General features: G+C 70.0%; 99 protein-coding genes, 4 tRNA genes and 1 pseudogene (2 of these 104 cut by a window edge). 74 read left to right on the top strand and 30 right to left on the bottom strand.

All coding sequences use genetic code 11. The features are described from left to right. Positions 1 to 312, top strand: partial view of an SDR family oxidoreductase gene (locus tag IH48_RS0116030; RefSeq protein WP_030904105.1) — the 3' end only. Its footprint begins 423 nt before the window's first position; the window shows 312 of its 735 coding nt (coding positions 424-735); the start codon falls outside the window, past its left edge; it ends in the stop codon at positions 310 to 312. A gap of 92 nt (positions 313 to 404) precedes the next feature. Here the strand turns inward: IH48_RS0116030 and IH48_RS0116025 are convergent, their stop codons facing one another. Next, positions 405 to 1037 carry a TetR/AcrR family transcriptional regulator gene (locus IH48_RS0116025; protein WP_030904104.1) on the bottom strand — a complete coding sequence of 211 codons (633 nt, stop codon included), beginning with the start codon at positions 1035 to 1037 and terminating at the stop codon, positions 405 to 407. A gap of 138 nt (positions 1038 to 1175) precedes the next feature. On the opposite strand from IH48_RS0116025, the gene IH48_RS0116020 reads away from it, so the two are divergent. The 8 genes from IH48_RS0116020 (at position 1176) to IH48_RS37495 (ending at position 15545) form a co-directional block, all read left to right on the top strand. Beyond that, the gene (locus IH48_RS0116020) at positions 1176 to 1910 is read left to right on the top strand and encodes an SDR family NAD(P)-dependent oxidoreductase (RefSeq protein WP_030904102.1); all 735 of its coding nucleotides are present in this window, start codon (positions 1176 to 1178) and stop codon (positions 1908 to 1910) included. Positions 1911 to 1942: 32 nt separating this feature from the next. Continuing rightward, a complete protein-coding gene (locus IH48_RS0116015) occupies positions 1943 to 2368 on the top strand; it encodes a nuclear transport factor 2 family protein (RefSeq protein WP_030904100.1) in 426 nt (141 codons plus the stop codon). Between the two features lie 80 nt (positions 2369 to 2448). Beyond that, positions 2449 to 3072, top strand: coding sequence for an NADPH-dependent F420 reductase (locus tag IH48_RS0116010; RefSeq protein ID WP_030904098.1), 624 nt, complete (start codon positions 2449 to 2451; stop codon positions 3070 to 3072). A gap of 169 nt (positions 3073 to 3241) precedes the next feature. Next, a complete protein-coding gene (locus IH48_RS0116005) occupies positions 3242 to 4255 on the top strand; it encodes a phosphotransferase family protein (RefSeq protein WP_030904096.1) in 1014 nt (337 codons plus the stop codon). Between the two features lie 255 nt (positions 4256 to 4510). After that, positions 4511 to 8140, top strand: a complete 3630-nt coding sequence (locus IH48_RS0116000; RefSeq protein WP_051839837.1) for a LamG-like jellyroll fold domain-containing protein — start codon at positions 4511 to 4513, stop codon at positions 8138 to 8140. Positions 8141 to 8233: 93 nt separating this feature from the next. Next, a complete protein-coding gene (locus tag IH48_RS0115995) occupies positions 8234 to 14725 on the top strand; it encodes an RHS repeat-associated core domain-containing protein (protein WP_051839835.1) in 6492 nt (2163 codons plus the stop codon). Positions 14726 to 14769: 44 nt separating this feature from the next. Then, positions 14770 to 15141, top strand: coding sequence for a hypothetical protein (locus IH48_RS36285; RefSeq protein ID WP_158710307.1), 372 nt, complete (start codon positions 14770 to 14772; stop codon positions 15139 to 15141). Between the two features lie 176 nt (positions 15142 to 15317). Next, entirely contained in the window at positions 15318 to 15545 is a 228-nt protein-coding gene (locus IH48_RS37495) for a hypothetical protein (RefSeq protein WP_158710306.1), read from the top strand. Here IH48_RS37495 and IH48_RS0115990 read toward each other — a convergent pair. Next, entirely contained in the window at positions 15517 to 15747 is a 231-nt protein-coding gene (locus IH48_RS0115990) for a Scr1 family TA system antitoxin-like transcriptional regulator (protein WP_030904090.1), read from the bottom strand. The genes IH48_RS37495 and IH48_RS0115990 overlap by 29 nt on opposite strands. A 70-nt stretch (positions 15748 to 15817) precedes the next feature. On the opposite strand from IH48_RS0115990, the gene IH48_RS35820 reads away from it, so the two are divergent. Then, complete coding sequence (locus tag IH48_RS35820) at positions 15818 to 16381, top strand: hypothetical protein (protein ID WP_107059306.1); 564 nt, start codon at positions 15818 to 15820, stop codon at positions 16379 to 16381. 15 nt (positions 16382 to 16396) lie between these two features. On the opposite strand, the gene IH48_RS0115985 is transcribed toward IH48_RS35820, so the two are convergent. Both IH48_RS0115985 and IH48_RS0115980 read right to left on the bottom strand, forming a co-directional pair. Next, a complete protein-coding gene (locus IH48_RS0115985; protein ID WP_030904088.1) occupies positions 16397 to 16600 on the bottom strand; it encodes a DUF397 domain-containing protein in 204 nt (67 codons plus the stop codon). A gap of 8 nt (positions 16601 to 16608) precedes the next feature. Continuing rightward, complete coding sequence (locus tag IH48_RS0115980) at positions 16609 to 17439, bottom strand: helix-turn-helix transcriptional regulator (protein ID WP_324604309.1); 831 nt, start codon at positions 17437 to 17439, stop codon at positions 16609 to 16611. A 229-nt stretch (positions 17440 to 17668) separates the two neighbouring features. Here IH48_RS0115980 and IH48_RS36275 point away from each other — a divergent pair, with 229 nt between their 5' ends. Beyond that, entirely contained in the window at positions 17669 to 18166 is a 498-nt protein-coding gene (locus IH48_RS36275) for an ATP-binding protein (protein WP_051839833.1), read from the top strand. Positions 18167 to 18436: 270 nt separating this feature from the next. Beyond that, positions 18437 to 18742 (top strand): Uma2 family endonuclease, encoded by a 306-nt coding sequence (locus IH48_RS37045; RefSeq protein WP_234434259.1) that lies wholly within the window; start codon positions 18437 to 18439, stop codon positions 18740 to 18742. A gap of 43 nt (positions 18743 to 18785) precedes the next feature. Here IH48_RS37045 and IH48_RS0115965 read toward each other — a convergent pair whose 3' ends face one another. Together IH48_RS0115965 and IH48_RS0115960 are read right to left on the bottom strand one after the other, a co-directional pair. Then, the gene (locus IH48_RS0115965; protein ID WP_030904082.1) at positions 18786 to 19250 is read right to left on the bottom strand and encodes a pyridoxamine 5'-phosphate oxidase; all 465 of its coding nucleotides are present in this window, start codon (positions 19248 to 19250) and stop codon (positions 18786 to 18788) included. Between the two features lie 64 nt (positions 19251 to 19314). Beyond that, on the bottom strand, positions 19315 to 21330 hold the full coding sequence (locus tag IH48_RS0115960; RefSeq protein WP_078849751.1) for an alkyl/aryl-sulfatase: 2016 nt from the start codon (positions 21328 to 21330) through the stop codon (positions 19315 to 19317). 246 nt (positions 21331 to 21576) lie between these two features. On the opposite strand from IH48_RS0115960, the gene IH48_RS0115955 reads away from it, so the two are divergent. Beyond that, positions 21577 to 22611, top strand: coding sequence for an alcohol dehydrogenase (locus IH48_RS0115955; RefSeq protein ID WP_030904078.1), 1035 nt, complete (start codon positions 21577 to 21579; stop codon positions 22609 to 22611). Positions 22612 to 22716: 105 nt separating this feature from the next. Here the strand turns inward: IH48_RS0115955 and IH48_RS36270 are convergent, their stop codons facing one another. The 6 genes from IH48_RS36270 to IH48_RS0115935 all read right to left on the bottom strand — a co-directional run bounded on the left by IH48_RS36270 (position 22717) and on the right by IH48_RS0115935 (position 27890). Continuing rightward, entirely contained in the window at positions 22717 to 23442 is a 726-nt protein-coding gene (locus tag IH48_RS36270; RefSeq protein WP_158710304.1) for a hypothetical protein, read from the bottom strand. A gap of 18 nt (positions 23443 to 23460) precedes the next feature. Beyond that, positions 23461 to 24195: a hypothetical protein gene (locus tag IH48_RS0115950; RefSeq protein WP_158710303.1), complete on the bottom strand. Its 735-nt coding sequence runs from the start codon at positions 24193 to 24195 to the stop codon at positions 23461 to 23463. Positions 24196 to 24299: 104 nt separating this feature from the next. Beyond that, positions 24300 to 25046 (bottom strand): hypothetical protein, encoded by a 747-nt coding sequence (locus tag IH48_RS36265; protein WP_158710302.1) that lies wholly within the window; start codon positions 25044 to 25046, stop codon positions 24300 to 24302. A 20-nt stretch (positions 25047 to 25066) separates the two neighbouring features. Beyond that, positions 25067 to 26506 carry a putative T7SS-secreted protein gene (locus IH48_RS36260; RefSeq protein WP_051839830.1) on the bottom strand — a complete coding sequence of 480 codons (1440 nt, stop codon included), beginning with the start codon at positions 26504 to 26506 and terminating at the stop codon, positions 25067 to 25069. A 52-nt stretch (positions 26507 to 26558) separates the two neighbouring features. Then, on the bottom strand, positions 26559 to 26891 hold the full coding sequence (locus tag IH48_RS0115940; RefSeq protein WP_030904072.1) for a type VII secretion target: 333 nt from the start codon (positions 26889 to 26891) through the stop codon (positions 26559 to 26561). Between the two features lie 162 nt (positions 26892 to 27053). Next, positions 27054 to 27890, bottom strand: a complete 837-nt coding sequence (locus IH48_RS0115935; RefSeq protein ID WP_030904070.1) for a C40 family peptidase — start codon at positions 27888 to 27890, stop codon at positions 27054 to 27056. Positions 27891 to 28897: 1007 nt separating this feature from the next. Between IH48_RS0115935 and IH48_RS0115930 the strand changes: the two genes are divergently transcribed. The 14 genes from IH48_RS0115930 to nuoN are packed head-to-tail and all read left to right on the top strand — an operon-like array spanning position 28898 to position 45154. Further along, positions 28898 to 29257, top strand: a complete 360-nt coding sequence (locus IH48_RS0115930) for an NADH-quinone oxidoreductase subunit A (protein ID WP_030904068.1) — start codon at positions 28898 to 28900, stop codon at positions 29255 to 29257. A 25-nt stretch (positions 29258 to 29282) separates the two neighbouring features. Then, positions 29283 to 29837 carry a NuoB/complex I 20 kDa subunit family protein gene (locus tag IH48_RS0115925; protein ID WP_030904066.1) on the top strand — a complete coding sequence of 185 codons (555 nt, stop codon included), beginning with the start codon at positions 29283 to 29285 and terminating at the stop codon, positions 29835 to 29837. Then, positions 29834 to 30616 carry an NADH-quinone oxidoreductase subunit C gene (locus IH48_RS0115920; RefSeq protein ID WP_030904064.1) on the top strand — a complete coding sequence of 261 codons (783 nt, stop codon included), beginning with the start codon at positions 29834 to 29836 and terminating at the stop codon, positions 30614 to 30616. Before IH48_RS0115925 ends, IH48_RS0115920 begins: the two co-directional genes overlap by 4 nt. Continuing rightward, positions 30616 to 31938: an NADH-quinone oxidoreductase subunit D gene (locus IH48_RS0115915; RefSeq protein ID WP_030904062.1), complete on the top strand. Its 1323-nt coding sequence runs from the start codon at positions 30616 to 30618 to the stop codon at positions 31936 to 31938. Before IH48_RS0115920 ends, IH48_RS0115915 begins: the two co-directional genes overlap by 1 nt. 32 nt (positions 31939 to 31970) lie before the next feature. Continuing rightward, on the top strand, positions 31971 to 32843 hold the full coding sequence (gene nuoE / locus IH48_RS0115910) for an NADH-quinone oxidoreductase subunit NuoE (RefSeq protein ID WP_030904060.1): 873 nt from the start codon (positions 31971 to 31973) through the stop codon (positions 32841 to 32843). Next, entirely contained in the window at positions 32843 to 34240 is a 1398-nt protein-coding gene (gene nuoF / locus IH48_RS0115905; RefSeq protein WP_037841958.1) for an NADH-quinone oxidoreductase subunit NuoF, read from the top strand. The genes nuoE and nuoF overlap by 1 nt, the downstream gene beginning before the upstream one ends. Continuing rightward, positions 34237 to 36708, top strand: a complete 2472-nt coding sequence (locus IH48_RS0115900; protein ID WP_030904056.1) for an NADH-quinone oxidoreductase subunit G — start codon at positions 34237 to 34239, stop codon at positions 36706 to 36708. Before nuoF ends, IH48_RS0115900 begins: the two co-directional genes overlap by 4 nt. Next, complete coding sequence (nuoH, locus tag IH48_RS0115895; protein ID WP_030904054.1) at positions 36705 to 38078, top strand: NADH-quinone oxidoreductase subunit NuoH; 1374 nt, start codon at positions 36705 to 36707, stop codon at positions 38076 to 38078. The genes IH48_RS0115900 and nuoH overlap by 4 nt, the downstream gene beginning before the upstream one ends. A 49-nt stretch (positions 38079 to 38127) precedes the next feature. Continuing rightward, positions 38128 to 38748, top strand: a complete 621-nt coding sequence (gene nuoI, locus IH48_RS0115890; RefSeq protein WP_030904052.1) for an NADH-quinone oxidoreductase subunit NuoI — start codon at positions 38128 to 38130, stop codon at positions 38746 to 38748. After that, positions 38745 to 39662, top strand: a complete 918-nt coding sequence (locus tag IH48_RS0115885; RefSeq protein ID WP_051839829.1) for an NADH-quinone oxidoreductase subunit J — start codon at positions 38745 to 38747, stop codon at positions 39660 to 39662. Before nuoI ends, IH48_RS0115885 begins: the two co-directional genes overlap by 4 nt. Next, positions 39659 to 39958, top strand: coding sequence for an NADH-quinone oxidoreductase subunit NuoK (nuoK, locus tag IH48_RS0115880; RefSeq protein WP_030904048.1), 300 nt, complete (start codon positions 39659 to 39661; stop codon positions 39956 to 39958). Before IH48_RS0115885 ends, nuoK (IH48_RS0115880) begins: the two co-directional genes overlap by 4 nt. 14 nt (positions 39959 to 39972) lie before the next feature. Then, positions 39973 to 41919 carry an NADH-quinone oxidoreductase subunit L gene (gene nuoL, locus IH48_RS0115875; RefSeq protein ID WP_030904046.1) on the top strand — a complete coding sequence of 649 codons (1947 nt, stop codon included), beginning with the start codon at positions 39973 to 39975 and terminating at the stop codon, positions 41917 to 41919. A gap of 5 nt (positions 41920 to 41924) precedes the next feature. Then, complete coding sequence (locus IH48_RS0115870; protein WP_030904044.1) at positions 41925 to 43502, top strand: NADH-quinone oxidoreductase subunit M; 1578 nt, start codon at positions 41925 to 41927, stop codon at positions 43500 to 43502. Continuing rightward, positions 43499 to 45154 (top strand): NADH-quinone oxidoreductase subunit NuoN, encoded by a 1656-nt coding sequence (gene nuoN, locus IH48_RS0115865; RefSeq protein WP_030904043.1) that lies wholly within the window; start codon positions 43499 to 43501, stop codon positions 45152 to 45154. The genes IH48_RS0115870 and nuoN overlap by 4 nt, the downstream gene beginning before the upstream one ends. 64 nt (positions 45155 to 45218) lie before the next feature. On the opposite strand, the gene IH48_RS0115860 is transcribed toward nuoN, so the two are convergent. Then, positions 45219 to 45815, bottom strand: coding sequence for a TetR/AcrR family transcriptional regulator (locus tag IH48_RS0115860; protein WP_030904041.1), 597 nt, complete (start codon positions 45813 to 45815; stop codon positions 45219 to 45221). A 95-nt stretch (positions 45816 to 45910) separates the two neighbouring features. Here IH48_RS0115860 and IH48_RS0115855 point away from each other — a divergent pair, with 95 nt between their 5' ends. Next, positions 45911 to 46852, top strand: coding sequence for an alpha/beta fold hydrolase (locus tag IH48_RS0115855; protein WP_030904039.1), 942 nt, complete (start codon positions 45911 to 45913; stop codon positions 46850 to 46852). Positions 46853 to 46857: 5 nt separating this feature from the next. Here IH48_RS0115855 and IH48_RS0115850 read toward each other — a convergent pair whose 3' ends face one another. Together IH48_RS0115850 and fahA are read right to left on the bottom strand one after the other, a co-directional pair. Next, positions 46858 to 47475 (bottom strand): Uma2 family endonuclease, encoded by a 618-nt coding sequence (locus IH48_RS0115850; protein WP_030904037.1) that lies wholly within the window; start codon positions 47473 to 47475, stop codon positions 46858 to 46860. Between the two features lie 118 nt (positions 47476 to 47593). After that, positions 47594 to 48817: a fumarylacetoacetase gene (fahA, locus tag IH48_RS0115845; protein ID WP_030904035.1), complete on the bottom strand. Its 1224-nt coding sequence runs from the start codon at positions 48815 to 48817 to the stop codon at positions 47594 to 47596. A 412-nt stretch (positions 48818 to 49229) separates the two neighbouring features. Between fahA and IH48_RS0115840 the strand changes: the two genes are divergently transcribed. Both IH48_RS0115840 and lspA read left to right on the top strand, forming a co-directional pair. Further along, the gene (locus IH48_RS0115840; protein WP_107059304.1) at positions 49230 to 52055 is read left to right on the top strand and encodes a choice-of-anchor D domain-containing protein; all 2826 of its coding nucleotides are present in this window, start codon (positions 49230 to 49232) and stop codon (positions 52053 to 52055) included. Between the two features lie 147 nt (positions 52056 to 52202). Beyond that, a pseudogene (gene lspA, locus IH48_RS0115835) lies at positions 52203 to 52709 on the top strand (signal peptidase II); the annotation flags it as partial. 109 nt (positions 52710 to 52818) lie between these two features. Here lspA and IH48_RS0115830 read toward each other — a convergent pair. Continuing rightward, on the bottom strand, positions 52819 to 53379 hold the full coding sequence (locus IH48_RS0115830; RefSeq protein ID WP_030904030.1) for a DUF664 domain-containing protein: 561 nt from the start codon (positions 53377 to 53379) through the stop codon (positions 52819 to 52821). 391 nt (positions 53380 to 53770) lie between these two features. Here IH48_RS0115830 and IH48_RS0115825 point away from each other — a divergent pair, with 391 nt between their 5' ends. The 4 genes from IH48_RS0115825 to IH48_RS0115810 all read left to right on the top strand — a co-directional run bounded on the left by IH48_RS0115825 (position 53771) and on the right by IH48_RS0115810 (position 58413). Further along, positions 53771 to 54781 (top strand): polyprenyl synthetase family protein, encoded by a 1011-nt coding sequence (locus IH48_RS0115825; protein ID WP_030904028.1) that lies wholly within the window; start codon positions 53771 to 53773, stop codon positions 54779 to 54781. A gap of 262 nt (positions 54782 to 55043) precedes the next feature. Then, positions 55044 to 56315: a LolA family protein gene (locus IH48_RS0115820; protein ID WP_030904025.1), complete on the top strand. Its 1272-nt coding sequence runs from the start codon at positions 55044 to 55046 to the stop codon at positions 56313 to 56315. Positions 56316 to 56477: 162 nt separating this feature from the next. Continuing rightward, positions 56478 to 57482, top strand: a complete 1005-nt coding sequence (locus IH48_RS0115815) for an ABC transporter ATP-binding protein (protein WP_051839893.1) — start codon at positions 56478 to 56480, stop codon at positions 57480 to 57482. Next, a complete protein-coding gene (locus IH48_RS0115810) occupies positions 57469 to 58413 on the top strand; it encodes an ABC transporter permease (protein WP_030904021.1) in 945 nt (314 codons plus the stop codon). The genes IH48_RS0115815 and IH48_RS0115810 overlap by 14 nt, the downstream gene beginning before the upstream one ends. 78 nt (positions 58414 to 58491) lie before the next feature. Here IH48_RS0115810 and rarD read toward each other — a convergent pair whose 3' ends face one another. Continuing rightward, positions 58492 to 59547 (bottom strand): EamA family transporter RarD, encoded by a 1056-nt coding sequence (gene rarD, locus IH48_RS0115805; RefSeq protein WP_030904019.1) that lies wholly within the window; start codon positions 59545 to 59547, stop codon positions 58492 to 58494. Between the two features lie 551 nt (positions 59548 to 60098). Here rarD and IH48_RS0115800 point away from each other — a divergent pair. Beyond that, positions 60099 to 60998 carry a TauD/TfdA dioxygenase family protein gene (locus tag IH48_RS0115800; RefSeq protein WP_030904017.1) on the top strand — a complete coding sequence of 300 codons (900 nt, stop codon included), beginning with the start codon at positions 60099 to 60101 and terminating at the stop codon, positions 60996 to 60998. A gap of 78 nt (positions 60999 to 61076) precedes the next feature. Here the strand turns inward: IH48_RS0115800 and IH48_RS0115795 are convergent, their stop codons facing one another. From IH48_RS0115795 to IH48_RS0115775, 5 genes are all read right to left on the bottom strand, one after another. Beyond that, entirely contained in the window at positions 61077 to 62147 is a 1071-nt protein-coding gene (locus tag IH48_RS0115795) for a 2-oxoacid:ferredoxin oxidoreductase subunit beta (RefSeq protein ID WP_030904014.1), read from the bottom strand. Then, positions 62140 to 64116, bottom strand: a complete 1977-nt coding sequence (locus tag IH48_RS0115790) for a 2-oxoacid:acceptor oxidoreductase subunit alpha (protein ID WP_030904012.1) — start codon at positions 64114 to 64116, stop codon at positions 62140 to 62142. Before IH48_RS0115790 ends, IH48_RS0115795 begins: the two co-directional genes overlap by 8 nt. 337 nt (positions 64117 to 64453) lie before the next feature. Next, positions 64454 to 65113 (bottom strand): LuxR C-terminal-related transcriptional regulator, encoded by a 660-nt coding sequence (locus tag IH48_RS0115785; protein WP_030904010.1) that lies wholly within the window; start codon positions 65111 to 65113, stop codon positions 64454 to 64456. Between the two features lie 178 nt (positions 65114 to 65291). Then, entirely contained in the window at positions 65292 to 66605 is a 1314-nt protein-coding gene (locus tag IH48_RS0115780; protein WP_030904007.1) for a sensor histidine kinase, read from the bottom strand. 158 nt (positions 66606 to 66763) lie between these two features. Further along, positions 66764 to 68053: a sensor histidine kinase gene (locus tag IH48_RS0115775; RefSeq protein WP_051839827.1), complete on the bottom strand. Its 1290-nt coding sequence runs from the start codon at positions 68051 to 68053 to the stop codon at positions 66764 to 66766. Positions 68054 to 68247: 194 nt separating this feature from the next. On the opposite strand from IH48_RS0115775, the gene IH48_RS0115770 reads away from it, so the two are divergent. The 15 genes from IH48_RS0115770 (at position 68248) to IH48_RS0115700 (ending at position 81874) form a co-directional block, all read left to right on the top strand. After that, the gene (locus tag IH48_RS0115770; protein ID WP_051839824.1) at positions 68248 to 68691 is read left to right on the top strand and encodes an NADH-quinone oxidoreductase subunit A; all 444 of its coding nucleotides are present in this window, start codon (positions 68248 to 68250) and stop codon (positions 68689 to 68691) included. Beyond that, positions 68682 to 69320: an NADH-quinone oxidoreductase subunit B gene (locus IH48_RS0115765; protein WP_030904002.1), complete on the top strand. Its 639-nt coding sequence runs from the start codon at positions 68682 to 68684 to the stop codon at positions 69318 to 69320. Before IH48_RS0115770 ends, IH48_RS0115765 begins: the two co-directional genes overlap by 10 nt. Next, a complete protein-coding gene (locus IH48_RS34405) occupies positions 69320 to 70558 on the top strand; it encodes an NADH-quinone oxidoreductase subunit C (protein ID WP_051839822.1) in 1239 nt (412 codons plus the stop codon). The genes IH48_RS0115765 and IH48_RS34405 overlap by 1 nt, the downstream gene beginning before the upstream one ends. Then, positions 70555 to 71523 carry a complex I subunit 1/NuoH family protein gene (locus tag IH48_RS0115755; RefSeq protein WP_030903998.1) on the top strand — a complete coding sequence of 323 codons (969 nt, stop codon included), beginning with the start codon at positions 70555 to 70557 and terminating at the stop codon, positions 71521 to 71523. Before IH48_RS34405 ends, IH48_RS0115755 begins: the two co-directional genes overlap by 4 nt. Next, positions 71523 to 72152 carry a NuoI/complex I 23 kDa subunit family protein gene (locus tag IH48_RS0115750; protein ID WP_030903996.1) on the top strand — a complete coding sequence of 210 codons (630 nt, stop codon included), beginning with the start codon at positions 71523 to 71525 and terminating at the stop codon, positions 72150 to 72152. The genes IH48_RS0115755 and IH48_RS0115750 overlap by 1 nt, the downstream gene beginning before the upstream one ends. After that, positions 72149 to 72754, top strand: a complete 606-nt coding sequence (locus IH48_RS0115745; protein ID WP_051839820.1) for an NADH-quinone oxidoreductase subunit J — start codon at positions 72149 to 72151, stop codon at positions 72752 to 72754. The genes IH48_RS0115750 and IH48_RS0115745 overlap by 4 nt, the downstream gene beginning before the upstream one ends. Beyond that, positions 72754 to 73116 (top strand): NADH-quinone oxidoreductase subunit NuoK, encoded by a 363-nt coding sequence (gene nuoK, locus IH48_RS0115740; RefSeq protein ID WP_030903992.1) that lies wholly within the window; start codon positions 72754 to 72756, stop codon positions 73114 to 73116. Before IH48_RS0115745 ends, nuoK (IH48_RS0115740) begins: the two co-directional genes overlap by 1 nt. Beyond that, positions 73113 to 75188, top strand: coding sequence for an NADH-quinone oxidoreductase subunit L (locus tag IH48_RS0115735; RefSeq protein ID WP_030903991.1), 2076 nt, complete (start codon positions 73113 to 73115; stop codon positions 75186 to 75188). The genes nuoK (IH48_RS0115740) and IH48_RS0115735 overlap by 4 nt, the downstream gene beginning before the upstream one ends. Positions 75189 to 75215: 27 nt before the next feature. Continuing rightward, on the top strand, positions 75216 to 76880 hold the full coding sequence (locus IH48_RS0115730) for a complex I subunit 4 family protein (protein ID WP_030903989.1): 1665 nt from the start codon (positions 75216 to 75218) through the stop codon (positions 76878 to 76880). Beyond that, positions 76877 to 78445 (top strand): NADH-quinone oxidoreductase subunit N, encoded by a 1569-nt coding sequence (locus tag IH48_RS0115725; protein ID WP_420705489.1) that lies wholly within the window; start codon positions 76877 to 76879, stop codon positions 78443 to 78445. Before IH48_RS0115730 ends, IH48_RS0115725 begins: the two co-directional genes overlap by 4 nt. 122 nt (positions 78446 to 78567) lie before the next feature. Then, positions 78568 to 79416, top strand: a complete 849-nt coding sequence (locus IH48_RS0115720; RefSeq protein WP_030903985.1) for an oxidoreductase — start codon at positions 78568 to 78570, stop codon at positions 79414 to 79416. Next, a complete protein-coding gene (locus IH48_RS0115715) occupies positions 79416 to 80027 on the top strand; it encodes a TetR/AcrR family transcriptional regulator (RefSeq protein ID WP_030903983.1) in 612 nt (203 codons plus the stop codon). The genes IH48_RS0115720 and IH48_RS0115715 overlap by 1 nt, the downstream gene beginning before the upstream one ends. Positions 80028 to 80183: 156 nt before the next feature. Then, positions 80184 to 81047, top strand: coding sequence for a zinc metalloprotease HtpX (gene htpX / locus IH48_RS0115710; protein WP_030903981.1), 864 nt, complete (start codon positions 80184 to 80186; stop codon positions 81045 to 81047). Then, positions 81044 to 81442, top strand: a complete 399-nt coding sequence (locus IH48_RS0115705; protein ID WP_030903979.1) for a YccF domain-containing protein — start codon at positions 81044 to 81046, stop codon at positions 81440 to 81442. The genes htpX and IH48_RS0115705 overlap by 4 nt, the downstream gene beginning before the upstream one ends. 159 nt (positions 81443 to 81601) lie before the next feature. Beyond that, on the top strand, positions 81602 to 81874 hold the full coding sequence (locus IH48_RS0115700) for a GlsB/YeaQ/YmgE family stress response membrane protein (protein ID WP_030903977.1): 273 nt from the start codon (positions 81602 to 81604) through the stop codon (positions 81872 to 81874). Between the two features lie 7 nt (positions 81875 to 81881). On the opposite strand, the gene IH48_RS0115695 is transcribed toward IH48_RS0115700, so the two are convergent. The 3 genes from IH48_RS0115695 to IH48_RS0115685 form a co-directional block, all read right to left on the bottom strand. Beyond that, positions 81882 to 82556 (bottom strand): alpha-ketoglutarate-dependent dioxygenase AlkB family protein, encoded by a 675-nt coding sequence (locus tag IH48_RS0115695; protein ID WP_030903975.1) that lies wholly within the window; start codon positions 82554 to 82556, stop codon positions 81882 to 81884. Beyond that, complete coding sequence (locus IH48_RS0115690; protein WP_234434258.1) at positions 82553 to 83083, bottom strand: methylated-DNA--[protein]-cysteine S-methyltransferase; 531 nt, start codon at positions 83081 to 83083, stop codon at positions 82553 to 82555. Before IH48_RS0115690 ends, IH48_RS0115695 begins: the two co-directional genes overlap by 4 nt. Positions 83084 to 83187: 104 nt before the next feature. Next, a complete protein-coding gene (locus tag IH48_RS0115685) occupies positions 83188 to 83676 on the bottom strand; it encodes a YajQ family cyclic di-GMP-binding protein (RefSeq protein WP_030903971.1) in 489 nt (162 codons plus the stop codon). Positions 83677 to 83878: 202 nt separating this feature from the next. Here IH48_RS0115685 and IH48_RS0115680 point away from each other — a divergent pair. The 3 genes from IH48_RS0115680 to IH48_RS0115670 all read left to right on the top strand — a co-directional run bounded on the left by IH48_RS0115680 (position 83879) and on the right by IH48_RS0115670 (position 86000). Beyond that, positions 83879 to 83960, top strand: a tRNA-Tyr gene (locus IH48_RS0115680). Between the two features lie 84 nt (positions 83961 to 84044). Beyond that, the gene (locus IH48_RS0115675) at positions 84045 to 84803 is read left to right on the top strand and encodes a hypothetical protein (RefSeq protein ID WP_030903969.1); all 759 of its coding nucleotides are present in this window, start codon (positions 84045 to 84047) and stop codon (positions 84801 to 84803) included. A gap of 213 nt (positions 84804 to 85016) precedes the next feature. Next, on the top strand, positions 85017 to 86000 hold the full coding sequence (locus tag IH48_RS0115670) for a glycoside hydrolase family 64 protein (protein WP_051839818.1): 984 nt from the start codon (positions 85017 to 85019) through the stop codon (positions 85998 to 86000). A 104-nt stretch (positions 86001 to 86104) separates the two neighbouring features. Here the strand turns inward: IH48_RS0115670 and IH48_RS0115665 are convergent, their stop codons facing one another. Together IH48_RS0115665 and IH48_RS0115660 are read right to left on the bottom strand one after the other, a co-directional pair. Then, positions 86105 to 86764, bottom strand: a complete 660-nt coding sequence (locus tag IH48_RS0115665) for an SDR family oxidoreductase (RefSeq protein WP_030903965.1) — start codon at positions 86762 to 86764, stop codon at positions 86105 to 86107. 73 nt (positions 86765 to 86837) lie between these two features. Further along, the gene (locus IH48_RS0115660; protein WP_030903963.1) at positions 86838 to 88076 is read right to left on the bottom strand and encodes an amidohydrolase family protein; all 1239 of its coding nucleotides are present in this window, start codon (positions 88074 to 88076) and stop codon (positions 86838 to 86840) included. A 357-nt stretch (positions 88077 to 88433) separates the two neighbouring features. On the opposite strand from IH48_RS0115660, the gene IH48_RS0115655 reads away from it, so the two are divergent. The 6 genes from IH48_RS0115655 (at position 88434) to IH48_RS0115625 (ending at position 91842) form a co-directional block, all read left to right on the top strand. Continuing rightward, a tRNA-Thr gene (locus IH48_RS0115655) sits at positions 88434 to 88506 on the top strand. A gap of 47 nt (positions 88507 to 88553) precedes the next feature. Next, positions 88554 to 88626, top strand: a tRNA-Met gene (locus IH48_RS0115650). A 114-nt stretch (positions 88627 to 88740) separates the two neighbouring features. After that, the gene (gene rpmG / locus IH48_RS0115645) at positions 88741 to 88905 is read left to right on the top strand and encodes a 50S ribosomal protein L33 (protein WP_006347275.1); all 165 of its coding nucleotides are present in this window, start codon (positions 88741 to 88743) and stop codon (positions 88903 to 88905) included. Positions 88906 to 89063: 158 nt separating this feature from the next. Further along, on the top strand, positions 89064 to 89528 hold the full coding sequence (locus IH48_RS0115640; RefSeq protein WP_030903959.1) for a MaoC family dehydratase N-terminal domain-containing protein: 465 nt from the start codon (positions 89064 to 89066) through the stop codon (positions 89526 to 89528). A gap of 4 nt (positions 89529 to 89532) precedes the next feature. Continuing rightward, the gene (locus tag IH48_RS0115635; RefSeq protein WP_030903957.1) at positions 89533 to 89961 is read left to right on the top strand and encodes a MaoC family dehydratase; all 429 of its coding nucleotides are present in this window, start codon (positions 89533 to 89535) and stop codon (positions 89959 to 89961) included. A gap of 825 nt (positions 89962 to 90786) precedes the next feature. Further along, positions 90787 to 91842: a UDP-N-acetylmuramate dehydrogenase gene (locus IH48_RS0115625; RefSeq protein WP_030903951.1), complete on the top strand. Its 1056-nt coding sequence runs from the start codon at positions 90787 to 90789 to the stop codon at positions 91840 to 91842. A 12-nt stretch (positions 91843 to 91854) separates the two neighbouring features. Here the strand turns inward: IH48_RS0115625 and IH48_RS0115620 are convergent, their stop codons facing one another. Both IH48_RS0115620 and IH48_RS0115610 read right to left on the bottom strand, forming a co-directional pair. After that, entirely contained in the window at positions 91855 to 92913 is a 1059-nt protein-coding gene (locus IH48_RS0115620; protein WP_051839817.1) for an adenosine deaminase, read from the bottom strand. A 129-nt stretch (positions 92914 to 93042) separates the two neighbouring features. Next, a complete protein-coding gene (locus tag IH48_RS0115610) occupies positions 93043 to 94269 on the bottom strand; it encodes a pyridoxal phosphate-dependent aminotransferase (protein ID WP_030903947.1) in 1227 nt (408 codons plus the stop codon). 383 nt (positions 94270 to 94652) lie between these two features. Here IH48_RS0115610 and IH48_RS0115605 point away from each other — a divergent pair. The 15 genes from IH48_RS0115605 to tuf all read left to right on the top strand — a co-directional run bounded on the left by IH48_RS0115605 (position 94653) and on the right by tuf (position 114386). Then, a tRNA-Trp gene (locus IH48_RS0115605) sits at positions 94653 to 94725 on the top strand. A gap of 105 nt (positions 94726 to 94830) precedes the next feature. Further along, a complete protein-coding gene (gene secE / locus IH48_RS0115600) occupies positions 94831 to 95121 on the top strand; it encodes a preprotein translocase subunit SecE (RefSeq protein WP_030903944.1) in 291 nt (96 codons plus the stop codon). Between the two features lie 73 nt (positions 95122 to 95194). Next, the gene (nusG, locus tag IH48_RS0115595; RefSeq protein ID WP_030903941.1) at positions 95195 to 96145 is read left to right on the top strand and encodes a transcription termination/antitermination protein NusG; all 951 of its coding nucleotides are present in this window, start codon (positions 95195 to 95197) and stop codon (positions 96143 to 96145) included. A gap of 180 nt (positions 96146 to 96325) precedes the next feature. Beyond that, on the top strand, positions 96326 to 96760 hold the full coding sequence (gene rplK, locus IH48_RS0115590) for a 50S ribosomal protein L11 (RefSeq protein ID WP_030903939.1): 435 nt from the start codon (positions 96326 to 96328) through the stop codon (positions 96758 to 96760). 76 nt (positions 96761 to 96836) lie between these two features. Continuing rightward, a complete protein-coding gene (gene rplA / locus IH48_RS0115585; protein WP_030903937.1) occupies positions 96837 to 97556 on the top strand; it encodes a 50S ribosomal protein L1 in 720 nt (239 codons plus the stop codon). Between the two features lie 221 nt (positions 97557 to 97777). Further along, complete coding sequence (locus IH48_RS0115580; protein ID WP_030903936.1) at positions 97778 to 98725, top strand: hypothetical protein; 948 nt, start codon at positions 97778 to 97780, stop codon at positions 98723 to 98725. 258 nt (positions 98726 to 98983) lie between these two features. Next, entirely contained in the window at positions 98984 to 99919 is a 936-nt protein-coding gene (locus IH48_RS0115575) for a hypothetical protein (RefSeq protein WP_158710301.1), read from the top strand. 265 nt (positions 99920 to 100184) lie between these two features. Beyond that, complete coding sequence (gene rplJ / locus IH48_RS0115570; RefSeq protein WP_030903932.1) at positions 100185 to 100718, top strand: 50S ribosomal protein L10; 534 nt, start codon at positions 100185 to 100187, stop codon at positions 100716 to 100718. Between the two features lie 90 nt (positions 100719 to 100808). Then, positions 100809 to 101195 carry a 50S ribosomal protein L7/L12 gene (gene rplL / locus IH48_RS0115565; protein ID WP_030903930.1) on the top strand — a complete coding sequence of 129 codons (387 nt, stop codon included), beginning with the start codon at positions 100809 to 100811 and terminating at the stop codon, positions 101193 to 101195. A 620-nt stretch (positions 101196 to 101815) separates the two neighbouring features. Next, on the top strand, positions 101816 to 105301 hold the full coding sequence (gene rpoB / locus IH48_RS0115560) for a DNA-directed RNA polymerase subunit beta (protein WP_030903927.1): 3486 nt from the start codon (positions 101816 to 101818) through the stop codon (positions 105299 to 105301). Positions 105302 to 105427: 126 nt separating this feature from the next. Beyond that, entirely contained in the window at positions 105428 to 109333 is a 3906-nt protein-coding gene (locus tag IH48_RS0115555; RefSeq protein WP_030903924.1) for a DNA-directed RNA polymerase subunit beta', read from the top strand. Positions 109334 to 109979: 646 nt separating this feature from the next. Further along, entirely contained in the window at positions 109980 to 110351 is a 372-nt protein-coding gene (gene rpsL, locus IH48_RS0115550) for a 30S ribosomal protein S12 (protein ID WP_003948652.1), read from the top strand. Positions 110352 to 110353: 2 nt separating this feature from the next. Further along, a complete protein-coding gene (gene rpsG / locus IH48_RS0115545; RefSeq protein WP_030903922.1) occupies positions 110354 to 110824 on the top strand; it encodes a 30S ribosomal protein S7 in 471 nt (156 codons plus the stop codon). Between the two features lie 38 nt (positions 110825 to 110862). Beyond that, positions 110863 to 112989, top strand: coding sequence for an elongation factor G (gene fusA, locus IH48_RS0115540; RefSeq protein ID WP_030903920.1), 2127 nt, complete (start codon positions 110863 to 110865; stop codon positions 112987 to 112989). A 203-nt stretch (positions 112990 to 113192) separates the two neighbouring features. Continuing rightward, positions 113193 to 114386: an elongation factor Tu gene (gene tuf / locus IH48_RS0115535; RefSeq protein WP_030903918.1), complete on the top strand. Its 1194-nt coding sequence runs from the start codon at positions 113193 to 113195 to the stop codon at positions 114384 to 114386. Between the two features lie 115 nt (positions 114387 to 114501). Here tuf and IH48_RS0115530 read toward each other — a convergent pair whose 3' ends face one another. Then, positions 114502 to 115343, bottom strand: partial view of a cytochrome P450 gene (locus tag IH48_RS0115530; RefSeq protein ID WP_030903915.1) — the 3' portion only. Its footprint extends 415 nt past the window's final position; only the last 842 of its 1257 coding nucleotides appear in the window; its start codon lies off the right edge, out of view; the stop codon is at positions 114502 to 114504.

Here is a 115343-nt window from a genome sequence, read left to right as displayed (position 1 = left end):
ACCACCGACGGCGATGTCGTACGCCTGCCCTCCGCCCCGATCCAGCCCATCAGCTCCGCCGACGTCGCCGCCCAGGTCGCGGACGCCGCAGTCGGCGCTTCGCTGGGAGGCACCCGCAACATCGCAGGCCCCGACGTCTTCGCCCTGGACGAACTGGGTCGTCTCGCGCTGGAAGCCACCGGCGACCGCCGCCACGTCGTCACCGACGACACGGCGGGCCTGTTCGCCGCGGTCAAGGGCGATGAGCTGCTCGCGCCCAAAGGCGCGCACCTGTCCAGCGTCCACTACCGCGACTGGCTGCGGTCGCACTGACCTTCTTCGCCGGTGTTGCGGCTCTCGATCCGGCCGCGCCGAACCCGACATCGTCTTCCGGCCGGCGAGGCGTCACCGGGCCGTCACCGGTCTCACACAGGAACGGGAGCAGACCCGGCGGCCCCGCGGTCATCGCCGGGCTGCCGGGGAGACGACGCGGGGACGGCGTTGTCGATGAGGACGGCGGCGATGGCGGCCGCGGTGGGCCACGACGCGCTGTTGAGCACCCGGGTGCGGGCCGAGGCGCCGTCGATGAGCAGCGCCAGCTGTTCGCCGAGTTGCTCGGGGTCGGTGGCGCCGGCCTCGCGGGCGGTTTCGGTGAGCCGCGCGGCGATGGCGGTCTTGTAGTCGCGCGCGTACTGCGACGCGGGGTGCTCGGGGTCGTGGAGTTCGACGCTCGCCGCGATGTAGGGGCACAGGGGCGTGGACGCGGGCATCTCGAAGGCGGCGAGCAGCCGTTCGCGGGGTGTGAGGTCGGTGCGGTCGAACACTCCGGGCATGACATCGGGATCGAATTGGCGCAGGTACTCCGCGACGAGTTCGTCCTTGCTGCTGAAGTGCTGGTAGGCCGTGCGCTTGGACACCTGGGCCACGGCGCTGAGCTGGTCCATGCCGGTGCGGTTGATGCCCTGATCGCGGAACAGCTGCTGTGACGCGCTGAGGATGCGCTCGCGTGCGCCCCTGCCGCGGCGCCGGCCCAGGGGCCCCTTCTCCAACTCCGTCATGACTCCAGCATAGGCCGTTGGGTACAGATCGGTCTACATAGCTTGCGCCCCGCCGTGCTGTCCCGTACGTTAAGTACACGGCTTGGTTTATGTAAGAACCGGGCTGTTCCGGATACCCACCGATTCAGCGGAGTGATCATGGGAAAGCTCGATGGCAAGGTAGCGGTGATCACCGGCGGATCCACCGGCATGGCATTGGCCGGCGCCGAACTGTTCGTCCGGGAAGGAGCGCACGTCTTCATCCAGGCACGGCGGCAGGAAGCGCTGGACGAGGCCGTCAGGCTGATCGGCCGCAACGTCACCGCCGTCCAGGGCGACGCCTCCGACCTGGACGACCTTGACCGCTTGTACGACACCGTCAAGCGGGAAAAGGGCTCGATCGACGTGCTGTGGGCCAGCGCCGGTATGGGCGAACCCGCCGCCCTCGGCGAGATCACCGAGGAGCAGTTCCACCGCGCTTTCTGGCTCAACGCGCGCGGCACCCTGTTCACCGTCCAGAAGGCACTGCCTCTGATGAACGACAACGGCTCGATCCTCATGACCGGGTCCAACGCCTCACTCGGCGCCTTCCCCGGCTGGAGCCTCTACGCGGGAAGCAAAGCCGTCCAGCAGGCCTGGGCCCGCGTCTGGCTCAACGAACTGCGTGACCGCAAGATCCGGGTCAACGTCCTGACCCCCGGCCAGGTCGCCACCGCCAAACAGGAAGAACTGTTCGACGAGGCGACCAAGGCCGCATTCGAGTCCCTCATTCCCCGCGGAAAGATGGGCCGCCCCGACGAAATCGCCACCATCGCCCTTTTCCTCGCCTCCGACGACTCCAGCTACGTCAACGGCCTGGAACTGGTCGCGGACGGCGGCACCACCGCCATCTGAACCAGCGGCGACACGCACAACGAGGAGGAGCAATGACCACGCTCGCCAAGCACCGCGCCACCGTCGAATCCTTCGTCGACTCCATGCACGGCGGCGCGGACAAAGACGCTCTCGCCCGTGTCCTCGCCGAGGACGTGGTGCTGATCAGCCCGCTCGACGATGAGCCGCTCACCGGCCGCGACGCCGTCACAGCGGCCATCCAAGGAGTCTCCGCGGTGGCGGCGGAACTCACCTACAAGGAAATCCTCAGCGGCGATTCCCACCACGCGGCATTCTTCCGGCTGCGGATCGAGGACACGGCGGTCGACGGGATGGACTACATCCTGCTCGACGCGGACGGCAGGATTGCCGAGGTGACCATATTCTGGCGCCCGCTGCCGTCCGCCGTAGAGATGCAGGGCCACCTCGCGCCTTTCGCCGGAATGCGGCCGTGGGAATTGCGCACCGAGGGAGAGTGACGAGATAGGGACCCCAGGTCCACGCATCCCGAATTCACCGGACAGAGCGAAACGTCGAGTACAGAAAGAGAGCACACCTCATGAGCAGCATCACTCTTATCGGTACGGGGAACATGGCCCGTGCCATCGGCACGCTCGCGGTGGCGGGCGGCAACACCGTCGAGGTCATGGGACGCGATCAGGCCAAGGCCGACGACCTGGCCAAGGCTCTGGGCGGCGGCACGACAACGGGCGAGTGGGGCGCCGTCCCCGCCGGGGACATCGTCATCACGGCCCTGTTGTACGACGGCGTCGTTCCGGTCGTCGCCCAGTACGGAGACGCCCTCGCGGGCAAGGTCATCGTCGACATCAGCAACCCCTTCAACGCCACTTTCGACGGGCTGGCCCACAGCGAGGAGACGTCGGTCGCGCAGGAAGCCGCCAAGGTGGCTCCGGCCGGCGCCAGTGTGGTGAAGGCGTTCAACACCATCTTCCGCAATGTCCTGGAAAACGGCCGGCCCAACGTCTTCATGGCCGGCGACAGCGGCCAGGCCAAGGCGGACGTGGCGACATTCGTCGAGAGCCTCGGGCTGCGCCCGCTGGATGTCGGCGGCCTGAAGATGGCGCACTGGCTGGAGGGGATGGGCCTGGTCACGGTGGGCCTCGCCCAAGAGGGGGTCGGCCACTGGGACTTCGCCCTCGGCGTCGACGAGTTCGCCGGCTGAGAGCAGGGCACCGCCCCTGTGAGCGCTGCGCACCCCACGGCCGAGACGGAAGTCCCCATGACCGGCGGTCTTTTGGCCGCCTCTCATGATGGACTTCGCGACACGCGACCGTGTTCCCTCAACCGATGGCGAGCACGGCGCGCCCGGGCGGGAGTGGGGTGGGCCGGACGTGGGGCCAGACGGGCAGGGCGGCGAGGCGGCCGTCGCCGCGGTACTTGAGGCGGCGGGCGTCGCCGACCCGGCCGCCGCGCGCGTCTCACCGCTGAGCGGGGGGACGTACAACACGGTCGTGCGTGTCACGTTCGCCGGCGGTCGCGAGTGGGTCGTCAAGATCCCTCCGCCTGCCGGCGTGCCGGGCATGGGCTACGAGCGTGGCCTGCTCCGTGGCGAGGCGGCCTTCTACCGCGCCGCGTCCGCCGTCGGCGCGCCGGTGCCCGAAATCGTGCACGCCGCGTTCGATCCGGCCCCGCCCGTGGTTCCGCACGTGATCATGACCGCTCGCCCCGGGGTGCCGTGGCCCGAGCACGCGGCGTCGATGACCCGCGGCGAGGAACGTCGGCTGCGCCACCAGGTCGGACGGGAAGTGGCCCGCCTCCACGCTGTCACCGGGCCCGGCTTCGGCTACCCGGCACAGCCGCTGGGGCCGCTGTCCGCAACCTGGCGCCAGGCGTTCAGGGCGATGAGCGACGCCGTCCTGGCGGACGCGGTCCGCTACCGTGCCTGGCTGCCGGAAACCCCGGACCGCATCCACGCGACCATGGGCGCGGCCTCCGACGCCCTCGACGAGGTCGTCCGCCCGGCCCTGGTCCATTTCGACCTGTGGCAGGGCAACTTGCTGCTCGACGGCGAACCCGGCTCGCTCACCCTCGGCGGCATCATCGACGGCGAGCGCATGTTCTGGGGCGACCCCGCCGCGGACTTCGTCTCGCTCGCCCTGTTCGCCGACATCGAGCGCGAAACCGACTTCCTCGCCGGTTACGCCGCCGCCGGTGGCCGAGCGGACTTCGACGCCTCCCTCCGGCTGCGCGTCGCCCTCTACCGCTGCTACCTGTACCTGATCATGCTGGTGGAGGCGGTGCCCCGCGGGTACCCGGCCGAACAGGCCGCCTGGACCCGCGAGACCGTGGGCCCCCAACTCGAAGCGGCCCTGCGGGACGTGAGGGAGTCGGCCGCGTCCCGATGACCCGGCACGCGACCGGTGGACGCGGTCACCACATGTTCACACATGCGAAAATTCTGTCGAGAATATGACGAGAATTTTCCGATCTTGCCTGATCCGTGACGGAAGGCGAGGGCGAACTTGCCGTTCCGTTTGCATCACCTTGTCGCGCACTACGCCATGATCGATGTCGCGATCGTGGACATGTAAACAAGTGGTGTCTGCACGTACATAAGCCCGGGGGGGCACACGTTGGGCAGGAACAAGACGGGCAGACGCATGCCGGCTGGGCGGGCATGGCTGGTCGCCGCGGTGCTCGCGGTGCAACCGGCCCTCGGTGCGGGCGCCTGGGCCGCCGCAGCGCAGCCTTCGGCCGCGACCGTCCATTCCGCCGCGGACAGCGCCGGACAAGACCTGTCGCCGGAGGCCCAGGCCTCGGCAAAGGCGGCCGAGACCGGGGCACCCGTGGATGTCCCTGCCGACACCACCCCCACCCAGACGGTGTCCGCCCAGCCGGACGGCACGTTCGTACTCAACACTGATGTGGTGCCGGAACGTGCCAAGGTCGGGTCCGACTGGGTGCCTATCGACACGACACTGCAGTCCGCACCCGGCGGCACGATCAGCCCCAAGGCGACAGCCTCGAAGATCACCTTCTCCGGCGGTGGATCATCCGCTCCATTGGCGACGATCTCCCGGGGCGGTGTCTCCTACAGCATCAAGTCGCCCTGGACACTGCCCGCTCCGACGCTGTCCGGTGCGGACGCGACATACACGTCGGTCCTCCCGGACGTGGACCTCGTGGTGACGGCGCTGCCTGACGGGTTCAGCGAGAACCTCGTGGTCAAGACGCGCCAGGCCGCACTCGACCCCGACCTCGCCACGGTGAGCTTCCCCGTGGAGACCAGCGGCGTGACCCTGACCTCGCAGGCGGACGGCGGGGTGGCCCTCGTCGATGGCTCAGGCCGCCCGCAGTTCACCACGGGCACCGCGTTGATGTGGGACTCCACGCCCGCGCCCACCACCGATCCTTCCGCCACCTCGGACACCGCGAGCCGCAGTGCCTCGTCCGGCGCTGCGGCTGCCGTGGATCCGGCCGCTTCGTCCGCCGAAACCACCCCCGCCGACGCCGCGGACGGCCCCGGGCCGGGCGCCAAAACGACGGTCATGGGGGTCACCGCCACGGGTGACGTGCTGTCCGTCTCGCCCGACCAGTCGTTCCTGAGCGATCCCACCACGACGTACCCGGTCGTCCTCGACCCGCAGACGACCAGTTCGTCCCTCGCGGGCTGGACGGCCCTGTGGTCGGGCCAGCCGTCGACCTCCTTCTGGAAGACCAAGCACACCCTGGGATCCGGCTACGACTCGTGGGCGGACAGCAAGGTCGTCCGCTCCCTCTACCAGTTCGACACCCACAGCCTCAGCGGAAAGAAGATCCTCTCGGCCACTTTCACCGCGTTGGAGGTATGGGCGGCGAACTGCACCAAGCAACCTGTCGAGTTGTGGCACACCGGCGGCATCTCGTCCGCGTCCACATGGAAGCGGCAGCCGTCCTGGATGTCGAGGATCGACACCGTCTCCGCGGCCAAGGGCTATTCCTCCTCATGCCCCGGCGGCAACGTCTCCTTCGACGCGACGAGTGCGGTGGCCTACGGCGCTGCCCGCTCCGGCGCCACGACCACGGTGGGACTTCGCGCCAGCAGCGAGTCGAACGACCTTGAGTGGAAGCAGTTCGCCTCTCCGGCGACCAAGAAGCCGACGCTCTCCGTCACCTTCGTGTCCAAGCCGAGCACGCCCACCTCCCTCAAGCTCTCCTCCCCGAATCTCGCCTGCGGCAAGAGTTCGAGCGTTGCCGTGAACATCCGCACGCTCACACCGACACTGAGCGCGTCCCCCAAGTCGGCCGACGGCTCCCAGTCGAAGCTGCGCCCCAACTTCCAGCTCTACCGGTACGACCCGAACATCCCTGATCCACTGGTCGCCTCCGGCAGCCCGTCCTCGTGGACGACGTCCGGCAAGGCAGGAACGTGGAAGACCCCGACTCTCAAGAACGGGCAGACCTACTGGTTCAAGGCCAGGACGGTGTACCAGTATTCGTTCGGCGGCAAGAGCGCGTCCATGTATTCCGGTTGGACGACGATCGGGGCCTGTGCCTTCCACGTCGACACCAGCAGGCCCGCGCCACCCACCGTCACCTCGATCGCGTACCCGGAGTGCGCGACCGCCGACGACCCCGACTCCTGCTCCGCCTCCGGCGGCGTGGGGGCACCTGCCACCTTCACGCTCCACGCCGGTGCGTCCGACGTGGTCAAGTACACCTACACGCTCAACCAAGGGCGGCAGGTCACGAAGTCGTTCTCGTCACCCACATCGAGCCTCGCCCTGAACCTCGCGCCTGACGTGCGCGGACTCAACGCGCTGACCGTACAGACGGCCGACGCGGCGGGAAACGTGTCCGCGAGCTGCACGTACTTCTTCAAGGTCGGCGCCGGCGCGCCGCCGGTCGATTCGTGGGCCTTCGACGAGGGGAGCGGCGGTTCGGCGGCGGACGGCGCCGGCTCCCACGCGGCCACGCTCTCGGCATCCGGTGCGTCCTGGTCGAAGTTCGCCAGGTCCGGCGAATCCCTTGCCGTCGACGGAAGCAGCGGCTACGCCGCGGTCAGTGGCACCGGACTCGACACCACGAAGTCCTTCAGCATCTCCGGCTGGGCACGCCTCACCGACCTCTCCCACAACTCGGTCATCGCGGCACAGGCGGGTGCGCACGGCTCGTCGTTCGCCCTGTACTACTCCACGGCGTACAAGGCGTGGATCTTCAACCGGTACACGTCCGACTCCACCACGCCGACCATCGTGCGATCCGTCTCCACCGCGACGCCGGCCATGGGCGTATGGACCCACCTGCTCGGCGTGTACGACGCGCAGGCCCAGACGATCCAGCTGTACGTGAACGGCGTTCCGCAGGGCGACCCCGTCTCCTTCACCACACCGTGGAAGGCCACGGGTGGGCTCCAGATCGGGCGCGGCCAGTACGGCGGTTCGTTCACCGACTACTTCACCGGCCAGATCGACGACGTCCGCCTGTGGAACCGCATCATGTCCGCGGACGAAGTCGCTGACCTCCAGGACATGACGGACGCCCAGGGCGACGCCCGTCCGACTCTCGCCGCTGACTGGGAACTCGGCGGAACCTCCGGCTCCACGGCGCAGGACACCTCGGGCTACGGCCACACGGCCACCCTTGGTAGCGGCGCCTCCTGGACGGACGACGTCGACGGCGGGATGGGCAACGCCCTCGCGCTCGACGGAACGTCGAACGGCTACGTGTCGGCGGCCGGGCCCGTGGTCGACTCCCAGGGGGCCTTCACCATCGCCGCCTGGGCGAAGCTGGACGCGGCCTCTCTGGCGGACACCTCGGTGGCCCACACCGTCACGATCGCCGGCCAGTCCGGTGGCAAACGCGACTCCTGGTCGCTGTGGTACAGCCAGCCCGCCGGATCGACCGAGGGCGCCTGGATGTTCGGCAGGACGACAGCCGACTCCACCACGGCGACCGTCGTGTCCGACCCGACCGATATCGGCTCCGCGGCACTCGCGGACCCGACGGAGTGGACGCTGCTCACCGGCGTCTACGACGCGGCGCACCAGAACCTGACGCTGTACGTCAACGGCGTCGCTCAGGGCACGGTCGGCGACAGTGCGTCCGACGAGGGCTCCGACGGAGGAGTCACGTTCGACAAGCCGTGGCAGGCGACCGGGACCTTCTCGATCGGGCGTGGCCGCACCGCATCAGGCGGTTACGGCGACTACGCGACCGGCCTCGTCCAGCGCGTGCGCGTCTGGACCGGTGTGATGTCCGGTCCGGACATCGCGCAGATGTACTACGACGAGTACCTCTTCCCGCTCTGATCCCTGTCAGCACCCACGGTTCCAGACGGCAGAAACCCCGCGGCGGCGTCCGTGGCACATCGGTTCGCACCACCGAAGGATGCGGAGTTCAACATGCGTGGCGGCACACACGCGGGCCCGTTCAGAGCGCCCGCCTGGCGCGGACAGCGGTTCAGTCGCATACGGGGCTGGGTCGCCGCACTGGTGACGGGAGCGGCCACCGCCTCCCTGCTCGGCACGGCGCCTGCCGCCTGGGCCAACGAGCACCACGGACACCGCACCGTGCAGGCACAGCAGTCGAAGCCCGGCACCGCCGTTCCGTTCAAGGCCAGGACCGCGAAGCCGAAGAACCCGGCGAAGGCGGCGGCCGCACGGACGTCCGCCACCGTGAACAAGGCGGTGAAGTGGCCGAAGACGGCCGACGCCACCCTCTCGGTCCCATCCGCAGGCCACGCCGCCAAGGCCGTTTCCGTCGGAGGCCTTCCGGTGAAGCTGGCCGCCGCATCGCCACACGCGGACACCGCCCCGGACCCTGCGACCGTGAAGGTGGCGAACCATGCGGCCGCCCTCGCCGCAGGAGCGGACGGCGCACTGCTGACGTTGACGGGTGGTACGGGCCACCGCACCGGTTCAGCGCAACTCACGCTGGATTACTCGGGGTTCGCCGACGCCTACGGTGGTGACTACGCCTCCCGCCTCTCCCTCGTCCGGCTGCCGGCATGTGCCCTCACCAGCCCTGGCACACCGGGGTGCCTCACCCGTACACCGGTCAAGACGCACAACGACATCCGGCACCACACCCTGACCGCCACAGTCACCGTCCCGCAGCACACCACCACAGGACTGTGGCAGAGCGCCGTCGAGATGTCGGCGTCCCCGGCGACTGTGCGGACGGCCGCAGGCAACGGCTTCACCGTCCTCGCCGCGACGACGGCCCCGACCTCGGGAGCGGGTTCCTACAAGGCGACATCCCTGTCTCCGTCCGCCTCGTGGCAGGCAGGCGGTTCCAGCGGCGACTTCAACTGGTCGTACCCGCTGTCGGTGCCTCCCTCCGCCGGTGGACCAGCCCCCACCCTCGCGATCAACTACGACTCGGGGAGCGTCGACGGACGGCTGCCGTCCACGAACAACCAGCCGTCCTGGGTGGGCGAGGGCTGGGACCTGCCGACCTCCTACATCGAGCGGTCGTACGACTCGTGCGACGACGACGGGCAGTCGAAGAAGCAGGACGAGTGCTGGGCCGGCGACAACGCGGTCCTCATGCTCAACGGGCATTCGACCCGTCTCGTCAAGGACACCAAGACCGGCGACTGGCACCCCGAGGGCGACAACGGCGAGCGGATCGTACGCTCCACCGGCGCCGTCAACGGGGACAACGACGGCGAGTACTGGACCGTCACCACTACCGACGGCACGCAGTACGTCTTCGGCAAGAACCGCCTGCCCGGCTGGAGCACCGGCAAGCCCGAGACCAACTCGACGTGGAACGTGCCCGTCTTCGGCGACGACTCCGGCGAGCCATGCCACGCCTCGACCTTCGCCGCGAGCTCCTGCGACCAGGCGTGGCGGTGGAACCTCGACTACGTCGTCGACACACACGGCAACGCCATGTCGTACTGGTACACGAAGGAGTCCAACCACTACGCCAAGGACGGCACCACCACCGCCGACGGCACCTCCTACGACCGCGGTGGCTACCTGACCCGCATCGACTACGGCATCACGTCGTCCACGGTCTTCGGCACCGCGCCCGACCAGGTGGCGTTCACCACCGCGGAACGCTGCCTGCCCACCAGCACCGAGAAGTGCGACTCGCTGACGTCGACGACCGCGAAGTACTGGCCGGACGTGCCGTACGACGAAATCTGCGACTCGGGCAAGGTCTGCAAGGACGATCCCGCGCCGACCTTCTTCTCACGCAAGCGGCTCACGGCCGTCACCACAAAGGTCTGGGACGCCTCGGCGAGCCCGGCGGCCTACAGGGACGTCGATTCCTGGAAGCTCGACCAGTCCTTCCCTGACCCGGGCGACGGCACCTCGGCCGGGCTCTGGCTGAAGTCGATCACGCGGACCGGTGAGGACGGCAAGGCCGTCGCGATGAAGCCGGTCACCTTCACCGGCGTCCAGATGGCCAACCGCGTCGACACCACACACGACGACATCGCCGCACTCATCAAATGGCGGGTCCGCACGATCACGTCGGAGACCGGCTCCGTCCTGACCGTCAACTACTCGGACCCGCAGTGCGTCGTGGGCTCGAACATGCCCAGCGCGCCCGACGCGGACACCAAGCTCTGCTATCCGACCTACTGGCAGCCCCCGTACACCGACGCGCCGCAACTCGACTACTTCCACAAGTACCTCGTCGAGCAGGTCAACGAGTCCGACCCGACGGGCGGGGCTCCTCTGAAGGAGACCGACTACACCTACAACGGCGCACCCGCGTGGCACTACGACATCGACGACGTGACCTCGCCCGCCAAGCGGATCACCTGGTCGCAGTGGCGCGGCTACGGCAGCGTCACGACGACGACCGGTGACGCGCAGTCCACCAGGACCAAGACCGTGGATACGTACTTCCGCGGCATGGACGGCGACAAGCAGGCGGACGGCAGCAAGCGCAGCGTCAAGATCACCGACTCGAAAGGCACCGCGGTCACTGACGCCAACCCGCTCGCCGGATCGGTCCGCGAGTCGATCACCTACAACGGCACGCACGAAGTGTCCGGGACGATCACCGACGAGTGGTACCACCAGACGGGCACGGACGGCACGCGCACGTCCGACTACGTCGCCCCGTCGGCCGTCTACAAGCGGACGGACCTCGCAAGCGGCGGAACCCGCAACACGGCTGTCCACACCACGTACGACCCGGTCACGGGCGCGACGCTCCAGGTGGACGACAGCGGCGACACGGCCACCACCGGCGACGAGCAGTGCACACGCAACACACTCGTCAACAACGACAGTGCGTGGCTCAGGGCCGTACCGACGCGCGTGGAAATCGTCGACGTACCGTGCGGGACGACCCCCAAGCGGCCCGACGACGTCATATCCGACAACCGCACGCTCTACGACGGCCAAACCTTCGGCGCGGCCCCCACCAAGGGCGACGAGACTTCCACCCAGCGGCTCACGTCGTACAAGGACGGCTCCCCCGTCTACCAGACCGTCTCCACCTCGGCCTACGACAGCCAGGGCCGCGTCACCTCTGTGGCCGACGCGGATGGCAACACCACGAAGACGGCCTACACCCCGGCCACCGGCGGCCCGCTGACCAGTACCGTCAGCTACGACGCGAAGAACTACAAGACGACGACCGACTACGACCCAGCACGCGGGCTCGCCACATCGGCCATCGACCCGAACAACAAGCGCACCGACTACGCCTACGACGCGCTGGGCCGGCTGACCAGCCTCTGGCAGCCCAACCGTTCGAAGGCGGTCGGCCAGACGGCCAGCCTCGTCTACGACTACGAGCTGTCCAACACCTCGGCCTCGTACGTGCGCACGGGCAAGCTCCGCAACGACGGCTCGACGTACGACTACTCGTACGCCATCTACGACGCGCTCCTGCGGCCCCGCCAGACCCAGACGCCCGCGCCGGGCGGGGGCAGGGTGATCAGCGAGACGAAGTACGACACGCGCGGCCTCGCCGTCGAGGCGGACGCCGACTACTCCGACGGCAGCGACGCCTCGGGCACCCTGGCGAACATCACCTCCGCGCAGCCGTCGCAGACCCTCACCACCTACGACGGTGACAGCAGGGCCACGGCGAAGGACTTCTACGCCGACGGCACGAAAAAGTGGACGACCACGACCACCTACGGCGGCGACCGGACGACCGTTGTCCCGCCGAAGGGCGGAGTGGCCACCACCACCCTCGTGGACACCCTCGGACGCACGACGGAGACCCGGGACTACGACAACGGCACCGCGTCCGGTTCCTACACGGCGATCGACTACCGCTACGACGCGAAGAGCCGCCTGGCGCAGATCACCGACGCTGACGGCAACAGCTGGCACTACGGCTACGACCTGCTCGGCCGCAAGACGTCCACGACCGACCCGGACGGCGGCACCAGCACGACGACGTACGACGACCTGGACCGGACGACGTCGACGACGGACAGCCGCGGCAAGACCCTCAGCTACACGTACGACGTACTCGGTCGGAAGACGGGCGAGTACGACGGCACGGTCCAGGACGCCGATCACCAGCTGGCGAAGTGGACGTACGACACGATCGCCAAGGGCAAGCCCTCGGCGTCCATCCGCTACGTCGGGGGCTCCGGCACCGGCGGCAAGGCCTACACCAGCCAGACCCTCTCCTACGACTCCCTCTACCACCCCACGTTCACCCGGGTCACGGTGCCGTCCGTCGCGGGCGAGGAGGCACTGGCCGGCACGTACAGCTTCGGCTCGGCCTACAACCTGGACGGGACGCAGTACTCGGCGTCGGACCCTGCCGTGGGCGGCTTGCCGCGTGAGTCCGAGATCTTCGGCTACAACGAACTCGGCATGCCGAAGTCCCTCAAGGGCGCCAGCGGCTACGTCCTGAACACCGACTACACCAAGCCCGGCGACGTGTCCCAGGTGACGTTGGGCACCTCTACGGCCGACAGCGCCAAGTGGGTGCAGATCAGCAACACCTACGAGGACGGCACCCGGCGTCTGGACCGCCAGCTCGTCACGGACGACACGGACTCCGCGCCGGTCCAGGACACGCACTACACGTACGACGACTCCGGCAACCCGACCTCGGTGGACACCCGCGCCGACGGCGCGAACGACACGCAGTGCTACCGCTACGACGGCCACGACCGCCTCACCCAGGCCTGGACCCCGACGAACGGCTGCGCCGCCGACCCGTCCGAGGCGATGCTCGGCGGCCCGGCGCCCTACTGGCAGACCTACGGCTACGACCCGGTCGGTGACCGCACGACGCTGGTGGACCACGGCGCCACGTCGGGCACGTCCGACAAGACGACGACGTACACGTACCCGGTCCCGGGAACCGACCAGCCCCACACGCTGGACTCGTCCGTGACCACGCAGACCGGCCAGCCGGACACGACGGCCTCCTACGCCTACGACAAGGCGGGCAACACCACGACCCGCACGGTGGGCGGCAAGACCCAGCACCTGGAATGGGACGACGAGGGCAACCTCGCGAAGGTCACGAACGCCGACGGCACCTCCGTCTCCTACGTCTACGACGCGGACGGCAACCGCCTCCTGTCGCGCGACACATCCGGCACGACGCTCTACCTCGGCGACATGGAGATCCACCTCGCGCCGGGCGCCTCAACCGCCACGGGCACGCGCTACTACGCCTGGGCGGGCCAGACCGTCGCGGTCCGCACGAGCGACGGCAAGCTGGACTGGGTCCTCACCGACCGGCACGGCACGGCCTCTACGCAGATCGACAACACCACGCAAGCCGTTGTACGCCGCTACACCGACCCGTACGGCAACGCCAGAGGCCCCGGAGCCGACGGCAGCGGCACGGGCAACCCCGACTCGACCGACTGGCTGGGCGACAAGGGCTTCGTCGGCGGCATCCAGGACAAGGGCACGGGCCTCACCCACCTCGGCGCCCGCGACTACGACACCACGACCGGCCGCTTCGTCAGCCTCGACCCGCTCCTGCAGACCAACATCTCGCAGACGATCAACGGCTACACCTACGCGGCCGACAACCCGGTCACGTCGTCGGACCCGACGGGCGAGGGCCTGGCCTGCGGCGGCCCGGGCATGCCGGGCTGCGGCTCCGGGGTCGTCACCCACGGCGACGGCAGCCTCTCCCACCACGGCAAGGCCACGGGCGGCGGCACGGCGTCGCACTACGCCGGCTACGAGGGAGGCGGCAGCTACCACCCGACCACCCACAAGAGCTGCTGGTACTGCTCTGCCTGGAGCGGCGTGTCCCACTTCGGAAGTTCGGTAGGCCACGGCATCGCCCACGCCGCAAAGGCGGTCTACCACGCGGTGACGAAGCACCCGGTGATGGCCGCTGCCACCGCTGGAGGGGCAATCCTGTTCGGGGCTTGCACGTTCTTCACAGCGGGCATTTGCGGCCTTGGAGCGCTTGCAGGGGCAGGCGCCGAGGCAGGAGGCGCGGCAGTAGCCGGAGGCGCCGCAGCCGAGGCAGGTGAGGGCGCCGCCATAGCCGCCGAAGGCACGGCTGTGGGTGCAGAGGAATCAGCTTCTGCCGCAGGAGCAGGCGAAGCAGCTTCGGAAGCCGACGCCACCGCTTCCGACGGATCCGCAGACCCACTCAAGCGTCTGAGCGAGTCGGAGTCCGCGAAACCCAATAAGGGGCCCATCCCCGATCATATTCCGAATGATTACTACGATCAGCTCGCTATGCAGGGAGCGAAGGCTCCCGGTGCGGGGACCGTGATTTTGAGAACTCTCGGCGATACTCCGAGGCTTGAAGCGAATTATGGTCCGGGTCAGTGGGTAAAAATGCAGTCTACCTTGGATGACGCAAGCGGAAAAGCCATCCGAACCGTTCACTGGTTTAGAAATCTCGACAATGGGGACAACTTCGAGTACAAGTTCAAGCTCGACTACCCTCAGATGGAGCCAAACGTAAGATGAAAGTACGGGTAATCGGTAACTCCGGAGAACGACTTCCTCTGTCTATGCTTGATGCCAAGTGGGGGCTGAATAGGGATTCTTCCTTTCCGCTTGGCGTGGGGAAGGAATATGTCGTCTATGCGATTACAGTGGTCAAAGACGCCTTCTGGTACTTCCTGCTCGACGAGCATGATCTCCCATACCCGGTTTGGTATCCGAGTCCTTTGTTTCAGGTATCAGACGGATCAATTCCAGCCCATTGGGTCGTGAACTACATCTCTAATGACGCATCGCCGGATCGCATCGGAGCTTCACTGATCACCTTCAAGGAGTGGGCTAATGATCCATCCTTCTATGAAAGGTTGGTCGAAGGTGAGGTGGGGGCTGTGGCCGCTTTCCACAATGAAAAAAATATCCTTTCTGGCGGCTCATTTTAAAATTAGTAGGCAAACGTCGTCCCGTGTCGAGGTATCTATGGTTAACAGAGTTCTGCCATCGGAGGGTTCCTCAGTGGACGGTGACGATCGAGATTTTAATTTCGCGAAAAGCGGTTTGCTGGGCTTTGTGGCAATGACTGACCGCGAGGTCATTCGGGCATATTGTGGTTGGTGAAATGATCGAACTCGCCCGCTTTGACGCCTGCTATGAACGCGGCCAGGTTGGCGGGGGTCGTGGTGGTGATGCCGACCGGGTCGTCGCTCTCTCAGATGAGGATCTTGCCGTCCTGTTCGGCGATCTCGACGCACCGCTCGCCGCCGCCCCCGAGAAGGACGATTTCTGCCAGCGGATCCGTTCGCTCATGTCGTCTTTCCTCACAGTTCGTGTGCGATGTGCTGGATGAAGCTGCGTGACTCGGCGGGCTCCATGGAGGCCTGCTCGGCGAGGTTCAGCAGCATGCGGTATCGGGTCAGGTCGGCCGACGAGTCCAGGTAGAGGCCTCCGGAGGGGGAGTCGATCCGGACGGTGTCGAGCTCGGGCACAACGCCGTGTGCGTACAGGACGGTTTGTGTCACCTCGTTGGTGAACGGGACGACTCGCACCATCACGCCCGGGCGTTCGGATGCGTTGATGAGGTGCTGTAGCTGGTTCCGTGCTGAGAGTAGGGGCAAGGCGATGTGCGAGAAGGCCAAAGTAGGGGAGATTCTGCAGAGGGCTTACCCAGACGTGGGTTCTGCCGACCCCGTCTCGTACGTAAGCGAACTGGGGGATTCGGTGCAAGCCCTGGTCTATTCTCGGCTCTTCTGGCCGAAACTCGTAGAAATTGAGGGTGCAGTATTTGTGGCCCTCTGGGGTGATGATCGCGAATATATTGATGATCGCCTTCGAACGCCTGCGGCAAGCAATAGCTGGGCGCCTATGGCATGGGAAGAAGTCGTCGACAGCTTCAACACCTTCGAAGTCGCTCATATCTTTCGGCAGAATAGGGGCTCTGCGGATCTGGTTGAAAGTGCTGATCGCGAACTAGCGCTGGTGCTGGTTTCGGCGTGGGGCGCCAGGCTGGGGATCGCATACCCGCAGCGGAGGTTCGAGGTTCGTTACGTAGAGGCGGACGAGAAAATGGACTCTCGTGTCGAGGTGTCTCAGGTGCATCCCTCGCTTGTGCCACCGCAGGGGTGGAGCGAAGAGCGGCGTGCGATCCTTCCGGGCACCTCTGGCGGTACCCATGGCAACAGTTGACAACTCCAGCAGACCTCAGCCGGTGAAGTGGTCGAACTCGCCCGCCTTGACGCCCGCTATGAACACAGCCAAGTTGGCCGGGGTCGTTGTGGTGACACCGGCCGGGTCGTCGCTCTCGCGGATGAGAATCTTGCCGTGCTGTTTGGCGATCTCGACGCACTGCGAGCTGTCACCGCCTCCCGAGAAGGACGACTTCTGCCAGGTGGGCTCTGCGTTCATCGTTGCTCCTACAGCTCTCGCGCAATGTGCCGGATGAACTCTCGTGACTCATCCGGCTCCATCGACGCCTGCTCGGCCAGGTTGAAGTGTGTCCGGTACTTGGCCAGTTCGGCCGGGCTGTCACGGTACGACTCACGTGCGGCGTTGTCGATGTGCACTGTGTCGAGCTGAGGGACAGGGCCGCAGGCGTACAGCACCGTCTGCATGACGTCGATATAGCTCTCGTGGGAGAAGGGGATGACGCGAAGCATCACGCCGGGCCACTCGGACGCCTCCAGCAGGTACTCGAGCTGGCCTCGCGCGACCTTGCGTCCTCCGATGCGCATCCGCAGAGCAGCTTCATGGACGATGGCCTCGAGGTCGGTTGGTGTGTCCCGCTCGAAGATCCCTTTACGTCGCATGCGGTGCTCAACGCGTGCGTCAACCTCGGTGGTGGGCAGCTTCGGTAGCACGGTGTCGAACAGCGCGCGGGCCTGCTCCTCCGTCTGGAAGAGTCCCGGAATGGTGACGGGCTGCCAGTACTGGAGAGACGTGGCATGGTGCTCAAGCGCGGCGATGTCCAGGAAGCCGGCTGGGAGGACGCCTCGGTATTCGTCCCACCAGAACTGCCCGCTGCGTTCGCCTGAGATCACGCAAAGCGCATCGATGAGTTCGGTGCTGTCGCAGGAGTAGAAGGTCGCCAGCCGCCTGATGCGGTCCTCGCTGATGCCATTGCGGCCCGATTCGATGTGGCTGATCTTCGCTTGGTCGGTCGAGAGCATGGCCGCCGCCTCGCGCGAAGCCTTGCCGGCTCGTTCCCGTAGCCGTCTCAACTCCCGGCCCAGCCGGGCCTGGCGCACTGTCGGGTTGTTCCTTGGCGGCATGTCACCTTCCCCTGTTTGCTTTCAGTTTGGCCCGTGGGCCTCCTTCTGGTCCAACCGTCCGCAGGTGAGGTGGCCAGTTTGCCTCGTAGCAATTATGCCCCTACTGTCAGTAGCGCAGCACTCGCTCACAGGAACCGAAGTGCAGCCGTACCTCCGTGCGGCCGAAGCCACGGTCGGCGGGTGCGTACCTCAAGGGGAGGCCGATATGGCCGATGCATCCGAGGGGCCGAGCGAGGGCGGCGAGTGCTACCGGCTCGTGCTGGCGCCTTCGTTCAGCGCCCCCAAACTGGCGCGCGACTTCGTGGGCCTGCTGCTGCGCGAGCGCGGGCGCGCCGCGTTCGCCGACGACGCACGGCTGTGCGTGACCGAACTCGTCACCAACGCCTACCGGCACACGGACACGCCCACGATCGGGCTCGACATCGTCATGGCGCCGGGGACCACGACCCTCTACGTCGCCGACGACCAGCCGTGGACTCTGCCCGTGCCTGGGGGACAGGACCGCTGCGAGGCTGGCGCGGGTGTGGGTGTGGGCCCGGACATGGACGGTCCCGGTGAGGGCGGGCGCGGCATGCGGCTGGTGGGCAGCCTGGCCCACGCGTGGGGCATGACGATCCACGGCGCGCATACCGTCGGCCGCAAGCATGTCTGGTGCACGTTCGTGGCTGATGGCGGCACGGGCGTTGCCTGCACGTGGAATTGAGCGAACGGAGTTTCTGAGCGTGTCCACCGACCACCACGGCCCCTGGGCCGTCGCCGACGTCCTGGCCCTGCCCGAAGACCGCACCCACCGTCACGAGTTGCTGGGGGAGTCCCTCGTAAGGTCTCCCGCCCCCGGCGTCCGCCACCAGCGGGCCGCGTTCCGGCTTGCGACGGTGCTGCACGCGGCGGCTCAGGCCGCCAGAGCGCCGGTCGAGGTGCTGGGGCCATCAGCGTCACCCTGCCGTCCGGGCCGGCGGTACCCGACCTCGTCGTGGCCGACGCCGACGCGGCCGCCGAGGACAGCGTAAGCGTCGACGCCGAGGACGTGCGGCTCGTCGTCGAACTCGTCTCGCCCGGCAACAGCACCATGGACCGCAAGCTCAAGCCCATGCTGTACGCCGAGGCCGCCATCCCGCACTTCTGGCGGCTGGAGTTCGACCCGGCCCCCATGCTCGTCGTCTACGAACTGCGTGGCGGCCGGTACGTGGAGCGGACCACCGCGCTCTCCGGCGCGACGACCCGCCTGGACACCCCGTTCCCCGTGGACATCGACCCGGCCGGTCTGGCCCGGCAGTAGTGGGCCCGCTGCCCGGCGCGCCCCGCTGGGCGGCGCGCCGCCGTCAGTCCACCGTCCAGCGGCCGTCGACGATCAGGTCGCGGCCCGCGAACTCGTTCACCTCGCGCCACGCCTGGAGTCGGCGCGGGCTCACGCGGAAGTACAGGTACGACGCCGCCGACTCGCGCGGGTCGAATCCGGTCTTCGCCGCGAACGCGTCGCCCTCCTGGGCGGACAGCTCCGCCGGGCGTACGGGCTGGGCCGTGCCGTCGACGAGGATCACGTCGCGCGTCTCGCCGATGCCCATGCGGACCGTGCCGCTCAGCGACAGGTTGCGGCCGGTGGGGGTGGACGGGGCGGTCGCGAGCAGGAGCGACGAGCCGGTCCACAGGAACGACAGCGGCACCATGTAGGGCGCGCCGGTCTCCAGGTCGGCCGTCGACACCCAGGCGTCGACGTCGTGTTCGAGGCGGTACAGCGTGTCCTTCTTGCGCTGCTGCGCCGTGCGAACGGCGGCGGGTGCGGACATACGGGCCTCCTGGCCTCCCGGGGCGTCGGCCTCTGATCGTATGACCCGGCCGGCCGACCGGGGGTCAGGGCGTGACGACCGCGAAGTCGGGGTCCGGGTTGCCGAGGTGGCCGAGGAGGTCCGTGAACGCGCGCGCATCGCCGGTGACGTCGGCGCGGCCCTGGGAGGCGAGGCCGTCGAGGTCGGCGGTGCCGAGGAGGAGGGCGCGCAGGTCGGCCTCGGCCAGGGTGACCTCGGCGTCGGGCTCGGCCGCCTCGGGTGTCGCGCCGGTGGTGTGGACCATAACGCCGTTGCGCAGGCGCAGGTTGACCGGGTCCGCGCCGCGAACGTGGAAGCGGACGGTGATGTCGGCGTGCCAACTCCGCGGCCCGTCGACCCGGATGGCGAGCGAGTCGAACAGCTGGTCAAGGGTGAGCGCCGCCAGCATGTCGGGGGCCACCGTGGAGGTGGGGGTGCCGACCGGCCCCTCGCGCAGTTCGAGCGCGCCGGTCAGGTAGAAGTTGCGCCAGGTGCCGTTCTCGCTGCCGTAGCCGAGCTGTTCGATGGCGTCGGCCTGCAGGGCGCGCGCCTCGGCGTTCTCGGGCGCCGCGAAGACGACGTGGTTGACGACCTGCGCCACCCAGCGGAAGTCACCGGCCGCGAACGACTCGCGGGCGCGCCGCAGCACGTTCTCCGCGCCGCCCATGAAGTCCACGTACCGCTTGGCGGCCTCGGTCGGCGGGTGCTCCCACAGGTGGGCGGGGTTGCCGTCGAACCAGCCCAGGTAGTGCTGGTAGACGGCCTTGACGTTGTGGCTGACCGAGCCGTAGTAGCCGTGGGTGTGCCAGGCGCGCTCCAGGGCGGGCGGCATCTCGATCGTCTCGGCGATCTCCAGCGGGGTGAGGCCCTGGTTGAGCATGCGCAGCGTCTGGTCGTGCAGGTAGGCGTACACGTCACGCTGCTCGGACAGGAACGTCAGGACGCGCTCGCCGCCCCAGACCGGCCAGTGGTGCGAGGCGAACGCGACGTCGACGGAGCCCGCGAACAGCGCGATGGCCTCGGTGAGGTAGTGCGCCCACACGTGCGGGTTGCGTACCTGCGCGCCGCGCAGCGTCAGCAGGTTGTGCAGGTTGTGCGTGGCGTTCTCCGCCATGCACAGCGCGGCACGGCCGGGAAAGTGGATGTTGAGCTCAGCGGGGGCCTCGGTGCCGGGGGTGAGCTGGAAGACCATCCGGATGCCGTCGACGGTCTCGCTCTGGCCCGTGGCGGTGACGTCCACGGTGGGCGGGATCAGCCCGACAGTCCCGGTGGACGTGGTCTGGCCGAGGCCCGCCCCGATCCCGCCGCGCTCGTTCTTGGGCAGCACCGCGCCGTACATGTAGGCGGCGCGGCGGTTCATGGCCGTCCCGGCGTAGACGTTCTCGCTGACGGCGTGGTCGAGGAAGCCCTCGGGGGCGAACACCGGCACCCCGCTGTCGACGTCCTCCTGGCTGACCACTCCGCGGACGCCGCCGAAGTGGTCGACGTGGCTGTGGGTGTAGACGACGCCGGTGACGGGCCGCTCGCCGCGGTGGTGCCGGTACAGCGCGAGCGCTGCGGCGGCGGTGGCGGTGGAGATCAAGGGGTCGATGACGAGCACGCCGCGGTCGCCCTCCACCAGGGTCATGTTCGACAGGTCGAAGCCGCGCACCTGGTAGATGCCCTCGGTCACCTCGTACAGGCCGTGCTGGGCGACCAGCCTGCTCTGCCGCCACAGGCTGGGGTTGGCGGTGTCGGGGCACTCGCCGTCGAGGAAGCCGTACGCCTCGACATTCCACACGCTGCGGCCGTCGCCGTCGCGCACCTCGGTCCCGGTCTCGTCGACCGTGCCGATGAAGCCGCGCTTGGCGTCGTCGAAGTCCTGGGAGTCGTCGAAGGGGAAGCGCTCGCGCACGGCGGCGTTGCCGGAGGCGACGGAGGGCTCGGCCGGCTTGGGCCGGGCGGGCGCGGCCGACCCGGGGGCTCCGGCCGATCCGGTGGGTCCTGTCGATCCGGAGGTCCCGGCCGATGCACTGTGCCCGGCCGATCCGGTGGACGTTGCGGGCTCGGTGGCCTCGGCCATGCTGGGTCTCCCTCGCGGTACGGCTCCTCCGGCGCGCCCGCGGTGCCTCGCCGCGGGACTCGCGGCCACTGCTCGTGGCACTGCCACGCTGCCGCCAGGGCGGGGAGCCGGCCACCTCTGTGGACCGTCCGAGGGACGGCGCCGCTGGTGGAGGCACGCTCCCGGCCGCCGACGCGCGGCCGGGCCCAAGCGGTGTTTCCATGGAGTGATCGTTGTCATCCACGAACCGCTCCGGGCGAGGTCGAGATGAGTCCGACGAACACATACCGCGTGGCCCAGGTGCCCGCCGCCGGCGGGTCGTTCGAGATCGTCGAGCGGGAGGTTCGCAGGCCGGGCCGGGACCACGTACGGATCGCCGTCGAGGCGTGCGGTGTGTGCCACAGCGACGCGGGATTCGTGGAAGGCGCGTACCCCGGCGTTCAGTTCCCTGTGGTCCCTGGGCACGAGGTCGCCGGGCGCATCGACGAGCTGGGGGAGGGCGCGCGGGAACTCGGCTGGCAGGTCGGCGACCGGGTGACGGTCGGATGGTTCGGCGGCAGCTGCCACCACTGCAGGCCGTGCCGCCAGGGTGACTTCGTGGTCTGCGACAACCTGAAGGTCCCGGGCTGGGCGTACGACGGCGGCTACGCCGAGGCGCTGATCGCCCCCGTCGACGCGCTCGCCAGGATCCCCGACGCGCTGTCCGCCACGGACGCCGGTCCGATGGCCTGCGCGGGCGTGACCGTCTTCCAGGGCCTGCGGCGCAGTCCGGCGAAGCCGGGTGACGTCGTTGCCGTCCTCGGTATCGGCGGGCTCGGGCACCTGGGCGTGATGTACGCGGTCGCGATGGGCTTCGAGACGGTGGCCATCGCCCGGGGCCAGGAGAAGGCCGCCTTCGCCGAGGAGCTCGGCGCTCACCGCTACATCGACAGTACGGGCGGCACGCCGGTGGCCGAGGCCTTGCAGGCGCTGGGCGGCGCGAAGACGGTGCTGGCCACGGCGGGCAACGCCGCGGCGATCTCCGAGACGGTCGAGGGCCTGACCCCGCGAGGTGAGCTGGTCGTCATCGGCGCGGTGCCCGAGCCCATGGGGATCAGCCCGCTGCAGCTGCTGCTGAAGGGCCGCGTGGTGCGAGGCCACCCTTCGGGCAGCGCGCAGGATGTCCAGGAGACGATGGACTTCAGCGCGCTGCACGGCATCCGGCCGACGGTCGAGGTCGTACCGCTGGACGAGGCCGACGCGGCCTACCGAAAGATGATGTCGGGCGGCGCGCGCTACCGCATGGTCCTGCGGCCGGACTGAGCCCGCCGGCGGCCCTGCCACCGGCCACCGCGTGGACGCTACTCGGATGTGCTGGGCCTGCCAGGTATGGACAACCTCACGCAGGTCGCCCTGCTCTGATTGATCTCAGACGACATTCGTTCGCCACCTGTGGATAACGGCTTGAGCGTATGCAATTCGATGGTCAAGTTCTTCCGGGTCAGTGTGATACACGTTTTTTCGGTATTTCAGCCCGCATCGCGAGGTGGCAGTGCGCCATTTCGTACGTGTGGGATCTCCCGAGCCGAGGAAAATTGCATTGCCATCGAGAAAGAACATCATCGCCAGAAACAAGGCAACGACCAAAGGGAACCAAATCGAGTAGAGAATCCATCCTATGACAGATCCTTCGGTTGCCTCGTAGGGGAGGTCCTGGCTGGGAAGTGCAAGTTCCCATCGGGCACGTCTGGGCCACGGGACGATGCGGCCCTTGTGCCGCGTTGTGCGCGCCAGCAAGGTCCCGTCGGCGGCATGGATCTGGTGGGAACCATCAGCGGGCTCCACACGGCACAACAGAGCGTTACCAGGCGCCTCCAAGTGTATGGAAAAAGGGCGTTCCTCTCTGACCTTGCGCCAGTGAAGCATCTCCAGCTTGGCGTGTCTTTCTGTCTCTTCTTTTTCTATTTCTGCGGCGCTGCGTGGTTTCCGGCTTTTTCTCGGCTTGGGAGGGTGATCATCCTGATATTGCTCGATCTCCTGAACCACAAAGCCGACCCTCTCTTCCTGTGTCCTAATCCAGGAACGCGTTCCTGGCGGCAGCGCGGCGAGGTCCTTGTCGGCCACATTGGGCACATAAAAGGATTCTTTTTTCACTTCACACCCTGGTTCGGTTCACAATTCGCTGATGCGGGATGGGCGTGGAGCAACAACAGGTGCTTCTCGGTCGGCTCCGCTCGCTGCGTCCGCACTAGTCGTGTCGACTTCGACGGTCTCGGTGATACCGGAAAGCAGGGCGACCATATCGGGGAAGATCTCCAGCGTGGGGGTACTGATGCCCAGGATGAGAAGCCGGGAGAGCTGGGGGAGTGGAACGTATGCCTCGGCGGCGGCGACTGGGAAATCAGGATCAGCGTCGGCGTCGAGGGGACCCCTGCCTTCGATGTCGTCATCCAGGGCCGCGCCCACGATCGAGAAGACCACGGCGACGGGCCGCCCAGCCGCGGTCGCGCGGTACGCCTCCTTTCCGGGCTGCGTCGACAGTCCCTCGACGATGCTGAGGGTCACGACGTTGGCGTCCGTTCTGTCCGTTTCCTCGGCACGCACTACGAGGGAGGCGCCCGCGGGTTGGCCGTTGTCGAGCGCCAGGAAGATGACCCCGGCGTAGAGGGCGCCGTCCTCGGCAGCGCTGTCGGCGACCTCGCCGTAGATCTGCGCGGTCGTCTCCCGCTGGTAGTCCGTGCCGGCGGCCCACACCTCGTCGGCCATGTCTTGGATGTGCTCGGCGCGGTCCTCGGGGGACAGGTCGAGGCCGAGGGAGTGCATGCCTTCGGGAATGCGGAAGGAGATGTTGCCATCGACAGATGTCTTAGGTCCTGCGATGTCAGCCAGACTGGGTGGAACGCTCATCACTTGAGTCCAAGCGGTAGATCCTCGCGGTCTTTGAGGGGGTTACAGGCTGCCCAGGCCCGGGTGTCCACACATTCCGCGACGGCTGGATTGGCGACGATTTTTCAGTTCGACCAGCTGTGAATGATGGCTTGAGCGTACGCAACACGGTAATCCAAATCTTCCGTGTTGAGGTAGTAAGTATCGCTTATGCTGCGAAAATCCATTCGCCACTTGGCGAATCCTGCGCGCCATTTTGTACGTGCTGGCATTTCCCAAACAAACGCGGCATCCATCCCTGCGAGGAACTTAGCGAGCAAGCCGAAGATTAGGAGCGCGGCCCACAGTGGAGAGAAGAGCACGAACCACGTCCATGCAGTGATGGTTCCCTTTGGTGCAGAATAATGCAATGGTGCTTCGTTTCCGCGGGTTACTTCCGTATGCCACCTTGCACGCCGGGGCATGGGGAAGAAACGGCCAGGCGTCCTGTGAATCTTCGCAAGCAGAATGCCGTCTGGCGCATAGACATAGTGTTCCCCCGCATTCTCCTCCAGCTCCACTCGGCACAATTTTTCGAGAGCTGGGGAAATGATGGTGAACGGCTTCCTGACGCGAGAGTGTCGCTGGCGAAAATCGTGAGTGTCAGCCATCAACTCCTCGTGGTACTGGTCGCTTGACGTGGTTTCCGTGCTGCTCCTCTGCAGGGAGTTGAATGGTGGCTCAGCACCTGAGACCTCTTCGACTTCGAGCTCTTGAATGACGATGGCGATCGGTTTGGTATCCTGAAAAAGAGGACGCGGCATGATTGCGTAATAGGCGCCAGGTGGGTAGCTACTCCTTTCCTTCAGGGGAACGTGGTAGCTTGCGAACATTTGTCGCTTTTTGATTGTCATCACCCCAAAGAACTTGCAGCTGGTGCGCCAGAGCCAAAATCTTCTTCGAATCTTCCTCGAAGCCCCCAGACTTTTTGGCCTATCTGTGTCCCTCGTGACCACCATGACATGGGATCGAGAGTCTTGTCCGGTCGAATCACTGCTGCGACGCTAGGCAGGTTTTTTAGTGGGGTATGTGCGAAAGTGTAGCTCACGCCGTCGGCAACAATACCGCCCTCAGAATAGGAAGCTACTTTATTTTGCCAAGCCAGGTTGACCTTGTCGCCGAACTTTAAACCCGCTCGTGAAAATGCCCTTGCGTCTGTGGCGCCCATGACCTTGGAGAGCACGAAGGGGCTGGCCGGAGTGGGTTTGAAAAGCTTGCTCGATGCCTGGATCTTCCGAACGACAGCTTCACCCTTGAGCATATTTTTGCCTTTTCCGGCAAGCTTGAGGGGGACTTTAACGCCAAGAACAAGGTCCTTAGCGAACATGCCACCCGGAATGGCTCCGATGGTGTCTCCTGCCAGCGTCATAACGCCCACATTCGCGCCGCCCAGCTTCGCGGCCCCGTGTGCGGCCAGGGCGCCGCCCGCGGCGATTCCACCGGCAAGTGCGAGGCCGCCCGCCAGCGGCGGGCACCACATGGTGGCCAGGGCGGCTACGCCCAGAACCGCTGAGGCCGTGCTCATCCAGTCGCCGACCGTCTTGAGCAGGTCCGCGTGCGTAGTGCACCAGTCCTTGATGTCGTGGCCCAGCTTCTTGAAGCTGTCTCCGAGGCCTTCCCAGAAGCTCGGGTTCGGCGCTTTGGCGTCCGCCTTGCGTAGTTTCGCCGCGATCGAGCGAGCCTCGGCCTGGTGGTGGTCAAGGAGATCCTTCGCCTTCTGCACGATCGCGTCGAGCTCGTCGCGAGCCGCGTTCAGTTGCTTTGTCGCAGTGTCCAGGGCGTGGCCGGCACGTTTCACGCGGGCGCTGGCCGCGTCGATTTTGGCCTGCGCCGCCTGTGCCTCTGCCTGGGTGCCGTACACGCGGCCGGTCAGGCCGAAGACCGGGTCAGCCCCGGCCTCGTTGTAGGCCGATGCCTTGTGGTCGTGCGCCTTCTGGGCGGTGGCCTCGTGGCTCTTGGCCGTCTTCGCCTCCGCCTCGTACTTCCGGGCCGTGGCCTGATACCCGACGAGCTTGGTGTGCCAGGTGGTGAGTTGCGTGGCCGCCGACTTCAAGGCGTCGTGGCTGTCCTTCAGATAGTGCGGGAGTTCGCCGACCCGCTTGGAGAACGCCGTGGCCGCCTCGCCCTCCCACACGCTTTTCTCTTCTCCCCCTTTCGCGATCCCCGTCAGCGTCGAACTCGCTTTCTCCAGGCCACCGACGGCCGTCGACAGCTTCGTTGCCAGGTCGTTCACCGAGCTGGGCTTGCCCGGCGCCGGGTCGAAGCCGAGCGTGGGGTATTCGTCGGCGCTCATCGTGCGTCTCCCTTCGTGTGTATGGGCCCGCTGCGCGTCGCTCGGAAGTCGCTCAGCCGTGGGGGCCTGGGGTGGGACGGGGCTCGGGGCGATGCGCCTCCGCTGCGAACGCCGCCCGGATCGCCTCCTCCGTCGCCTCGAAGTCGTTCTTCGTGGCGCGCAGTTTGTCCTCGATCGCCCCGGTTCCGTCGGCGATCTTGCCGATCACGTCGTCCCAGCTGTCGTGGAATTCGTCGCACGCGTGGTCCAGTTCGACGCTGCCCGTGCTCTTCGGGCCGATGTCCTCCATCGCGGAGAGCGCCTTGCGCAGGTCGTCCTGGCTGTCGTGCAGCTGCTTCAACAGGCGGCCCAGGGACTCGGCCTCTACCTTGAGGCGGTCAACCATGTTCCGTCCCCCCTCCCGGAGTGGTCGGACTCCAGTGCTATGACGTGGCGGATTCTATCAGTCACTCATAGTGACATTACTGGTGGCTGCTCGGAAAACGCGAAGGTCCGCGTCCCCCGGGAGGGGACGCGGACCTTTGGTGTGTAGAAGGGCGACCGAGCGTCAGAGGACGCGCACCGCGCCCGTCGGCTCGTCGTAGCTGAGGTCGTGCTCGACGACGCCGCTGCTCGGGTTCTGCGCGCCGACGAACTTGCCGTTGCCGACGTAGATCGCCACGTGGTACGCGCTGCCGGCGCTGCCCCAGTAGAGGATGTCGCCCGGCTGGACGTTGCTGAGGGAGACCTGCGTGCCCGCCGTCGACTGCGACTGCGAGACGCGCGGCAGGTCGACGCCCACCGTGCGGTACGCGGCCTGGACGAGGCCGGAGCAGTCGAAGGCGTTGGGGCCTGTCGAGCCCATCACGTACGCGTCGCCGATGTGCGACTCGACGAAGGAGACGATCGACGCCGCGGATCCGGTCGCCGTCGAGGAGGAAGAGGACGAATCCGACGGGCTGGAGTACGAGGCCAGTTCGGTGCGTGCGGACGAGCGGGAGGCGTGGGCCGCCGCGGCGGCCTTGGCGCGGGCCGCTTCCTCGGCCTTCTTCTTCGCCTCCGCCTTGGCCTTGGCTTCCGCCTCTGCCTTGGACTTGGCCTTCTTCGCGGCCTTGGCCGCGTCCTTGGCGGCCGTGTCCTCCTGGCTCTGCAGCTGCGCGCGCATCTGCATGTCCAGGGCGACCTGCTGGGTGGCCTCGGCGGACTGTGCGACCGCCGCGGAGAGGTTCGCGGAGAGGGTGGGCAACTCGATGGTCTCGGTCACGGGCTCGGCGTGCGCCGTTCCGGCAGCACCGGCAACCGCGATGGTGCTGAGGACGCCGCCGGCAACTCCTGCGCGGAGCACCGTCTTGGGTGCGTTCCGGCGGGGCTTCCGGTGGGTTCGTATGGGAGCGGTTTGGGGCATGGGAACAACCGGTATCCGGGGCGGACGGTTGCCGTCAAGCAGCGTGGGTTGCGCCACAGTTACGTCCGGAACCCACGAATCCGGTTCATCGGGCCCTTTATTGACGCCGTAACGGACGAAACGGGCGTCGCGGATCATGGTCGTGATCTCTGTGTTTCAGCTAAAGGTCCGAATTGCCCCCGGCCTAGCATCCCTTGGACGCATGGCCAAGCCAGCTTTTTCGCGCACGGTAGCGTCCGTGGCGCAGGTCACAGGCGTGTCACGTTCTGTGGATCGGCTGTCGCTCCGCTGGCTGTGCGAGGGGCGGGGCGGTAGGACGGGTCCCGCCGCGGGGGCCTCGCGGTGCGAGGCGGTCCGACCCCGTCTGTCGCTGTGCCGTCCGTATACCCGGCGGGTGCCTCGGTCGAACCCCGGCCCGGATGCCGGCGCCGGACCCGGGTCGCGCCGCACGCGCCGCGTCCCGCCCCGCGCGCTCGTGAACGGGTGCACGTGTACGCGTTCACGTGCGCGCACCCGTGCATAAAGGAGGACGCCTCGGCGCCGACGGCGGTTGCGTCCACCGCCGGGCGCCTCGGCCCCTCGTTCGAGGGGCCGAGGCGATCTTTGGCGGGCGAGTGGCCAAGCTCCTTATCATCCATGGTCATTCCAGCGCTAATTTGCCTGGATCGGTCATCTCCTGATAATGGACATCGCTCCCTGACCAGCGACAACGGCCTTACCTGTCACGACTGGTGATCATTTGAGTACACCGCGTACGAAGATCAACACTCATCCGACTTCATGATCCATCGTCAGGTGGTGGAGATCACAAAGGCCGTCCGGTACCCCGTGTCGCAGATCACAGCCCGCCGGGCATAAGATGCCCGTCAAACGGGCTTGTGAACTGCCTCACATGGTGGCGATCTTCGGGGCTCACCGGGGATATGTCGCCGACGGTACTGGTCCGTTCACGGTCGGTGCGGTCCATCGGTCAGACGGTCAAGGACGACTGGAAGGAGCTGGGGAGCGTGAACACCTACGCGCCCGTCCTCGTGCTCGGCGCCCTCGGAGCTGGGTTTGCGATCTTCTCCGTGGTCATGGCCACGCTCGTGGGCCCAAAACGGTACAACCGGGCGAAACTTGAAGCGTACGAGTGCGGTATCGAACCCACTCCCACGCCTGCCGGCGGCGGTCGCTTCCCGATCAAGTACTACCTGACGGCGATGCTCTTCATCGTCTTCGACATCGAGATCGTCTTCCTCTACCCCTGGGCCGTCACCTTCGACTCGCTGGGGATCTTCGGGCTCGTGGAGATGCTCCTCTTCGTGCTCACCGTCTTCGTCGCGTACGCCTACGTCTGGCGCCGCGGCGGCCTGGAATGGGACTAGAGGGTCAGAGGGGCTGGGGTCACCAATGGGACTCGAAGAGAAACTGCCGAGCGGATTCCTCCTGTCGACCGTCGAGCAGGCCGCTGGCTGGGTGCGGAAGTCCTCCGTCTTCCCCGCCACCTTCGGCCTCGCGTGCTGCGCCATCGAGATGATGACGACGGGCGCGGGACGGTACGACCTCGCACGGTTCGGGATGGAGGTCTTCCGCGGATCGCCGCGCCAGGCCGACCTGATGATCGTCGCGGGGCGCGTCAGCCAGAAGATGGCGCCCGTCCTGCGGCAGGTCTACGACCAGATGCCGAACCCCAAGTGGGTGATCTCCATGGGGGTGTGCGCCTCCTCGGGCGGCATGTTCAACAACTACGCGGTCGTGCAGGGCGTCGACCACATCGTCCCCGTCGACATCTACCTGCCCGGCTGCCCGCCGCGCCCCGAGATGCTGATGGACGCGATCCTCAAGCTCCACCACAAGATCCAGACCTCGAAGCTCGGGGTCGACGCGCGCGAGGCGGCCCGCGAGGCGGAGGAGGCGGCGCTGAACGCGCTCCCGACGATCGAGATGAAGGGGCTGCTGCGATGACGGGCGAGGACAAGCCGCGCGTCGGCGAGGGCGGCGGCGACGACGGCGAGGGAGCCGGCGACGGCGGTGTGCCCGCGGCGCGCGATGCCGCCGGCGAGGTGATCGGCGTGCGCAGGGGCATGTTCGGCGCGCAGAACGGCGGCGACACCTCCGGCTACGGCGGCCTCGTCAGGACGGTGGCGCTGCCGGGTGCCGCGTCGCGCCCGTACGGCGGGCCGCGCACCGGGCCCGGCGAGGAGGGCGTGTTCGACGAGATCGCCGACGAGCTCGAAGGCGCCCTTGAGGAGCAGGACCTGCTCCCGGAGAACGCCATCGAGAAGACCGTCGTCGACCGTGGCGAGATGACGTTCCACGTGGCGCGCGAGCACCTCGTGCGGGTGGCCCGCACGCTGCGCGACGACCCCGCGCTCCGCTTCGAGCTGTGCACGGGCGTCTCAGGCGTGCACTATCCGGGCGACAAGGGCCGCGAGTTGCACGCGGTCTACCACCTGCGGTCGCTGACCCACGGGCGGCTGGTCCGGGTGGAGGTCTCCGCGCCCGACGCGGATCCGCACGTGCCGTCACTCGTCGAGGTCTATCCGACCAACGACTGGCACGAGCGCGAGACCTACGACTTCTTCGGCCTGATCTTCGACGGCCATCCCGCCCTGACCCGGATCATGATGCCGGACGACTGGCAGGGCTTCCCGCAGCGCAAGGACTACCCGCTCGGCGGCATCGCCGTCGAGTACAAGGGCGCCCAGATCCCGGCTCCGGACCAGCGGAGGTCGTACACCTGATGTCCACCTCACACGCGACACCTCGCGAGACCACAGAGGGCACCGTCTACACGGTCACGGGCGGCGACTGGGACGAGGTCGTGCAGTCCGCCGCCGCCTCCGACGACGAGCGCATCGTCGTCAACATGGGTCCGCAGCACCCGTCCACGCACGGCGTGCTGCGGCTGATCCTGGAGATCGACGGCGAGACCGTCACCGAGGCCAGGTGCGGGATCGGCTACCTGCACACCGGCATCGAGAAGAATCTCGAGTACCGCAACTGGACGCAGGGCACCACGTTCGTCACGCGCATGGACTACCTGACGTCGTTCTTCAACGAGACGGCGTACTGCCTGGGCGTGGAGAAGCTGCTGGGCATCGAGGACCAGATCCCCGAGCGCGCCACCGTCATCCGCGTCCTGCTGATGGAGCTCAACCGGCTCTCCTCGCACCTCGTGGCGATCGCCACGGGCGGCATGGAGCTCGGCGCGACGACCATCATGATCTACGGCTTCCGCGACCGCGAGCTGATCCTGGACGCGTACGAGCTGATCACCGGCCTGCGCATGAACCACGCGTTCATCAGGCCTGGCGGCCTCGCCCAGGACCTGCCGCCGGGCTCGGTCGACCACCTGCGCGAGATGATCAAGACGCTCAGGAAGAACCTGCCGGAGTACGACGCGCTCGCCACCGGCAACCCCCTCTACCAGGGCCGCATGCGGGACGTCGGCTACCTGGACCTCACCGGCTGCATGGCGCTCGGCGCCACGGGGCCGATCCTGCGCGCCGCGGGCCTCCCGCACGACCTGCGCAAGTCGGACCCGTACTGCGGCTACGAGACGTACGACTTCACCGTCCCGACCACGGAGAGCTGCGACTCCTACGGCCGCTTCCTCATCCGCCTGGAAGAGATGAGGCAGTCGCTGAACATCGTCGAGCAGTGCCTCGACCGGCTGGAGCCCGGGCCCGTGATGGTCGCCGACAAGAAGATCGCCTGGCCCGCGCAGCTCGCGCTCGGCCCCGACGGCCTCGGCAACTCGCTCGACCACATCAAGAAGATCATGGGCACGTCGATGGAGGCCCTCATCCACCATTTCAAGCTGGTGACCGAAGGCTTCCGCGTCCCCGCGGGCCAGGCGTACGCGGCCGTCGAGTCGCCGAAGGGCGAACTCGGCGCGCACGTCGTCTCCGACGGCGGCACGCGCCCCTACCGGGTCCACTTCCGCGACCCGTCCTTCACCAACCTCCAGGCCATGGCGGCGATGTGCGAGGGCGGCCAGGTCGCCGACGTCATCGTCGCCGTCGCGTCCATCGACCCCGTGATGGGAGGCGTCGACCGGTGACGACCACACCGTCAAGCCCCGTCCCGCTGGGGATGCCCCAGCCGCCGGCCCCCGAGTATCCGGCCGAGGTGCGCTCCCGCCTGGAGGCGGACGCCAGGGAGGTCATCGCGCGCTACCCGGGGTCGCGTTCCGCGCTGCTGCCGCTGCTGCACCTCGTGCAGGCGGAGGAGGGCCACGTGACCCGCACGGGCATGGCGTTCTGCGCGGAGTTGCTCGGCCTGACGACGGCCGAGGTCACGGCCGTCGCGACCTTCTACACCATGTACCGCAGGAAGCCGTCCGGCGAGTACCAGGTCGGCGTCTGCACCAATACGCTGTGCGCGGTGATGGGCGGCGACGCCATCTTCGACGAGCTCAAGGCGCACCTCGGTGTCGGCAACGACGAGACCACCCCGGACGGCAAGGTCACGCTTGAGCACATCGAGTGCAACGCGGCCTGCGACTTCGCGCCCGTCGTGATGGTCAACTGGGAGTTCTTCGACAACCAGACGCCCGAGTCCGCCAGGCGGCTCGTGGACGACCTGCGCGAGGGGCGTCCCGTCGAGCCGACGCGGGGCGCGCCGCTGTGCACGTACAAGGAGACGGCGAGGATCCTCGCCGGGTTCCCCGACACGCGCGAAGGCGCCGTCGCGGCCGGTGGCGGGGCGGGCCCCGCCTCGCTGACCGGCCTGAGGATCGCCAAGGGCGAGGCGCCCCAGCGGGTCGTGCGGCCCAGGGACGGCGCGCACCCCGAGGACGCGCCGCAGCCCGGCTCCCAGCACCTCAGCTCCCACGACGCACCGCAGCCGACATCGGCCTCCGACCCTGCCCACCCGTCGCCCGGCCGCCCTCCCTCATCGGGTCCCTCCGGGACACGGGACAACGCCGGCCCGGTCGGCGGTCCTGCCGACGAGGGAGGGGAGTGATGACGATGACGACCGAACGCGGCGGCGACGAACACGAGCGCGGCGACGGCGACGGAGCCGATCCGCAGGACATCCTCGCGCCCGTCCTGTCCGCCTTCTGGGACCAGCCCGATTCGTGGACGCTCGACACGTACCTGCGCCACGACGGCTACCAGGGCCTGAAGAAGGCCCTCGCGATGGAACCCGACGACCTCATCGGGTACGTGAAGGACTCCGGCCTGCGCGGCCGTGGCGGCGCCGGGTTCCCGACCGGCATGAAGTGGCAGTTCATCCCGCAGGGCGACGGCAAGCCGCACTACCTCGTCGTCAACGCCGACGAGTCGGAGCCCGGCACCTGCAAGGACATCCCGCTCCTGTTCTCCAACCCGCACGCGCTGATCGAGGGCATCGTCATCGCCTGCTACGCGATCCGCTCCTCGCACGCGTTCATCTACCTGCGCGGCGAGACCGTGCCCGTGCTGCGCAGGCTGCACGAGGCGGTGCGCGAGGCGTACGCGGCGGGCTACCTCGGCAAGGACATCCTCGGCAGCGGCCTCGACCTGGACGTCATCGTGCACGCCGGCGCGGGCGCGTACATCTGCGGCGAGGAGACCGCGCTGCTCGACTCCCTCGAAGGGCGTCGCGGCCAGCCGAGGCTCAGGCCGCCGTTCCCCGCCGTCGCGGGCCTGTACGCGTGCCCGACCGTCGTCAACAACGTCGAGTCGATCGCGTCGGTCCCGGCGATCATCCACCGGGGCAAGGAGTGGTTCCGGTCGATGGGCAGCGAGAAGTCGCCCGGGTTCACGCTCTACTCGCTCAGCGGGCACGTCACCAACCCCGGCCAGTACGAGGGGCCGCTCGGCATCACGCTGCGGCAGCTGCTCGACGTGAGCGGCGGCATCCGCGCCGGGCACCGTCTGAAGTTCTGGACGCCGGGCGGCTCGTCCACGCCGCTGCTGACCGACGAGCACCTCGACGTGCCCCTCGACTACGAGGGCGTCGGCGCCGCCGGATCGATGCTCGGCACGAAGGCGCTGCAGTGCTTCGACGAGACGACGTGCGTCGTGCGGGCCGTCACGCGCTGGACGGAGTTCTACGCGCACGAGTCGTGCGGCAAGTGCACGCCGTGCCGCGAGGGCACGTACTGGCTGGTCCAGCTGATGCGCGACATCGAGGACGGCAAGGGCGAGATGGCCGACCTCGACAAGCTCCAGGACATCGCCGACAACATCAACGGCAAGGCGTTCTGCGCGCTGGGCGACGGCGCGGCGGCACCGATCTTCTCGTCCCTGAAGTACTTCCGCGACGAGTACGCGCAGCACATCACCGGCAAGGGCTGCCCCTTCGACCCGGCGCGGTCGACGGCCTGGGCCGACGGGGCGGCAGGAACGTCCGCAAACCTGGAGGTGAACGCATGACAGTGACGACCGGTGCTCCCTCCTCCGGCGGGTCGGGCGAGGCGGCCGTACCGCCCGAGGACCTGGTGTCGCTGACCATCGACGGCATCCCGATCTCCGTCCCCAAGGGGACGCTCGTGATCAGGGCGGCCGAGATGCTCGGCATCGAGATCCCGCGGTTCTGCGACCATCCGCTGCTCGACCCTGCGGGCGCCTGCCGGCAGTGCATCGTGGAGGTCGAGGGTCAGCGCAAGCCGATGGCGTCCTGCACGATCACCTGCACGGAAGGCATGGTCGTCAAGTCGCAGTTGACGTCCCCCGTGGCCGAGAAGGCGCAGCGCGGCGTGATGGAGCTGCTGCTGATCAACCACCCGCTGGACTGTCCGATCTGCGACAAGGGCGGCGAGTGCCCGCTGCAGAACCAGGCCATGCAGGTCGGCGAGCCCGACACCCGGTTCGACGGCAGCAAGCGCACGTTCATCAAGCCGGTGCCGATCTCGTCGCAGGTGCTGCTCGACCGCGAGCGGTGCGTGCTGTGCGCGCGGTGCACGCGCTTCTCCGAGCAGATCGCCGGCGACCCGATGATCGACATGGTCGAGCGCGGCGCGCTCCAGCAGGTCGGCACCGGCGAGGGCGACCCGTTCGAGTCGTACTTCTCCGGCAACACGATCCAGATCTGCCCGGTCGGCGCGCTGACGTCGGCGGCGTACCGGTTCCGCTCGCGCCCCTTCGACCTGGTGTCGTCGCCCGGCGTGTGCGAGCACTGCGCGGGCGGCTGCGCGACGCGCACGGACCACCGGCGCGGCAAGGTGATGCGGCGCCTCGCGGGCAACGACCCGGAGGTCAACGAGGAGTGGCTGTGCGACAAGGGCCGCTTCGCGTTCCGCTACGCGCAGGCCAAGGACCGGATCACCACGCCGCTGGTGCGGGGCGAGTCGGGTGAGCTCGAAGCGGCGAGCTGGCCGGAGGCGCTGGGCGTGGCGGCCGAAGGGCTGCGCGCGGCACGCGGCAGGGCCGGCGTGCTGACGGGCGGGCGGCTGACGGTCGAGGACGCGTACGCGTACGCGAAGTTCGCGCGGGTCGCCCTCGACACGAACGACATCGACTTCCGGGCGCGTGCGCACAGCGCGGAGGAGGCGGACTTCCTGGCCTGGCACGTGGCGGGACGCGACGCGTCCGCCACGTACAGGTCACTTGAGGCGGCGCCGGCCGTTGTGCTGGTCGGACTCGAAGCCGAGGAGGAGGCGCCGGGCGTCTTCCTGCGGCTGCGCAAGGCGTGGCGGGGGCACGGGCAGCGGACGTACGCGGTCGCCCCGTTCGCGACGCGCGGCCTCGAGAAGGCGGGCGGCACGCTGCTGCCGGCGGCGCCCGGCACCGAGACGGAGTGGCTCGACGCGCTCGCGTCGTCCGCGGGCGTCGAGGGCGACGGCGCGGCGGCGGCAGCGGCGCTGCACGAGGACGGCGCGGTCATCGCGGTCGGCGAGCGGCTCGCCTCGGTCCCCGGCGCCCTCACGGCGGCGAACCGGGCGGCGGCGGCGACCGGCGCGCACCTGGTGTGGATCCCGCGGCGCGCCGGTGAGCGCGGCGCCGTCGAGGCGGGCGCGCTGCCGTCGCTGCTGCCCGGCGGCCGTCCGGCGACGGACCCGCGGGCGCGCGAGGAGACGGCGGCCGCCTGGCGCGTGGCCGAACTGCCGCACCGCTACGGGCGCGACACGGGACAGATGCTGCGCGCCGCCGCGGCCGGTGAGCTGGGCGCGCTGGTGGTGGCGGGCGTGGAGGTCGGCGACCTGCCGGATCCCGCGGCGGCCCGCGAGGCGCTCGGCAAGGTGGGCTTCCTCGTCTCGTTCGAGCTGCGGCCGAGCGAGGTGACGGAGCGGGCCGACGTGGTCTTCCCGGTCGCCGCCGTCGCGGAGAAGCCGGGCACGTTCCTCAACTGGGAGGGCAGGCCGCGGCTGTTCGAGGCGGCACTCAAGCCGGAGCAGATGACGACGCGCCTCGCGCCCACGGACGCGCGCGTGCTGCACATGCTGGCGGACGAGATGGACGTCGCGTTCGGGCTGCCCGACATCGCGGCGGTACGGCGGGAGATCGACGCGCTCGGCGCGTGGACGGGTCCGCGCGCGACGCCGCCCTTCGAGCCGTCGGCGCCGCTGCCGAGGCCCGGCGAGGGCGAGGCCGTGCTCGCCGGCCACCGGCTGCTGCTCGACCTCGGCCTGCTGCAGGAGGGCGACGAGGCGCTCGCCGGCACGCGCCACGCGGCGCTCGCCCGCCTGTCGCCCGCCACCGCCGACGAGCTGTCGCTGGCGGACGGCGACGCGGTCACGGTGACGGGCCCCGCGGGCGGGGTGACGCTGCCGCTCCGGGTCACGCCCATGCCGGACCGTGTGGTCTGGATCCCGTTGAACAGCTCACCGGGGACGACGGGCGCGGCCCCGGGCATGCCCGTACGCGTCGCCAGGGCGACCGACACCGCGGAGGCCACGCGATGAACCCGACCATGATGCTCGCGGCCGAGGAGATGTCCCTGTTCGGGCGCGACCCCTGGTGGCTCGTCATCATCAAGGCGATCTTCTGCTTCGCGTTCCTCATGGTGACGGTCCTGTTCGCCATCGTCTGGGAGCGCAAGGTCGTCGCGTGGATGCAGCGGCGCATCGGCCCGAACCGGCACGGCCCCTGGGGCATGCTGCAGTCGCTCGCCGACGGCATCAAGCTGATGCTGAAGGAGGACGTCGTCGTCAAGCGGGCCGACAAGTTCGTCTACGTGCTTGCGCCGATCGTCGGCGCCGTGCCGGCCTTCATGGCGATCGCGGTGATCCCGTTCGGACCCGCGGGCAACGAGATCTCGATCTTCGGCACGCGCACGACGATGCAGCTCACCGACCTGCCGATCGCGATGCTGTACATCCTGGCCTGCGCTTCGGTCGGCATCTACGGCATCGTCCTCGCGGGCTGGTCCTCGGGATCGACGTACCCGCTGCTCGGCGGGTTGCGTTCGTGCGCGCAGATGATCTCGTACGAGATCGCGATGGGCGCCGCGTTCGCCTCGGTCTTCCTCTACTCCGGGTCGATGTCGACGTCGTCGATCGTCGAGTCGCAGCAGGACCGCTGGTACATCATCCTGCTGCCGGTCTCGTTCATCATCTACATCGTCACGATGGTGGGGGAGACCAACCGGGCGCCGTTCGACATGCCGGAGTCCGAGGGCGACCTCGTCGGCGGCTTCAACACCGAGTACTCGTCCATCAAGTTCGCGATGTTCATGCTCGCCGAGTACGTGAACATGGTGACGGTCTCGGCGGTGTCGACGACCCTCTTCCTCGGCGGCTGGCGCGCGCCCTGGCCCATCTCGACGTTCTGGGAGGGCGCCAACCACGGCTGGTGGCCCATCCTCTGGTTCGTCATCAAGGTCCAGTTGCTGCTGTTCGGCTTCATCTGGCTGCGCGGCACGCTGCCCCGCGTGCGCTACGACCAGCTGATGAAGCTCGGCTGGAAGGTGCTCATCCCGGTCTCCGTGGTCTGGCTGATGCTCGTCGCGACCGTGCGGGCGCTGCAGAACCAGAACTACGACTTCTCGCGGACCCTGCTGTGGGTGGCGGGCATCGTGATCGCCGTCCTGCTGATCACCTTCGTGGTCGACATGTTCCGCGGCAAGGGCGACGGCGACAGTGCGGTGGCGGAGGCTGAACGGGCGGGCGCGCCACCGGGGTTCGACCCGACGGCGGGCGGGTTCCCGGTGCCTCCGCTGCCCGGGCAGACGCTGCCGCCCGTGCCGCGCAGGCGGCCGCGCCGCGAGCGTGAGCTCATTGTCAGTGGTGGAGTCAATACTGAGAGTGACGGAAAGGAGGAGAGCGGTGTCTGACAGCAACTCACCCGAGGAGGGCGGCCAGGGCGGGGCGCGGGACGGGGGCGTGCCCCCGCTGCCGAAGAACCCCGTGGCCGGGTTCGGCGTCACCTTCGCCGCCATGTTCAAGCGGCGGCTCACCGAGCAGTACCCCGAGCAGCAGAAGGTGACGGCGCCGCGCTTCCACGGCCGCCACCAGCTCAACCGCCACCCGGACGGCCTGGAGAAGTGCGTCGGCTGCGAGCTGTGCGCCTGGGCCTGCCCGGCCGACGCGATCTACGTGGAGGGAGCGGACAACACCGACGAGGAGAGGTACTCGCCGGGGGAGCGCTACGGCCGCGTCTACCAGATCAACTACGCGCGCTGCATCCTGTGCGGCCTGTGCATCGAGGCGTGCCCCACCCGTGCGCTGACGATGACCAACGAGTTCGAGCTCGCCGACAGCACCCGGCAGGATCTGATCTACACCAAGGACCAGCTGCTGGCCGGCCTTGAGGAGGGCATGGTCGACTCGCCGCACGCCATCCACCCGGGGATGGACGAGCAGGACTACTACCGCGGCAGGGTGACGGAGGCCGCGCCCGGCACGGTCCAGCAGGTCGCCCTCACGAAGCAGGACCGCCCGCAGGAGGGCGCGTCCGACTTCGGCGAGGACGAGCCGGCGTCGAGGAAGGTGATGGGCGGATGAGCCCGCTGCACTCCGGCGGCCTCGACTCGGCGGCCGCGCTCGCCGCGTCGACGGCGTACCACACGTCCACGGGCGAGGCCGTGCAGTTCTGGATCCTCGGCGTCGTCGCGTTGATCGGTGCGCTGGGTACGGTGCTGATGCGCAAGGCCGTGCACAGCGCCCTCTGCCTCGCCGGCACGATGATCATCCTCGCGGTGTTCTACCTTGCCAACGGCGCGTACTTCCTGGGGATCGTGCAGATCATCGTCTACACGGGCGCGATCATGATGCTGTTCCTCTTCGTGGTGATGCTCGTCGGCGTCACCGCGGCGGACTCGCTCAAGGAGACCATCGCCGGCCAGCGCTGGCTGGCCGTGCTGTGCGGTGTCGGCTTCGGCATCCTGCTGATCGCCGGCATCGCCAATGCCTCGCTGCGGTCGTGGAACGGCCTCGGCCGGGCCAACGCGGCGGGCAACCCGCAGGGCCTGGCCGCGCTGATCTTCACCAAGTACGTGTTCGCCTTCGAGCTCACGGGCGCGCTGCTGATCACGGCGGCCGTCGGCGCGATGGTGCTCACGCACCGGGAGCGCACGGAGCGCGCCAAGTCGCAGCGTGAGCAGTCCGAGGAGCGGGTCAGGGAGGGCAAGCAGCTGCCGCCGCTGCCCGCGCCCGGCGTGTACGCGCGCCACAACGCGGTCGACATCGCGGGTCTGCTGCCCGACGGCACTCCGTCGGACCTCACGGTCAACAAGACCCTCAAGGGCCGCGGCCAGATCAGGGACGTCTCGCAGGAGGCCATCGCGGACCTCAAGGCGCTGGAGCAGCGCTCCGAGTCGCGACTCGGCCGTGAGCGCGGCGAGGGCACGGGCAAGGAGCGCCGGGCCGACGAAGACGCGCGCGAGGAGCGCGGGAAAGAGGAGGGGGTCACCCGATGAACCCGGTCTACTACCTCTATCTGGCGTCGCTGCTGTTCACGATCGGCGCGGCGGGCGTGCTGATCCGGCGCAACGCGATCGTGGTGTTCATGTGCGTCGAGTTGATGCTCAACGCGTGCAACCTCGCGTTCGTCGCGTTCTCCCGGCTGCACGGCAATCTCGACGGCCAGATCATCGCGTTCTTCACGATGGTCGTCGCCGCCGCCGAGGTCGTCGTCGGCCTCGCCATCATCGTGTCGATGTTCCGCGCCCGCCACTCGGCCTCGGTCGACGACGCCAGCCTGATGAAGCTCTGAGGGGTCGGGAAATCGTGGACAATCTCATTGCGCTGCTGATCGCGGCGCCACTGCTCGGGGCCGCGGTCCTGCTGTGCGGGGGGCGCGCCCTCGACCGGGTCGGGCCCCTGCTCGGCACGGTGCTCTCCGGCGTGTCGTTCGTCATCGGAGCCGTGCTCTTCGCGGACATGCTGGGCAAGGGCGCCGGCGACCGTACGCTGACGCAGCACCTGTTCGCCTGGGTGCCGGTGGCAGGGTTCAAGGCGGACGTCGGCTTCCAGCTGGACCAGCTCTCGATGACGTTCGTGCTGCTGATCAGCGGCGTCGGCACGCTCATCCACATCTACTCCATCGGCTACATGGCCCACGACGAGCGGCGCCGCCGCTTCTTCGGCTACCTCAACCTCTTCGTCGCGGCGATGCTGCTGCTCGTACTCGCCAGCAACTACCTGCTGCTGTACATGGGCTGGGAGGGTGTGGGCCTCGCCTCCTACCTGCTGATCGGCTTCTGGCAGCACAAGCCGAGCGCGGCCACGGCCGCCAAGAAGGCCTTTCTCGTCAACCGCGTCGGCGACATGGGCCTGTCGATCGCGATCATGCTGATGTTCACCACGTTCGGCACGTTCTCCTTCGGGGGCGTCTTCGGCGCGGCGCACGGCGCCACGGAGGGCAAGCTCACGGCGATCAGCCTGATGCTGCTGCTCGCCGCGTGCGGCAAGTCCGCCCAGGTGCCGCTCCAGTCCTGGCTGGGCGACGCGATGGAGGGCCCGACGCCCGTCTCGGCGCTGATCCACGCGGCGACGATGGTGACGGCAGGCGTCTACCTGATCACCCGCTCCGCCGACCTGTTCAACGGCGCGCCCACCGCGCAGCTCGCGGTGGTCGTCGTCGGCGGGGTCACGCTCCTGTTCGGTGCGATCGTCGGTTGTGCGAAGGACGACATCAAGAAGTCCCTCGCGGGCTCCACGATGTCGCAGATCGGCTACATGATCCTCGCGGCCGGCCTCGGCCCGATCGGCTACGTCTTCGCGATCATGCACCTGGTGACGCACGGCTTCTTCAAGGCCGGACTCTTCCTCGGCGCGGGTTCCGTGATGCACGGCATGAACGACGAGGTCGACATGCGCAAGTACGGCGGCCTGCGCAAGTACATGCCGGTCACGTTCGTCACGTTCGGCCTCGGCTACCTCGCGATCATCGGCTTCCCCGGCCTGTCCGGCTTCTTCTCCAAGGACAAGATCGTCGAGGCCGCCTTCGCCAAGGGCGGCACGGAGGGCTGGATCCTCGGCGCCGTCACGCTGCTCGGCGCGGCGATCACCGCGTACTACATGACACGCATGATGCTGATGACGTTCTTCGGCGAGGAGCGGTGGCGCGATACCGCGACGGCCTCGCCCGACGCGCCGGACGTGGAGCCCGCCGCCGAGGAGCGCGGACGCCACGAGGAGCCGCACCCGCACGAGGCGCCGTGGGTCATGACGATCCCGATGATCGTCCTCGCGGTCGGCTCGGTCGGCGCGGGCGCGTTCTTCGGCGTCGGCGACCGCTTCCTGCGCTGGCTGGAGCCCGTCACCGGGCACAGCGAGGGCAACTCCCCGGTCAGCGCGGGCGTCGTCACGGCGGCCACGCTGGTGCTGCTGGTCGTGGGCGCGGGCATCGCGTACCTCCAGTACGGCAGGCGGCCGGTCCCCGCGAGGGCGCCGCGCGGCTCGCTGCTGACCAGGGCCGCCCGCAGGGACCTGCTCCAGGACGACTTCAACCACGTCGTCCTGGTACGCGGCGGCGAGCACCTGACCCGCTCGCTGGTCTACGTCGACCACACGGTGGTGGACGGCGTGGTCAACGGCACGGCCGCCTCGTTCGGCGGGCTCTCCGGGAGGCTGCGCAAGCTCCAGAACGGCTACGCGCGCTCCTACGCGCTCTCGATGTTCGGAGGTACGGCAGTGATCGTCGCCGCGACCCTGCTGATGAGGGCGGTGTGAGTGCGATGTCGTTCCCTTACCTGACCGTCACGTTCGCCCTGCCGGCGGCCGGCGCGATCGTCACGGCGGCCGTGCCCGCCGCGCGGCGCACCGCCGCCAAGTGGACGGCGCTGCTCTTCTCGCTCGCCACGCTCGTGATGGTGGCGATCGTCGTCGTGCGGTTCGACCCGGGCGGCGGCCAGTTCCAGCTGGCCGAGTCGCACGCGTGGATCAAGGACTTCGGCGTCTCGTACGACCTGGGCGTCGACGGGATCGGGGTGGCGCTGCTCGCGCTGACCGCTCTGCTGATCCCGTTCGTGATCCTCGCGGGCTGGCACGACGCCGACCCTCTCGAGGGGCCGCGGCCGAACCGGCGCTGGCGGCCGACGCAGGGCTTCTTCGCGCTGATCCTGTCCGTCGAGGCGATGGTGCTCCTGTCCTTCGAGGCCACCGACATCTTCCTGTTCTACCTGCTGTTCGAGGCCATGCTGATCCCGATGTACTTCCTCATCGGCGGCTTCGGCGACCGCGCGCACGCGGGCGGGGACGAGGCCGCGGCCACCCAGCGCTCGTACGCGGCGGTGAAGTTCCTCCTCTACAACCTCGTCGGCGGGCTGATCATGCTGGCCGCGGTGATCGGCGTGTACGTCGTGGCGGGCACGTTCTCGCTCACGGACATCGCGCACATGCGGGCGGCCGGTGACCTGTCGATGTCGACGTCCACGGGCCGCTGGCTGTTCCTCGGCTTCTTCTTCGCCTTCGCGGTGAAGGCGCCGCTGTGGCCGGTGCACACCTGGCTGCCCAACGCGATGGGCGAGTCGACGGCGCCGGTCGCCGTGCTGCTGACGGCCGTGGTCGACAAGGTCGGCACGTTCGCGATGCTGCGCTACTGCCTGCAGCTCTTCCCGGAGGCGTCCAAGTGGGCCACCCCGGTGATCCTGGTGCTCGCGCTGATCAGCATCATCTACGGCGCGCTGGTCGCGGTGGGGCAGCGGGACATCAAGCGGCTGATCGCCTACGCGTCGGTCTCCCACTTCGGGTTCATCATCATGGGCATCTTCGCGATGACGAGCCAGGGCCAGTCGGGCGCGACGCTCTACATGGTCAACCACGGGCTCTCGACGGCGGCTCTGATGCTGCTGGCAGGGTTCCTGATCTCGCGGCGCGGCTCGCGGCTCATCTCCGACTTCGGCGGGGTGCAGAAGGTCGCCCCCGTGCTGGCCGGCACCTTCCTGATCAGCGGGCTGGCGACGCTGTCGCTGCCGGGGCTCTCGCCGTTCGTGAGCGAGTTCCTCGTCCTCGTCGGCACGTTCAGCAGGTACCCGGTGATCGGGATCATCGCGACGATCGGCATCGTGCTGGCCGCGCTGTACGTGCTCGTCCTGTACCAGCGCACGATGACCGGACCCGTGAAGGCGACGGTGCAGGGCATGTCGGACCTGAAGGTGCGTGAGGTGGTCGTGGTGGCGCCGCTGATCGCGCTGCTGATCTTCCTCGGCGTGTACCCCAAGCCGCTGACCGACATCGTCAACCCGGCGGTGCACCAGACCATGTCGCAGGTCGACCGAACCGATCCCCACCCCCAGTTGGAGGCGTCCCGATGAGCGCGCCGGCTGTCCACAGCCTGTGGACGACGACGGCTGCCGATTCGATCGGCACGATCCCGTCGCCCCACATCGAGTACGGCCAGATCTCCCCGGTGCTGATCGTGGCGGGCGCCGCGATGCTGGGCGTCCTGTTCGAGGCGTTCGTGCCGCGCAGGGCGCGCTACCACGCGCAGGTCATCCTCGCCGTGCTCGGCCTCGCCGCCGCGTTCGCCGCGGTGGTGGCGCTCGCGGCCGACGGGTACGGCAGCGCGTCGAAGGCGCACATCGCGGCGGAGGGCGCGGTCGCGGTCGACGGTCCCGCGCTGTTCCTGCAGGGCACCATCCTGCTGACCGCGGTCGTCGCGATCTTCACGTTCGCCGAGCGGCGCCTCGACCCGGCGGCCGGCAGCCACCGGGTCGACTCGTTCGCCGCGCAGGGCGCGGCGGTGCCGGGCAGCGACGCGGAGAAGTCGGCCGTCCGGGCCGGTTTCACCACGACGGAGGTGTTCCCGCTGGCGCTGTTCGCGGTGGCGGGCATGCTGGTGTTCCCCGCGGCGAACGACCTGCTGACGCTGTTCGTCGCCCTTGAGGTGCTGTCGCTGCCGCTGTACCTGCTGTGCGCACTGGCCCGCCGCAAGCGCCTCATCTCGCAGGAGGCGGCGGTCAAGTACTTCCTGCTGGGAGCCTTCTCGTCGGCGTTCCTGCTGTTCGGGGTCGCCCTGCTGTACGGGTACTCGGGCTCGGTCACGTACGCGCGCATCGCCGCGGTCGTCGACGGCACGGTGCGCAACGTCGACCCGGCGCTGGCGGGCACGATGGGCAATGACGCGCTGCTGCTGATCGGCGGGGCACTGGTGGTCATGGGCCTGCTGTTCAAGGTCGGCGCGGTGCCGTTCCACATGTGGACGCCGGACGTCTACGAGGGCGCGCCGACGCCCGTCACCGGGTTCATGGCGGCGGCCACGAAGGTCGCCGCGTTCGGCGCGCTGCTGCGGCTGCTCTACGTGGTGCTGCCGGGTCTGACATGGGACTGGCGGCCGGTGATGTGGGGCGTCGCGATCATCACGATGATCGGCGGCGCGATCGTCGCCATCACGCAGACCGACATCAAGCGGCTGCTCGCCTACTCGTCCATCGCGCACGCGGGGTTCATCCTGGCCGGTGTGATCGCCGCGTCGCCGGACGGCATCTCGTCCGTCCTCTTCTACCTCGCGGCGTACTCCTTCGTGACGGTCGGCGCGTTCGCCGTCGTCACGCTCGTGCGCGACGCGGGCGGCGAGGCGACGCACCTGTCCAAGTGGGCGGGGCTCGGGCGCCGTTCACCGCTGGTGGCGGCCGTGTTCGCGGTCTTCCTGCTGGCGTTCGCCGGCATCCCGCTGACGTCGGGCTTCGCGGGGAAGTTCGCGGTGTTCAAGGCCGCGGCGGCGGGCGGCGCGGTGCCGCTCGTGATCATCGGTGTGGTCTCGTCGGCGATCGCGGCGTTCTTCTACATCCGCGTCATCGTGCTGATGTTCTTCAGCGAGCCGCGCCCTGACGGGCCGACGGTGGCGGTGCCGTCCCCGCTGACGATGGTCACGATCGGCGTGGGCGTGGCGGTGGTGCTGGTCTTCGGCATCGCGCCGCAGTACTTCCTGGACCTCGCGGGCCAGGCGGGCACGTTCGCGCGCTGACGGGTTCGCGGCCCGGCTCCTTCCGTACGGGGGAGCCGGGCCGCGGTGCGTTCAGGGGGCGCGCTTACCCGGCACGGGGCGGGCCCAAGGCTTGCGAGAGTGCGTTGACACTGACGTCGGCGACCGTGCGGAGCTCGGGCCCGCTCGCGCCCGCCCTGCTCATCACGGCCAGCGACTGGTTGACCGCCGCGAGGTGGACGGCGAAGTCGTCGGCGTCGCTCTCGGCCAGTTCGGCGGTGAGCAGGGCGCCGCGCAGCCGCGCGCGCTGGAAGCCCAGGGCCTCGCCCGCGCGCGCGGCGATGGCGGGACTCAGTACCGGGATGGCCATCGCGGTCTGGGCGATCAGGCAGCCGTCCGGCAGGTCCGGGTCGGCGATGCGCGCGAGCGTGACGTCGAAGAACGCGCGTACCGCCCGCAGCGGGTCTTCGGCCGCGCGAGCGAGTGCCTGGTCGTAGCGGTCCCCGTACCGCGCGGCGTAGCGGTCGAGGCAGCGCAGGTAGAGCGCGTCCTTGTCGCCGAGCGAGGAGTAGATGGAGCTGCGGTTCAGGCCGGTCGCCCTGGACAGGTCGTCGAGGGACGTGTCGGCGTATCCGGCCCGCCAGAACTGGACCATCGCCGCGTCGAGCGCGTGGTCCACGTCGAACTGCTTCTTACCGGCCATCTCCCACGCACCTCGTCCTCACGCCTCGGCCGCTCCGTTGTGACCCTGGTCATCCTATCTTGAACCAACCAGTTCAAGATGCGTAGGCTGCACGCATGACCGACACCGCGACCACCGCGAACCACTCTTCCCGCCAGAACCCGGTTCCCGGGCTGCCGCTGCACGACCTGGCGGGCTTCACCCACCGCTGGGTCGACGCGCAAGGCATCCGGCTCCACGCCGTGGAAGGCGGCCGGGCGGCGGGCCCCGCCGTGGTCCTGCTCGCCGGGTTCCCGCAGACCTGGTGGGCGTGGCGCGCGGTGATGCCGCACCTCGCGGAAAGGTTCCGCGTCATCGCCGTCGACCTGCCGGGCCAGGGGCACTCCGAGCGTCCCGAAGACGGCTACGACACGCACACGGTCGCCGCGCGCGTCCAGGCGGCGGTGGCCGCGCTCGGTGTGGAGAAGTACTGGCTCGCCGCGCACGACATCGGCGCCTGGGTCGCGTTCTCGCTGGCGCTGGCGTACGAGGAGCGGCTGCACGGCGTCGCCCTGCTCGACGCCGGCATCCCCGGCGTCAGCCTCCCGGACGCCATCCCGGCGGATCCTGACAGGGCCTGGAAGACCTGGCACTTCGCCTTCCACCTGGTGCCGGAGCTGCCCGAGACGCTGCTCGCCGGCCGCGAGCGGGAGTACGTGGGCTGGTTCCTGGGGGCCAAGGCGCTCGGCTCGGACACGTTCGGCAGTGCGGAGATCGACCACTACGCCGCCGCGGTCGCGGCGGAGGGCGGCCTGCGGGCGTCGCTCGCCTACTACCGCGACGCGCGCGAATCCGCGCGCGGGAACCATGAGGCACTCGCCCGCCGGCACCTGACCGTCCCGGTCCTCGGCATCTCCGGCTCCCACGGCTCGATCCCCGACATGGCCGCCTCCCTCAGCCCGTGGGCTGACAACACGACGGGCACCGTCATCGCGGGGTCCGGGCACTTCATCCCGGACGAACAGCCCGCGGCGCTCGCCGCCGCGCTGCACGCGTTCATCGAGCGGACCGGAGACTGAGGGCGTCAGCGGGCGCGCCTGCGCGGGGTGATCTCGGCCAGGTCGAGGTCGACGGGGAAGGGCGCGGATACCTTCAGCCGGTCGTGGAAGATTCCGGTGCTGGTGTAGACGCCGGTGGCGGGCTCGCGTTCGAAGGCGTACACCACGGCCCGTCCATCGTGGTTCTCCACGCGCCAGTAGTGCTGGATGGCGGCACGGGCGTACTTCACCGGCTTGGTCTCGCGGTCGCGGGAGAGGGACTCGGGTGAGACCACTTCGATCGCGAGAACAACTGCCTCGGCGGGGAACCGCGTCTGAGCCGCGTCCTCGACGACGTCGCCGTGCACCACGATGACATCTGGCTCAGGCCGGTTCTGGCGGTCGATGTCGATGGTGAATTCGCGCACGACCTCCAGATCCGCGGGGGCCACGGACTGCAGTTGCCAGTTGAAGAAATCGACGGTTCGACTGTGAAAGAGGCTTTGCGGACTCACGAAGACGAGGCTCCCGTCGATCAGCTCCGTGTGCGGAGGCAGGTTGGGAAGCCGGTCCAGGTCGTCGGCGGTCCAGCCGTCCACGGGCGGCATGTTCCAGTCATGCAGCGGGGCCCCGTGCATGGGCACCGGTTCGTGCTCGACACTCATTGCTGCTCCCATGGGGGCGAGTCTCGCGGACACACTCAGCGTAACCATCGGAAACATGATCACGCTCGCTCGTACGGATGGCGGCAGGCCGCCGCGTTGACGTGGCGGCCTGCGCCCGTCAGAGGCCGGACGACGGCGTGACGCGGCCGGTCACCTCGCCGAGGCCGACCTTCGTGCCGTCCGGGCCAGGGGCCCAGGCCGTGAGGGTGACCTCGTCGCCGTCCTCCAGGTATGTGCGCTTGCCCGTGGCCAGGATGAGCGGGTCCTCGCCGTCCCAGGTCAGTTCGAGCAGCGAGCCGCGCTCGTCGCGCGCCGGGCCGCTGACCGTGCCCGAGCCGTACAGGTCGCCCGTGCGCAGCGACGCGCCGCCCACCGTCATGTGGGCCAGCTGCTGCGCGGCCGTCCAGTACATCGTGGCGTACGGCGGGCGGGAGACCTCATCGCCGTTGATGCTCACCGACATCCGCAGGTCCAGGCCGCCGGGCTCCTCGTCGCCCGCGTCGTCCAGGTAGGGCAGCAGCGGCTCCGACCTGGACGGGGGCGCGACGCGGGCGGCGTCGAGCGCCTCCAGCGGAGTCACCCACGCCGACACGGACGTCGTGAACGACTTGGCGAGGAACGGGCCGAGCGGCTGCCCCTCCCAGGCCTGGATGTCGCGCGCCGACCAGTCGTTGAGCAGGCACACGCCGAAGACGTGGTCGCGGAAGGCGCCGAGCGGGACGGGCTCGGAGTGGCGGGACGGGGCGCCGACGACGAAGCCCACCTCGGCCTCGATGTCCAGCTTCGTGCTCGGACCGAACACCGGCTGCGGATCTGTCGGGTTTTTGCGCTGCCCCATCGGGCGCACGACATCGGTCCCCGACACCACCACGGTGCCCGCGCGGCCGTGGTAGCCGACCGGCAGGTGCTTCCAGTTCGGCGTGAGCGCCACGCCGCCCGGGCGGAAGATGGAGCCGGCGTTCTGCGCGTGGTGCTCGCTGGAGTAGAAGTCGACGTAGTCGGCGACCTCGTACGGCAGGTGGAGCGTCACGGCGTCCAGCGGGTGCAGGAACGGCCGCAGCTCGTCGTCGCGGGCCGGCACGCTCAGCCAGGCCGTCAGGGCACGCCTGACGTCCCGCCAGGCCGTGCGGCCCGCCGCCATCAGCGGGCCGAGGGAGTCCGCGGCGAGCAGTGCCTCGTACGGCGAGCCGAGTGCGTGGGCCGCGGCGCCCGCGTCGAGTACGGCGTCGTGGATGCGGACGCCGAGGCGGCGCCTGCCCGGCTCGTCCGCGGTGGAGAACACGCCGTAGGGCAGGTTGTGCGGTCCGAAGAGGTCGTCCGCGCCGTTGCTTGCCTCGGGCATCGCTGCGCCTCGCTTCCGGTGTCGTCATGGCTCGTCGTCGGGCGGCGTGGGTGGCCGGCCGCTGTCGTGGGCGGGCCGGCGGTCCTCGTGGGCGCTGCCGGTGCCACCTCGTGGTTCGTACCCAGCGGACGGCGATCTACGGGCCCTGATCGGGTGGTGCCTTGATCATCCGCCCGTGGCGGTCTGCCGTGACAGGCGCCCTCTTGGCGTGCGTCTCGTCCTGATGCCCTATCACTCTGCTTGTTGCGGTGAGAAGTATAAGTTTGACAATTTTACGTCGACATATTGCATAGCGATGTCGACGGGATTACGGTCCCCTTGCTCAGTACAGCTCAGCTCCTCCTCGCATCCCCCCTCTGACCGCGGTGCCGCACGCGCAGGCGCGGCACCGCGTCGAAAGGAGCAAGCCCACGTGATCCCCTCCCTACGCGCGCTGCGCAGAGCGGTGTTCGTCACCGCGAGCAGTTCGCTGCTGGCGGTCGGCGGCCTCGTCGCGCTGACGGCGCCCGCCGCGTCCGCCGCGCCCGCGGCCGCCACCGGCGGCAACGGCGCCAACCTCCCCTACGCCGAGGTGCAGGCCGAGAACTCGGCCACCAACGGCACCGTCATCGGCCCGAGCTACGCACAGGGCCAACTCGCCGACGAGGCCTCGTACCGCAAGGCGGTGACGCTCCAGGGCTCAGGCAAGTACGTCACCTTCACCACGCCCGTCGCGACCGACTCGATCGACTTCCGCTACAGCATCCCGGACACGTCGGGCGGCTCCGTCTACCACGCACCGCTCTCGCTCTACGTGGACGGCGTCAAGCAGAGCGACTTCGACCTCACCAACGCCTACAGCTGGTACTACGGCAGCTACCCCTTCACCAACAGCCCCGGCAGCAACCCCCACCACTTCTACGACGAGGTCCACCGCCTGCTCCCGAAGACGTACCAGGCGGGCACGACCTTCAAGCTCCAGGTCGACCCGGGCGACACCGCCTCCTCCTACACGATCGACTTCGCCGACTTCGAGCAGGTCGGCGCCGCACTTCCGCAGCCCGCGGGGTCGGTCTCCGTGACCAGCCAGGGCGCCGACGCGAGCGGTGCCCAGGACTCCACCGCTGCCTTCAACGCGGCCATCCGCGCGGCCGGTTCCGGCGGCACCGTGTGGATACCGCCGGGCACGTACAAGATCCCCGGCCACATCGCCGTCAACAACGTGACCGTCACCGGCGCGGGCATGTGGTACTCGACCGTGACGGGCGCCGCGCCCGGCTTCTACGGCAACTCGGCCCCCTCGCCCAGCACGAACGTCCACCTGAAGAACTTCGCCATCTTCGGCGACGTGCAGGAGCGCAACGACAGCGCCCAGGTCAACGGCATCGGCGGCGCCATGAGCGACTCGTCGGTCTCCGATCTGTGGATCGAGCACGACAAGGTCGGCGCCTGGCTCGACGGGCCGATGGACAAGCTGACCCTCAGCGGCCTGCGCATCCGCGACACCACGGCCGACGGGATCAACTTCCACGGCGGCGTGACCAACTCGACCGTCACCGACAGCGACATCCGCAACACCGGCGACGACGGCATCGCCACCTGGGCCGACTCCTCGCTCGGCGCCGACGCGAACGACACGATCTCCAACAACACCGTCCAGACGCAGATACTCGCCAACGGCATCGCCATCTACGGCGGCCACGACAACACCGTCAGCGGCAACCTCGTCAAGGACACCGGACTCACCCAGGGCGGCGGCATCCAGGTGGGCCAGCGGTTCACGTCCACCCCCGTCGGCAGGACCGACATCAAGGACAACACCCTGATCCGTGACGGCAGCCTCGACCCGAACTGGCAGTTCGGCGTCGGAGCGCTGTGGTTCGACGGGAGCCAGGGCGCCATCAACGGGCCGGTCAACGTGACCAACGCACTGATCGAGCAGAGCCCCTACGAGGCCGTCCAGTGGGTCGAGGGCACCGTCAGCGGCGTCAACCTCGACAACGTCACCATCGCGGGCACCGGCACCTTCGCCCTCCAGGAGCAGACCGGAGGCGCCGCGAAGTTCAGCAACGTCACGGCGACCGGCGTCGGCGCATCGTCCCCCGTCTACAGCTGCGAGGGCGGCAACTTCTCCGTCACCGACGGCGGCGGCAACTCCGGCATCAGCGGTACGCCGTACTGCGGGCCCTGGCCGACCCCGCACTTCCCCGGCTACCCGGCCGAGAGCGTCACCGCCACGCCGAGCGCGCTGCACTTCGGCTCCGTCGCGACCGGCGCCGCGAGCGACGCCCAGACCGTGACGGTCGCCAACCCGACAGGATCGGCCGCGGCCGTCACGTCCGTCGCCGCCTCGGGCGACTTCGTGCAGACGAACACGTGCGGCTCGTCGATCCCCGCCAAGGGCTCGTGCGCGGTGTCCGTCACGTTCGAACCGACCGCGTCCGGCGCGCGCACCGGCACCCTGACGGTCAAGGCGGGCGGCGCCACCGACACCGTCGCGCTCGACGGCACAGGGACGGCGCCGGGACCCGTACTGGCCGCCGCACCCGGGGGCCTGTCGTTCGCCTCCACGGTCGTCGGCCAGTCCGCCGCCGCGCAGACGGTGAAGGTGAGCAACACGGGCACGTCGGCGGCCACCGTCTCCGGCGTCACGGCCACCGGCGACTACAGCCAGACCAGCAACTGCTCGTCCGTCCCCGCGGGCGGGTCCTGCACGGTGCACGTCACCTTCAAGCCGACGGCCGCCGGGTCGCGCAAAGGCACGCTGACCATCGACAGCGACGCCAACAACGGCCCGGTGACCGTCGCCCTCAGCGGCAGCGGCATCGGCGCCACGACCAACCTGGCCGCGGGCCGGCCCGCCTCGGCGAGTTCGAGCAACAACCCCTACGTCGCCTCGAACATCACCGACTCGGACGCGTCCTCCTACTGGGAGAGCCAGAACGGCTCCTTCCCGCAGTGGGCGCAGGTCGACCTCGGCACCGGATACAAGGTCGGCAGGATCACGCTGAAGCTCCCGCCGGCCACGGCCTGGAACACCCGTGACGAGACCCTCTCGGTACGGACGTCCACGGACGGCTCGAACTTCACGACGGTCGTGCCGTCCAAGGCGTACACCTTCGACCCGAACGCCAACCAGAACACGGTCACCATCACGCTTCCGGGGACCACGGCCCGGTACGTGCGGGTCGACATCACCGCCAACACGGGGTGGAACGCGGGCCAGCTCTCGGACTTCGAGGTCTTCCCGAGCAGCTGACGCCGGCCCGGCCCCGGCCGTGGTGCCGCCGCGCGCGGGGACGCGGCGGCACCACACGGGTGTCCAGTACGCTCGGCATCGCACCCGACCCCCAAACACACACCCGAGCCCAGTGCGGAGCCCGACATCAGCAGCCAGAACCTCCCGGAGTCGACCGCCGCGCCCGCGTCGCGCAGGCGTCGCGTCGGCGTGCTGCTCTGCGTGGGGCTCTTCGCCTACCTGCTCGACCTCGTCACCAAGGTGCTGGTGGTCGCGCACCTGGAGAACCGGTCGCAGGTCTCCGTGATCGGCGACTGGCTGACCTTCCGCGTCATCCGCAACGCCGGCGCGGCCTTCAGCACGGGCCAGGCGATGACGGCCGTGTTCACGGTGATCGCCGCGGTCGTGATCGTCGTGATCTTCCGCATCGCGCACAAGCTCTACAGCCTGCCGTGGGCGATCGGCCTCGGCCTGCTGCTCGGCGGAGCATGCGGCAACCTGACGGACCGCCTGCTGCGCGCGCCCGGCTTCTTCCGCGGCGCGGTCGTCGACTTCATCGCCGTGCGCGACTTCGCGGTGTTCAACCTGGCCGACTCGGCGATCTGCTGCGGCGGTGCCCTGATCGTCCTGATCTCGTTCCTCGGCACGACGCCGGACGGCACGACACGCCGCGACGGCGTGCCTGGGGCAGGCGGGGCCGGCGGCGCGGGCGGGGCCGGCGAGGCAGGCGGCGCGGGCGAGGCAAAAGGGGCCTAGCGCGGTGCCTGCGCCGCAGGCGCGCACCTCACTGGCCCACCCGGCCGTCCACGCACTCGCGCAGCAGGTCGGCGTGGCCGCAGTGGCGTGCGTACTCCTCGATCCTGTGCACCAGCAGCTCCCGCACGGCGATGCCCTCCTTCCCCAGGCGCTCGCCCAGGTCCCGGTGGGCGGCAAGCGCGGCGTCGGTCGCCGCCTGCTCGCGCTCCAGGTCGCGGTACGCGGCGTCGACCACGGCCGGGTCGGCCGCCGCCTCCTCGAAGTCCGCGTCGCGCCGCCCGTACAGCTTGGGCAGGGCGTCGCTGTCGCTGATCCAGTTGCGCCAGTCGCGCTCCACCTCGGCGAGGTGCCTGACCAGGCCGAGCAGCGACATCGTGGACGGCGGCACCGACCTGCGCGCCAGCTGCTCCGCGTCCAGGCCCTCGCACTTCATCCGCAGGGTCAGGCGGTAGCTCGTCAGATAGTCCTCCAATGTCGCGAGCTCGCCGTCCGGGCTGCTGCCCTGGTTCTCGCGGGGGTCATCGGCCGGGTCGGTCCACATGTCGGGGTAGACGGTCGCCTGTGTCCATCGCGCGGGTTGGTCGCTCATGTGCCGCATGGTGGCCCCCGGCGGCACGGGTCCGCCACGGGTTTACCCGGCGCGGTTCGCCGCTGTCCCGGGGCCGCCGTGTGCGACGCTGTCGAGGCTGTCGACGCGACAACGCAATAAGAGGACAAGGATGGCCGGCAGCCCCGGGGGTTCGTCAGGTTGGCCGAAAGGGGACGGTCGTCCTCCGGCGGAGGTCGCTCTCCGTGGTCTTCCGTGCCGGTCACCGTGTCGGACAAAATAGCTTCTCCCGCTCGTACGACCGATCACGAACTTGCCGGCGGCGCCGGGAAGGCGCCCACGGTGATCGAAACACGACCGGATACGCTGACTTGAGTGAAGGCAGCGACACATCGACAATCCGTGTGATCGTCAGCAGACAGGAGTACCCCTCGTGACCGTCGTCGGGCCGTTCGGGCTGAGCATGCGGGACCAGGCCCTTGAAGCCGATGTCCAGACCGGATTGGCGGCTGTCGAGGCGGGACTGCTCGATGCCACCAAGAGCGAGGTCCCCTTCATCAACGAGGCCGCGCAGCACCTGGTGCGCGCCGGGGGCAAGCGGTTCAGGCCGCTGCTCGTCATGCTGGCCGCACAGTTCGGCGACCCGTACGCGCCGGGTGTCGTCCCGTCCGCCGTGGTCGTGGAGCTGACGCACCTCGCGACGCTGTACCACGACGACGTGATGGACGAGGCCGAGGTGCGCCGGGGCGTGGACAGCGCCAATGCCCGGTGGGACAACTCCGTCGCGGTCCTCACCGGCGACTTCCTCTTCTCCCGCGCCTCCCAGATCCTCGCCGAGCTGGGCCCCGAGGCCGTGCGGATCCAGGCGGAGGCGTTCGAGCGCCTCGTCACGGGCCAGATCCTGGAGACCGCGGGCCCGCGCGACGGCCGCGACCCGGTGGCGCACTACCTCGACGTGCTGTCGGGCAAGGCGGGCTCGCTGGTCGCCGTGTCCGGCCGGTTCGGCGCGCTGATGTCGGGCGCGGACGAGCGGATCGTGGACGTCCTGACCCAGTTCGGCGAGCGTCTCGGAGTCGCCTTCCAGCTCGCCGACGACGTGCTCGACATCGCAAGCGAGTCGCACGAGTCGGGCAAGACCCCCGGCACCGACCTGCGCGAGGGCATCCCCACGCTGCCGGTGCTGCTGCTGCGCGCCCGTGCGGAGAAGCTGGGCGACCCCGACGACGTGGAGCTGGCGCGGCTGCTGGCCTCCGACCTCTCCGACGACGCGCGCCACGCGGAGGCGCTGCGGCGGCTGCGCGCCCACCCGGCGCTCGAAGCGGCCATGGCGGAGGCCGTGCGGTACGCCAAGGAGGCCAGGGAGACGCTCGTGCCGCTGCCCGAATGCTGGGCGAAGTCGGCGCTGGCGGAGCTGTGCGACGCCGTGGTGCACCGCGCGGGCTGACGCGCCGGCGCCGGCGCCCCGGCCGGTGGCCCCGCTGCCCGTGCGGCCCTCAGGGTTGGCCCGATCGGTCTCATCCCTCAGAGGTACGGCAAGTTGCGCCGGGGGGTTGATGCCCCCGGACGGCCGATTTGGTCATATTGACATACGCGCTCGTTGCGCCGCCGGGTGAGAATGGCGGGGGGAGTGGACGAGTGCACGGCACTGACGGGCCGTACTGACCGGCCGACCGACCGGCCGCCGACCACGGAAGCAGGGCACACACATGGCAGGCAACGACAGGGCAGAGGCCACCGAGGAGGTCGTGAGCCGCGTGACGCGCCGCAGGAAGGCGGCGCGCTACGCGGTCCCGGTGGCCGTGGCGGGCGTGGCGGCGGCGACGGTGGGCCTCGTGCCGGCGCTCGCGGCGTCGGGCGACCCGAACCTTCCGAAGATCAGCGCGCACGACCTCGTCCAGAAGATCGCCGCGTCCGACACGCAGCAGCTCTCGGGCTCCGTGAAGATCACCACGGACCTCGGCCTGCCCTCGCTGGCCGGGCTCGGCGGTTCGATGGCCCAGTCGATGGCGCCGGGGGGCGCGGGCGGCCACTCCGACGCCGCGTCAGGTTCCTCCGCCGACCCCGGGTCCAAGCTGATGGAGCTCGCCTCGGGCACGCACACCCTGCGGGTCGCCGTCGACGGCCCGAAGAAGCAGAAGATCTCCATCGTGGAGAACGCGGCGGAGTACAGCCTCATCCGCAACGGCCGCCAGGTCTGGGCGTACGACAGCGCGAGCAACCAGGCGTACCACTCGACCGCGCCGCAGGGTGCGGACACGAAGGCCGAGCCCGCGCTGCCCAAGGGCGCCGACGTGCCCGCCACGCCGAAGCAGTTCGCGGACCAGGTGCTGAAGGCCGCGGGTCCGACGACATCGCTGAGCGTCGACGGCACCTCGCGCATCGCGGGGCGTGACGCGTACGACCTGCTGGCCAAGCCGAAGCAGTCAGGATCCACGGTCGGCTCCGTCCGTATCGCGGTCGACGCGAAGACCGGCACGCCGCTGAAGTTCACGCTGGCGCCGTCCGGCGGCGGCAAGCCCGTGCTGGACATCGGGTACACGAAGGTCGACTTCGCCAAGCCGGCGGCCTCGACGTTCGCCTTCACGCCCCCGAAGGGCACGAAGGTCACCGAGGGCAAGCAGCACGCCCAGCAGCACGCCGCGAAGCCGTCGCGCCAGGAGCAGCGGCAGGGCCGGTCACAGGCCGAGGCCGCGCTCTCCGACGCGAAGGTCATCGGCAAGGGGTGGACGTCGGTACTCCGCCTCGCCGGGCCCGCCGGTGCCGTGGACAAGGGCGCCAAGGGCGACACGAGCAAGATGCCGGGGAACGCGCAGTCGTTCGTCAACTCGCTGGGTGACAAGGTCAGCGGGAAGTTCGGTTCCGGCACGGTGTTCCACACCCGCCTGATCAACGCCCTCATGACGGACAAGGGCACCGTCTACGTCGGCGCGGTCTCCAAGCAGACCCTGGTCGACACGGCGAACGCCGCCGCCAAGTAGGCAGCCGCCCGACCGCCCCGCCGTGCGACGCGCACGGCGGGGCGGTCGCGTTCGCGGCCGGTCCCGCGCTGCGCCCCACGCGCCGTAGGCTCGTAGCGTCCGACCGTCCGGGGACGCGGCCACACCGCACGCGGCCCCGTACGGCTGTCTGGAGGGATTGTGGTGACGCAGCAAGCGGAGCCGGCAGGACCCGCCGAGGAGGCGCCCGTCATCGAAGCGCCCGTCATCGAGGCGCGCGGCCTCACCAAGCGCTACCGCGGCGGGCAGCTCGCCGTCGACGGCCTCGACCTGACGGTGCCCGACGGCAGCGTCTTCGGCTTCCTCGGGCCCAACGGCTCGGGCAAGACCACCACCATCCGGATGCTCCTCGGCCTCGTGCAGCCCACGTCGGGCACCGCCGGGCTGTTCGGCCGCCCCATGCCGCAGGCGGCGCGCGCGATGCTGCCGCACGTGGGCGCCCTGATCGAGGGGCCCGCCCAGTACGGCTTCCTGAGCGGGCGGGACAACCTCGTGCGCTACGACGCGACGGACCCCACCGCCGACCCGCGCACGCGCTCCGCACGGGTGGACGCGGCGCTCGAACGGGTGGGGCTCGCCGCCGCCTCGGCGAAGAAGGCGAAGGCGTACTCGCTCGGCATGAAGCAGCGGCTCGGCATCGCCGCCGCGCTGCTGCGTCCGCGCAGGCTGCTCGTACTGGACGAGCCGACCAACGGGCTCGACCCGCAGGGCATGCGGGAGATCAGGGCGCTGGTGCGCGAGCTGGCCGCCGAGGGCAGCACGGTCTTCCTCTCGTCGCACCTGCTGGACGAGATCGAGCAGGTGTGCACGCACGCGGCGGTCATGGCGCAGGGCCGGCTGATCGTGCAGGGCCCGGTCGCGGAGCTCTCGGCGGGCACGCGCGGCAGGCTGGCCGTCACCACGCCGGACCCCGCCGACGCGGCGCGCGTGCTGCGCGAGCACGGCGTCACGGGGATCGAGGCCGGGGCCGGACGGGTGACGGGCGACCTGCCGGCGGGCGCGGGCGAGGCGGAACCGGTGGACCCGGCGGACCTCAACGCCGCGCTGGTGCGCGCGGGTGTGCGCGTGCGCGCGTTCGGGGTGGAGCGCGGCACGCTGGAGGACGCGTTCGTGGCGCTGACGGGGGAGGGGTTCGATGTCGCGGGCTGAGGCGACGGGTCCTGGCGTGGACGACGGCGCGGACGAGGGCGCGGACGCCGTGCGAGGCGCCGACCGGGGCAGGGCGGCCACCGGCGGCGAACGTTACGGCCTGTGGTGGACGTTCGGCTTCTTCCGCTCCGAACTGCTGACGACGTTCCGGCGGTGGCGGACGCTTGCCCTTCTCGCGGTGCTCGCGGCGGTACCCGTGCTCATCGGGATCGCCGTGAAGATCGAGACGAGCGGCGGCGGCAGCGCGGGCGAGGGCGGCGGGCCCGCGTTCCTCACCCAGGTCACCAACAACGGCCTGTTCCTGGTGTTCGCCGCGCTCGCCGCGACGCTCCCGGTCTTCCTGCCGATGACGGTGGGCGTGATCGCGGGTGACTCGGTCGCGGGCGAGTCCGCCGCGGGCACGCTGCGCTACCTGCTGGTCGTGCCGGCGGGCCGTACCCGGCTGCTGCTCGCCAAGTACGCCGCGGCGCTGACGTTCTGCCTGGCGGCGACGCTGGTCGTGGCGGTGTTCGCGCTGGCCACCGGCGCGGCGCTGTTCCCCCTCGGCGACGTGACGACGATCTCCGGCACCACGATCTCCTTCGGTTCGGGCCTGTTGCGCGCGCTGCTCGTGGCGGTGCTCGTGGCGGCCTCCCTCGTGGGATTCGCGGCGATCGGCCTGTTCGTCTCGACGCTGACGGGCAGTGGGATCGCGGCGATGGCGGCCACCGTCGGCCTGCTGATCACGGTGCAGATCGTGGACTCGATCCCGCAGCTCGGCGCCGTCCACGCCTACCTGTTCTCGCACTACTGGCTCTCGTTCGCCGACGTCATGCGGGCCCCGGTGCTCTGGGACGACGTGGTGAAAAACCTCGTCTCGCAGGCCGTGTACGCGCTGGTCTTCGGCTCGGCGGCGTGGGCACGCTTCTCCACGAAGGACGTCACGGCCTGACGGGAGGGCCGCGAGGCGTGCGTGGCGCGCGGCGCGCTTTCGGGCGAGGCCCGCCCACGTCCGGGTGCGGGTCGCGGGTCAGCCGTCCGGCGTGGCGGCGTCCCGGGCGGAAGCGTCCGGCGCACAGGCGCCGGAGCGTGCGCGCAAGGCGGGCTTGTGCACCGCGGCTGGTGCGGCCGGCTGAGCGACGCCCGGGGCGGCCGAGCCCTCCCGCGCGGCCGCGGCCCGCAGTTCCACGGCGCGTGCCCTCGTGCGGCGCGCGGTGCGCAGGGCGTCCCAGGTGAGGACCGCGAGCGCCACCCACACCAGCGCGAACCCGGCCCAGCGCTCCGGCGGCATCGCCTCGTGGAAGTACGCCACGCCGAGGGCCAGCTGCAGCACGGGCGTCAGGTACTGGAGCAGGCCGAGCGTGGTGAGGGGCACGCGTATCGCCGCGGCGCCGAACAGCACCAGCGGCCCCGCCGTCACCACGCCTGCGGAGGCCAGCCAGGCCGCGTGACCCGCGCCGTGCGACGTGAACGTCGAGCCGCCCGTGGCGCCCAGCCACAGCAGGAAGCCCAGGGCGGGCAGGAACAGCACCGTGCTCTCGGCCGCGAGGGACTCAAGGCCGCCCAGGTTCACCTTCTTCTTCACCAGGCCGTACGTGCCGAACGAGAACGCCAGCACCAACGAGATCCACGGCAGCTGCCCGTAGCCGATGGAGATGACCACCACCGCTGCGAGGCCGACGCCGACCGCGGCCCACTGGGCCGCACGCAGCCGCTCCTTGAGCAGCACCACGCCGAGCAGGATCGTGACCAGCGGGTTGATGAAGTAGCCGAGTGACGCCTCCACGACGTGGCCCGAGTTCACGGCCCAGATGTAGACGCCCCAGTTGACGGTGATCACCGTGGCGGACAGCACCAGCAGGCCGACCCTGCGGGGCTGCCGCGCCAGCTCGCGTATCCACGCCCAGCGGCGCGTGCACGCCAGCGCGATCGCCACGACGCCCAGCGACCACACCATGCGGTGCGCGAGCACCTCCATGGCACCCGCGGGCTTGAGCAGCGGCCAGTAGAGCGGCACAAGGCCCCAGATCCCGTACGCGCCGAACCCGTACACGAGACCGGGCCGCTGGTTCTCGTCCGTCTCCACCCCGGCTCCTCCTCCCCTCACCGCGACATCCCTTCGGGACGGTAGCGGCCGACCCCGGTTCGTGTCATGTCCGTTCCGTCATACGGTCATGACAGGTGCGACGCGGGACGTGGGACGACGCACAGGAAAGCGGAGTACGCTGCGGCCATGACGATGTGCTCGATCGACTGTGTGACGCAGCCGGGCACTCTCGCTCCCCACGGCGAGTGCGCACCCCGCGGTGCCACCTTCCTGCGCCGCCGCGGCCGGGTGGGTTCTCCCCCTGCCGCCCCTTGTACCTGTCACGTTTGACGACGCGTCCGGCCGCCGCCCCTGAGGGGCCTGTGCGGCAGGCACCCGCAGTACGTCCCTGACCCTGAGCGCCGGGTGACCGGTCCTGCCCGGCGCTGAGTCCGTCCGTCTCTTTCCGTTTCCGTGCGTCCGCGCGGCTGCCTCATCCCGCCGTGCCGACGCGCGCTTCTTCCGGAGGAACCGCCGTGACCACGCATGCCGCCGTACCAGCCCCTGCAACCCCAGCCCCTGCCACCTCGGCTACCGACGCCGTACCGCGGTTGCGGCCCTTCCGCATACCCGACGACGGCCTCTACGAGGGCCCGCGCGTGCTGCGCCGGCTGCCCGACGGGGTGGCGGAGCGCCCGTACGAGCTGTTCGGCGTCGTCCCGCAGGCGGCCACCATCGGGGCGGAGATCCGCGGCCTCGACCTGTCTCGCCCGCTGGCCGGTGCGGTGCGCGAGGAGCTCAACCGGGCCCTGCTCGAATGGAAGGTGCTGTTCTTCCGCGACCAGCACCTCGCGCCCGACGCCCAGCGTGCGTTCGCGCGCAACTGGGGCGAGCTGGAGACCAATCCGCTGCTCGCCTCGGCGGGCCCGGCCGACGTGGTGCGCTTCGACCGCTCCGCCGTGCGCACGTTCGAGAACGTGTGGCACACCGACGTCACGTTCCGCGAGCGCCCCGCGATGGGCGCCGTCCTCCAGTTGCGCGAGGTGCCGCCCCGGGGCGGCAACACGATGTGGGCGGACATGGCCGCCGCGTACGACAACCTGCCGTCGTGGGTGAAGGAGCGGATCGACGGGGCGCGCGCCGTCCACGACTTCCTGCCCGGCTTCGCGCGGTTCACCGCGCCCGAACGCCTGGCCGAGTACCAGGAGGCGTTCCCGCCGGTCGAGCACCCGGTGGTGCGCCGCCACCCGGAGAGCGGGCGCCGCATGCTGTTCGTGAACACGTCGTTCACCACGCACATCTCGGGGTTCGCGCGGGAGGAGAGCGACCGGCTGCTGCGGCTGCTGTTCCAGCAGGCGCACGTGCCCGAGTACCAGGTCAGGTGGCGGTGGCAGGCCGGTGACATCGCGTTCTGGGACAACCGCGCCACCCAGCACTACGCGGTCAACGACTACGGGAGCGAGCGGAGAGTCGCGGAGCGCGTGGCCATCGCGGGGGACCGCCCGTTCTGATGCCCAGAACGGGGAGGGCCCCGGCGCGCGATCGACTCGCGCGCCGGGGCCCTCCCCGTGGGTGTGGCGTGCCCGGCCTCAGCCGGCCACCGTCCAGGTGTCGTTGCCCGCGAGCAGCGTCGCCAGGTCGCCCTTGCCCTGCCGCTCGACGGCCGTGTCCAGCTGCTCGGACATCAGGGTGTCGTACACCGGCCGGCGCACGTTGCGGAAGACGCCGATCGGGGTGTGGTGGAGGGTGTCCGGGTTCGCCAGGCGGGAGAGCGCGAACGCCGTGGTCGGTGACTGGACGGATGTGTCGTGGACGAGGATGCGCGACTCGTTCTCCGGGGTGACGTCCACGACCTCCAGGTCGCCGGTGGCCGGGTCGCGTACGACGCCCTTCGCGTTGTCGGTGCCGAAGCGGATCGGCTGCCCGTGCTCAAGGCGGATGACGGCTTCTTGGGCGCGTTCCTTGTCCTTGAGGACTTCGAAGGCGCCGTCGTTGAAGATGTTGCAGTTCTGGTAGATCTCGACGAGGGCGGTGCCGGGGTGGTCGGCGGCGGCGCGCAGCACGCTGGTGAGGTGCTTGCGGTCCGAGTCGACCGTGCGGGCCACGAAGGACGCCTCGGCGCCGATCGCCAGGGAGACCGGGTTGAAGGGGGCGTCGAGCGATCCGAGCGGCGTCGACTTGGTGATCTTGCCGATCTCGGAGGTGGGGGAGTACTGGCCCTTCGTCAGGCCGTAGATCCGGTTGTTGAACAGCAGGATCTTCAGGTTGACGTTGCGGCGCAGCGCGTGGATGAGGTGGTTGCCGCCGATGGACAGCGAGTCTCCGTCACCCGTGACCACCCACACGGACAGGTCGCGCCGGGAGGTGGCGAGGCCGGTGGCGATCGCGGGGGCGCGGCCGTGGATGGAGTGCATCCCGTAGGTGTTCATGTAGTACGGGAAGCGGGAGGAGCAGCCGATGCCGGAGACGAAGACGATGTTCTCCTTCGCCAGGCCCAGGTCCGGCATGAAGCCCTGCACGGCGGCGAGCACGGCGTAGTCGCCGCACCCGGGGCACCAGCGGACCTCCTGATCGGACTTGAAGTCCTTCATGGACTGCTTGGCTTCCGCCTTCGGGATCAGCGTCAGCAGCTCGTTCGTGTCGACGTCGACCTCAGACATTGATGGCCTCCTCGATGGCCGTGGCGAGCTGTTCGGCCTTGAAGGGCATGCCGTTGACCTGGTTGTACGAGTGCACGTCGACCAGGTACTTCGCCCTCAGCAGGGTCGCGAGCTGGCCGAGGTTCATCTCCGGCACGACGACCTTGTCGTACCGCTTCAGCACCTCGCCGAGGTTCGCGGGGAAGGGGTTGATGTTGCGCAGATGAGCCTGCGCGATCGGCTGCCCCGCCTTGCGCAGCCGGCGGACGGCCGCGGTGATCGGGCCGTAGGTGGAGCCCCAGCCCACGACCAGGGTTCTGGCATGGCCGCCGGGGTCGTCGACCAGCAGGTCGGCGACCTTGATGCCGTCGATCTTCGCCGCGCGGGTGCGGACCATGAAGTCGTGGTTGGCGGGGTCGTAGGAGATGTTGCCCGTGCCGTCCTGCTTCTCGATGCCGCCGATGCGGTGTTCGAGTCCTGGCGTGCCGGGCACGGCCCACGGGCGCGCGAGCGTCTCCGGGTCGCGCTTGTACGGCCAGAACCTCTCGGTGCCGTCCGCCATCTCGTGGTTGGGCGTGGTGGCGAACTGGACGGTCAGGTCGGGCAGTTCGTGGGTCTCCGGCACGCGCCACGGCTCGGAGCCGTTGGCGAGGTAGCCGTCGGAGAGCAGGAAGACCGGCGTGCGGTACGTCAGCGCGATCCTGGCCGCCTCGATGGCCGCGTCGAAGCAGTCGGTCGGCGTGGACGGCGCCACGATGGGCACCGGTGCCTCGCCGTTGCGCCCGTACATGGCCTGGAGCAGGTCGGCCTGCTCCGTCTTGGTCGGCAGGCCGGTGCTCGGGCCGCCGCGCTGGATGTCGACGATCAGCAGCGGGAGCTCGAGCGACACGGCGAGGCCGATCGTCTCGGACTTCAGCGCCACGCCGGGGCCACTGGTGGTGGTGACGGCGAGGGAGCCGCCGAAGGCCGCTCCGAGGGCGGCGCCGATGCCGGCGATCTCGTCCTCGGCCTGGAAGGTGCGCACGCCGAAGTTCTTGTGCTTCGACAGCTCGTGCAGCACGTCGGAGGCGGGGGTGATCGGGTACGAGCCGAGGTAGAGCGGCAGGTCGGCCTGGTGCGAGGCGGCGATCAGCCCGTACGCCAGCGCCAGGTTGCCGGAGATGTTGCGGTAGGTGCCGGCCGGGAAGGCCTCCTCGGCCGGGGCGACCTCGTAGGAGACCGCGAAGTCCTCGGTCGTCTCGCCGAAGTTCCAGCCCGCGCGGAACGCCGCCACGTTCGCCTCGGCGATGTCCGGCTTCTTCGCGAACTTCGACCGCAGGAACGCCTCGGTGTTCTCCGTGGGCCGGTGGTACATCCACGACAGCAGGCCGAGCGCGAACATGTTCTTGCTGCGCTCCGCCTCCTTGCGGGACAGCCCGTACTCCTTGAGCGCCTCGATCGTCAGCGTCGTCAGCGGCACCGGGTGCACCTGGTAGGCGTCCAGTGAGCCGTCCTCGAGCGGGGAGGTCTGGTAGCCGACCTTGGCCATCGGGCGCTTGGTGAACTCGTCGGTGTTGACGATGATCTCCGCGCCGCGCGGCACGTCCGCGATGTTCGCCTTCAGCGCCGCCGGGTTCATCGCGACCAGCACGTTCGGCGCGTCGCCCGGGGTGAGGATGTCGTGGTCGGCGAAGTGCAGCTGGAAGGACGAGACGCCCGGCAGGGTGCCTGCGGGCGCCCGGATCTCGGCCGGGAAGTTGGGCAGCGTCGACAGGTCGTTGCCGAACGACGCGGTCTCCGAGGTGAAGCGGTCACCTGTCAGCTGCATGCCGTCGCCGGAGTCACCCGCGAAGCGGATGATGACCCGGTCGAGGCGGCGGACCTCCTTGGCGCCGGAACCCCCCGGCCCTGACTCTTCCGACGCGCCGGACAACGGGGCACTCTGCTGCCCGACGACGGCGTCGCCGGTTTCGCTGGCCTCGTCGGCTGCGCTACTGACCTGGCTGGTCACTGAACTGGACCTCCCTTGAGGCGGCGGCTCGGGACCGCCGGCCGCCGGCTGTCCCGGAGCAACCCTACGTCGGTAAGGGTCGCCTACCTGTGCTCGCTCGTATGGTGGACGCCCCTATGAGACACCTCGATGCACCGTATTGTCCGGTTTTGCTGGCATTTTCGGGCGTCAGGGGCGTGCACGGGTGACTCGTCCTTTGGGACTAGGACCCGTTCCGTGACGGGCCGGCGCCCGAGCCGCGCGCAACACGGGCCGCCCTTGTGCCGCCCGCGTCACGGCAGCCCAGGGCCACGTACCCGGCCGGCACCCGGACGGCCACGTGTTGAGACCCTCGTCCTCACGTCTTGAGATACGTCAGGACAGCGAGCACCCGCCGGTGATCCCCGTCACTCGGCGACAGGCCCAGCTTCAGGAAGATGTTGCTGACGTGCTTCTCCACCGCGCCGTCGCTCACCACGAGCTGCTTGGCGATCGCCGAATTGGTCCTGCCCTCCGCCATCAGCCCGAGCACCTCGCGCTCGCGCGGCGTCAGGCCCGCCAGCACGTCCTGCTTGCGGCTGCGGCCGAGCAGCTGGGCGACGACCTCCGGGTCGAGCGCCGTGCCGCCGCCCGCCACGCGCACCACGGCGTCGACGAACTCCCTGACCTCCGCCACCCGGTCCTTGAGCAGGTAGCCCACCCCGCGCGTCGACCCGGCCAGCAGCTCCGTCGCGTACTCCTCCTCGACGTACTGGGAGAGCACGAGCACGCCGACGCCCGGGTGCTCCTTGCGCAGCCACACGGCCGCGCGCACGCCCTCGTCGGTGTGCGTGGGCGGCATCCGCACGTCGGCCACGACCACGTCGGGCAGCGCATCCTGCGTCGCGAGCTCGCCGATGGTCTTCGTCAGGGCGACCGCGTCACCCACGCCCGTGACCACCTCGTGCCCACGGTCGGTCAGCAACCGCGTCAGGCCCTCCCGCAGCAGCACCGAGTCCTCGGCGATGACCACGCGCACTCTGTCCTCCACAGCCTCACTGCCCCCCACGTCTCCGCTGCCGTCGTCTCTCACAGCATCCCAGGCAACGGACGCGACCGCGCCCCCCGAGGTTGCACGGGGGCGCGGCGAGGCGCGTCTCACGAGGCCGGTGCGCGTCCCGGGGGCCGGCGCGGCCCCGGGCGGGTCAGCGGGCGGGTCAGTTTCGCCAGGGCAGCTCGGCGGTCACCGCCGTGGGGCCGCCGCGCGGCGAGTCCACCACCAGCAGGCCGTCGACCGCGTCGAGCCGCTCGGCCAGGCCCGCGAGTCCGCTGCCGGCCGATGCCTCGGCGCCGCCCGAGCCGTCGTCGCCGACCTGGAGCAGCAGCCGGTCGCCCGACCGCCACACGTCGACCGTCGCGCCCTTGGCCCCGCTGTGCTTGCTGACGTTCTGGAGCAGCTCGGAGACCGTGAAGTACGCGATGCCCTCGATCGCCGCCGCCGGCCTGCCCGGCAGGTCGACCTCGACCCGCACCGGCACCGTGCACCGCGAGGCGACCGACGACAGTGCCGCGTCGAGACCGCGGTCGGTCAGCACGGCGGGATGGATGCCCCGTGCGAGGTCCCGCAGCTCCTGGAGGGCCGTCTTCACCTCGCCGTGCGCCTCGTCCACCATGCGCGCCGCCGTCCGCGGGTCCTCCGCGAGCTTCTCCTTCGCGAGGCCGAGCTCCATGGCGAGGGCGACGAGCCTCGCCTGGGCGCCGTCGTGCAGGTCGCGCTCGATGCGGCGCAGGTCGGCCGCCGCCGTGTCGACGACCACGCCCCGGTCACTCTCCAGCTCGTACACGCGGGACACCAGCTCGGAGGGGCCGAGCAGCCCCCTGATCAGCAGCCGGTCCATGCCCGTGAGACCCCGCAGTATCCACGGCGTCATGAGGACGAGCACCAGCCCCGCGGCGCACGCGAGGACGTTCCCCAGCGGGGCGTCCAGGCTGATGGTGCGGCCCGACGCGTCCCTGAAGAGCACCATCTCGGAGCCGGTGTCCGCGGACCGGTAGACCCACTGCCACAGCGGGAACGTGAACAGCCCCCAGCCCGTCGTCCAGAACACCACCCCCACGACGAAGGAGAAGACGGCCCACGGGAACTGGACGAGCGTGTACAGGAGGTTGCGCCACGACTCGCCGCTCCTGAGCACCGCGCCCGTCCAGGCCAGCAGGCCGCCCTTCTCAGGACGGATCGGCTCCGGGCGCCCGACGTCGAGACCGAGCAGGCAACGGGCCCTGGCCCGCTCCGCGGCGGCGAAGCCGCGCGCGCTCGCCAGCGCCATCGCGAGGATCGGCACGCCGAGGAACGTGATCAGCATGCCGGCGCCGAGGCAGATCATCGTGATCGAGTAGGAGAAGAGCAGGACCCCGATCGGCAGGCCGAGCAGCACGTAGCCGAACTCCCGCCACGTCCTGCCCTCGAAGGGCGCGCGCACAACGGGCGGCGGGAAACGGCGCCCGATGGCCTCCCCGTACTCCCTGCTCATGTCCACCCCTTGGTAACTGGCCATCTCGGCCGTCCGATCTGTCCGGTCCCCGCGGCCGTACCGTCCGTACGGTCCGCGGGATACGCCTGGCTGTATCCGTCCACGTACTCGATGCTCCCGGGCGCGCGACCGTCCCACCATGAGGACGGTCGCCGTTCTCACCCTCGGGTTTTCCCCACCTCGCGCGCGCCGCGCGCCTCACGGGAGCGCGGCTCCCCGCCGGCCCGGCCGCTCCCCGCGGACGCGCCGCGCCGGCGCCGCCAGGGCAGCTCCGCCGTGACCGTCGTCGGGCCGCCGGCGGGGGAGTCGAGGACGAACAGGCCGTCGACCGCGCCCAGCCGGTCCGCGAGGCCCGACATGCCCGTGCCGCCGTCAAGGCGCGCCCCGCCGCCCCCGTCGTCATGGACCTGTATCAGCATCCGGTCGTGCGCACGCCACACGTCGACCGTCGCGCTCTTGGCCCCGCTGTGCTTGCTGATGTTCTGGAGCAGCTCGGAGACCGTGAAGTAGGCGATGCCCTCGATGGCCTCGGCCGGCCGCTCGTCGAGATCGACCGTCACCTTCACCGGCACCGTGCAGCGGGACGCCACGGACGACAGGGCGGCGCTCAGCCCCCGGTCCGTGAGCACGGCGGGGTGGATACCGCGCGCGAGATCCCGCAGCTCCTGGAGTGCGAGCTTCACCTCGCCGTGCGCCTCGTCCACCATCGCCGCGGCCGCGTCCGGATCCTCCAGCAGCTTCTCCTTCGCGAGGCCGAGGCCCATGGCGAGGGCGACGAGCCTCGCCTGGGCGCCGTCGTGCAGATCGCGCTCGATGCGGCGCAGGTCGGCGGCGGCCGTGTCCACGACGACGCCCCGGCCCGACTCCAGCTCCGCGACGCGTGCCTCAAGCGCGTCGTCGGGCGACAGCAGGCCGCGCACCATCGCCCGGTCCACGTTCGTCATCCCGCGCGCGATGAAGGGGAGCACCGGCCACAGCACGAACACCCCCGTCAGCGTCACGGCGAAGGTGAGGACGGACCAGGGGAGCCGCACGAGCGCGTACAGCGCAGTGCGCCAGCCCACCGGGTCCTTCAGCGCCGCCACCATGCGGCTCACGAACCCGCTGCCCGCACGGCGGTACATCGGGCTCGGCTCGTCGATCCGCACGCCGAGCAGCCGGCGCGCACGCGCGCGCTCCAGCCGGCCGAACACGCGCGTGCCGGCGAGCCCCGCCACCAGGAGCGGCAGGCCGACCACCGTCACGGACATGCCGGCGCCCAGCGCGAGCGTCGTCACCACGTAGACGAACCCCACGAGCGAGGCCGGGAAATTCGCCAGGAGGTGCGCGATCTCCTTCCACGTGTGCCGGCCGAACGCGAAACGCGCCGGTGGCGGAGCGGCCTCGGCGGCACCACGGCCGCCCGGGCCGCCGTACGGGACGCCACTCGGGCGTGGACTCGCGGTCATGCCACAAGCCTGCCGGTCGCCGCGGCGCCGCGCCATGGGGTAGTCCGAAGACTTGCGGGTGGGGCTAGCCCCACCCCCCGGGCGCCCGCGTCAGGCCGCTGGGGACACGAGAGGCCGCTGGGCGGGGGCAAGGCGGGGGCGGGCCGCTTACCCCGTCTTTATCAGGGCCTAGACTTCGGCTCCATACAGCCGGTATGTGCGCAGTCGGACACGACGTGCACGACGTGAGGGAGCGAGGGGCGGACGTGCCGGAAGCGGTCGTTCTCGCTGCGGGCTACTTCCGCGGCTACTCGGTGGTGGGGCTGCTCGCCGTCCTCGGCGTGCTGTTCGTCGCGGTCGCCTTCGGCGCGAGCCGGCTGCTGCGTCCGGCCGTGCCGACCCCGGAGAAGCTGCTCACGTACGAGTGCGGCGTCGACCCGGTCGGCGAGGGCTGGGCCCACACGCAGGTCCGGTACTACGTGTACGCGTTCCTCTACGTGATCTTCGCCGTGGATTCCGTGTTCCTCTTCCCCTGGGCGACTGTCTTCGCCGCTCCCGGGTACGGCGTCACCACGCTGGTCGAAATGTTCGTCTTCCTCGGCTTCCTCGCCGTGGGACTGCTCTACGCATGGAAGAAGGGCGTCCTGGAATGGACGTGACCCCGCCGCCCGCCGGCACCGAGCAGGGGCCCGAGCCGCTGCCGGAGCCCCGGCGCCTCGGCGCCCTCTCGCGGCTCGCGCCGCAGCCGATGAAGGTCGTCCTGAACTGGGGCAGGCGCTACAGCCTGTGGGTCTTCAACTTCGGCCTCGCGTGCTGCGCGATCGAGTTCATCGCGGCCTCCATGGCACGGCACGACTTCATCAGGCTCGGCGTGATCCCGTTCGCACCAGGACCGCGACAGGCGGACCTGATGGTCGTCTCCGGCACGGTCACGGACAAGATGGCGCCCGCGGTCAAGCGGCTGTACGAGCAGATGCCCGAGCCGAAGTACGTGATCTCCTTCGGCGCCTGCTCCAACTGCGGCGGCCCGTACTGGGACTCGTACGCGGTGACCAAGGGCGTCGACCAGATCATCCCCGTCGACGTGTACGTCCCCGGCTGCCCGCCGCGGCCCGAGGCGCTGCTCCAGGGCATCCTCAAGCTGCAGGAGAAGATCGCCGCGGAGTCGCTGGGGCAGCGGTACGCGCAGCAGGCTTCCCCGTCGACCGCGCAGCTGCGCAGCGGCCTCGTTCCGCCGCCGGACGCGGGCGCGGGTCCGGGCGCTGGTCCGGGCGCGGAGGGCCCCTGATGAGCGAGGCGGACGAGACGCGCGAGGCGCGTGCGGCGTACGACGGGCTCCCGGCGTCGGTGGCCGACGTCTTCGGCGAGGACGCCACAGCCGACCTGTCGTACGGCCTGCTGACGGTGGACGTGCCCGCGACGGGCTGGCTCGACGCCCTCAGCACCGCGCGGTCCCTGCTGGGCTGCGACTACTTCGACTGGCTCAGCGCGGTCGACGAGGGGCCCGCGGGCTTCCGGGTCTCGGCCCGCGTCTTCGCGGTGGGGGACCGTGCGGTACGGGCGCTGCTCGTGCGCACCGCGCTGCCGCGCGATGCCGCGGAGCTGCCGACGGCGGTCGGCGTGTACGCGGGCGCGGCCTGGCACGAGCGGGAGACGCACGAGATGTTCGGCATCGCGTTCCCCGGCCACCCCGGCCTGTCGCCGCTGCTGCTCCCCGACACCTTCGAGGGCCACCCGCTGCGCAAGGACTTCGTGCTCGCGGCCCGCGTCGTCAAGGCGTGGCCCGGCGCGAAGGATCCCGGCGAGTCGGGGTCGCCGAGGCGCCGCCCGATGCTTCCGCCAGGCGTTCCCGACCCGAACGAGTGGGGTCCGCACAAGGGAGAGGCCCCGCGCGAACCGGGCAGGACACCGCGCTCGGCCCCGCCAGGCGAGGCCACCCGCAGGCCGCGCAGGAACCGCAGCGCGTCGGCCGGTTCCGCCACGCAGCGAGAAGAGGGCCCCGCCGCCGCTCCGGAGGGGCCCGCGGCGGCGGGCGACACGTCGGGCGGCGCGCAACGCCCGGCGGCCGGGCGGCCGCGCCGCGCCCGCAGCGCGTCGGGGGGCTCGGCCTCGCAGCGGGAGGCCGGCGATCGGCAGGCGCCCCCGGCCGAGGACCGGGCGGCCGGCGGGACACCGGCCCCGGAGGCCCCGGCGGCCGGGAAAACGGGCCGCGGGGGGACGGCGGGCGGCCGCGACGGTCGCGGCGAGGCTCGGCGCTCCGACGCCCCGTGGCACCGGCAGGCGCCCGCGCACCCGGGCGGCGAAGCCCCCGATAGCGCCGGGCGCGCCGACGGCACGGACGGCGGGAACGCGCCCGCCGGGGACCCGTCCGGCGCGGACGCTCCAGCGCGACGTCACGCCCCCGACGCGTCGGACGCGCCCGACGACAATGACGACACGGGCGCCCCGGGCGCGGACGGCGACGTGCGTGACGTGAACGGGCCGGACGCGCACGGCGATGCGGGCCCCCGCGGGGAGGGCGCGTGAACGGCGCTCTCGACGTCGTCCTGCGGCTGGCCGCCGTGTTCGTCGCCTTCCTCGCGTTCCCGCTGCTCGTGGGCCAGGCCGAGCACAAGGTCATGGCGCACATGCAGGGCCGCCTCGGCCCCATGCACGCGGGCGGTTTCCACGGCTGGGCCCAGCTCGTCGCGGACGGGGTGAAGTTCGCCCAGAAGGAGGACGTCGTCCCCGCGGACGCCGACCGCGGTGTCTTCCGGCTCGCGCCGGCCGTCGCGCTCCTGCCGTACCTCCTCGTGCTGATCGCGATCCCCGTGGGTCCCGGCGAGGGCGCCGTGGGCCAGGCGATCGACGCGGGTCTCTTCTACGTGCTCGCCGTCATGGGCGTGGGCGTGCTCGGTTCGCTCATGGCCGGCTGGGCGTCCGCGAACAAGTTCTCCCTGCTCGGCGGTCTGCGCACCGCCGCCCAGCTCCTCGCCTACGAGCTGCCGATGCTGCTCGCCGCCGCGTCCGTCGCCATGGCGGCGGGCACCGTGTCGCTCATCGGCGTGCTGGACGCCTTCCACTGGTGGTGGGTGCCCTGGCAGATCGTCGGCGGCGCAGTGTTCTTCGTGGCGGGGCTCGCCGAGCTGCAGCGGCCGCCGTTCGACATGCCCGTCGCCGACTCCGAGATCATCTTCGGCGCGTACACCGAGTACACGGGGCTGCGGTTCGCGCTGTTCCTGCTCGCCGAGTACGCGGGCATCGTCGTCCTGTCCGGCCTCACCGCCGTCCTCTTCCTCGGCGGCTGGCACGGGCCGTTCGGCGCCGACGGGCTCGGCTGGCTGTGGACCCTGCTGAAGACCGCCGTGCTCGCGTTCGTCGTCATCTGGCTCCGCGTCAGCTACCCGCGGCTGCGCGAGGACCAGCTGCAGAAGCTCGCCTGGACCGTCCTCATCCCGCTCGCCCTCGCCCAGATCGCCCTCACCGGCGTCGTCAAGGTCGTGATCAGCTGATGTCCCCGATCCCCGGCAGCGGGCTCGCCAAGGGCCTCGCCGTCACCCTCCGCACGATGACCCGCAAGACGGTCACCGAGCAGTACCCGGAGGCCCTCCCCGAACTGCCGCCACGCTCGCGCGGCGTCATCGGCCTGTTCGAGGAGAACTGCACGGTGTGCATGCTGTGCGCGCGCGAGTGCCCCGACTGGTGCATCTACATCGACTCCCACAAGGAGACCGTGCCGCCCGTCGCGCCCGGGGGGCGTGAGCGCAGCAGGAACGTGCTCGACCGCTTCGCCATCGACTTCGCGCTCTGCATGTACTGCGGCATCTGCGTCGACGTCTGCCCCTTCGACGCCCTGTTCTGGTCGCCCGAGTTCGAGTACGCCGAGACGGACATCCGCGACCTCACCCACGAGCGCGACAAGCTCCGCGAGTGGATGTGGACCGTGCCGGAGCCGCCCGCGCTCGACCCGGCTGCCGAGGAGCCCAAGGAGGTGGCGGCCGCCCGCAAGGCGGCGGACCGCCTCGCCGCGGAGCGCCGGGCCGCCGGGGACACGCGGCCGGGTGAGACGGGCGAGACGGACGAGACGAGCGAGACGGGGGAGACGGGCGAGACAGGGCAGACGGGGGAGGACGCCTCGTGAACCTTGCGACCCACGGCGCGGCCGTCCGTGCCGCGGCCGGGCACGGCTTCCTGTCGCCGAGCGGGGTGGAGATCGTCTTCCTCCTCGTCGGCGTCGTCACCCTCGGCGCGGCCGTCCTGACCGTCACGACCCGTCAGCTCGTGCACGCCGCGCTCTGGCTCGTCGTCGCGCTCGGCGGCCTCGCCGTCGAGTACCTGCTGCTCACCGCCGAGTTCATCGCCTGGGTGCAGGTCCTGATCTACGTCGGGTCCATCGTCGTGCTGCTCCTGTTCGGGCTGATGCTCACCAAGGCCCCCATCGGCCGCTCACCCGACGCGGACTCGGCCGGGCGCCCCGCCGCCCTCGCGGTGGCCGTCGCGGCGGCGGCCACCCTCGTGTGGGTGGTGACGGACGCCTTCCGCGCCACCTGGATCGACCTGGGCGGGCCGGCACACGGATCCACCAAGGTGACGGGGCAGGCGCTGTTCCGCCACTGGGTGCTGCCTTTCGAGGCGCTGTCCGTCCTGCTGCTCGCCGCGCTGGTCGGCGCGATCGTCCTCTCCCGCAAGCGCGGTGCGGACGCCCACGGCCGGGCCTCGCGCTCCGGGGAGCGGCATAGCTGATGCACCTCGTCTATCCGGCCGTCCTCTCGGTCCTCCTGTTCTGCACCGGCGTGTACGGCGTGCTGGCCCGGCGCAACGCGATCCTCGTCCTGATGTCCGTCGAGTTGATGCTCAACGCCGTCAACCTCAACCTCGTCGCCTTCGACGCCTGGCTCCGCGACAGCCTGCACGCGGGCCAGGCCCTCACCCTGTTCGTCATCGCCATCGCGGCCGCGGAGATCGGGATCGGCCTGGCGATCGTCCTGATGGTCCACCGCACCCGTGGCACCTCGGACATCGACCGGCTCCGCGACACGTCGGAGCCCGCCATGGACGATGACCCCGCCGTACCCCCGGCGACGAATGCAGAGGCCGGCGCGTGACCACCACCACCCTCGCCGTACTCGTCCCCCTCCTGCCCTTCCTCGGCGCGGCACTCGGCCTGCTCACGGGCCGCACCGCGCCGCGCTTCGCGCGTCCCCTCGCGCTGCTGCCCACCCTGCTCGCCGCCGTGTGCGCCGTGCTCGTCGCCTTCCGGCAGGGCGGCGGCGCCGGCAGTGGCACGCCGCCGCTGGACGCCGCCACCCGGCTCACGCCGACCGGCTCCGTCCCCGTCGACCTCTCCCTGCACGTCGACGGCTTCGCCGCGCTCGTCGCCGTGCTGGTCGGGGTCGTGGCGGTGTGCGTGCAGCTCTACTCGACCGCCTACCTGCGCCACGACGCGCGCTACCCCTCGTACGCCGCTCTCGTCTCCCTGTTCACCTCCGCGATGCTCCTCGTCGTCTACTCGGGCGACCTGATGGTGCTGCTGGTCGGCTGGGAAGTGATGGGCATCTGCTCCTACTTCCTCGTCGGCCACTACTGGGAGACCCCCGAGGCGCGCGCAGCCTCGATCAAGGCCTTCCTCGTCACCAAGCTCGGCGACGTCCCCTTCCTCATCGGGCTGTTCGCCCTCGCCGACGACGCGGGCAGCTTCCGCATCCCGCGCATCCTCGGCACCGTCGCCGCCGGGGGCCTGCACCACCCCACCCTCGTGGCGTTCCTCCTCCTCGCCGGGGTCGCAGGCAAGTCCGCCCAGTTCCCCCTGCACACATGGCTCCCCGACGCGATGGCCGGCCCCACCCCCGTCTCGGCGCTCATCCACGCGGCGACAATGGTCGCCGCCGGCGTCTACTTCGTCGCCCGGCTCCTCCCCGTCTTCACGGCGTCCACCGCCGCGCTCGTCGTCCTCGCCGTGTCCGCCGCCGTCACGATGGTCGGCTCGGCGCTCGCCGCGCTCGCCCAGGACGACATCAAGCGCGTCCTCGCGTACTCGACGATCGGTCAGCTCGGGTACATGTCGGGCGCGCTGGCCCTCGGCGACCGTGACGCCGCCGTCTTCCACCTCCTGTCGCACGGCGCCTTCAAGGCGCTCCTCTTCCTCGGCGCCGGCGTCGTCATCCACGCCGCGGGCACCAACTCGCTCGCCGCCACCTCCCGCATGGGCGGCCTCGCCCGGCGCATCCCCACCGCCTTCTGGACGATGACGCCGGGACTGCTCTCCCTCGCCGCGATCCCTCCCTTCGCGGGCTTCTTCTCCAAGGAGTCGGTGCTCGGGGCCGCCGAGAACGCCGCGCTCGGCGGCTCCGTCCCGCCATCGGGCACGGCCGGCGTGACGCCGGCGGACGGCGCCGTGGCGGCAGGTGCCATCGGCCCGACCGCCTCGGCGGCCCTCGGCTGGACCGTGCTGCTCGCCGGTCTCGTCGCCGCGCTCCTCACCGGCGCGTACGCCGCCCGCCTCTGGCTCCTCGCCTTCCGCGGCCGCGGCGCGCCCGCCCCCGGGCACGGCAGGCAGCCCCTCGCCATGAACGCCACCCTGTGGCTGCTCGCCGCCCCGACCGTGTGCTTCGGCGCGCTCGCCCCGTACCTCGGCGACTGGTTCGACGGGCAGCGCCTCACCCCGGCCCTGAACACCTCCCTGCTCGGCGCGGGCGTCGCCGTCGTCGGCGCGGGCACCCTGTACGGCGCATGGCGCCGCACCGCCCCCCGCCTCGAACGGACCCCGCTCGGCGCCGTCGCCGCGCACCCCGAGGACGAGGAGCCCGCGCTCACCGAGGCGGCGGCCATCGAGGCCCACCCGGTCGTGTACGGCGACATCGCCGGCGCGCCCGACCCCGCCGACCCGGGCCGGATCCTGCTCGGGCCACTGCACCGGCACGCCGCCGCGGGCTTCCACCTCGACGCGCTCCACGACCTCCTCTTCGTACGCACCGTCCAGGCCGGAGCCCGCCTCGTCCGCTTCCTCGACCGGGAGGTCGTCGACGCCTACGTACGCGGAGCGGGCACCGGCGCCCGGTGGCTCGGCGCCGCGGCACGCCGCGCGCAGACCGGAAACGTCCAGTCCTACCTGAGCGCGCTGCTCGCGGGATCCGTCGCTCTGGCGATCGCCGCCGTGCTCTTCGCAGCGGGGGTATGAGCCGTGCTCGATATCAGCGGACCCGTGATGCAGTCCCTACTCGTGCTGATCCTTCTCGCCCCGCTGGCCGGGGCCGCCACGGCCCTCCTGCCCGCGCCCCCGGGGCTGCGCGGCCGAAGCCCCGAGCACGCCGTGCTGCGCCACGGCGTGCTCGTCAGCGGCGTCGTCCTCGCCGCCGCGATCGCGCTGGCCCTCGGCTTCGACCGGCACCACGCGTCGACCATGCAGGCCACGACGGACGCCAGTTGGATCGCGGCGATGCACATCCGCATCCACCTCGGCATCGACGGCATCTCGCTCCCCCTCCTCCTGCTGACCGCCCTGCTGTCGTTCCTCTGCGCGCTCCACAGCTACTTCAAGCCCCCCGAGGGCCCTCACGCGAAGGGCTTCGTGGCGCTGCTCCTGCTGCTCGAGTCCGGCACGCTCGCCACCTTCGCCGTCCTCGACCTGATCCTCTTCTTCCTCGCCTTCGAGACGGTCCTCATCCCGATGTACTTCCTGATCGCGCGCTGGGGCGGCGGCGAGGGCGTACCGGGCGGCAGGCAGGCCGCCGCCTGGAAGTTCGTCCTCTACACCGTGCTCGGCTCCGTGATCATGCTGCTCGGACTGCTCCTGATCGGACTTCGGTCAGGTACGTTCGACATGGTGGCACTCGCCACTGACAACGGCCGCGGCCTCAGTGAGTCCGTGCAGGTCATCGCCGTTCTGGCGATCGGGCTCGGACTCGCCGTCAAGACGCCGATGTGGCCGCTGCACAGCTGGCTCCCCGATGCCCACACGGCCGCGCCGACCGTCGGCTCCGTCCTCCTCGCCGGTGTGCTGCTGAAGATGGGAACGTACGGTTTCGTCCGTATCGTCCTGCCGATCGCCCCGCACGGCATGCGGACGTTCGCGCCGTACCTCGCCGCGTTCGGCGTCGCCGGGATCATCTACGGATCGCTCGCCTGCCTCGCCCTCGTCCGGCGCGGCGCAGGCGGCGACCTGAAGCGGCTCATCGCCTACTCCTCCGTCGGCCACATGGGCTTCGTGCTCCTCGGCATCGCCACCATGACGCCCACCGGTGTCAACGGCGCGCTCTTCGCCAACGTCGCACACGGGCTCATCACCGGCCTGCTGTTCTTCCTGGTCGGCGCGGTCAAGGACCGGTACGGCACCGCCGACCTCGACACGCTCGCCGGGGCCACGGGCGCCGCGCTGTACGGCCGCGCACCGCGCCTCGGCGGCCTGCTCGCCTTCGCGGCGGTCGCCTCGCTCGGACTGCCGGGACTCGCCGGATTCTGGGGCGAGATGCTCACCATGTTCGGCGCCTTCCACCCCGCCCACGCCCTCAGCCGCCCGGCGTTCCTCGTCTTCATGTCAGCGGCGGCCACGGGCACCCTGCTCACCGCCGCGTATCTGCTCACGGTCGTACGCCGGGTGTGCATGGGCGCGCTGTCCGACGAGACGGGCCTGGTTGCTCCGGCCGGCGCTGGTGCTCCCGGCGCGGCGCCCGGCGCCGGCGCTCCCGGCGCACCGGCCGGAGCGGGCGCTCCTCCCGCGCCGCTGCCCAGCCTCCCGGACGTGCGCGGCCACGAGTTCGCGGCGTGGAGCCCGCTCGTCGCGCTCACCGTCCTCGCCGGGCTGTGGCCGGCGGCGCTCCTCGGCCTCAGCGACCCGGCCGTGCACCGGCTCCTCGCGGGAGGTGGATCGTGAGCGCCGCGGCCCTCGTCCAGTCCGTCGACTGGCTCGCCGTCGCACCGCCAGGGATCACCGCCGTCATGGCGCTGGTGGTTCTCGTCGCGGACCTCTTCGTCGAGGAGCACCGCAAGCCGCTGCTCGGCGCGGTGTCGGTGGCGGGCCTCGTCCTCGCGCTGCTGTCGCTGCTCCCGCTGCGCTCAGGCGACCGCACCACCTTCTGCCTCACCCGCGGCCACCATCTGTGCAGCTACACGGCCGACCACTTCGCGCTGGCCATCCAGCTCCTCGTGCTCGGCGGCGCCCTCCTCACCGCACTGCTCTCCATGGCGGGCGGCGACTGTGCCCCGGAGGCGGAGGCGGACCGCTTCCCCGGCGAGTACTGGTTCCTGCTGCTGTCGTCAGCCTCGGGCGCGGCCCTGCTGCCCGCCGCTCGCGATCTCGCCACCCTCGTCGTCGCCCTCGAGGTCGCGTCGCTGCCCGCCTTCGCCCTCGTCGGCATCCGGCGCGGCGACCGCCTCTCCGCCGAGGCCGCGCTCAAGTTCTTCCTCTCCTCCGTGGCGGCGACCGCCGTCATGCTCCTCGGCGTGAGCTTCGTGTACGCGGCGACGGGCAGCCTGCACCTGTCGGCCGTCGCCACCGGCCTCACGCACGTCCCGGACCAGCTCAGGCCCGTAGCCGGGGCCGGGGTGCTCCTGACACTCGTGGGCTTCGCCTTCAAAACAGCCGCCGCACCCTTCCACTTCTGGGTCCCCGACACGTATGTCGGCGCTCCGCTGCCCATCGCCGCCTACCTCTCCGTCGTCAGCAAGGCGGTCGGCTTCTCCGGGCTCATCCTCGTGACGGTCGTCGCCTTCCCGCCGTACGCGCACCTGTGGGGCCCGGCGCTCGCCGTGTTCGCGGCCCTCACCATGTCCGTCGGCAACGCGGCCGCCCTGCGGCAGTCCGCGACGCGCGCGCGTGGCGCCGTCCGCCTGCTCGCCTGGTCGTCGGTCGCGCAGGCGGGCTACCTGCTGGTGCCGATCGCGGCCGCCGCGTACGCGGGCGAGCAGCGCGTCGGGTCCACCGTCGCGTACGCGCTCATGTACGCGGCCGTCAACCTCGGCGCCTTCGGCGTCGCCGCCCTCGTGGCACGCGCGCGCCCGTTGGGCCGGCTGGACGACTACCGCGGCCTCTACGCCCGCCGCCCGCTCACGGCCCTCGCCCTCGCGTTCTTCCTGCTCTGCCTCGCGGGGCTGCCGCCCGGCATCATCGGCCTGTTCGCCAAGGTCACGGTGTTCTCGTCCGCCGTCGACGCGGGGCTCGGCTGGCTGGCCGTGCTGATGGCCGCCAACGTCGTGTGCGGGCTGTACTACTACCTGCGCTGGACGGCGCTGCTGTTCCGCGCGCCGGGGCGAGCGGACCCCTCCGCTGCCGGGCAGCCCGAGGCCGACGCACCCGAGGCCGACGCACCCGCGACCGCCGTGCCGGAGGCGGCGCCGCGCCCCCTCGTCGCGGCTGTGGCTCTGGCGGCCGTGGTGGGTCTTGCGCTCTCGGGGGCGCCGCAGCTGGTGCTGCGTCTCACCGACACGAACCTCTTTTGAGGAGCGCCGGCGCGCCGGAACGGCAGAGCTGAAATCTGCACAGTGGCGATAAAAATCGACGCGGTGTAGATTCGATGGCCGAAAGGCCGATCCGGTCCTTCGCGAGCCCGTCAGGAGGAACGATGCGGAAACAGAAGTGGCTCATCACCGGCGTCAGCAGCGGCCTCGGCCGTGCCTTCGCCCTGGCCGCCCTGGACGCCGGGCACACCGTCGTCGGAACGGTGCGCTCCGTGGACGACCTGCGCGCCTACGAAGCGCTCGAACCCGGTCACGCCCACGGCCGCGTCCTCGACGTCACGGACGCCGATGCCGTGTCGCGTGTGATCGCGGAGGCCGAGCGGGAAGTCGGCCCACTCGACGTCGTCGTGGCCAATGCCGGCTACGGCCTGGAGGGCACCTTCGAGGAGACCCCGCAGGCCGAGGTGCGCCGGCAGTTCGAGGTCAACGTGTTCGGGGCGATGGCCACCCTGCAAGCCGCGCTGCCGTACATGCGCCGGCGCCGCCACGGGCACCTGATGGCCGTCACGTCCATGGGAGGGCTCATGGCGGTGCCCGGCATGTCCGCCTACTGCGGCAGCAAGTTCGCCCTTGAGGGCGTCCTGGAGGCCCTGGGCAAGGAGGTCGCGCAGTTCGGCATCCACGTGACGGCGATCGAGCCCGGCTCCTTCCGCACCGACTGGGCGGGCCGCTCGATGACACGCGCCGCGCGATCCGTCGACGACTACGACGAGCTGTTCGGACCCATCCGGCAAGCGCGGCAGAAGGCCAGCGGCAACCAGTTGGGCGACCCGGCCAAGGCGGGCGAGGCCGTCGTCCGCATCGCTTCGGCCGAGAAGCCGCCGGCCCACCTGGTCCTGGGCTCGGACGCGCTGCGCCTTGTCGCCGCCGCGCGTGCGTCCGTGGACGAGGACATCCGGGCATGGGAGGAGCTCTCCCGTACGACGGACTTCGCAGAGGGCGCTCAGCTCTGATGCCCGCCGACAAACCCGCGCGCCGGCGCACCACAGAACGCAAGGGCGATGTCAGGGAGCGGGCCATTCTGGACACCTGCGAGGCCCTGCTCTCGCAGAAGGGCTACGACGCCATGACGGTGGGCGACATCGCCCAGGGCGCCGGGATCACACGCGGAGCCCTGTACTTCTACTTCGGCTCCAAGCCGGAAGTGGTCACGGCACTCGTCGCACGGACCGTCGAGCACCTGTGGGCCCGCTCGCGGGCGACCGCCGAGGCCGACGATCCGCGCGGTGCCATCGCGGCGGCCATGCGGCGCACGGTCGAGCTGTGGAACGAGCACGGCTTGGTCATGCGCACGGCCATCGACCTGTCCTTGACCGTCCCGGAGATCGGCGAGCTGTGGAACACCACGGCCGACCTGTTCATCTCGGCCATCACCGCCGTCCTGGAACGCGCCGGCGTACGGGACGGCGCCGGACCGGAACAGGCGCCGGCGATGGCACGCGCCCTGTGCTGGATGATCGAGCGGACTTTTTACCACGCATCGCAAGGATCCCCCGAGGCCCTGCGGGAGGCGTCTTCGACCTGCGAACACATCTGGCTGATCAGCGCCGGCCTGGCCGCGTGAGCGCCTGACCACCACCCGTACGGCACACACACGCCTGCCGCGCGCGGGGAACCGGACGCCCCCGCCTGGCGTTGACCAGTACGGAAGGGTCCACTTGTAGGGAGTGGAGAGCAGCAAGCGAAGGGTTTCCCTGCCGCAGGACTTGGAGGGCGTACCGTGCACCGCCGGCACAACGGGTTGAGGACCGCCGTACTCCTCGGGGGACTGTCCGCGCTCATCATCGTCATCGGCAGTTTCTTCGGCCGCATGGGACTGATCGTCGCGGTCCTCGTGGCGCTCGGCACCAACGCGTACGCGTACTGGAACAGCGACAAGCTCGCGCTGCGCGCCATGCGCGCGCGTCCCGTCAGCGAGTTCGAGGCGCCGGAGCTGCACCGGATCGTGCGCGAACTGTCGACGGCCGCGCGCCAGCCCATGCCCAGGCTCTACATCTCGCCGACGCAGGCGCCCAACGCGTTCGCCACGGGCCGCAACCCGCGCAACGCCGCCGTGTGCTGCACGGAGGGCATCCTGCAGATCCTTGACGAGCGCGAGGTGCGGGCGGTCCTCGGGCACGAGCTCAGCCACGTCTACAACCGCGACATCCTGATCTCGTCCGTGGCGGGCGCGCTGGCCTCCGTGGTGATGTTCCTCGTCAACTTCGCATGGCTGATCCCGGTGGGCCGTTCGGACGACGACGAGGGACCCGGTATCGTCGGCTTCCTCATGATCATGCTGCTCGGACCGCTCGCCGCGTCGGTCATCCAGCTGGCCGTGAGCCGCTCGCGCGAGTACCAGGCGGACGCCTCGGGTGCCCAGCTCACGGGCGATCCGCTGGCCCTCGCGGGCGCGCTGCGCAAGCTGGACGCGGGCACCAAGCAGCTCCCGCTGCCGCCCGAGCCGCGCCTCGAAGCGGCGAGCCACATGATGATCGCCAACCCCTTCCGCCCAGGACAGGGCTTCTCGAAGCTGTTCTCCACGCACCCGCCGATGGCTGAACGCATCGCCCGTCTCGAACAGATGGCAGGACGCCGACCATGAAGACAATCCTCAACATCGTCTGGCTCGTACTCTGCGGCTTCTGGATGTTCCTCGGATACCTGGTGGCGGGGTTGGTGCTCTGCGTCACGATCATCGGCATCCCCTTCGGCATCGCCGCGTTCCGTATCGGCGCGTACGCCCTGTGGCCCTTCGGGCGCACCGCCGTGGACCGCCAAGGCGCGGGCGCGGGCTCCCTCGTGGGCAACGTGCTCTGGGTGATCCTCGCCGGCTGGTGGCTGGCGCTGGGCCATGTCTTCACCGGCATCGCCCTGTGCATCACGATCATCGGCATCCCGCTCGGCCTCGCCAACTTCAAGCTGATCCCGCTGTCGCTGATGCCGCTCGGCAAGGAGATCGTCCCGACGGACCAGGCGTTCGCCACGACCCGCTGGTGACCGGGGACGGGTGACTGTCAGTCCCGTCGTCCAAGATGGCCACATGAGGTTCACGCACGCCGCGCAACCGCGCGGCGTGCGAGCCGCGTCTTGACAGACGACGGCACACACGAACGGCACGCACGAACGCGGCACGCACGAAAGAGACGGGTACAGGGCATGGGCATCATCGGCTGGATCATCCTCGGGCTGCTCGCGGGCATGGCCGCGAAGATCCTGCTTCCCGGCAGGGACCCGGGCGGTTTCATCGGTACGACGCTCATCGGGATCGCCGGGGCCTTCCTGGGCGGCTGGATCTCCGCCGAGTGGCTGGACCACCCCATCAACAAGAGCTTCTTCGACGGCCCGACGTGGATAGCGGCGATCGGCGGATCGCTCGTCCTGCTGATCGCCTACCGGCTGGTCTTCGGCAACTCCCGCGACCGGCGCTGACGGCCGTTCACCGCAGTCCGGTCTCCCGGAGGGTGATGTTCAGGCGGCCGCCGCTCATCCCGCTGTCCGGAGTGGCCGTCCCCGCGTACACCTTCGGCACGGCGTGGTAGGCAAGACGCGACGGCCCGCCGAAGACGAACAGGTCGCCCGAGCCGAGTTCGACGTCCGTGTACGGGCGGCCCCGGTCCTCCGTGTTGCCGAAGCGGAACACGCAACGGTCGCCGATGCTCAGCGACACCACGGGTGCCCGGGACTCCTCGTCCTTGTCCTGGTGCATGCCCATCCTCGCGGCGCCGTCGTAGAAGTTCACGAGCGCGGTGTCCGGCGCGTACGGCTCCGGCGCGTACGGCTCCGTCCCTTCGACGCCGTCGTACGCGGCGGCCAGCGCCTCCCGCCCGAGTGCGCCGAGCCAGTCGGGGAAGTCGACGACGCGCTCGCCGTTCACGTCCCCGGCCTCGCGCGTGTAGCGGTACGGGCGCCAGTGCCAGCCCACGCAGACCGTCTGAACGGACATGACACCGCCGCGCGGCAGCCGGGTGTGCTGCATCGGCACAGGACCGGCCGCCCACGACCGGCAGGCCGCCACCAGCTCCCGCTGCCGCTCCGGCGGCAGCCACCCGGGTACGTGCACGGCCCCGGGGGCCACGACCGCGCGCGGGCGCGGGAACAGCTCCCCGGTCATGCCGGAAGCGCGCCTTCCAGGCCGAGTAGGTGTTCCTTGCGGGCCAGGCCGCCCGCGTAGCCGCGCAGCGCGCCGTCCGAGCCGATCACGCGGTGGCAGGGCCGCACGACGAGCAGCGGATTGCGCCCGATGGCCGTGCCCACGGCGCGGACGCCCGCGCCGGAGGCGCCGACCGCGGCGGCGATCTGCCCGTACGTCGCCGTCCTGCCGTACGGGATGGACTCGACGGCCCGCCACACCCGCCGCCGGAAGTCCGTGGCGCCCGGCCCGTCGGCGTACTCGACGTCGAAGCGCGTGCGCTCGCCGGCGAAGTACGCCGTCAGCTGCCGGGCGGTCCCCGCGAAGGCCGCCTCGTCCCGCACCCAGCCGTCCTCGACGACCGCCGCGCCCTTCTGTCCCGGCAGCGAGAGCGAGACGAGCGCCGTGCCGCCGGGCGCGGTCGGCGACGACCGGCCGACGAGCAGCAGCTCACCCAGGGGGCTGCCGACCGTCGTGTACAGGGTCGTGGTCATGTCGGTCGTGGTCATGTCGGCTCCTTTCCTCAGGTGCCGAGTCTGGCCCGGACCCGCGCCGGCGACCGGCGGTTTTCAGACGCGGCACCCTCGGCCGGCGCGACGCGACGCCGCCGGTGTCAGCGGTAGTTGACGTACTGGAGTGCGAAGTCGAAGTCCTTGCCCTTGAGCAGGGCGATGATGCTCTGGAGGTCGTCCCGGCTCTTGGAGCTGACGCGCAGCTCGTCTCCCTGCACCTGCGCCTTGACGCCCTTCGGGCCCTCGTCGCGGATGATCTTCGCGACCTTCTTGGCGTTGTCCTGCGAGATGCCCTCCTCGATGGAGGCGAAGATCTTGTACTCCTTGCCGGAGAGCTGCGGCTCGCCCGCGTCCAGCGCCTTCAGCGAGATGCCCCGCTTGATGAGCTTCGACTGGAAGACGTCGAGGATCGCCTTGACCCTCTCCTCGGAGTTCGCCTCCATGACGATCTTCTCGCCCGACCAGCTGATCGAGGCGCCCACGTTCTTGAAGTCGTAGCGCTGCGAGATCTCCTTGGCGGCCTGGTTGAGGGCGTTGTCGACCTCCTGCCGCTCGACCTTCGAGACGATGTCGAAACTGGAGTCGGCCATGTCCTTGTGGCTCCTTGTATCGGTTCTCAGCTGCTCTGTCACGGCCGCGCACGCCCGGCCGCCGCGCGCAAGCCTAGCCACCCGCGCTCGTCCGCAGCGCGGATCAATCCGGTGGCGGAGCACCCTCGGGCATCAGGTATCGTTTACGACGTCGCGACGGAGGCCCCATCCAGGTGGGCGCCGCGAACGCGGCAGTACCCATGGCGGTATGCCCGAGTGGCCAATGGGAGCGGACTGTAAATCCGCCGGCTTCGCCTTCCCAGGTTCGAATCCTGGTGCCGCCACGCACGAAAAACGGCCCCCGAACTGCGGAAACGCGGTGCGGGGGCCGTTGTGCTCACCCGCACCGGCTCTGAGGGGGAACGGCTGTGGACGTGGTGTCGTGGGTGTCGGCCGGGGTCGCGCTGGCCAGTGCGACCGCGACGGCCGTGCTCGGGTACTGGCAGCAGCAGCGGCTGCGCACGATGGAGCAGCGCGATGTCATGGACTCCTACGGGGCCTCCCTCGCCTGGGCCGCGTTCGATTTCCAGGGGCGCTTGTTCAACATCCTGCACGGGTACGCCATCGACTCCGCGTCGAACGGCCGGGCCGCCGGATACCTGACGTCCTTCCTCGTGCTCGGCAGCGAGCGGGAGGCCGAGTACGCGCGCCGCAGCACCGTGTTCGTACTGGCCGAATACCTGGGGTGGGTGGAGATGCTCCGGCGGGACGTCCAGTTCCTCGACCTCGGCAGCTCCAGCACGAACCGCAGCGTCATGGCGCAGATCTCGAACGTGGGCCACGCGCTCAGCCGCGTCACGCCCGACAGCAATGAACTGCGCCTGTTCCGGGCCGAGCAGCGTGCGATCGGGGAACTGATGGTCCACCAGGACGGCGAGCCGAAGCACCGCCGCTGCCTGGGGTTCGCCGAGTTCTGCGCCCGGCTGGACGGGGACGAGGCGTTCCGCGGCTGGTTCGAGCGGCTGCTGGCCGACGTGGACGCGCTCGCCGCGGACACGGGTCCCGCTGTGGGGCGCCTTCTTGAGGTCCAGCGTCAACTCGTCACCCTGCTCGATCTGCTGGACCCCAGGTCCGAGCGGTTCCCCCACTTCCGTGCCGTGTTCGATCCCGAGCGCCTCGTGGGATGACGTCGGTGGCACGCCGAACTCTGCCGTGCGATCCCTTGACAAGTACATGCGTGACGTCGAGGCTTTGAGAGCGCTCTCAGTAGCGGGATCGCCACCCCACTCGGCCTTCCTGACGCGCTGTCGGCGTGTTCGTTCCGGGTCGGACGAGGCCGCCACCTGGCTGGGCGGCCGCAGCGTCCGCGTCGTACCTCTCCGCAGCCAGGGAGGAATTCCATGCCCCCCACAGCTCTCACAGGCTTCCACCACCGCACCGCCGTGCGGCTCGCCGCCGCGCTCGCGCTGGCGTTCGGCATGCTCGGCGCGGCCGGCGCCGCCGGGTCGCAGTCGGCGCACGCCGCCGTCGCGCCCGTGGCCGCCCCCGCGGCCGAGAACCCGCCCGACTCCTTCTGGGGCGACACCGGTTCCATACCGCCCGCGCAGAACGTCCTCACCGTCAAGATCCTCAACCGCACGAACGGTAAGTACCCTGACGACCAGGTGTACTGGAAGTTCGGCGGCCAGGAGCACTCCATCGCCGAGCAGCCCTATGTCGACATGCCCGCGAACTCCGCCGGGCGCATGTACTTCTACCTCGGCTCGCCCGACAGCAAGTACCAGGACTTCATCGAGTTCACCGTCGGGGACGACGTCTTCAACGGGAACACCACCCGCGTCGACGGCTGGGCGCTGCCGCTCGCCATGAGGCTGCACTCGAACGACGGCTCGGACGTCCAGGTCGGGGACGGCTACGACCTCTTCCAGCAGGACAGGGACGCGGTCTTCCAGCAGTTCAAGAGCGAGGTGCCGACCGAGTTCCAGGGGCTCGCCGACATCCAGGCGCCGTACCGCATCCCCGCGCCCGGCAGCTCGCCCGACTTCCAGGCGGGCGGCAAGTACGCGGACTACTTCACGAGTTACGCGCAGTCGGTCGGCGTCAACGAGTCGACGTCGAACATCACGGGCTGCGCGGGGTCACTGGCCTCGAACCCCGACATGTGCGCCGCGCTCAATCGGCATGTGGCGCAGCTGCCCAAGGACCAGTGGTCGACGCCGTCGAACTTCTACAAGGACGGGCCGGCCAACTACTACGCCAAGTTCTGGCACGACCACGCCATCAACAACCTCGCGTACGGCTTCCCCTACGACGACGTGGCCGGGCGGTCGTCGTTCGTCTCGCACGCCGACCCCAAGTGGCTGGAGGTCGCGGTCGGCTGGTGAGCCGAGTGCTCTGGTGACCGAGTGGCCTCGTGACCAGTGACAGATCCGGGCCGAGCGGTGTGCCCGGGGCGCCGTGTGCGTCCCGGGCGCACCGCTGCCGTACGTCAGCGGCCCGCCGCGATCGCCGCCACCGCGTCCGCCACCGGCGTGGGGCCGCTGATCAGCTCGACGGTGCGGCCCGCCGCGCCCGGCGTCCTCAGCAGTTCGGCGAGCACCGCCGCCACGTCGTCGCGCGGCACCGGCCCCCTCCCGGTCTTCTCCTCCAGGCGGACGAGGCCCGTGCCGGCGTCGTTCTTCAGCATCCCGGGGCGCAGCACCGTCCAGTCGAGCGCGGGCCTGGACCGTACGGCGTCGTCCGCGGCGCCCTTCGCCCTCAGGTACGCGTCGAACACCTCGTCGCCCTCGCGTCCGGCGTCCGCGCCCATGGACGAGACGATCACGTACCGGCGCACGCCGGCGCGCTCCGCGGCGTCCGCGAGGAGCACCGCGGCCGCCTTGTCCACCGTCTCCTTGCGCTCGACGGTGGACCCGGGCCCGGCCCCGGCCGCGAACACCACGCCGTCGGCCCCCTCAAGGGCGCCGGCGACCTCGTCCACCGGCGCCGACTCCAGGTCGAGCACGACCGCTTCGGCGCCCGCGGCACGCAGGTCCTCCGCCTGCTCAGGCTTGCGGATGATGCCCGCGACCTCGTCACCGCGCGCGGCGAGCAACCGCTCAAGCCGCAGCGCGATCTGACCGTGTCCTCCTGCGATGACAATGCGCATGGTCACGACCGTACTTCGGCGGGCGCTGTTACGCCGCGCGGAACGCCCCTTCCCGCCGGCCGCAGGAAAACCGTCACCCCGGCCGGCCCTGCCGAGGCAGCGCCGCCCCCGCCTCGCTGTCCGAGTCGCAGTACTCCCGCACCGCGCTCGTGCGCGCCACCACCCGCCCGCGATGGACGACGATCCTGCTGTACGCCTGCGAGAGCACCGCCGCCAGGCTGTGCCCGCGCACCGCGAGCAGCTCCGCCGGGAAGCCCGCCTCCACCCGCACCTCCGGCAGGCCGAGCGCCGCACGCCCCGCCGAGCCGACCGCCGCCAAGGCCTCCGCGGGCCGCAGCCCGCACTGCGACGCGAGCAGGTACGCGGCCTCCAGCGGATCCCCGCGCCCCACCGGGTTCGACGCGTCGCGCAGCGCTCCGCCGCCTGCCGCCAGCCGCACGCCCGCCGCGCGGAGCAGGCGGACGGGGGCGCAGGCCCTGATCGTCGCGTCGCCGCAGCCGCCCTGCGGCAGGCACGTGACGCCGACCCCGGCCGCGGCGAGCGCCTCCGCAGCCCGCGCCGCGGCCTCGGGCGGCAGCAGGGCGAGGCCGGCACACGGGCCGACGCTCACCCCGGTCCGCAGGCCGCGTGCCATGGCGGCGAGGCGGATCAGGTGTGCCGGGTCCTTCCCGTCCGTGTGGAGGTCGACGGGGCGGCCGTACTCGGAGGCGAGGCCGAGCACCGCCTCCGCATAGGCCGCCGGGTCGGGGTCGAGGTCGGGGCAGCCGCCCACGGCGTCCGCGCCCATCGCCATCGCGTCGCGCAGCGCGGCCAGCCCTTCGGCGCCCGCCGCGCCGGTCAGCAGCCGCGGCACCGCGACGGTCGTCAGATCGCACAGGCCGCGCAGCGAACGCCGTGCCAGGAGCAGGGCTTCGAGCCGGGCCGATCCGAACCCGTCGCCGACCCGCACGTGCGAGCGCACGGCCGTCACCCCGTGGCCGAGGTGGACGAGCACGGCCTCCGTGGCCCGCCGCCGCACGTCCTCGACGGTGTACCGGGGCGGCGGCCCGTCCGCCGACAGGGCCGTGTCGGCGTGCGCGTGCGTCTCGACGGGCGCGGGCATGAGCAGGTAGCCGCCGAGGTCGACGCGGGCGCACGCCATGTCCATGGGGGCGCCGCCGTCGAGGCTGCCCGCCGTGCCGACGGCCTCGATCCGGCCGCCGTTCAGGCGTACGTCGACGATCCTGCCGTCGGCGAGCCGTGCGGACGTGAGGACCAGCGCGGCTGCGCCGGCGGGGTCGCCGTCGGACGGCTGCGGCCGGCTGGGGGGCATCGTGCTCCTGCTCGCGTACGTACGGGGGCCGCGCTCAAGATCACGCGGCGGGTTCCGAGCGTAGGTCCGTGCGGGGGCGGCTTCGCGGAGGAGCGCATTAGTCGTACCGGTGGAGCCGTCGGCCGCGCCGGCTGTCGACCGCGAGCCCTGCGGCGTACCGACCGCGCACCGACCGCGCACCGGCGGGCGCGCCCGTGCGTCGCTGGTCAGCGCGGTTGCGGCGGGTCACGGGCGGGTCCGGTGGCCCGTGCGACGGCCGTGGCGGCGGCGGGGCGGTGGGGGGCGCGGAGGCCTCGGCGACGGCGTGGAAACGGATTTGGGCGAACGACGACCGAGCGTGTAATGTCTTCATCGCTCGCCCCAATAGCTCAGTCGGTAGAGCGTCTCCATGGTAAGGAGAAGGTCTACGGTTCGATTCCGTATTGGGGCTCTGATGTCTGGTGATCCCCGCCCTCGGGCGGGGAGAGCCTGCATCGCAGCGGTGTAGCTCAGTCGGTAGAGCAAGCGGCTCATAATCGCTGTGTCACCGGTTCAAGTCCGGTCACCGCTACAGACAGTAGCCGATTGCGGGGTCGGTCCTCCGATCGGCTACTCTTCTTTGCGTACAACCTGATGAAATTCGTTTCATCTGATTCATCCCATCCGTTCGTCAAGGAGCACTCACGTGGCTGCCACCGACGTCCGCCCGAAGATCACGCTGGCCTGCGTGGAGTGCAAGGAGCGGAACTACATCACCAAGAAGAACCGGCGTAACAACCCGGACCGTCTTGAGATGAAGAAGCACTGCCCGCGCTGCAAGGCGCACACGGCGCATCGCGAGACGCGCTGACCAAGGCTCGAACGCGAGGCCGCCCCCGGCACCCAGGGGGCGGCCTCGCTTCGCGTTCACGACTCGCCCGCGTCCGCACCGATCCGCGGACGGTGGCGACGGCGTTGACGACAAGACGTTGACAACAAGGTGAAGACACCAGGAGGGAGCGGCGGTTCATGGCGCTCGACCAGTCCTTCGTGGGACGGAGCTTTCCGCCCACCGCGCCGTACGAGGTCGGCCGGGAGAAGATCCGCGAGTTCGCGGAGGCGATCGGTGAGACCGCCGCTGTGCACACGGACCCCGAGGCGGCCAAGGCGCTCGGCCACCCGGACGTGATCGCCCCTCCGACGTTCGTGTTCACGATCACCTACCGGGCGGCGGGCGAGGTGATCGCCGACCCCGAGCTCGGACTCGACTTCAGCAGGGTCGTGCACGGCAGCCAGAAGTTCGCGTACGTACGGCCGGTGCGGGCGGGTGACCGGCTGACCGTCACGTCCACGATCGAGGCCGCCACCACTCGCGCGGGCAGCGACTTCGTCGACCTGCGCGGCGATGTGCACGACGCGTCGGGCGAGCGGGTCGCGACGGCGTGGATGAAGCTGGTGGCGCGTGCCGCCGACGACGGCGCGGCGGAGGCGTGAGGGCATGACGGCGAAGATCGGTTACGACGAGGTCGAGGTCGGTACGGAACTGCCGGCGGGCACCTTCCCCGTCACCCGCGACACGCTTGTGCGATATGCGGGGGCGTCAGGCGACTTCAACCCCATTCACTGGAACGAGCGGTTTGCCACGGAGGTTGGGCTGCCGGACGTCATCGCGCACGGCATGTTCACCATGGCGGAGGCGATTCGCGTCGTGACGGACTGGACGGGCGACCCGGGGGCCGTCGTCGAGTACGGCGTCCGCTTCACGAAGCCCGTCGTCGTCCCGAACGACGGCAGGGGAGCGGTGGTCGAGGTCTCCGCCAAGGTCGCGGAGAAGCTGGCGGACGGCCAGGTCAGGGTCGACATCACGGCGACGAGCGGCGGGCAGAAGGTGCTGGGCCTGGCGCGTGCGGTGGTACGCCTCGGCTGAGCAGGACGTATCGCGTGCCCGGCCGGGCACGAACAACGTGCTGCGCGTCCTCGGCGGTGCGCTCGGCGTGGTGACGCTCGGCGCGGTGTTCGCCGCGCGTGGCGGGTACGGGAGCGCGCGGTCGTTCGTGGACGGCACGCAGCCCGCGCTGTGGCTCGGGGCGGGGATCGTGGCGGCGGCGTCACCGGCGGCGCCGGTGGTGCGGGGGCGCCGCGCGGGCGGACGGGCGGATCATGCGGGGGACGCGGGACGTCCCGGAGCGTGCCGCCGAGCCGGCCGGCCACTGGGCCGCGTGCCGCGGCGGCACGCGGTGGCCACCGCGTGGACCCTGGGCCGGGCCTCCCGGCGCGGGGAGAGCCGGCCCCGGTCTGGCGCGTCGGGCAGCGTGATCCCGTCGACGCTCCGCCTTCAGCGGGTCGGCCCTCCCGTCGGTCCCGTACTCCCCGCGGCTTCGCTGTCCGGTCCCCGGCGGCACGGCCTGTCCCGGCGGAACGCCCGGCGGATGCGCTGAACGTGGGGCTCGGCCGCCACGCGCGTACATCGGGGTGCGGCGCGAGAGCGGCCCGAGCGGGGCAGTGCGGAGGCGTTGGACGGACGGGCGCACCGTGTCGAACGGCCCGGCGTCCGGCCGTGTGTGGTGGCCGCCGGGGCGCGGCCCGGCTGAACGCCCGGCGGATGCGGCGAAGACGGGGCGGGGCCGCCGCGGCCCGTCCCACCCGCGTACATCGGGGTGTGGTGCGAGCGCGGCCCGGCGGCGCGTCGGGCGGCCCGCCCGCGCGTCGCGCCCGTCGCCGGGCCCGCGCCCGTGACCGTTAGCCTTGCCGGGTGCAGGAACACTACGGAACCCCCCTCGCCCCCCTCACCACCCTCAGGCTCGGGGGCCCGGCCAGGCGGCTCGTCGTCGCGGACACCGACGACCTCGTCGTCGAGGAGACGCGGCGCGCCGACGACGAGGGCACCCCGCTCCTCGTCGTGGGCGGCGGCAGCAACCTGGTCGTCGGGGACAAGGGCTTCGACGGCACCGCCCTGCGCGTCGCCACCCGCGGCATCCGCCACGAGGGCACCGTGATCGATGCCGCCGCGGGCGAGGTCTGGGCCGACCTGGTTGCCCGCAGCGTCGATGCCGGGCTCGCCGGGATCGAGTGCCTCGCCGGCATCCCGGGCTCCGTCGGCGCGACGCCCATCCAGAACGTCGGCGCCTACGGCCAGGAGGTCTCCTCCGTCATCACGGAGGTCGTCGCCTACGACCGGACCCTGCGGGAGCTCGTCACGCTCTCCGGCGCCGACTGCCTGTTCTCGTACCGCTCCAGCGTCTTCAAGCTGCACCCCGAGCGTTACGTCGTGCTCCGCGTCCGATTCGCGCTGGACGACGCGGGCGGGCTCTCGGGGCCGATCAAGTACGCGGAGACCGCGCGCGTTCTCGGCGTCGAGCCCGGGGCGCGGGTGCCGCTGCGCGACGCGCGCGACACCGTGCTGCGGCTCCGCTCCGGCAAGGGCATGGTCCTCGACGCCGACGACCACGACACCTGGTCGGCCGGCTCGTTCTTCACCAACCCGCTCCTCGACGCGGCACGCTACGAGGACTTCCTCGGGCGCGTACGCGCGCGCCTCGGCGACGACGTCACGCCGCCCGCGTACCCGGAGGGCGAGGGCCTCGTGAAGACGTCCGCCGCGTGGCTCATCGACAGGGCCGGCTTCACGAAGGGCTACGGCACGGGCCCGGCGCGCATCTCCACCAAGCACACCCTGGCCCTCACCAATCGGGGCGACGCCACCACGGAGGACCTGCTCGCCCTCGCCCGCGAGGTCGTCGCGGGCGTGCGCGACGCCTTCGGGATCGTCCTCGTCAACGAGCCCGTCATGGTGGGCGTGCAGCTCTGAGCGCAGCGGTCGTCAGCTCGCCAGCCAGCCGTCCACGCCGGACAGCAGCTCCGCCCTGACGCCCTCGGGTGCCGCCGACGCGCGGATCGACTGGCGCGCCAGCTCGGCGAGCTCCTCGTCCGTGAAGCCGTGGTGCGTACGGGCCAGTTCGTACTGCGCGGCCAGCCGCGCGCCGAACAGCAGCGGGTCGTCCGCGCCCAGCGCCATCGGCACGCCCGCGTCGAACAGTGTCCGCAGCGGTACGTCCTCCGGCTTGGCGTACACGCCGAGCGCCACGTTGGAGGCCGGGCAGACCTCGCAGGTCACGCCCGTCTCGGCGAGCCGCCCCAGCAGCCGCGGGTCCTCGGCGGCCCGCACGCCGTGCCCGATCCTGGCCGCCCGCAGGTCGTCCAGGCAGTCACGCACCGACGAGGCGCCCGTCAACTCGCCGCCGTGCGGCGCCGACAGCAGGCCGCCGTCCCGTGCGATCGCGAACGCGCGGTCGAAGTCGCGCGCCATGCCGCGCCGTTCGTCGTTCGACAGGCCGAAGCCCACCACGCCGCGGTCCGCGTAGCGCACCGCGAGCCGCGCCAGCGTGCGCGCGTCGAGCGGATGCTTCATCCGGTTGGCCGCGACGAGCACCCGCAGCCCGAGCCCCGTCTCGCGCGACGCCGACTCCACGGCGTCCAGGATGATCTCCAGGGCGGGGATCAGGCCGCCGAGGTGCGGCGCGTACGAGGTGGGGTCGACCTGGATCTCCAGCCAGCGCGAGCCGTCCCGCACGTCCTCCTCGGCGGCCTCGCGCACCAGCCGCCTGATGTCGTCGGGCTCCCGCAGACACGATCTGGCGATGTCGTAGAGCCGCTGGAAGCGGAACCAGCCGCGCTCGTCCGTCGCGCTGAGCTTCGGCGGCTCGCCGCTCGTCAGCGCCTCGGGGAGGTGGACGCCGTACTTGCCGGCGAGTTCGAGAAGGGTCGCGGACCGCATCGATCCCGTGAAGTGCAGGTGCAGATGGGCCTTGGGCAGCAGCCTGAGGTCGCGCGGGGGGCGCCCCGCGGCCTCGCCGGTGCCGGTGGTGGTCGTGCTCAACATCCCAAGATCCTGCCGCATCCCGGCGTGTCCCCACAGCCCGATGGCATGATCCGTCGCCCTCCGAACGGAAGAACGGGGTCCCGGCCGCCTCCGGCCGGGACCCCGTTCACGTGCGGTCGCGCTGCGCGCTCAGTCGTGCGCCTCGGCCAGCAGCTTCTGGATCCTGGCCACGCCCTCCACCAGGTCCTCGTCGCCGAGCGCGTACGAGAGCCGCAGGTAGCCGGGGGTGCCGAAGGCCTCGCCCGGCACCACGGCCACCTCGACCTCGTCGAGGATCAGCGCGGCGAGCTCCACCGACGACTCGGGACGCGAGCCGCGGATCTCCTTGCCGAGCAGCGCCTTCACCGACGGGTACGCGTAGAACGCGCCCTCGGGCTCGGGGCAGACCACGCCGTCGATCTCGTTGAGCATCCGCACGATGGTCTTGCGGCGCCGGTCGAAGGCCTCGCGCATCTCGGCCACGGCGGACAGGTCGCCCGAGACGGCCGCGAGCGCGGCGGCCTGCGAGACGTTGGCCACGTTCGACGTGGCGTGCGACTGCAGGTTGGCCGCCGCCTTGATGACGTCCTTCGGGCCGATGGCCCACCCCACGCGCCAGCCCGTCATCGCGTACGTCTTGGCGACGCCGTTGACGACGACGCACTTGTCGCGCAGCTCGGGCACCACGACGGGGAGCGAGGTGAAGGCGGCGTCGCCGTAGACGAGGTGCTCGTAGATCTCGTCGGTCAGCACCCACAGGCCGTGCTCGACGGCCCAGCGGCCGATGGCCTCCGTGTCCTGCCTGCTGTAGACGGCGCCGGTCGGGTTGGACGGCGAGACGAACAGCAGGACCTTCGTGCGCTCGGTGCGCGCGGCCTCAAGCTGCTCGACGGACACCCGGTAGCCGGTCGTCTCGTCGGCGACGACGGGGACGGGGACGCCGCCCGCGAGCCGGATCGACTCGGGGTATGTGGTCCAGTACGGGGCCGGCACGATGACCTCGTCGCCCGGGTCGAGGATCGCGGCGAACGACTCGTAGATGGCCTGCTTGCCGCCGTTGGTGACGAGGACCTGCGCGGGCTCGACCTCGTAACCGGAGTCACGCAGGGTCTTGGCGGCGATGGCGGACTTGAGCTCGGGCAGGCCGCCGGCCGGCGTGTAGCGGTGGAACTTGGGGTTGCGGCAGGCCTCGGCGGCGGCCTCGACGATGTAGCCGGGCGTGGGGAAGTCGGGCTCGCCCGCGCCGAACCCGATCACCGGCCGGCCGGCGGCCTTGAGGGCCTTGGCCTTGGCGTCGACGGCGAGGGTGGCGGACTCGGAGATCGCGCCGACGCGCGCGGACACCCGGCGCTCGGCGGAAGGGGATGCAGCGCTCATGCGGCCCATGGTTCCAGACCGGAAACCCCGGCGGCACGCGGGTTTCAAAGAGTGAACAACCGGTCACGCAGCGGCGACGCATGGTGTCCGAGTGCGACCGGAACGTGCACGTCCGATGACGCAAGGCGCCATGTCCGTCGCTCTGCGTGACGCCCGGGTGTCCCGCCGCCTCCGCGAACCGGGCCGGGCGGCGGCGGTCGGTAGTGCGAGCGGGCGCACGCGCGTGCGTCTTTCCCGGGCGCCGTGACGGCGGCCCGGGCTGCGGCTGTTCGACGCGCGGCCGGTGACCACGTACACTCACTCGTCGTCGGTCCTCGTCCGTCGCGTCCACTCGCGTGCACCCTGCGCGTCGGCCGGATGGGGTAGGTTGGGGCGGGCAGCAAAGGGTCGTAGCTCAATTGGTAGAGCACTGGTCTCCAAAACCAGCGGTTGGGGGTTCAAGTCCCTCCGGCCCTGCTACACACACCGCCAGGATGTGTGCGCATGTACGTACATTCGATGCACCGCCGTGCGGCTCCCCCGGGCGCGGCACGGCCACGACCGGGAATCAGGTGAGAGAGCGTGACGGACGCCGTGGGCTCCATCGACAAGCCTGATGCGGACGACGAGTCGCCTGAGGCGCAGGAGAAGAAGCCCCGCAAGGGCGGGAAGCGCGGGAAGAAGGGCCCTCTGGGCCGTCTCGCCCTCTTCTACCGGCAGGTCGTCGCCGAGCTGCGCAAGGTCGTCTGGCCGACTCGCAACCAGCTGTCGACGTACACCACCGTGGTGATTGTCTTCGTCGTCATCATGATCGGTTTTGTGGCCGTGATTGACTATGGCTTCAGCCAAGTCATGAAGTACGTCTTCGGTTGATCCCGGGGGGCGCCCGACAGGGGCGGTCCCTTATGGGTGTTCCGTCCCTTAGAGCCAGGAAGAAGCAGTCACCGTGTCTGACCCGAACCTGAACGACGCCCGCGAATCGGCCGAGTCCGCATCCGCTGCGGACGAGGCCGACGTCGCCGCGGCGGCGGACGCTGTCGAGCCAGACCAGGCGGAAGCGACCACCGTCGAGGCGGCGGACGCCTCTGCGGCGGGGGACGAGGCCGCGGACGAGAAGCCCGAGGAGACCGCGTTCTCCGACACCGCGGACGCAACGGACGGTACGGACGCAACGGACGCCGACGCCGAGCAGGCCTCCGAGGCCACCGGCGAAGGCCAGGCCGACGGCGATGAGGCTGCCGAGGAAGCTGTCGAGGAGCCGGCCGCCGAGGAAGCCCCTGTCGACCCGGTCGCCGCCCTCCGTGACGAGCTGCGCGGACTCCCCGGCGAGTGGTACGTGATCCACACCTACGCGGGCTACGAGAAGCGCGTCAAGGCCAACCTGGAGCAGCGCGCCGTCTCGCTCAACGTCGAGGAGTTCATCTACCAGGCCGAGGTCCCCGAGGAAGAGATCGTCCAGATCAAGAACGGCGAGCGCAAGAACGTCCGGCAGAACAAGCTGCCCGGCTACGTGCTCGTCCGCATGGACCTGACGAACGAGTCCTGGGGCGTCGTGCGCAACACCCCCGGCGTCACCGGCTTCGTGGGCAACGCGTACGACCCGTACCCGCTGACGCTCGACGAGATCGTCAAGATGCTCGCCCCCGAGGCCGAGGAGAAGGCGGCCCGCGAGGCCGCGGAGGCCGAGGGCAAGCCCGTTCCCGCCCGCAAGGTCGAGGTCCAGGTGCTGGACTTCGAGGTGGGCGACTCGGTCACCGTCACCGACGGCCCCTTCGCGACTCTCCAGGCGACGATCAACGAGATCAGCGCCGACTCCCGCAAGGTCAAGGGCCTGGTGGAGATCTTCGGCCGGGAGACCCCGGTCGAGCTCAGCTTCGACCAGATCCAGAAGAACTGACGCGCGGCGCCCTCGCGGCGCGCGCGAGTAGCTTCCGACCAGGTCAGGGGCGCCCGTACGGGGCCCCTGACCTGTCGGTTTTTGGCCGCGCATCCTTACCCGTTATCGTTGTGCGGTATGCCTCCAACCGGATGACCGGTGGAGGCTGATCACCTCTCATCAGGACCCGGAGAGAAACACATGCCTCCCAAGAAGAAGAAGGTCACGGGGCTGATCAAGCTCCAGATCCAGGCCGGCGCGGCCAACCCGGCACCGCCGGTCGGCCCCGCGCTGGGTCAGCACGGCGTCAACATCATGGAGTTCTGCAAGGCCTACAACGCCGCGACCGAGTCGCAGCGCGGCATGGTCGTGCCGGTGGAGATCACGGTCTACGAGGACCGCTCCTTCACCTTCATCACCAAGACGCCGCCGGCCGCGAAGCTGATCCTCAAGGCCGCGGGCGTGGAGAAGGGCTCCGGCGAGCCGCACGTCAAGAAGGTCGCCAAGCTCACGCGCGACCAGGTGCGGGACATCGCGAACACCAAGATGCCCGACCTCAACGCGAACGACATCGAGGCCGCCGAGAAGATCATCGCCGGCACCGCCCGTTCGATGGGCATCACGGTCGAGGGCTGAAGCCCGGCCGTAGTGGCAGGGCCATGCGCGGCCCGGACCACGACCTCCGCACCCGCTTGAACCATCAGGAGTAGAAGTGAAGCGCAGCAAGGCCCTCCGCGCCGCGGACGCCAAGATCGACAGGGAGCGCGCGTACGCGCCCCTGGAGGCCGTCCGTCTCGCCAAGGACATCAGCACCGCGAAGTTCGACGGCACCGTCGAGGTCGCCATGCGTCTGGGCGTCGACCCGCGCAAGGCTGACCAGATGGTCCGCGGCACCGTGAACCTTCCGCACGGCACCGGCAAGACCGCCCGGGTCCTGGTCTTCGCGACCGGTGACCGTGCCGAGGCCGCGCGTGCCGCGGGCGCCGACATCGTCGGCTCCGACGACCTCATCGACGAGGTGTCCAAGGGCCGCCTCGACTTCGACGCCGTCGTCGCCACCCCGGACCTCATGGGCAAGGTCGGCCGCCTCGGCCGCGTCCTCGGCCCCCGTGGTCTGATGCCGAACCCCAAGACGGGAACGGTCACCCCGGACGTCACGAAGGCCGTGACGGACATCAAGGGCGGCAAGATCGAGTTCCGCGTCGACAAGCACGCGAACCTCCACTTCATCATCGGCAAGATCTCGTTCGACGAGACGAAGCTGGTGGAGAACTACGCCGCGGCGCTCGAGGAGATCAACCGCCTCAAGCCGTCCGCCGCCAAGGGCCGCTACATCAAGACGGCCACGCTGGCGACGACGATGAGCCCCGGCATCCCGCTGGACGCCAACCGCACCCGGAACCTCCTCGAAGAGGACCCGGCCGTCGTCTGACGTCCCGCATCCGCGGGTTTCGGCCACGCGGTTGTTCTTTTGCGCCACAGGCCCCTCGCACCGACCGGTGTGCGGGGCCTGTGGCGTTCCTTTATGTGCGCTGTGTGCGCCATGGGCCTCGAATCCATGGCGGGAGTGTCAGTGGGCGGGCGTATTCTCCTTGTGTCTCCCGCCAGTTGGGCGGGGCTTGACCAACAGAAGACACTGGGGTGGGGAAAAGCATGACTGCATCGATCGGCAGACGGGGCGCGCTCGCGGTGACGGCGGCGCTGGCGGTCGTCGTGGGAGTGGCGGGCTGCCAGAGCGACGACGGGGGCGGCAAGGACGCGGCGGGGGCCGGGGCGAAGGCGTCGCAGCAGAGCTCCGGCGACGCGGCCGCGGCTGTGCAGGCCGTCTACAAGAAGACGTCGGGGGCGAAGTCCGCGAAGGTCCGCATGACGATGTCGGTTCCTGTGCCCGAGGGCACGGCGGGCACGCAGGGCGCCGGCGCAAGCGTCGAGGCGAATGGCGTGGTCGGGTGGAACCCGACGGCGCTGGACCTGACGATGGCGATGAAGAGCCCCACCGCGCCGGGCGACAGCCTGAAGATGCACGAGATCATGTCGGGAACCACCATGTACATGAACATGGGGCAGCTCACCGCCAAGGCGCTGGGCGACAAGCCGTGGCTGAAGTACGACCTGTCCGATCTCGCCGAGATGACCGGCGACAAGTCGCAGGCCGACCTCCTGTCCGGGAGCCTGAACCGCAGCCAGAACCCGGCGCAGCAGCTGGGCCTGCTGCTCAAGTCGCCGCACATCAAGGACGCGGGTACCCAGCAGGTCGACGGTGTGAAGGCCCACCATTACGAGGCCTCGCTGACGCTTGCCGACATCACGGCGAACGCGTCGAAGGCCGCGGGGCTGAGCGCCGCGGAGTCCGAGCAGATCGCCGCGCAGCTCAAGAAGCAGGGCCTGACCTCGGAGCACATCGACCTCTGGGTCAACCAGCAGGACTACCCGGTCAGGGCCAAGATGGCCATGCAGGTCACGGCGGGCGCCATGACCGTCGACATGCACTACTCGGACTACTCGGACGAGGCGCCCGAGATCCAGGTGCCGCCGGCGAGCAAGACGACCGACGCGATGGCCGCGATGAAGCAGGCGCAGGCCCAGGGCTCCGCCCAGTAGTCCCTCGTCATCCCCGGCGGACCGGCCCCGGCGGCCGGTCCGCCGGTCGTGCGCGTCCTCTCCGGCTCCGCCCGGCTGCCAGGCGGGGCGTTCAAGGAGCCGGGCGACGAAGCACAGGGGTGGGGCATGGGAATGGGTGGCACGAACGCCGTCACACGGAGGCGGCGAAGACTCGCGGTGACGGTGGCGGTCGCATTGGCCCTCGGGGCGGCGGGCTGTGGCGGCGGCACAGGCAAAGGCACCGCGAAAGGCGGCGCCATGTCCACCGCGGGGGAGGCGAAGAAGGCCCTGACGCCGAGGGCCGCGGTGGCGAAGGCGCTGCACGCGTTGGGGCCCGACGGCTCGGCGAGGTTCACCGCGACGATGGAGTCGGGCATCGCCGGCAACCAGAACAAGGCGGGCCACGCCGCCCACGCCTCCGGGACGGTGGGCCGGACGGCGGCGAGCCTGTCCCTCGCGTCCCCGGACATCGCCTCCGGCACGGAGGGCCTGACCTCGACGTACCGGGTGCTGCAAGCCGGCACATCGACGTACCTGGACCTGGGCTCACGGTTCGCCGCGGCGACCGGCGGCAAGCGGTGGGTGAAGGCAGGCCCGGCGGACTTCGTCGCCGAACCCACGTCCACAACCGATCCGGCGTACCCCATGCTCCCCGAGCAGACCGACCCGGGGGAGGGCCTGCTCGGCCCCGGGCTCGTCGGCATCACGGAGGGCCCGGCGACGCAGCTGGCGATCATGGGCGTCGCCCAGCAGGTCAGGAGCATGGGCGCGGAGAACGCGGACGGGGTGGTGGCCGACCACTACCAGGCGGACGTGAAGGCCGATGACGTGGCGAAGGCAGCGGCGGCGATGCACGGAGCCGCGGCGGCCAGGACCAAGGCGCTGGCGAGCGTCCTCGGCCGGTCGGATCTGCGGACCGAGACGATCGACGTGTGGGTGGCGCGGACCGGCCCGCGGGCGGGCCGGCCGGTCAGGCTGGATCTGACGATGGACCTGACCAGGTTCATCACGACGGACAGCATCCACTACTCCGCGTACCGGGCGAAGCCGGTGCACGTCAGCCCGCCCGGCGCGGCGCAGACGATGACGACGAAGGACATCGAGGCCGTCCAGGGAGACGGGGACTCGGTCGCGTCGGCCTCGTATGCGATCAGCGGGCACGACTTCACCGTGCCGCCCGCTGCCTCGCGCTAGCGGATTTGCCCGGGCGGCCCCCGCTCGCGTAACCTCCACCTGAAGCCAAAGACCGCTGGTTGTCGCCGTGCACTCGTGAGAGGGCACGGAGGCCGAAGGATCCGCTTAGCTGCGGACGACCCGCGCAGGTGACAGTGGACAGTTCCCGTGCGGCGGCCAACGCCGTTCCGGTCGAGCTACGCCCCGTGCGCCTGCGCCGGGGCGTTTCGTTTTGTTCAGCCCCTTCCGAGAGCGGTCCTCATCACCCGGAAGGAGGCCGACGCTCATGGCAAGGCCCGACAAGGCCGCCGCGGTGGCCGAGCTGACGGAGCAGTTCCGCAGCTCGAGCGCCGCTGTGCTGACCGAGTACCGGGGTCTCACCGTGGCGCAGCTCAAGGATCTGCGCCGTTCGCTCGGTGGGAACACCCAGTACGCCGTGGTGAAGAACACGCTGACCAAGATCGCGGCCAACGAGGCCGGGATCGACACGCTCGACGACCTGTTCACGGGTCCGACGGCTGTGGCCTTCGTCACCGGTGACCCGGTGGAGTCGGCGAAGGGTCTTCGTGACTTCTCCAAGGAGAACCCGAACCTCGTCATCAAGGGCGGAGTCCTTGACGGCAAGGCGATGTCCGCCGACGAGTTCAAGAAGCTCGCGGACCTCGAGTCCCGCGAGGTTCTGCTCGCCAAGCTGGCGGGCGCCATGAAGGCCAAGCCCTCCCAGGCTGCCGCGCTCTTCCAGGCGCTCCCCTCGAAGTTCGTCCGCACCGCGGAGGCGCTTCGTGCCAAGAAGGCCGACGAGCAGGGCGGTGCCGAGTAACTCGGCGTTCTGGCCGCAAGGCCGCTGCGGGTCGCGTACCCGCCGACATGTACACCCGGCACCAGCCGATTTAGTGGAAGGACCGCCATCATGGCGAAGCTCAGCCAGGACGACCTGCTCGCGCAGTTCGAAGAGATGTCCCTCATGGAGCTCTCGGACTTCGTGAAGGCCTTCGAGGAGAAGTTCGACGTCACGGCCGCCGCGCCGGTCGCCGTCGCCGCCGGCGGTGGCGCTGCCGCCGCTCCTGCCGAGGCCGCTGCCGAGCAGGACGAGTTCGACGTCATCCTCACGGGCGCCGGCGACAAGAAGATCCAGGTCATCAAGGTCGTGCGCGAGCTCACCTCGCTCGGCCTCAAGGAGGCCAAGGACCTCGTGGACGGCGCCCCGAAGCCCGTCCTCGAGAAGGTCGCCAAGGACGCCGCCGACAAGGCCGCCGAGTCCCTCAAGGGCGCCGGCGCCTCCGTCGAGGTCAAGTGATTCCAGGCGCCTCACGGCGCCGGGAACGCCGCGCGGCTGACGGCCGCGCACAGCGTTGACGCGAAGGGCGATCACCCATCCGGGTGGTCGCCCTTCGCCGTTCCCGCGAGGGGCTCCTTGTCTTTCCCCGGCCTGGCACTATCGTGATCATCCTCGCGTCTTCCGCGGGCAGGGCGGCGATCCGCGGGCGGGGCCCGGGGAGGCGGGGGCCTTGACGTACGGCACGCAGCGCGCAATTCTCAGGACGCGTCGTCACAGTCGATCCGGTTCCGAGGCATGGATCGGCCGCGATGTGGGAAGTAACGGGATGGCGCTTCGGCGCCGGGCTCTGCGGCGGTTGCGACCGGCCAGGGTCGTTGTGCAGGCCGGTAGGAGCAGGGCAGTAGCAGCGAGGGTGTTGAGGACAACGAGGGTCTCCCAAAACCCGCTCTGGACATCAGTGTGCCAAGTGGCTACACTGTCCCTTTGCGCTGCCTGTTAGCTGCTCCCTGCCCGTCACCAGGGGCACCCTCTCGTACGAGCATCGGTGATCGATCGCCCTGACCAGGGCTTTCCTTCACCGCGCGCTACGGGGGAACGGTACGCGCGTAGTGAGTCCGAGCCCTCGGAAGGACCCCCTCTTGGCCGCCTCGCGCAACGCCTCGACCACGAATACGAACAACGCCGCAAGCACCGCCCCGCTGCGCATCTCCTTCGCAAAGATCAAGGAGCCTCTCGAGGTTCCCAACCTTCTCGCGCTCCAGACCGAGAGCTTCGACTGGCTGCTCGGCAACGCCGCGTGGAAGGCTCGCGTCGAGGCGGCTCTCGACAACGGGCAGGACGTCCCCAGGAAGTCCGGTCTCGAGGAGATCTTCGAAGAGATCTCCCCGATCGAGGACTTCTCCGGGTCGATGTCGCTGACGTTCCGCGACCACCGTTTCGAGCCCCCGAAGAACTCCATCGACGAGTGCAAGGAGCGCGACTTCACGTACGCGGCTCCGCTCTTCGTCACGGCCGAGTTCACGAACAACGAGACCGGCGAGATCAAGTCGCAGACGGTCTTCATGGGCGACTTCCCGCTCATGACCAACAAGGGCACCTTCGTCATCAACGGCACCGAGCGTGTCGTGGTGTCCCAGCTCGTGCGCTCGCCCGGTGTGTACTTCGACTCCTCCATCGACAAGACGTCCGACAAGGACATCTACTCCGCCAAGATCATCCCGTCCCGGGGTGCCTGGCTGGAGATGGAGATCGACAAGCGCGACATGGTCGGTGTCCGCATCGACCGCAAGCGCAAGCAGTCCGTGACCGTCCTGCTCAAGGCGCTCGGCTGGACGACCGAGCAGATCCTCGAGGAGTTCGGCGAGTACGAGTCCATGCGCGCCACCCTGGAGAAGGACCACACCCAGGGCCAGGACGACGCGCTGCTCGACATCTACCGCAAGCTGCGTCCGGGCGAGCCGCCCACGCGCGAGGCCGCGCAGACGCTGCTGGAGAACCTGTACTTCAACCCGAAGCGCTACGACCTCGCGAAGGTCGGCCGCTACAAGGTCAACAAGAAGCTCGGTGCCGACGAGCCGCTCGAGGCCGGCGTGCTCACCACCGACGACGTCATCGCGACCATCAAGTACCTGGTCAAGCTGCACGCGGGCGAGACCGAGACGGTCAGCTCCAGTGGCACGGAGATCGTCGTCGAGACCGACGACATCGACCACTTCGGCAACCGCCGCCTGCGCAACGTCGGCGAGCTCATCCAGAACCAGGTCCGCACGGGCCTGGCGAGGATGGAGCGCGTCGTGCGCGAGCGCATGACGACGCAGGACGTCGAGGCGATCACGCCGCAGACGCTGATCAACATCCGGCCGGTCGTCGCCTCCATCAAGGAGTTCTTCGGCACCAGCCAGCTGTCGCAGTTCATGGACCAGAACAACCCGCTCTCGGGCCTGACCCACAAGCGCCGCCTGTCGGCGCTGGGCCCCGGCGGCCTCTCCCGTGAGCGCGCCGGCTTCGAGGTCCGTGACGTGCACCCGTCCCACTACGGACGCATGTGCCCGATCGAGACCCCGGAAGGCCCGAACATCGGCCTGATCGGCTCGCTCGCCTCCTACGGCCGCGTCAACGCGTTCGGTTTCGTCGAGACGCCGTACCGCCGGGTCACCGACGGTGTCGTCACCGACGAGGTCGACTACCTGACGGCCGACGAGGAGGACCGCTTCGTCATCGCCCAGGCCAACGCCCCGCTGACGGACGAGCTGCGGTTCGAGGAGACCCGCGTCCTGGTCCGCCGCCGCGGCGGCGAGGTCGACTACGTCCCCGGCGAGGACGTGGACTACATGGACGTCTCGCCGCGCCAGATGGTGTCGGTCGCGACGGCCATGATCCCGTTCCTGGAGCACGACGACGCCAACCGCGCCCTCATGGGCGCGAACATGATGCGCCAGGCCGTGCCGCTGATCACGTCGGAGGCGCCGCTCGTCGGCACCGGCATGGAGTACCGCTGCGCGGTCGACGCCGGTGACGTCATCAAGGCGGAGAAGGCGGGTGTGGTCCAGGAGGTCTCCGCGGACTACATCACCGTCACCAACGACGACGGCACGTACACCACGTACCGCATCGCCAAGTTCTTCCGCTCCAACCAGGGCACCTCGGTCAACCAGAAGGTCGTCGTCTCCGAGGGCGACCGGGTCATCGAGGGCCAGGTGCTCGCCGACGGTCCGGCCACGGACAAGGGCGAGATGGCGCTCGGCAAGAACCTGCTCGTCGCGTTCATGCCGTGGGAGGGCCACAACTACGAGGACGCGATCATCCTCAGCCAGCGCCTGGTGCAGGACGACGTCCTCTCCTCGATCCACATCGAGGAGCACGAGGTCGACGCCCGCGACACCAAGCTCGGCCCCGAGGAGATCACCCGGGACATCCCCAATGTCTCCGAGGAGGTCCTGGCCGACCTGGACGAGCGCGGCATCATCCGCATCGGCGCCGAGGTCCGCGACACCGACATCCTCGTCGGCAAGGTCACCCCGAAGGGCGAGACCGAGCTGACGCCCGAGGAGCGGCTGCTGCGCGCGATCTTCGGCGAGAAGGCGCGCGAGGTCCGCGACACCTCGCTGAAGGTGCCGCACGGCGAGACCGGCAAGGTCATCGGCGTGCGCGTCTTCGACCGCGAGGAGGGCGACGAGCTGCCGCCCGGCGTCAACCAGCTGGTCCGCGTGTACGTGGCGCAGAAGCGCAAGATCACGGACGGCGACAAGCTGGCCGGCCGCCACGGCAACAAGGGCGTCATCTCGAAGATCCTGCCGATCGAGGACATGCCGTTCCTGGAGGACGGCACCCCGGTCGACATCATCCTCAACCCGCTGGGTGTCCCGTCCCGCATGAACCCGGGGCAGGTCCTGGAGATCCACCTCGGCTGGCTCGCCAGCCAGGGCTGGGACGTCTCCTCGCTCGGCGAGGAGTGGGCCCAGCGCCTCCAGGTCATCGGCGCCGACCAGGTCGACCCGCGTACCAACGTGGCGACCCCGGTCTTCGACGGTGCCCGCGAGGACGAGCTGACCGGCCTGCTCGAGCACACCGTCCCGAACCGCGACGGCGAGCGGATGGTGAAGTCCACCGGCAAGGCGAGGCTGTTCGACGGCCGCTCGGGCGAGCCGTTCCCGGACCCGATCTCGGTCGGGTACATGTACATCCTCAAGCTGCACCACCTGGTCGACGACAAGCTGCACGCGCGCTCGACCGGCCCGTACTCCATGATCACCCAGCAGCCGCTGGGCGGTAAGGCGCAGTTCGGTGGTCAGCGCTTCGGCGAGATGGAGGTGTGGGCGCTGGAGGCGTACGGCGCCGCCTACGCGCTCCAGGAGCTCCTGACGATCAAGTCCGACGACGTCACCGGCCGCGTGAAGGTCTACGAGGCCATCGTCAAGGGCGAGAACATCCCCGAGCCCGGCATCCCCGAGTCCTTCAAGGTGCTCATCAAGGAAATGCAGTCGCTCTGCCTCAACGTGGAGGTGCTGTCCTCGGACGGCATGTCCATCGAGATGCGGGACACGGACGAGGACGTGTTCCGTGCGGCGGAGGAGCTCGGCATCGACCTGTCCCGGCGCGAGCCGAGCAGCGTCGAAGAGGTCTGACGGGTCGGTCGCCGGGCACCCGCTGAGGCGGGTGCCCGGTGGCCACCTCGGACCCTCCCTCACGCTCCCCGCGTGAGGGCCCCCATCAGACCTTCAGACACGACCCCTGAGAGGGATTGACGCATAGTGCTCGACGTCAACTTCTTCGACGAGCTGCGGATCGGCCTTGCCACCGCGGACGACATCCGTACCTGGTCCCACGGCGAGGTCAAGAAGCCGGAGACCATCAACTACCGCACCCTCAAGCCCGAGAAGGACGGCCTCTTCTGCGAGAAGATCTTCGGCCCCACCCGGGACTGGGAGTGCTACTGCGGCAAGTACAAGCGTGTCCGCTTCAAGGGCATCATCTGTGAGCGCTGTGGCGTCGAGGTCACGCGCGCCAAGGTGCGCCGTGAGCGGATGGGCCACATCGAGCTGGCCGCCCCCGTCACGCACATCTGGTACTTCAAGGGCGTGCCGTCCCGCCTCGGCTACCTGCTGGACCTCGCGCCGAAGGACCTGGAGAAGGTCATCTACTTCGCCGCGTACATGATCACGTTCGTGGACGAGGACCGCCGCACCCGCGACCTGCCGTCGCTTGAGGCCCACGTCTCCGTCGAGCGCCAGCAGGTCGAGAACCGCCGCGACTCCGACCTGGAGGCCCGCGCCAAGAAGCTCGAGACCGACCTGGCCGAGCTTGAGGCCGAGGGCGCCAAGGCCGACGTGCGCCGCAAGGTGCGCGAGGGCGCCGAGCGCGAGATGAAGCAGCTGCGCGACCGCGCGCAGCGCGAGATCGACCGCCTTGACGAGGTCTGGAACCGCTTCAAGAACCTCAAGGTGCAGGACCTGGAGGGCGACGAGCTCCTCTACCGCGAGCTGCGTGACCGCTTCGGCACGTACTTCGACGGCTCGATGGGCGCCGCCGCGCTGCAGAAGCGCCTGGAGTCCTTCGACCTCGACGAGGAGGCCGAGCGCCTCCGCGAGATCATCCGCACCGGCAAGGGCCAGAAGAAGACCCGCGCGCTCAAGCGCCTCAAGGTCGTCTCCGCGTTCCTGCAGACCAGCAACAGCCCCAAGGGCATGGTGCTCGACTGCGTGCCGGTCATCCCGCCGGACCTGCGTCCGATGGTGCAGCTCGACGGTGGCCGCTTCGCGACCTCCGACCTCAACGACCTGTACCGCCGCGTCATCAACCGCAACAACCGCCTGAAGCGGCTTCTCGACCTCGGCGCGCCCGAGATCATCGTGAACAACGAGAAGCGCATGCTCCAGGAGGCCGTCGACGCGCTCTTCGACAACGGCCGCCGCGGCCGCCCGGTCACGGGCCCCGGCAACCGTCCGCTGAAGTCGCTGTCCGACATGCTCAAGGGCAAGCAGGGCCGCTTCCGCCAGAACCTGCTCGGCAAGCGCGTCGACTACTCGGCGCGTTCCGTGATCGTCGTCGGCCCGCAGCTCAAGCTGCACCAGTGCGGCCTGCCGAAGGCGATGGCGCTCGAACTGTTCAAGCCGTTCGTGATGAAGCGCCTGGTCGACCTGAACCACGCGCAGAACATCAAGTCGGCCAAGCGCATGGTCGAGCGCGGCCGCACGGTCGTGTACGACGTCCTCGAAGAGGTCATCGCCGAGCACCCCGTGCTGCTCAACCGCGCGCCGACCCTGCACCGCCTCGGCATCCAGGCCTTCGAGCCGCAGCTGGTCGAGGGCAAGGCCATCCAGATCCACCCGCTCGTGTGCACCGCGTTCAACGCGGACTTCGACGGTGACCAGATGGCCGTGCACCTGCCGCTGTCCGCGGAGGCGCAGGCCGAGGCCCGCATCCTGATGCTGTCCTCGAACAACATCCTGAAGCCGGCCGACGGACGTCCCGTCACCATGCCGACGCAGGACATGGTGCTCGGCCTGTTCTTCCTCACGACGGACGAGGCCGAGCGCAAGGTCGTCGGCACGGACCGGTCCTTCGGCTCCACGGCCGAGGCGACCATGGCGTTCGACAACCGCGAGCTGTCGCTCCAGGCGAAGGTCGACATCCGCTTCCCGGTGGGCACCATCCCGCCGCGCGGCTGGACGCCCCCGCTGGACGAGGACGGGCAGCCGGACGCCCAGTGGCAGCCCGGCGACCCGTTCAGGCTGCGGACGACCCTGGGCCGCGCGCTCTTCAACGAGCTGCTGCCCGAGGACTACCCGTTCGTGGACTACTCGGTCGGCAAGAAGCAGCTCTCCGAGATCGTCAACGACCTCGCCGAGCGCTACCCGAAGGTCATCGTGGCGGCGACGCTCGACAACCTGAAGGCGGCCGGCTTCTTCTGGGCGACGCGCTCCGGCGTCACCGTGGCCATCTCCGACGTCGTCGTTCCCGAGGCGAAGAAGGAGATCGTCGCGGGCTACGAGGCGCAGGACGAGAAGGTCCAGAAGCAGTACGAGCGCGGCCTGATCACGAAGGACGAGCGCACGCAGGAGCTCATCGCGATCTGGACCAAGGCGACGAACGAGGTCGCCGAGGCCATGAACGAGAACTTCCCGAAGACGAACCCCATCTTCATGATGGTCAACTCGGGTGCGCGCGGAAACATGATGCAGATGCGCCAGATCGCCGGTATGCGCGGCCTGGTGTCCAACGCCAAGAACGAGACGATCCCGCGTCCCATCAAGGCGTCCTTCCGCGAGGGCCTGTCCGTGCTGGAGTACTTCATCTCCACGCACGGCGCCCGCAAGGGTCTGGCCGACACCGCCCTGCGTACCGCCGACTCGGGTTACCTGACCCGCCGTCTGGTGGACGTCTCGCAGGACGTGATCATCCGCGAGGAGGACTGCGGCACCGACCGCGGCCTCAAGCTGAAGATCGCGGACCGCGGTGCGGACGGTGTGCTGCGCAAGGCCGAGGACGTCGAGACGTCCGTGTACGCGCGCATGCTCGCCGAGGACGTCGTGGTGGACGGCAAGGTCATCGCGCCCGCCAACGTCGACCTCGGTGACGTGCTCATCGACGCGCTCGTCGCGGCCGGCGTCGAGGAGGTCAAGACCCGCTCGGTCCTGACCTGCGAGTCCGCCGTCGGCACCTGCGCGTTCTGCTACGGCCGTTCGCTGGCCACCGGCAAGCTGGTCGACATCGGCGAGGCGGTCGGCATCATCGCCGCCCAGTCCATCGGTGAGCCCGGCACCCAGCTGACGATGCGTACCTTCCACACCGGTGGTGTGGCCGGTGACGACATCACGCAGGGTCTGCCGCGTGTCGTCGAGCTGTTCGAGGCGCGCACCCCGAAGGGTGTCGCCCCGATCTCGGAGTCCGCGGGCCGTGTCCGCATCGAGGAGACCGAGAAGACCAAGAAGATCATCGTCACCCCGGACGACGGCAGCGACGAGACGCCCTTCCCGATCTCGAAGCGCGCCCGGCTCCAGGTCGCCGACGGTGACCACGTCGAGGTGGGCCAGAAGCTCACCGTGGGTGCCACCAACCCGCACGACGTGCTGCGCATCCTCGGCCAGCGCCAGGTCCAGATCCACCTGGTCAGCGAGGTGCAGAAGGTCTACAACTCGCAGGGTGTGTCGATCCACGACAAGCACATCGAGATCATCATCCGGCAGATGCTGCGCCGGGTGACGATCATCGAGTCGGGCGACGCGGAGCTGCTGCCCGGCGAGCTGGTCGAGCGTTCGAAGTTCGAGAACGAGAACCGTCGTGTGGTGCGGGAAGGCGGCCACCCGGCCTCCGGCCGCCCGCAGCTGATGGGCATCACGAAGGCCTCGCTGGCCACCGAGTCGTGGCTGTCGGCGGCGTCCTTCCAGGAGACGACCAGGGTCCTGACCGACGCGGCGATCAACGCCAAGTCGGACTCCCTGATCGGCCTCAAGGAGAACGTCATCATCGGCAAGCTCATCCCGGCCGGTACGGGCCTGTCCCGCTACCGCAACATCCGGGTCGAGCCGACCGAGGAGGCCAAGGCCGCGATGTACTCGGCCGTCGGCTACGACGACATCGACTACTCGCCGTTCGGCACGGGCTCCGGCCAGGCCGTGCCGCTGGAGGACTACGACTACGGTCCGTACAACCAGTGAGGCGAGCGCCTGCGTGAGCAGGTGAGGCACTGAGCGCGAGGGCGGCCGTCCCGGAAGGGGCGGCCGCCCTCGCGCTTCGTCCGGCCGCGAGACGCCACGCGGCGGGCGGGCCCGGTGACCGGCCACGTCAGCCCCTTGTCGCGGTCTCCCACCCGCCTGTGCACCGGATGGCCTGTCCACGGCGTCCGGGGTACGGCCCCGGCCCCTGAGCATGGGGCCACGGGACGTGCCGGCCGGCGGCCCATGGCGGCGGTGTGCGTCGGTGGCCGGGGCAGGGCGGGCGGCGGGCACGGCCCGCCAGGGCGGCCCGTCGCGGCCGGTGGGGCGGGGCCCGGGCTCAGTGGCGCCGGCGCGGGTCGTGGCCGTGGCGCGCCGCGGGGATCTTGCGCGGGGCGGGGTTCTGCGGCACCCTGTGGGTTCTCTTTTGACCGGAGTCGACAAGGTAGGTACGCTCAAGCCTTGTGCCTGGGGTGTGCCTGGGCTCTCGTGCGTGTCCTCAGCCGCGCGGCGAGTCCATTCCACGGCCACCGCAATCCGTGCTTTCCCCGCTTGCCGGCGGGGGTCCGCGGTATTCGACACACCCGACCGCGTGGGTCGGCGACGTTCCAGGTTAGCTTTACCGACGGCACACAGAATCGGAGAAGTAGTGCCTACGATCCAGCAGCTGGTCCGCAAGGGCCGGCAGGACAAGGTCGAGAAGAACAAGACCCCCGCACTCGAGGGCTCCCCTCAGCGCCGCGGGGTCTGCACGCGTGTGTTCACGACCACCCCGAAGAAGCCGAACTCGGCCCTGCGCAAGGTCGCGCGTGTGCGTCTGACCTCGGGCATCGAGGTCACGGCGTACATCCCGGGTGAGGGACACAACCTGCAGGAGCACTCCATCGTGCTCGTGCGCGGCGGCCGTGTGAAGGACCTGCCGGGTGTTCGCTACAAGATCATCCGAGGTTCGCTCGACACCCAGGGTGTCAAGAACCGCAAGCAGGCCCGCAGCCGTTACGGCGCCAAGAAGGAGAAGTAAGAATGCCTCGTAAGGGCCCCGCCCCGAAGCGCCCGGTCATCATCGACCCGGTCTACGGTTCTCCTCTTGTCACCTCGCTGATCAACAAGCTCCTGCTCAACGGGAAGCGCTCCACCGCCGAGCGGATCGTGTACGGCGCCATGGAGGGCCTGCGCGAGAAGACCAACAACGACCCGGTCATCACGCTCAAGCGCGCGCTGGAGAACGTCAAGCCGTCGCTTGAGGTCAAGTCCCGCCGCGTCGGTGGCGCCACGTACCAGGTGCCGATCGAGGTCAAGCCCGGTCGCGCCTCCACCCTCGCGCTGCGCTGGCTGGTCGGTTACTCGCGCGCCCGTCGTGAGAAGACCATGACCGAGCGCCTGATGAACGAGCTGCTCGACGCCTCCAACGGCCTCGGCGCCTCCGTCAAGAAGCGCGAGGACACGCACAAGATGGCCGAGTCCAACAAGGCCTTCGCGCACTACCGCTGGTAGTCGCAACCCACATCGAGACCGAGAGAAGACTGAGCCTCATGGCCACCACTTCGCTTGACCTGGCCAGGGTCCGCAACATTGGGATCATGGCCCACATCGACGCGGGCAAGACGACCACCACCGAGCGGATCCTGTTCTACACCGGTGTCTCCTACAAGATCGGCGAGGTCCACGACGGCGCTGCCGCCATGGACTGGATGGAGCAGGAGCAGGAGCGCGGCATCACGATCACGTCCGCCGCGACGACCTGCCACTGGCCGCTCGACGAGGTCGACCACACCATCAACATCATCGACACGCCCGGCCACGTCGACTTCACCATCGAGGTGGAGCGCTCGCTGCGCGTGCTCGACGGTGCCGTCACCGTGTTCGACGGTGTCGCGGGTGTGGAGCCGCAGTCCGAGACGGTTTGGCGGCAGGCCGACCGCTACGGCGTGCCCCGCATCTGCTTCGTCAACAAGCTCGACCGCACCGGCGCCGAGTTCCACCGCTGCGTCGACATGATCTCGGACCGCCTCGGCGCGACTCCGCTCGTCATGCAGCTCCCCATCGGCGCGGAGGCCGACTTCAAGGGCGTCATCGACCTCGTGACGATGAAGGCCCTGGTCTGGCCGGTGGAGGCCGCCAAGGGCGAGATGTACGACACCGTCGACATCCCGGCCACGCACGCGGAGGCCGCCGAGGAGTGGCACGGCAAGCTGCTGGAGACGGTCGCCGAGAACGACGATCAGATGATGGAGCTGTACCTGGAGGGCAAGGAGCCCTCCGTGGAGCAGCTGTACGAGGCGATCCGCCGCGTCACCATCGCCTCCGGCAAGTCCTCCGACACCACCGTCACCCCGGTGTTCTGCGGCACGGCGTTCAAGAACAAGGGCGTCCAGCCCCTGCTCGACGCCGTGGTGCGCTACCTGCCCTCCCCCCTGGACGTCGAGGCCATCGAGGGCCACGACGTGAAGGACGCGGAGAAGGTCATCTCGCGCAAGCCGTCGGACGAGGAGCCCCTCTCCGCGCTCGCGTTCAAGATCATGAGCGACCCGCACCTCGGCAAGCTCACCTTCGTCCGCGTGTACTCCGGGCGCCTCGTGGCGGGTTCGGCCGTGCTGAACTCCGTCAAGGGCCGCAAGGAGCGCATCGGCAAGATCTACCGCATGCACGCGAACAAGCGTGAGGAGATCGAGTCGGTGGGCGCCGGCGACATCGTCGCCGTCATGGGCCTGAAGCAGACCACCACGGGTGAGACGCTCAGCGACGACAAGAACCCGGTGATCCTGGAGTCCATGGACTTCCCGGCGCCGGTCATCGAGGTCGCGATCGAGCCCAAGTCCAAGGGCGACCAGGAGAAGCTGGGTGTCGCCATCCAGCGGCTCGCCGAGGAGGACCCGTCCTTCCAGGTGCACACCAACGAGGAGACCGGCCAGACCGTCATCGGCGGCATGGGCGAGCTTCACCTCGAGGTGCTGGTCGACCGCATGAAGCGCGAGTTCCGCGTCGAGGCGAACGTCGGCAAGCCGCAGGTCGCCTACCGTGAGACCATCCGCAAGACGGTCGAGCGGGTCGACTACACGCACAAGAAGCAGACCGGTGGTACCGGCCAGTTCGCGAAGGTGCAGATCGCGATCGAGCCCATCGAGGGCGGCGACGCGTCGTACGAGTTCGTGAACAAGGTCACCGGCGGCCGCATCCCGAAGGAGTACATCCCTTCGGTGGACGCCGGTGCGCAGGAGGCCATGCAGTTCGGCATCCTGGCCGGTTACGAGATGACCGGCGTGCGCATCACGCTGCTCGACGGCGGGTACCACGAGGTCGACTCCTCCGAGCTCGCCTTCAAGATCGCCGGCTCGCAGGCCTTCAAGGAAGGCGCGCGCAGGGCGTCCCCGGTTCTCCTCGAACCGATGATGGCCGTCGAGGTCACCACGCCCGAGGACTACATGGGTGACGTCATCGGCGACATCAACTCCCGCCGTGGCCAGATCCAGGCCATGGAGGAGCGGGCCGGCGCCCGGGTCGTCAAGGGCCTGGTGCCGCTCTCGGAGATGTTCGGCTACGTCGGAGACCTCCGCAGCAAGACCTCGGGTCGCGCAAGCTACTCGATGCAGTTCGACTCCTACGCCGAGGTTCCCCGGAACGTCGCCGAGGAGATCATCGCGAAGGCCAAGGGCGAGTAATCCACAGGTGTCATCCACAGGGCGAACGCCCTGGTGGATTCACGCTCTAGGCTTGTCACCGGGATAGCAGGGGGCAGCTCCCGCAGGCACGGCGTCACCTGCCGTGCCCCGCGGGGGGTGCCCCGGCGACACCGGCATCCCAGCAAAGATCATCCTGGCGCCGATGAGTAAGGCGTACAGAACCACTCCACAGGAGGACCCCAGTGGCGAAGGCGAAGTTCGAGCGGACTAAGCCGCACGTCAACATCGGCACCATCGGTCACATCGACCACGGTAAGACGACCCTCACGGCCGCCATTACCAAGGTGCTGCACGACGCGTACCCGGAGCTGAACGAGGCCTCGGCCTTCGACCAGATCGACAAGGCTCCCGAAGAGCGCCAGCGCGGTATCACGATCTCCATCTCGCACGTCGAGTACCAGACGGAGGCGCGTCACTACGCCCACGTCGACTGCCCCGGTCACGCGGACTACATCAAGAACATGATCACGGGTGCGGCGCAGATGGACGGCGCCATCCTCGTGGTCGCCGCGACCGACGGCCCGATGCCGCAGACCAAGGAGCACGTGCTCCTGGCCCGCCAGGTCGGCGTGCCGTACATCGTCGTCGCGCTGAACAAGGCCGACATGGTGGACGACGAGGAGATCCTGGAGCTCGTCGAGCTCGAGGTCCGCGAGCTGCTCACCGAGTACGAGTTCCCGGGCGACGACCTCCCGGTCGTCAAGGTCTCGGCGCTCAAGGCGCTCGAGGGCGACAAGGAGTACGGCCAGTCCATCCTCGACCTGATGAAGGCCGTGGACGAGGCCATCCCGCAGCCCGAGCGCGACATCGACAAGCCGTTCCTGATGCCGATCGAGGACGTCTTCACGATCACCGGTCGCGGTACGGTCGTCACCGGCCGTATCGAGCGCGGTGTCCTGAAGGTCAACGAGACCGTCGACATCATCGGCATCAAGCAGGACAAGACCTCGACGACCGTCACCGGTATCGAGATGTTCCGCAAGCTCCTCGACGAGGGCCAGGCCGGTGAGAACGTCGGTCTGCTCCTCCGTGGCATCAAGCGCGAGGACGTGGAGCGCGGCCAGGTCATCATCAAGCCCGGTTCGGTCACGCCGCACACCGAGTTCGAGGGCCAGGCCTACATCCTGTCGAAGGACGAGGGTGGCCGTCACACCCCCTTCTTCAACAACTACCGCCCGCAGTTCTACTTCCGCACCACGGACGTGACCGGCGTCGTGACCCTCCCCGAGGGCACCGAGATGGTCATGCCGGGCGACAACACCACCATGTCCGTCCAGCTGATCCAGCCGGTCGCCATGGAGGAGGGCCTGAAGTTCGCCATCCGTGAGGGTGGTCGTACGGTGGGCGCCGGCCAGGTCACCAAGATCGTCAAGTAACTCTGACGGCAGGTGGTCCTGTGACGGTCGGAAAAGGACCGTAGCGGGCATCGCGGAGGGCCCCGCCCCTCGTCCTTCGGGACGGGGCGCGGGGCCCTTTCGCATGCGGGGCCCCCTACCAGGCGACCGGGAGCTCGTGGACGCCGTAGATCAGCGAGTCGTGCTTGTACGGGATGTCCTGCTCCTCGATCGCGGGCCGCAGCTCCGGGAAGCGCCGCAGCAGCGCCGGGTAGGCGAGCTGGAGCTCCTGCCTGGCCAGGTTCTGGCCGAGGCACTGGTGCGTGCCCTGGCCGAACGCCATGTGGCGGCGGGCGTTGGGCCTCGTGATGTCGAATGCGTCGGGGTCGTCGAAGACCGTGCCGTCGCGGTTGGCGGAGTCGTTCGTCAGGATGACGCCCTCGCCCGCGCGGATCGTGTGCCCGGAGATCTCCACGTCCTCGATCGCCACGCGCCTGCGGCCCGTGTGCACGATGGTGAGGTAGCGCAGCAGTTCCTCGACCGCGCCGGCGACCTGCGCGGGCTCTTCGGAGTCGCGCACGGCCGCGAGCTGGTCGGGGTTGCGCATCAGGGCGAGCGTGCCGAGCGCGATCATGTTGGTCGTCGTCTCGTGCCCCGCGACCAGCAGCAGCATGGCGTCCTGGGCGAGGCGTTCGCGGGTGGTCCCGCCGGTCGGCAGGTGCGCGGCGGCGACGCTGCTGATCAGGTCGTCCTGCGGATTCTCCACCTTCTCGTCGACGAGCCCACCGAGGTAGTCGGTCAGCTCGTTCGCCGCCGCCACGTTGTCCTCGGGTGGCGTGTCCCTGGAGACCAGCACCTTCGTCCGGCTCTGGAACAGGTGGTGGTCCGTGCGCGGCACGCCGAGAATCTCCGCTATCACGAGCGACGGCAGCGGCAGCGCGAACGACGTCACCAGGTCGACGGGCGGCCCCGCCGCCTCCATGCCGTCCAGCAGGCCGT

This window comes from Streptomyces sp. NRRL F-5126 (assembly GCF_000721265.1).
In the GTDB taxonomy this organism is placed as follows: Bacteria; Actinomycetota; Actinomycetes; order Streptomycetales; family Streptomycetaceae; genus Streptomyces.
This window is presented reverse-complemented; position numbering and strand designations above follow the sequence as displayed.

Bases quoted from the DNA above. Each gene is read 5' to 3' on its own strand.
- IH48_RS0116025 (WP_030904104.1), bottom strand. From the start codon at position 1,037: ATGACGGAGTTGGAGAAGGGGCCCCTGGGCCGGCGCCGCGGCAGGGGC.
- IH48_RS0116020 (WP_030904102.1), top strand. From the start codon at position 1,176: ATGGGAAAGCTCGATGGCAAGGTAGCGGTGATCACCGGCGGATCCACC.
- IH48_RS0116015 (WP_030904100.1), top strand. From the start codon at position 1,943: ATGACCACGCTCGCCAAGCACCGCGCCACCGTCGAATCCTTCGTCGAC.
- IH48_RS0116010 (WP_030904098.1), top strand. From the start codon at position 2,449: ATGAGCAGCATCACTCTTATCGGTACGGGGAACATGGCCCGTGCCATC.
- IH48_RS0116000 (WP_051839837.1), top strand. From the start codon at position 4,511: ATGCCGGCTGGGCGGGCATGGCTGGTCGCCGCGGTGCTCGCGGTGCAA.
- IH48_RS0115995 (WP_051839835.1), top strand. From the start codon at position 8,234: ATGCGTGGCGGCACACACGCGGGCCCGTTCAGAGCGCCCGCCTGGCGC.
- IH48_RS36285 (WP_158710307.1), top strand. From the start codon at position 14,770: ATGCTTGATGCCAAGTGGGGGCTGAATAGGGATTCTTCCTTTCCGCTT.
- IH48_RS37495 (WP_158710306.1), top strand. From the start codon at position 15,318: ATGATCGAACTCGCCCGCTTTGACGCCTGCTATGAACGCGGCCAGGTT.
- IH48_RS0115990 (WP_030904090.1), bottom strand. From the start codon at position 15,747: ATGGTGCGAGTCGTCCCGTTCACCAACGAGGTGACACAAACCGTCCTG.
- IH48_RS35820 (WP_107059306.1), top strand. From the start codon at position 15,818: ATGTGCGAGAAGGCCAAAGTAGGGGAGATTCTGCAGAGGGCTTACCCA.
- IH48_RS0115985 (WP_030904088.1), bottom strand. From the start codon at position 16,600: ATGAACGCAGAGCCCACCTGGCAGAAGTCGTCCTTCTCGGGAGGCGGT.
- IH48_RS36275 (WP_051839833.1), top strand. From the start codon at position 17,669: ATGGCCGATGCATCCGAGGGGCCGAGCGAGGGCGGCGAGTGCTACCGG.
- IH48_RS0115965 (WP_030904082.1), bottom strand. From the start codon at position 19,250: ATGTCCGCACCCGCCGCCGTTCGCACGGCGCAGCAGCGCAAGAAGGAC.
- IH48_RS0115960 (WP_078849751.1), bottom strand. From the start codon at position 21,330: ATGGCCGAGGCCACCGAGCCCGCAACGTCCACCGGATCGGCCGGGCAC.
- IH48_RS0115955 (WP_030904078.1), top strand. From the start codon at position 21,577: ATGAGTCCGACGAACACATACCGCGTGGCCCAGGTGCCCGCCGCCGGC.
- IH48_RS0115950 (WP_158710303.1), bottom strand. From the start codon at position 24,195: ATGAGCGTTCCACCCAGTCTGGCTGACATCGCAGGACCTAAGACATCT.
- IH48_RS36265 (WP_158710302.1), bottom strand. From the start codon at position 25,046: ATGTTCGCAAGCTACCACGTTCCCCTGAAGGAAAGGAGTAGCTACCCA.
- IH48_RS36260 (WP_051839830.1), bottom strand. From the start codon at position 26,506: ATGAGCGCCGACGAATACCCCACGCTCGGCTTCGACCCGGCGCCGGGC.
- IH48_RS0115940 (WP_030904072.1), bottom strand. From the start codon at position 26,891: ATGGTTGACCGCCTCAAGGTAGAGGCCGAGTCCCTGGGCCGCCTGTTG.
- IH48_RS0115935 (WP_030904070.1), bottom strand. From the start codon at position 27,890: ATGCCCCAAACCGCTCCCATACGAACCCACCGGAAGCCCCGCCGGAAC.
- IH48_RS0115925 (WP_030904066.1), top strand. From the start codon at position 29,283: ATGGGACTCGAAGAGAAACTGCCGAGCGGATTCCTCCTGTCGACCGTC.
- IH48_RS0115920 (WP_030904064.1), top strand. From the start codon at position 29,834: ATGACGGGCGAGGACAAGCCGCGCGTCGGCGAGGGCGGCGGCGACGAC.
- IH48_RS0115915 (WP_030904062.1), top strand. From the start codon at position 30,616: ATGTCCACCTCACACGCGACACCTCGCGAGACCACAGAGGGCACCGTC.
- nuoE (WP_030904060.1), top strand. From the start codon at position 31,971: ATGCCCCAGCCGCCGGCCCCCGAGTATCCGGCCGAGGTGCGCTCCCGC.
- nuoF (WP_037841958.1), top strand. From the start codon at position 32,843: ATGACGATGACGACCGAACGCGGCGGCGACGAACACGAGCGCGGCGAC.
- IH48_RS0115900 (WP_030904056.1), top strand. From the start codon at position 34,237: ATGACAGTGACGACCGGTGCTCCCTCCTCCGGCGGGTCGGGCGAGGCG.
- nuoH (WP_030904054.1), top strand. From the start codon at position 36,705: ATGAACCCGACCATGATGCTCGCGGCCGAGGAGATGTCCCTGTTCGGG.
- IH48_RS0115885 (WP_051839829.1), top strand. From the start codon at position 38,745: ATGAGCCCGCTGCACTCCGGCGGCCTCGACTCGGCGGCCGCGCTCGCC.
- nuoK (WP_030904048.1), top strand. From the start codon at position 39,659: ATGAACCCGGTCTACTACCTCTATCTGGCGTCGCTGCTGTTCACGATC.
- IH48_RS0115870 (WP_030904044.1), top strand. From the start codon at position 41,925: ATGTCGTTCCCTTACCTGACCGTCACGTTCGCCCTGCCGGCGGCCGGC.
- nuoN (WP_030904043.1), top strand. From the start codon at position 43,499: ATGAGCGCGCCGGCTGTCCACAGCCTGTGGACGACGACGGCTGCCGAT.
- IH48_RS0115860 (WP_030904041.1), bottom strand. From the start codon at position 45,815: ATGGCCGGTAAGAAGCAGTTCGACGTGGACCACGCGCTCGACGCGGCG.
- IH48_RS0115855 (WP_030904039.1), top strand. From the start codon at position 45,911: ATGACCGACACCGCGACCACCGCGAACCACTCTTCCCGCCAGAACCCG.
- IH48_RS0115850 (WP_030904037.1), bottom strand. From the start codon at position 47,475: ATGAGTGTCGAGCACGAACCGGTGCCCATGCACGGGGCCCCGCTGCAT.
- fahA (WP_030904035.1), bottom strand. From the start codon at position 48,817: ATGCCCGAGGCAAGCAACGGCGCGGACGACCTCTTCGGACCGCACAAC.
- IH48_RS0115830 (WP_030904030.1), bottom strand. From the start codon at position 53,379: ATGAGCGACCAACCCGCGCGATGGACACAGGCGACCGTCTACCCCGAC.
- IH48_RS0115820 (WP_030904025.1), top strand. From the start codon at position 55,044: ATGGCAGGCAACGACAGGGCAGAGGCCACCGAGGAGGTCGTGAGCCGC.
- IH48_RS0115810 (WP_030904021.1), top strand. From the start codon at position 57,469: ATGTCGCGGGCTGAGGCGACGGGTCCTGGCGTGGACGACGGCGCGGAC.
- IH48_RS0115795 (WP_030904014.1), bottom strand. From the start codon at position 62,147: ATGTCTGAGGTCGACGTCGACACGAACGAGCTGCTGACGCTGATCCCG.
- IH48_RS0115780 (WP_030904007.1), bottom strand. From the start codon at position 66,605: ATGAGCAGGGAGTACGGGGAGGCCATCGGGCGCCGTTTCCCGCCGCCC.
- IH48_RS0115775 (WP_051839827.1), bottom strand. From the start codon at position 68,053: ATGACCGCGAGTCCACGCCCGAGTGGCGTCCCGTACGGCGGCCCGGGC.
- IH48_RS0115770 (WP_051839824.1), top strand. From the start codon at position 68,248: ATGTGCGCAGTCGGACACGACGTGCACGACGTGAGGGAGCGAGGGGCG.
- IH48_RS0115765 (WP_030904002.1), top strand. From the start codon at position 68,682: ATGGACGTGACCCCGCCGCCCGCCGGCACCGAGCAGGGGCCCGAGCCG.
- IH48_RS34405 (WP_051839822.1), top strand. From the start codon at position 69,320: ATGAGCGAGGCGGACGAGACGCGCGAGGCGCGTGCGGCGTACGACGGG.
- IH48_RS0115750 (WP_030903996.1), top strand. From the start codon at position 71,523: ATGTCCCCGATCCCCGGCAGCGGGCTCGCCAAGGGCCTCGCCGTCACC.
- nuoK (WP_030903992.1), top strand. From the start codon at position 72,754: ATGCACCTCGTCTATCCGGCCGTCCTCTCGGTCCTCCTGTTCTGCACC.
- IH48_RS0115730 (WP_030903989.1), top strand. From the start codon at position 75,216: ATGCAGTCCCTACTCGTGCTGATCCTTCTCGCCCCGCTGGCCGGGGCC.
- IH48_RS0115720 (WP_030903985.1), top strand. From the start codon at position 78,568: ATGCGGAAACAGAAGTGGCTCATCACCGGCGTCAGCAGCGGCCTCGGC.
- IH48_RS0115715 (WP_030903983.1), top strand. From the start codon at position 79,416: ATGCCCGCCGACAAACCCGCGCGCCGGCGCACCACAGAACGCAAGGGC.
- IH48_RS0115705 (WP_030903979.1), top strand. From the start codon at position 81,044: ATGAAGACAATCCTCAACATCGTCTGGCTCGTACTCTGCGGCTTCTGG.
- IH48_RS0115700 (WP_030903977.1), top strand. From the start codon at position 81,602: ATGGGCATCATCGGCTGGATCATCCTCGGGCTGCTCGCGGGCATGGCC.
- IH48_RS0115695 (WP_030903975.1), bottom strand. From the start codon at position 82,556: ATGACCGGGGAGCTGTTCCCGCGCCCGCGCGCGGTCGTGGCCCCCGGG.
- IH48_RS0115690 (WP_234434258.1), bottom strand. From the start codon at position 83,083: ATGACCACGACCGACATGACCACGACCCTGTACACGACGGTCGGCAGC.
- IH48_RS0115685 (WP_030903971.1), bottom strand. From the start codon at position 83,676: ATGGCCGACTCCAGTTTCGACATCGTCTCGAAGGTCGAGCGGCAGGAG.
- IH48_RS0115670 (WP_051839818.1), top strand. From the start codon at position 85,017: ATGCCCCCCACAGCTCTCACAGGCTTCCACCACCGCACCGCCGTGCGG.
- IH48_RS0115665 (WP_030903965.1), bottom strand. From the start codon at position 86,764: ATGCGCATTGTCATCGCAGGAGGACACGGTCAGATCGCGCTGCGGCTT.
- IH48_RS0115660 (WP_030903963.1), bottom strand. From the start codon at position 88,076: ATGCCCCCCAGCCGGCCGCAGCCGTCCGACGGCGACCCCGCCGGCGCA.
- IH48_RS0115640 (WP_030903959.1), top strand. From the start codon at position 89,064: ATGGCGCTCGACCAGTCCTTCGTGGGACGGAGCTTTCCGCCCACCGCG.
- IH48_RS0115635 (WP_030903957.1), top strand. From the start codon at position 89,533: ATGACGGCGAAGATCGGTTACGACGAGGTCGAGGTCGGTACGGAACTG.
- IH48_RS0115620 (WP_051839817.1), bottom strand. From the start codon at position 92,913: ATGTTGAGCACGACCACCACCGGCACCGGCGAGGCCGCGGGGCGCCCC.
- IH48_RS0115610 (WP_030903947.1), bottom strand. From the start codon at position 94,269: ATGAGCGCTGCATCCCCTTCCGCCGAGCGCCGGGTGTCCGCGCGCGTC.
- rplK (WP_030903939.1), top strand. From the start codon at position 96,326: ATGCCTCCCAAGAAGAAGAAGGTCACGGGGCTGATCAAGCTCCAGATC.
- IH48_RS0115580 (WP_030903936.1), top strand. From the start codon at position 97,778: ATGACTGCATCGATCGGCAGACGGGGCGCGCTCGCGGTGACGGCGGCG.
- IH48_RS0115575 (WP_158710301.1), top strand. From the start codon at position 98,984: ATGTCCACCGCGGGGGAGGCGAAGAAGGCCCTGACGCCGAGGGCCGCG.
- rplJ (WP_030903932.1), top strand. From the start codon at position 100,185: ATGGCAAGGCCCGACAAGGCCGCCGCGGTGGCCGAGCTGACGGAGCAG.
- rplL (WP_030903930.1), top strand. From the start codon at position 100,809: ATGGCGAAGCTCAGCCAGGACGACCTGCTCGCGCAGTTCGAAGAGATG.
- rpsG (WP_030903922.1), top strand. From the start codon at position 110,354: ATGCCTCGTAAGGGCCCCGCCCCGAAGCGCCCGGTCATCATCGACCCG.
- fusA (WP_030903920.1), top strand. From the start codon at position 110,863: ATGGCCACCACTTCGCTTGACCTGGCCAGGGTCCGCAACATTGGGATC.